Genomic DNA, 111,618 nt, shown 5'->3' on the forward strand with positions numbered 1-111,618 from the left:
GGGACGCCGTCCGCGGCAGACATCGCGGCCATCCGCCAGACCTATGTGCGCGGCATGGAGCGGTTCGCCAACGACGGCCTGATGCTGGCCGAACAGGTGTGGGACGGGGTCGGCGCCCCCACGGCCCACGACTACACCCTGGGTCAGAATACGGATTCCGCCACTCCCCTGGCCTGGACCCACGCCGAATATCTGAAGCTGCTGCGGTCGCTGGCCGACGGCAAGGTCTGGGACCGGTACGATCCGGTCGAAAGCCGCTACGCCCGCTGAACGAAAAAGGCCCCGGAGATCACTCTCCGGGGCCCTACTCGATGTGCTAGGATTCAGAAGACCAGCTTGACCGAGCCGACCACGCGGTCCTCGGCGTTAGGCACGCCGTCCACGTCGGTGTCGTAGTAGCGCACGTCGAGAGCCAGATTGTCGGTCAGGGCATAGGCGACGCCGGCGTTCCAAGTCACATAGTCGTCGCTGACGTCCAGCCATTGCTGGCCGACAGCGCCCGAGATCGTCCATTTGTCAGCCGGGCTGAAGGCGCCGTTGATTTCTGCATAGGTCGCCGCTTCGTCGACCCCGAAGAAGTCGGGCGAGTAATAGACGGCGGCGCCGACCGTGGCGGGTCCGACGGCGCGCGAGGCGGCCGCCTTGAACTCTGCGTAGTTGTAGTCGGCTCCGTCGGGCGTGCCAGCATACAGATAGCCGATCACGCCGAAGTCGAGGGCGAAGCCGGCCGCTTCGGTGCGATAGCCCCCGTAGATGTCGAACTCAGCATCGGTGTCGTCGCCGAAGTCCACGTTCGAGGCCCAGGCGCCGGCGTAGAAACTGCCGGCCGTCAGATCGACGCCGCCCTGGATGGCCGGATCTTCGCCCGTCTGGCTGAAGCCGCGGAACACATAGTCAGTGACGATACCGGCGTTGAACGCGACGTCGATGTCGCTTTGCGCCGAGGCGGGCGCGGCCAGACCGATCAGGCCGGTGGCGAGAGCGGCCGCAGCGGCGGAACGGAAAAATCCAAACTTCATAGTCATATCCCCTTGATTATATTTGTTTCTATAGAGCCGGGACAGGCCCGGCGGACGGGACGCGGCCGGCGGAGCCGCGTCCCGATTTCGTCAGTGATCCAGGGTCTCGCCGTGCAGCGAAGTGTCCAGACCGGCGGCTTCTTCCGCCTCGCTCACGCGCAGGCCCGTGGTGAACTTGCAGATGATGAGGATGACGAAGGTGCCGACCGCGCTGTAGGCGATGGTCCAGGCCAGGCCCAAGGCCTGGGCGCCGACAGTAGCGCCTTCCGACAGGCTGTTGATCGCGGTGGTCGCGAACACGCCGGTCAGCAGGGCGCCGATCAGACCGCCGGCGCCGTGGATGCCGAAGGCGTCCAGGGAGTCGTCGTAGCGCAGCAGCTTCTTGATCCAGACCGACGAGATGTAGCAGACCGGTCCGGCGATCAGGCCGATGATGACCGCGCCCTTGGGATCGACGAAGCCGGCGGCCGGAGTGATGGCCACCAGACCGGCGACCACGCCCGACAGCATGCCGATCAGCGAGACCTTCTTCTTCTCGATCAGTTCGATGATCTTCCAGGTCAGGGCGGCGGCGGCGGCGGCCAGGACGGTGTTCAGCAGGGCGACGCCCATCAGTTCGTTCGCCGCGCCCGCCGAGCCGGCGTTGAAGCCGATCCAGCCGACCAGCAGCAGCGAGGCGCCGATCATGGTCAGGACCGGGTTGTGGGCGATGATCGGCTCGGCGCCATAGCCCTTGCGGCGACCCAGGAAGATCGCGCAGACCAGCCCCGCGACGCCCGAGTTGACGTGAACGACCGCGCCGCCCGCGAAGTCCAGCACGCCGGCGGCGCCCAGGAAGCCGCCGCCCCAGACCCAGTGGCAGATGGGCGAATAGACCAGCAGCGACCACAGGGCCGTGAACAACAGCAGACCCGAATATTTCATCCGTTCAGCGAAGGCGCCGGTGACCAGGGCCGGGGTGATGATGGCGAAGGTCATCTGGAAGGCGATGAACAGATATTCGGGAATGCCGGTCAGCAGGGTGTTCGCCGTGCCCAGGGTCACGCCGTTCAGGAACAGCATGTCCAGGCCGCCCACATAGGGCTGAAGCGCGGCGTCAGGGTTGGCGCCGAAGGCGATGCTGTAGCCGGCGATGAACCAGACCAGCGAGACGACGGCGAAGACGCCGACCGACTGGGTGATGGTGGCGATGACGTTCTTGCGGCGCACCATGCCGCCGTAGAACAGGGCCAGACCCGGCAGGGTCATCAACAGGACCAGAGCGGTCGAGGTGCCCAGCCAGGCCGTGCCGGCGCCGTCCAGTTCCAGCACCGACTGGTGCGCCAGCAGGGCCGGCGCCGCCTCGGGCGCCTGGGCGAAGGCCCCGCCCGCATAGAAGAGACCAATGGTCAGACACAGGAGCGCGACGGCTCCCGGAAGTCGATTCCAGACACGCGACATGAGCAAAAATCCCCCTTAGCAATCTCGCAGATGCGAAGGTTTTACTGCAATCGCGTCTTACGCAAGGGGCTTGACCGTAAACGGTGCAACTTTCTTGCAACGGTCATTGAACAAAAGTTAAGTCCCGCATGATCATTGCATCATGCGGGACTAAAAGATCAAAATCGTGTTCTCGGCAACGATGTTCGCGGTACGATTTTCGCAGCCCGATCAGGTCAGGCCCAGTGCATCTGCACCCGATGCGCCGCCGCCCAGTGGATGGCGCGGATGGCGTCGATCACGGCCTCGGTCGCCGCGCGTGTGCCCAGGGCGCCGCCCAGGTCGGCGGTGACGGCGCCGGCCGCCAAAACTGCGGCGACGGCGGCCTCGATGGAATCGGCCTCGTCCTCCAGCTTCAGGCTGTGGCGCAGCAGAAGGGCCGCCGACAGGATGGTTCCGACCGGGTTGGCCAGATCCTGTCCGGCGATGTCCGGCGCCGAGCCGTGGATCGGCTCGAACAGGCCCGGCCCTTCGGTCCCCAGCGAGGCCGACGGCAGCAGACCGATCGAACCGCCCAGCACCGAGATCTCGTCCGACAGGATGTCGCCGAACATGTTCTCGGTCAGGATGACGTCGTATTCGCGCGGCTTGCGGATCAGGTGCATGGCCATGGAATCGACCAGGGCGTGCTCAAGCGCGATCTCGGGGAATTCCTCGGCGTGGATGCGGGTCACCACCTCGCGCCACAGGCGGCTGGTCTCCATGACATTGGCCTTGTCGACCGAGGTCACCTTGCCGCGCCGCTGGCGAGCGGTCTGGAAGGCGGCGCGGGTGACGCGCTCGATCTCCGGCACCGTATATTCGCACAGGTCGGTGGCGCGGTCGGCGGTGCGGGTCTTCTCGCCGAAATAGACGCCGCCGGTCAGTTCGCGGAAGACGATCAGATCGACGCCCTCGACGATCTCCTTCTTCAGCGGCGAACGGTGCGCCATCACTGGCGAGACCTGCAGCGGCCGCAGATTGGCGAACAGGCCCATGGCCTTGCGGATCGCCAACAGGCCTTCCTCGGGCCGGCGCTTGCCGCCGTCCCATTTGGGACCGCCGACGGCGCCCAGCAGAACCGCGTCGGCGGCGACGCAGGCGGCGCGGGTCGCCTCTGGCAGGGGCTCGCCCGTCTCGTCGATGGCGGCGCCGCCGATCAGATGTTCGGAGAAGTTGAAGCTGTGGCCATAGAAGTCGCCGATCACCGCCAGGACGTCGCGCGCGGCGCGCGTCACCTCCGGTCCGACGCCGTCGCCGGGCAACAGGACGATATTATAGGTCTTGGGGGCGGTGTTGGGCATCAGACGGTCTCTCTCGAACGCTCATAGGCTTCGATCTCAGGCAGGTTTGATTGCAGCCAGCCCAGGGTGTCCACCCCGTTCAGCAGGCATTCGCGCGCGAAGGATTCGACCGTAAACGACACGGGCTGAGCATTGCCGCGCCGGATCTGGCTGGCCTGGAGGTCGATCGTGACCGGCTGGTCCGGTTGCGACGCCAGATCGTCCCAGACGTCCTGGCTGACGACGATGGGCACCAGGCCGTTTTTCAACGCGTTAGATGTAAAAATGTCAGCGATCTCGGTCGAGATCACCGCCCGGAACCCATAGTCGTACAGGGCCCAGGGGGCGTGTTCGCGCGACGAGCCGCAGGCGAAATTCTTGCCCGCCAGCAGGATGCGATGCTCGGCCGGATCGATGCGGTTCAGGATGGCCTCGGGCTTCTCCGATCCGTCCGTCTCATAGCGCCAGTCATAAAAGGCCGCCTTGCCCAGCCCCTCGCGCGACGTCGTCGTCAGGAAGCGCGCGGGGATGATCTGGTCGGTGTCGATATTGGCCTGGCTGAGCGTCACCGTGCGGGAGGTCAGGACCTGAAAGGGCTCAGACATTTTGCGCTCCTACCGTCTCGCGCGCGGCGCTCGACTGCTTGAGGGCAGTCGCCTCCCGCAGATAGACGCGCGGATCGGTCAGCACCCCGGCCACCGCCGTCGCCGCCGCCGTCGCCGGACTGGCCAGGATGGTGCGGGCATCCTTGCCCTGGCGGCCTTCGAAATTGCGGTTCGAGGTCGAGACCGCCAACTGGCCGGGCGCGACGAAATCCCCGTTCATGGCGATACACATCGAACAGCCGGGGATACGCCATTCGGCGCCGGCGGCGATGAAGACCTCGTGCAGGCCTTCGGCCTCGGCGTCGCGACGCACGGCCTCCGAACCGGGAACCACCAGCATGCGCAGGCCCGGCTTGACCTTGCGGCCGCGCAGCACCTCTGCGGCGGCGCGCAGATCGGGCAGACGGCCGTTGGTGCACGAGCCGATGAAGACCACGTCCACCGGCTGGCTGGTCGTCGCCTCGCCGGCCGTGAAGCCCATATAGGCGATGGCCTTGCGGTCGCTGTCCGACTGGGGCTGGGGCACGGGCGTGCCGATCGGCGCGCCGGCGTCCGGCGTCGTGCCCCAGGTCGCCATGGGACGGATGGCGGCGCCGTCGATGACGACTTCCTTGTCGAAGCTCGCGCCCGGATCCGTGGCCAGCTTCAGCCATTCGGCCGTCGCCGCCGGATAGTCGGCGGGGACGTGCTTACGGCCGCGCAGCCAGTCGATGGTGGTCTGGTCCGGGGCGATCATGCCCGCGCGGGCGCCGGCCTCGATGGACATGTTGCACAGGGTCATACGCCCTTCCATGTCCAGCGACCGCACCGCCTCGCCGGCGTATTCAATGACATAGCCGGTGCCGCCGCCGAAGCCGATGGCGGCGATGACGGCCAGGGCGACGTCCTTGCCCGAGACGCCGGGCTGCAGTTGGCCGGTCACCGTCACCCGCATGGCCTTGGCCTTGCGCTGCAACAGGCACTGGGTCGCCAGCACATGGCCGACTTCGGACGTGCCGATGCCGAAGGCCAAAGCCCCGAAGGCGCCGTGTGTGGCGGTATGGCTGTCGCCGCAGACCACGGTCATGCCCGGCTGGGTCAGGCCCAGCTCCGGCCCCATGACATGGACCACGCCCCGGTCTTCGGAGCCCCAGCCCGCCAGCGGCACCCCATGAGCGGCGCAGTTCTTCTCCAGCCGATGCACCTGGGCCTCGGCCTGGGCGGTGACATAGGGTTTCAGCCCGTTCAGCCCCGCCGGCAGGGTCGGGGTCGAATGGTCCAGGGTCGCATAGGTCCGGTCGGGGCGGCGCACCTTCAGGCCGCGCGCCTCGATCTCGCTGAAGGCCTGAGGGCTGGTGACCTCATGGACCAGGTGCAGGTCGATATACAGAACCCCGGGCGTGTCGACCGTCTCGTTCCGCACGACGTGGGCGTCCCAGACCTTGTCGAACAGGGTTTTTGGATCAGGCATACTGGGCCACCGTCTCCGACACGCCGTCCACGGCGTCGATGATGGCGATCAGCTCCGCGTCGTTGATCTCGCCGATCTGGTCGGCGCGCTGCTTGAAGCCGGCGACCACCGCGACCAGACGCTCGCCCTCGATGGGACGGCCGATGGTCTCGGCGCGTTTGGCGATGGCGTGACGGCCCGAATGCTTGCCCAGCACGAACCAGCTGCCCTCGAAGCCCACGTCCTGGGGCCGCATGATCTCATAGGTGCGGCTGTCGGCCAGCATGCCGTGCTGGTGGATGCCGGCCTCGTGGGCGAAAGCATTGATGCCGACCACCGACTTGTTGCGGGCGATGACCGTCTCGGTGATCTCGCACAGGATCTTGGAGGCGCGCACCAGATGGCGGCTGTCGGAGCCGGTCGTGACGCCGTAACGGTCCTCGCGGACCTTCAGGGCCATGATGACTTCTTCGATCGAGGCGTTGCCGGCCCGTTCGCCGATGCCGTTGATTGCGCCCTCGACCTGGCGCGCCCCGCCCTCGACGGCGGCCAGGGAGTTGGCGACCGCCATGCCCAGGTCGTCGTGGCAGTGGGCCGAAAAGATCACATGCGGATGGCGCTTGTGGATCCGCGCCGCCAGGGCGCGGAAGGTCTCGCGCACCTCTTCCGGGGTGGCGTAACCGACGGTGTCGGGCACGTTCAGCGTCCGGGCGCCGGCGTCGGCGGCGGCCTCCAGCACATCGGCCAGGAATTCGGGCTCGGTGCGGAAGGCGTCTTCGGCCGAGAACTCGACGTCATCGAACAGGCTGGCGGCGTATTCGACCGACCGCACCGCCGTCGACAGCACCTCGTTGGTGGACATCTTCAGCTTGGCGGTGCGGTGGATCGGGCTGGTGCCGATGAAGGTGTGGCAGCGGCGATGCGACTTGGGCGCCGGCTGCAGGGCGCGGAAGGTGGCGTCGATGTCCTTTTCGTTGGCGCGCGACAGGGAGCAGAAGACCGGCCCCTCGACCTCGCCAGCCACGCGGCGGATGCAGTCTTCGTCGCCCGGCGAGGCGGCGGCGAAGCCGGCCTCGATAACGTCGACGCCCAGGTCCTTCAGGACCTGGGCCATCTTCACCTTGGCTTGGGCGCTCATGGAGAAGCCGGGCGCCTGTTCCCCGTCCCGCATCGTCGTGTCGAAGACGATGACCCGGTTGGGGTCGGCGGCGATCTCCTCAGTTCGGGATACGCCGGATACTCGTACTTTTTCGGCGGTCATTACGCGGCCTCGGATTGAATAATGTCGTTGCCGATGCGGCGCACGCCGAACAGGCGGTCGATCTGGCGGCCCAGATTCTCCATGCACCGGCCGGCGTCGCGGCCGCGCACGGTCAGGGAGATGCGGCGGAACGCCCCTTCGTCGGCCATGTTCATGCCGTCGATGTGGAAGCCGCGGCGCTCCACAAGGCCGATGAGACGCTGAAGCGAACCGTCCGCACGGTCGATCTGGATGTGGATCGTGTCGCTCATCTCAGGAGCCCTCCATCATTTCGGCGTTGCTCTTGCCCGGCGGAACCAGCGGCCAGACATTGTCTCGGGGATCAATGACCACATGGGCCAGGCAGGGGCCGTCGGCGGCCAGCAGGCGCTGGATGCCGTCCGACACCTGATCGCGGCGATCGATACGGAAGGCCTCGATGCCAAAGGCCTCGGCCACCTTCACGAAGTCCGGATTGTCGGACAGGTCGATCTCGGAATAGTTCTCGGCGAAGAACAGTTCCTGCCACTGGCGCACCAGGCCCAGCGAGGAATTGTCGATCAGCACGATCTTCAGCGGGATGCCGTAACGCTTCAGCGTCGCCAGCTCCTGGATGTTCATCATGAAGCCGCCGTCGCCGGCGATGGTGACGACGGTCGCGGACGGATCGGCCAGCTTGGCGCCGATGCCCGCAGGCAGGCCGAAACCCATGGCGCCCAGGCCGCCCGAGGTGATGTGGGCCTCGGGCTTGGAGAAGCGGCAGTGCATGGCCGCCCACATCTGGTGCTGGCCCACGTCGCAAGCGGCGACGAAGGCGTCGCCCGCCGCTTCGGACACTTCTTTCAGCAGGGCCGGGGCGTAGACCCCCTCGCCCGGCGCGTCATAGCGATAGGCGCTGGTCCGGGCGGCGTCGACGCACTCGTCGACCCAGGGCTGGATGTCCAGGGCCGGGCCGCCGGCCATGCGCGCCGTCAGGGCTTCGATCCCGTCCTTCAGCTCGCCGACGACCGCGACATTGGCCGCCCGCAGCTTGCCGACTTCGGAGGCGTCGATGTCGAAATGGACGATCCGGGCGTTGGGCGCGAACTCGGCCAGCTTGCCCGTGGCGCGGTCGTCGAACCGGGCGCCGACGACGATCAGCAGATCGCTGTCCTGGACCGCATGATTGGCGGCGCGGGCGCCGTGCATCCCCAGCATGCCCAGCATGCCAGGCGCATCGGTCGGGATGGTGCCCAGGGCGTTCAGGGTCGAGACCTGGGGGATGCCGGTCGCGGCGACGAAGGCGCGCAGGGCCTCGGTCGCGCGGCCGATCTTCACGCCGCCGCCGATATAGACCAACGGCTTCTTCGCGGCCCGGATCGCAGCCTCGGCGGCGGCCACGGCGTCGTGGTCGATGCGCGGCGTGTCGTTCGGAATGTGGAAGCCATAGTCGTCGCTGGTCGTGGCGAACTGCACGTCCTTGGGCAGATCGACCAGGACCGGACCGGGACGGCCCGAGGCGGCGATATGGAAGGCTTCTTCGATGGCGGCCGGAACATCGGCGGCGGACCGGACCAGGATCGAATGTTTCACGATCGGCAGGGTGACGCCCAGGATGTCGATCTCCTGGAAGGCGTCGGTCCCCATCAAGCCCTGGGCGACATTGCCGGTGATGCAGACCATCGGCACGGAATCCATCAGCGCATTGGCGATGCCGGTGATCAGATTGGTGGCGCCGGGGCCGGAGGTGGCCATGCACACCCCGACCTTGCCGCTCTTCCTCGCATAGGCGTCGGCGGCGAAGGCCGCGCCCTGCTCGTGGCGGACCAGGATGTGTTTCAGCTTCGATCCGGCCAGGGCGTCATAGACCGGCATGATGGCGCCGCCCGGATAACCGAACACCACCTCCACGCCCAGCCGCTCCAGGGTGGAGACCAGCAGGCGCGCCCCCGATTGGGGGACGGCCTCGGCTGAGGATTTGAAGGCGGCGGCGGTCATCAGGGTCATCCGGTCTATCGCTTACGGCTCAGGCCGCTTCGGACTTGGGGGTGTTCAGCCAGGCCATGCGCTCGCGCAGACGGGCGCCGACCTGTTCGATCTGGCTTTCGCGGTCCGCCTTCAGCCAGGCTTCGTACTGCGGCTTGCCGGCCTCGTTCTCGGCGATCCAGTTGCGCGCAAAGGTGCCGTCCTGGATCTCGTCCAGGATGGTCTTCATGCGGGCCTTGGTCTCTTCATTGACGACGCGCGGGCCGCTGGCGACGGCGCCGTATTTGGCGGTTTCCGAGATGAAGTGGTGCATCTTGGAGATGCCGCCTTCGTAGAACAGGTCCACGATCAGCTTCAGCTCGTGCAGGCATTCGAAATAGGCGATCTCGGGCTGGTAGCCGGCCTCGACCAGGGTGTTGAAGCCCTGCATCACCAGCTCCTTGGCGCCGCCGCACAGGACGGCCTGTTCGCCGAACAGATCGGTTTCGGTCTCTTCGCGGAAGGTGGTTTCCAGCAGGCCGCCGGTCGCGCCGCCGTTGCCCTTGGCGTAGCCCATGGCCCGGTCGCGGGCCTTGCCGGTGACGTCCTTCTCAATGGCGAACAGCGAAGGCACGCCGCGACCGCGCTGGAACTCGCGACGGACCAGATCGCCCGGTCCCTTGGGCGCGACCAGGATCACGTCCATGTCGGGACGCGGGGTGATGCGCTCGTAGATGATCGAGAAGCCGTGGGCGAACAGCAGGGCCGAGCCTTCCTTGGCGTTCGGCTCGATGATGTCGCGATAGACGTCGCCCTGGACCATGTCCGGGGTCAGGATGGCGATGATGTCGGCGCCCTTGACGGCCTCGGCCGGTTCGGCGGTCGGCACGCCGTCGGCGGTGGCGTGTTTCCAGCCCGTGCCGCCGTGACGGACGCCGGCGACGACGTCATGGCCGCTGTCCTTCAGGTTCTGCGCATGGGCGCGGCCTTGCGAGCCATAGCCGATTATGGCGATGCGCTGACCGGCGATGGCGCCCGGCTTGATGTCTTCGTTGGTGTAGATGGTGATGGCCATGAGAATTCAGGCGTCCTGAGCAGCAGCGGATTTGTGAGACGCCGGAACTTGAGCCGGCGGCGGGTTGGGAATGGTGACTGCGCCCTGGGCCGCCGAGGCGACCGAGGCGCGGTATTTGGCGAAGACACCTCGCGCCGGGCGGACCACGTGGGGCGTAAAGCCCGCCCGGCGCGTCGCCAGATCGACGTTGACGTCGATGCGGCGGTTGGTGACGTCGATGGTGATGCGGTCACCATCGCGAATGAGAGCGATCGGGCCGCCCACGGCGGCTTCCGGTGAGATGTGGCCGGCGACGAAGCCGTAGCTGGCGCCCGAGAAGCGGCCGTCGGTCAGCAGGGCGACATTGTCGATCTTGCGGCCCTTCAGAGCGGCGGTGACCTGCAGCATCTCGCGCATGCCCGGACCGCCCTTGGGCCCTTCGTAGCGGATGATGATGACGTCGCCTTCGCCGACCGAGCCGTCCTGGACCGCGTGGAAGGCGTCTTCCTCGCTGTCGAAGACGCAGGCCGGACCTTCGAACCTGTCGACCTTGTGGCCCGTCAACTTGATGACCGCGCCTTCCGGGGCGACGTCGCCATAGATGACGGCGAAGCTGCCGCGCTCCATGACCGGCGCGTCGAAGGTCGTCACCACCACCTGGCCGGGGGTCTCCTCGGCCTCTGCGGCTTCGGCGAACAGGCTGCGGCCGCTGACGGTCGGGGTGTTCACGATCTTGCCGGCCTCGGCCATGCGCTGCGTGACCAGACGGGTGCCGCCGGCGGCGAACAGGTGCGAGGCCAGGAAGCGGCCGCCCGGCTTCAGGTCGCAGATGACCGGCGCCTCGACACAGGCCTGGTGGCAGTCCTCGACGCCGAAATCGACCCCGGCCTCCGCCGCGATGGCCGTCAGGTGCATGACGGCGTTGGTCGAACCGCCCGAGGCGGAAACGGCTACGGCGGCGTTCTTCAGACTGGCGCGGGTGATGTATTTGCGGGCGGTGTCGCCGGCGAACACCCGCTCGACGATCAGGCGACCGCAGCGCTCGCCCTGGGCCGCCTTGCCCGGATCGACCGCCGGCACGTCATTGGCGCCCATGGGCGAGATGCCCATGACCGACAGGGCCATGGCCATGGTGTTGGCCGTGAACTGGCCGCCGCAGGCGCCGGCGCCGGGGCAGACTGCGCTCTCGACCGCCTTCAGCCCCGCGTCGTCCAGCGTCCCGGCCGAATGGGCGCCGATGGCCTCGAACACCTCCTGGACCGAGACCTCCCTGGACCCGATCACGCCGGGCATGATGGTGCCGCCGTAATAGACCAGGCCGGGGATATCCATCCGGGCCAGGGCCATGGCCGCCGCGGGAATGGTCTTGTCGCAGCCGACGATGCAGACCACGCCGTCCAGTTGATGGCCCTCGATGGCCAGTTCGATGGAGTCGGCGACGACCTCGCGGCTGATCAGCGAGGCCTTCATGCCCGCCGTGCCCATCGAGATGCCGTCGGTGACGACGATGGTGTTGAAATCGACCGGATAGCCGCCCGCTGCGACGATGCCGGCGCGCACATCCTTGGCCAGGCGGTCCAGGTGCATGTTGCACGGCGTGACCGTCGACCAGGTGTTGACGATGCCGATCATCGGCTTGTCGAAGTCGGCGTCCTGCATGCCGGCGGCGCGCAGATACGAGCGGGCGGCGGCCCGGTTCGGACCATGCGTCACCGCCGCGCTGCGCGCATTGGGCTTGTTGGGTTCTGAGGTAGAATCTTGCGTCATCGGTCCGGTTCTTTTTGAACCGCCAAGCACGAAAAACCCCGCTTCCTTTCGGGAGCGGGGTGGTGCGAGGCGATCCTGAGTGTGTCTAGGTCAGGTCGCGTGCATCCACGCCGCTTGCGTAAGCAGGCCGAGAAGTACGAGGAGAATGAGGAATACAGGGCTTTCCAGACCGATCGGCGCGCGAACGGTCGCTGCCGCCTGAGCGGTGCATCCCTTCATCATGTCGCGCGTCATCGTGGCCACGGGGGCTCCCTGTTCTGACGCCAAGAAACCATACCGGCCGGAGTCGCACAACCCCTGTCGCAAAAATTTTGCTCAACGAGGACGAAACCGCCCCGACAGGGGTGTTTCTTGCCTGACACGGTCCCGCCAACCCAAACCGTAACGCTTGCTCACGCCATGTTAGGGCTAAGGCGCGGCGGCGGGGTTGAAACCGGGGCGCGACAGTTCCATTGAGACGCCAACAACATAATCGTTCAGAGGAGCCTCCCCATGACCGTTCGCGTCGCCATCAATGGTTTCGGCCGCATCGGCCGTCTCGTCCTTCGCTCGATCATTGAGCACGGCCGCACGGACATCGAAGTGGTGGCGATCAACGATCTGGGTCCGGTCGAGACCAACGCCCACCTGTTCCGCTATGACTCGGTGCACGGTCGCTTCCCCGGCACGGTGACTTCGGGCGAAGACTGGATCGACGTCGGCACGGGCAAGATCAAGGTCACGGCCGAGCGCGATCCGGCCAACCTGCCGCATGCCGAGCTGAAGGTGGACATCGCCTTCGAATGCACCGGCATCTTCACCTCCAAGGACAAGGCCAGCGCCCACCTGAAGGCCGGCGCCAAGCGCGTCCTGGTCTCGGCCCCCGCCGAGGGCGCCGACAAGACCATCGTCTTCAAGGTCAACCACGACACCCTGACCGCCGACGACATCGTCGTCTCGAACGGCTCCTGCACCACCAACGCCCTGGCCCCCGTCGCCAAGGTGCTGAACGACCTGTTCGGCATCGAGCGCGGCTACATGACCACCATCCACTCCTACACCGGCGACCAGCCGACGCTGGATACGATGCACAAGGACCTGTACCGCGCCCGCGCCGCCGCCCTGTCGATGATCCCGACCTCGACCGGCGCCGCCAAGGCCCTGGGGCTGGTTCTGCCGGAACTGAAGGGCAAGCTGGACGGCTCGTCGATCCGCGTCCCCACCCCGAACGTCTCGGTCGTCGATCTGAAGGTCGTCTCCGGTCGCGACACCTCGGCCGACGAGATCAACGCCGCGCTTCAGGCCGCCGCCGACGGCCCGATGAAGGGCGTCCTGTTCACGACCACCGATCCGCTGGTCTCCAGCGACCTGAACCACATCGCCGCTTCGTCCACCGCCGCCCTGCCCCAAACCCAGGTCGTCGACGGCAAGCTGGCCCGCGTGCTCAGCTGGTACGACAACGAATGGGGCTTCGCGACCCGCATGGCCGACACGGCGCTGGTGATGGCGAAGTTCCTGTAAGATCGCACCGAGAACCCCGGCATGCTTCTATTCTTAGGACTGCCGGGGTTTTTACTTTTCGCATGGCTTTCACTGCCTTGGTCGCTGCTCGCCATCGCCTTTTGGGGCGCTATGGTCTGGTTAGGACTGCGCAAGATTGAGCTTGGGCCGTTGACGGATGGAGCGTTCGTCATTCGAGGCTGCGCCGTCGCAGCATTGCTCTTCTTCGGAACAGCCATCCCTTTTTTGACTGGAAACTGGCCTGATCCAGTCGCCCCTTTTGCTTGGTTCGCCGTTCCTGTCCTTCTCACGGGACTCGCTATTTCGGCCTATCGCGATCATGCGAAAAGCGGCCGACATTTCATCGCAGTCGCCGCTCCGGTCGTCGCACTGCAAGTTCAACTGATGATCCACGGCGCTCTGCTCTGGATCGGACACATCTTTTCTGGGGGCAGCCCGATATGACCTTCCGCACTCTCGACGACGCCAAGGATCTCGCCGGCAAGACGGCCCTGGTCCGCGTGGACTTCAACGTCCCGATGGAGGACGGCAAGGTCACGGACGACACCCGTCTGCGGGTCGCCCTGCCGACGATCCAGCGGCTGCGTGACGCCGGCGCCAAGGTCGCCCTGCTGGCCCACTTCGACCGCCCCAAGGGCCAGCGCGTCCCGTCGATGAGCCTGAAGCCTGTCGTGGATGATTTGGAGAACCTGCTCGGCGCTCCCGTCCGCTTCGCCGACGACTGCATCGGTCCGGACGCCGTGGACGCCATCCGAGACCTGGACGCCGGCGGCGTGGTCCTGCTGGAGAACGTCCGCTTCCACGCGGCGGAAGAGGCCAATGACCCGGTCTTCGCCCAGAAGCTGGCCGATCTGGGCGACCTCTATGTCAACGACGCCTTCTCGGCCGCCCACCGCGCCCACGCCTCGACGGAAGGGATCGCGCACCACCTGCCCGCCTATGCCGGCGAATCCATGCGCCGCGAGTTGGACGCCCTGGACGCCGCCCTGGGCAATCCGCAGAAGCCGGTTCTGGGCATCGTCGGCGGCGCCAAGGTCTCGACCAAGCTGGACCTGCTGAAGAACCTGGTCGGCAAGCTGGACCGGCTGGCCATCGGCGGCGGCATGGCCAACACCTTCCTGTTCGCCCAGGGGATCGACATCGGCGGCTCGCTGGCTGAACGCGACATGGCCGACACGGCCCGCGAGATCATGGCCGAGGCCGAGGCGAAGGGCTGCAAACTGCTGCTGCCGGTCGATTTCGTGGTCGCGACCGAGGTCAAGCCCGGCGCCGCATCCCGCCCCGTCATCGCCGGCGCCGCCCTGTCGGCCGACGACAAGATCCTCGACGCCGGCCCCGCCACGGTCGCGCGGCTGCTGGACGCCCTGACGGCTTCGAAGACCCTGATCTGGAACGGCCCCCTGGGCGTGTTCGAGGTGCCGCCCTTCGACGCCGCCACCGTGACCGTCGCCCGCCATGCGGCCGCGCTGGCCAAGGCCGGTGTTCTGGTCGCCGTAGGCGGCGGCGGCGACACGGTCTCGGCCCTGAACCACGCCGGCGTATCGGACGACATGACCTTCGTCTCCACCGCCGGCGGCGCCTTCCTGGAATGGATGGAGGGCAAGCCCCTGCCCGGCGTCGAAGCCCTGCGCGTCTGATCGGCGGCGGTGCAGGCGGATCACGCCTGCACTGCGGCTTTCTGAATTCGCGCTGAAACGGCTGTAACGCGGCGTGACTTCGTCACGCCTCGCCGCTAGTCTCTTGCCCAATCAAAAAAGACTATTCGGCTCAGGAGACTATCCATGGCGCGCATCACGCTGCGACAGCTGCTCGACCACGCGGCAGAGAACGACTACGGCCTGCCGGCCTACAACATCAACAATATGGAACAGGGTCTGGCGATCATGGAGGCGGCCCACGAGGTCAACGCCCCCGTCATCATCCAGGCCTCGCGCGGCGCCCGGAACTACGCCAACGACGTGGTTCTGGCCAAGCTGATCGACGCCCTGGCCGAACTCTATCCCGACATCCCGGTCTGCATGCACCAGGACCACGGCAACGGCCCCGCCACCTGCGCCACCGCCATCCAGTACGGCTTCACCTCGGTGATGATGGACGGATCGCTGGAGGAGGACGCCAAGACCCCCGCCTCCTACGAATACAATGTCGAGGTCACGCGCCGCGTCACCGAAATGGCCCATGCCTGCGGCGTCTCGGTCGAGGGCGAACTGGGCGTGCTGGGCTCGCTGGAGACCGGCATGGGCGAGGCCGAGGACGGCCACGGCTTCGAGGGCAAGCTGGACCATTCGCAACTGCTGACCGATCCCGACCAGGCCGTCGATTTCGTCGCCGCCACCAAGGTCGACGCCCTGGCCATCGCCATGGGCACCAGCCACGGCGCCTACAAGTTCAGCAAGAAGCCGGACGGCGACATCCTGGCCATGAATGTGATCGAGGACATCCACCGCCGCCTGCCCAACACCCACCTGGTGATGCACGGCAGCTCGTCGGTGCCGCAGGACCTGCAGGACATTATCAACCAGTACGGCGGCGAAATGCCCCAGACTTGGGGCGTGCCGGTCGAGGAGATCCAGCGCGGCATCAAGCACGGCGTGCGCAAGGTCAATATCGACACGGACAACCGCATGGCCATCACCGGCGCCATCCGTAAGGCCCTGATGGAGAATCCCCGGGAGTTCGATCCCCGCGCCTATCTGAAACCCGCCAAGGCGGCCATGAAGAAGCTCTGCATGGAGCGCTACCAGCAGTTCGGCTGCGAGGGCCAGGCCTCTCGGATCCGCCCCCTGTCCACCGCCCAGATGGCCCGCCGCTACGCCTCGGGCGACCTTGACCCGTCCTTCCGCGGCGCCGCCGTCAAGGCCGCCTGATCAATCAGAACACCGGGTAGCGGCCGCTCAGTTCGCCGCGCACCTGGCGCAGGTCCCACTCTGCGCGGTCCAGCGCGTCGCGCGCCTCACGGGCGTTGCGACGCGCACTGCGGATTTCCCCGCGCACCTCGTCGATCCGGTCGCGAATTCGCTGTTTCTCGTCATCCGTCAGGCCGTCCGACCGGAGTTCGCGCTGCTTGGCGTCAAGCTTGTCCTCCCGGTCCTCGATGCGAGCCTCGGCGCTGCTCAGCGCGCTTTCGGCGCTTGCAACCGCCGCCTCGACCTCGTGCAGCCTGCGCCCGTCATTGTAGGCAGGCAGAAACTCCGCCTCCTCCTCGGGTCGGCAGACGCCGTAATAGGTGTTGCCCGCCCGCCCCTCGGTCCAGCCCCGCTGGAAGGTGCAATAGGTCCTGAGCCCGTCCTGGCGCGCCGATCCATAGGCCGCCGGATTGGGCCCCACCTGATATTTTTCGCAGGCCTTGGCATGATCGTCCAGCCGGCTCATCGGATAGCCTGCCGCCCCGTCGGCATAGCCCTTTTCACCCCAGGCGCCCGCCAGACATTCGTCCTTGCTCATGGTCGAGCAACTGCCCAGCAGCGCCGCTGCGGCGATCCCGCCGCCCGTGATCAGAAAACGCTTCATCGGATTCCCCTACGCCCCCAAGCTTCACTATCGACCGACGACGGGGCCTCGCGCAAGCCGCGCGCCGTGCTAGGGAGCCCCGGTGTCCGACCCTGATCTGATCGACGAAGAAGACCTGTCACCGCCCCTCGCCCCCGCCGAGGTGCTGGAGGCCCGCCTCGATGCGCCCGGGGTTCGCCTGGACAAGGCCCTGGCCGAGGCCTTCCCGACCCTGTCGCGCGCCCGGCTCCAGGCCCTGCTCGCGGAAGGCGCCGTCCGTCGCGACGGCCTGGTCCTGACCGCCGGCTCCGCCAAGGCCCAGCCCGGCCTCTATGTCGTCGCCCTGCCGCCCGTCGCCCCGGCCACGCCTCAGCCCGAAGCCATCCCCCTGACCGTCCTCTACGAGGACGCGGATCTGATCGTCATCGACAAGCCCGCCGGCATGGCCGCCCACCCGGCGCCGGGCTGCGAGACAGGCACCCTGGTCAACGCCCTCCTGGCCCACTGCGGCGACAGCCTGTCGGGCATCGGCGGCGTCGCCCGCCCCGGCATCGTCCATCGCCTGGACAAGGACACCTCCGGCGTCATGGTCGCCGCCAAGACCGACCGCGCCCATCAGGGCCTGTCCGCCCTGTTCGCGACCCACGACATCGAACGCACCTATATCGCCCTGACGCGCGGCGCCCCGTCTCCGTCCAGAGGCCGGATCGAAACCCGCATCGGACGCTCGACGGGCGACCGCAAGAAGATAGCCGTGCTGAAGGCTGGAGGACGCGAGGCGATCACCGACTATGTCGTCCAGGCGATCTTCGGCGAACCGGCCAAAGCGAGCGGCGCGCCCCTCGCCGCCCGCGTCGCCTGCACCCTGCACACCGGCCGCACGCACCAGATCCGCGTCCACCTGTCGTCCAAGGGTTCCCCCATACTTGGAGACGCGACCTATGGCTCGGGCAGCCCCGCCGCCGCCGTCCGGGCTGTGGTCGCCGAGGCCGGCCTGGCCCGCCAGGCCCTGCACGCGGCTGTCCTGGGCTTCGTTCATCCGGTCACCGGCGAAACCCTCCGCTTCGAGACCCCGCCTCCCGCCGACATGGTGCGGCTCGAAGCCCTTCTCTCCGACCTCTGAGGCCCCCATGCTCGACCCGGACATCCGCGACAACGCCGAGCTCAACCGTTACGAACTGCCCGTCGATGGCGAGGTGGCGGTCGTCACCTACAACCTGTCTCCGCCGAACCTGATGATCACGGAGACCCTGGTCCCCGAACGTCTTGAGGGCCAGGGCATCGCCAGCCGCCTGGCGAAACACGTCCTCGCCGACGCCAGGGCCCGCGACCTGCTCATCCTGCCGGTCTGCCCCTTCTTCTCCGCCTATCTTCAGAAACATCCCGAATACGCGGACGTCGTCCATCCAACCTATCGAGGCTTGCTGGGAATTTGAGGCCGTGTGGCCGAGCCAGACTGCACCCGACAAGTCCGTCTTGAATTGAAACTGACTTCGGTTTATACAGGCCTCTGGCCGGCACGAGTGGCGCCCGGGCCACGGTCACGCTTTCGTGTGACCGCCCGCCCCTAAAAACGGCGGCAACCCATCGCTACTTCATCGGTTGAGGGGTGAGACGTCGGCGCACATGGGTGGCCGATGTCGAAGCGCCCGCTCGTTTTGACGGTCGGAGGGACCATATGGCTGCCAATAGTACGCTCGCGGTGATGTCGCCTGAACAAGGCCTGTCGCGTTATCTGACGGAAATCCGCAAATTCCCGATGCTGACCAAGGACGAGGAGTTCATGCTCGCCAAGCGTTGGTCGGAACACCAGGATCCCGAAGCCGCCCACCGTCTCGTGACCTCGCACCTTCGTCTCGTGGCCAAGATCGCCATGGGGTATCGCGGCTACGGCCTGCCGATCGGCGAAGTGATTTCCGAGGGCAATGTCGGCCTGATGCAGGCCGTCAAGAAATTCGACCCGGACAAGGGCTTCCGCCTGGCCACCTACGCCATGTGGTGGATCCGCGCCTCGATCCAGGAATACATCCTGCGCAGCTGGTCGCTGGTGAAGATGGGCACCACCGCCGCCCAGAAGAAGCTGTTCTTCAACCTGCGCAAGGCCAAGAGCCAGATCTCGGCCTTCGAGGAAGGCGACCTGCACCCCGAACACCTCGCCGCCATCGCCACCAAACTGGGCGTCAGCGAGGAAGAGGTCACCAATATGAACCGCCGTCTCGGCGGCGACGCCTCGCTGAATGCGCCGCTGCGCGCCGACGGCGAAAGCGAATGGCAGGACTGGCTGGCGGACGACACGGCCGTCTCCCAGGAGACCCAGCTGGCCGACGACGAGGAAAAGGGCATCCGCATGAGCCTCCTGCAAGAGGCCATGGAAGAGCTGACGGACCGCGAGAAACACATTCTGACGGAACGCCGCCTCAAGGACGATCCCGTCACTCTGGAAGAACTGGCCGGCCAGTACGGCGTCTCGCGCGAGCGCGTCCGTCAGATCGAGGTCCGCGCTTTCGAGAAGCTGCAGAAAGCCATGCGCGCCGCCGCCGAGGAACGGAACCTGGTCGACGCCTGACACACGGCTGTCGCGCCTCCCGCTCAAGCGGCGGGGGGCGCGATAGGGTTTCTCAGGATGCTCGCGCCATCTGCGCCGGCGCCGGCTGAACCAGGGCCATGATCGCCCCGATGGGCTGGGCCAGACCGCCCTTTGTGACGGCGCCGGCGCCCATGAAGGCTTCCAGCCCGCCCGCTGCGATCGCCAGCTTGGCGTCGCCGGTCTTGACCGCCACGGTCTTCAGCGTCTGGGCCTGTTGGCGAATGGCGCGCATGGCCTGAGCCGGGTCCTGATCAAACTGGCTCATCGCCGCCACCAGGATGCGCAGCGCCTGATCCTTGACGTCGACAGGCCCGTCTGTCGATCCGTCGGCCCGGCGCTTGCGTGCGCCTGAATATTCGCCCGAGTTGAACCGGCGCCGATCCGGCCCGACATAGCCGACCGCCTCGACCCAGGGCCGTGACTTCAATGCGACGTTCTCGACCCGTTTGAACAGGTCGCCGGTCGTATAGGGTTTGCGCAGAAACTCATGCACCCCGGCGTCGCGCGCGCCCTTGATGGCGGCGGCGGTCGCCTCACCCGTCACCATGATGACCGGCGCCATACGGCAGCTCATCGACGACCGACGCACGCGCCGCGTCAGGGTTTCCCCATTCAAGGCCTCGCCCGAACGTTCGGTGAAGATGACGCCCGGCTCGACGTCGCGCAGCAGCTCCAACGCCCGTTCTTCATCGCTCTCGGTATAGACCTCGCGCGCGCCCAGCCCCTTCATGATGTCGGACAGCAACCGCGCCGACGCCGCGTTCGGTTCGACGATCACGATCCGCCGCACAGCGGGTTCGAGACGGCTCAGGGTTCTGGCGTCGGCGGTGAACAAGGCTTCTGCTCCGGTTTCACCCGCAGGCTTACCGGTTGCTGGTTAAGGCCCGTTGAATCGGGGGTCGTTTGCCCTCAGCCCTGGAAGGGATCTCGCATCAGGATTGTGTCGTCCCGTTCCGGGCTGGTCGACAGCAGGGCCACCGGCGCGCCGATCAGCTCCTCGATCCGACGCACATATTTGATGGCGTTGGCGTTGATGTCCTTGAAGCTGCGGACCCCGGCGGTGCTTTCGCTCCAGCCTTCCAGTTCCTCGAACACCGGCTCGGCGGCGGCCTGGGCCTTCAGGCTGGACGGCAGATAATCCAGAACTTCGCCGTCGACCTTGTAACCGACGCAAATCTTCAGCGTCTTCAACCCGTCCAGCACGTCCAGCTTGGTCAGGGCGATGCCGTCGATGCCGTTGATCGCCACCGACTGGCGCACCAGCACGGCGTCGAACCAGCCGCAGCGCCGCGCCCGTCCCGTATTCACCCCCACCTCGCGGCCCACGGTCGCCAGATGCTGTCCGACCTCGTCGTCCAGTTCGCAGGCGAACGGGCCTTCACCGACGCGGGTCGTATAGGCCTTCACGATGCCCAGCACATAGCCGACGCCGCGCGGCCCGACGCCCGACCCCGCCGCCGCCTGTCCGGCCACCGTGTTGGAACTGGTCACATAGGGGTAGGTGCCGTGATCGACGTCCAGGAAGGCGCCTTGGGCCCCCTCGAACAGCACCCGCTTGCCGTCCTTCTGCGCCTGGTCCAGCACCCGCCAGGCCGGCTTCACATAGGGCAGGATCTTGGGCGCGATCTCCAGCAGCGACGCCAGCAGCGCCTCCGGGTCGATCGGCTCCAGCCCCAGGCCCGCGCGCAGCGGATCATGGTGCGAGCGCAGACGCTCGATCTTGACCTTCAGGTCGTCTTCATTGGCCAGGTCGCACACCCGGATGGCGCGTCGACCGACCTTGTCCTCATAGGCCGGGCCGATGCCGCGCCCGGTCGTGCCGATCTTGGCCCCCGGCGCACTGGCCGCCGCCTCGCGCGCCACGTCCAGCGCCGGATGGATCGGCAGGATCAGGCAGGCGTTGTCGGCGATGGTCAGGATATCGGGGCTGATGGCCACGCCCTGGGCCTCGATCTTCTCGATTTCGCCGACCAGGTGCCAGGGATCCACGACCACGCCATTGCCGATGATCGACGGCTTGCCCTGCACCACGCCGCTGGGCAGCAGGGCCAGCTTGTAGACCTTGCCGTCCACGACCAGCGTATGGCCCGCATTGTGACCGCCCTGGAACCGCACGACCATGTCGGCGCGGTTGGACAGCCAGTCCACGATCTTGCCCTTGCCCTCGTCGCCCCACTGGGCGCCGACCACCGCTACGTTCGCCAAAGTCCGTACTCCGCCTTAGCGTTCTCCTCGGAGAACACGTCAAAACCAGCTGGCGCCGCGTCATCGCGACGATCTGAATGCGGGCGCAGCCTATAGCGAGGGAATCATCCGATGTCGTCCCGAACTGTCGTATTTTACGACAGTTCCCCCACCGCCGTCTCGAACGCCCATTCCAGCCACGGCGTCGCATCGACCACGTCGGCGACCTCGACCGTGCAGCCGCACCACAGCCTCAGTCCCGGCGGCGCATTGCGGTGGGGCTCCATGTCGAACACGGCCGCCTCGCCTTCCAGCAAGGCCTTGAACCGCACGACGAAGGCCTTCTGCGCCTTGGCGTCCAGGGCCGCGATACGCGGGTCGGTGAATTTCAGACAGACCGAGGTGGTCGAGCGGATCTCGGGTCGTTCAGGTAGGAAATCGATCCAGTCGGTCCGCGCCACCCATTCGGCCAGGGCGGCGTAGTTGGCGTCCGTCCGCCGGATCAGTTCGCTCAAGCCGCCGATCCCTTGCGCCCACTCCAGGGCGTCGATCCAGTCCTCGATGGTCAGGATCGAGAAGGTGTTGATCGCCACCCCCTGCCCCAGGGCCCGGTCGAACCCCTTGCCGTCCGTCAGCCGCAGCAGCTTGGGAATGGCCCGATCCGGCCGGTACGTGTCCAGCCGCGCCACCGCGCGCGGCGACAGGGCCATCACGCCGATGCCCGCCTCCCCGCCCAGCGCCTTCTGGAAGCTGAAGGTCACCACATCCAGCTTCTCCCACGGCAAGGCCATGGCGAAGGCGGCCGAGGTGGCGTCGCAGATGGCCAGCCCCTCGCGGTCGTCGGCGATCCAGTCGGCGTCCGGCACGCGCACGCCCGAGGTCGTGCCGTTCCACGGAAACACCACGTCCTTGGACCAGTCGGCCCGGCTCAGGTCGGGCAGCTCGCCCCAGGGCGCCGTCAGCGCCTCGGGCTCCAGCCCCAGATGATCCTTCACATCCGCCAGCCAGGTCAGGCCGAAATTCTCGAACGCCACCACCTGCACCGGCCGCGCGCCCAGCATCCCCCACAGGGCCGCCTCGACCGCCCCGGTGTCGGACCCGGGCGTATAGAGCAGCACATGGCTCTCTGGCACTTCCAGCACCGTCCGCGTCAGCCGCAGGCCATGCGCGAACCGCTCCACCACTTCCGGCGCGCGAATCCCGCGCCCCAGCAGATTCTGCGGCAGGCCCGCCAGACTATAGCCGGGCCGTTTGGCCGTCGGCCCGGCCGAAAACCACGGCCGCGCCGGCTTCACATCAGGCTTTGCGATCATGGCTTTTCCCTTGTGCTGCCGCGCTTGGCGCGGCTTGAGCGCGGCTCAACGCCCCGGCGTATACGGCCGCTTGGCGCGCCAGTCTTCGGCGAATTTGACCAGGGCCGCGTCCGGCTCGTCCGGCAGGGTCACGACCAGCCGCGCCAGCAGATCGCCGCGCCGTCCCTGGGCGAAGGCGCCGCGCCCCTTCAGCCGCAACAGCTTGCCCGAGTTCGAGCCGGCCGGAATCGTCATCTGCACCGCCCCCTCGGGCGTCGGCACCCGCACCTTGGCGCCCAGCACCGCATCGGGAACCGACACCGGCAGATCCATGGTCAGGTCCGCCCCGTCGCGCTTGTAGATCGGATGCGGCTCGATCTTCAGTTCGATCAGGGCGTCGCCGTTCTCGGCCCCGCGTCCGGGCGCGCCCTGTCCGCGCAGCCGGATGGTCTGACCGTCCGCCGCCCCCTTGGGAATGGTCACGTCCAGGGTCCGGCCGTCCGAGAACTGGATTCGCTTGGTCGCCCCGGCGATGGCGTCTTCCAGACTGATGTCCAGCGTCGCCTTGACGTCCTGGCCGCGCGCGGTGAAGTCCCGCGCGCCCCGCTGGCGTCCGCCGCCCCCGAACATGCCGAACAGTTCGTCCAGATCGACGCCTTCGAAATTGGCCCGGCCGCCCGGCCCGCCGCCGAACCCGCCGCCCGCGCCGCCGAACGGGCTCCCGCCCGGCCGCGCCCCGCCGCTGAAGCCGCGATATTGCTCGTTGCCGTCGTTATCCAGCTGGCCCGCATCGTACTTGGCCCGCTTCTCGGCGTCGCCCAGGATGTCGAAGGCCGCCGTCACCCGCTTGAACTTGTCCTCGGTGATCTTGTCGCCGGGGTTCTTGTCGGGGTGCAACTCCTTGGCCAGCTTGCGGAACGCCTTCTTGATCTCGTCCGCGCTCGCGCCCTTCGAAACGCCCAGTTCCTTGTAGGGATCGCCTGCCACGTGCGTTGCCGCTCCAACTGAAAACACCAAGAGGCCGTCAGTTAAGCCATGCTCCCGCCCCCGCAAAGGGCCGGACCCGGCATATTTGCTCAGATCAGGCCGATTTCCGCCTCCACGCCCCAGCCGAACCCCTCGCCCCACTGCGCCACGCCGATCCGCGCCGTCGGGGTCACGCCCCCAGGAAAGTCCGCCGCCCGCTCGGCGGCGGAATACAGAACCGTCATCCCCTCGACCTCCATCGTCCGTCGCACCGCCCCGGCGTCCCTCACCTGCACCCGGAACCGCATCGGATCCACCCCCGCAGGCTCCCCGTCCCATCCGTCCCCATACAGGCGCACGCGCGGCGTCCACCGCACCGTCCATACTTCCGCCCCGGCCTCCACAATCAGCCCCGCCGGCGACCACGGCCGGGCGTACAGGCCCTGCAAGGTGAAGCCGGCCTCGCGGAACCCCGCCCCGCCCGGCGCCGCCCCCGCCGGTCCGACGCGACAGATCAGCGGCAGTCCCCGTTCATTGCGCCCGATTTCGGCCCGCGCCAGCCGCTCGTCCAGAAACACCGCCACCGATCCCGCCGCCGCCCCGGCCTGCATCTCGACCTCGGTGCCCTGCTGTCCGCGCAGCAAGCCCGTCAGCCGCCAGGTCTCCGCCCCGACCAGGGTCGCCGACCGATATTGCACCACCTCCCATCCCGCCGCCGTCTCGACCGCCAGGGCGTTGGCCCCGCCCAGCACCGCCAGCGCCGAGGCGCTCTGCGGCGCCGCTCCCTCGACCCGAACCGTCAGGGCCTGAATCTCGTCCCAACGATGCCGAACCCCCGGTCCCAGCGGCTGGACCAGAACCCCGACCGTCGCCGCCGTCTCCAAGTCGCCCCGCGCCGTCAGAGTCTCCGCCCCGGCCCCGGCGTGCAGCCGCATCGGCCGCCACGGCTCAGCCGCCGCCGCCACGACCGGCCGCTCGTCGTCCTCGCCCCCCATCAGGGGCGGCAGGTCCATCACCCGCACGAAGGGCGCCCCGACCACGGGCGGCGCCTCGCCGCCGCGCCCGCCGCCCTGATCCTCAAAGGTCCGCCGGACCCCGACCGGCTCCAGCACCGCCGACGGCGTCTCGTCCGCCGTCGTCCGCGTCACCCGCCAGTCGCCCTCGCGGCCCTCCAGCCGCACCACATCTCCCGGCTCCAGCCGCAAGGCCTCCAGCGGCCCCAGCGCCAGGGTCGTCGTCTCCGCCCCAGCCCCGTCCAGGGCCCGCTCCGCCGCCGCCCGCGCCAGACCGCCGCCGCACGCCAGCGGCAGATCCAGATCCACCCCGCCGCCCGTCGCCGCCTCAGGGTCCTCGGCCCGCACGACCACCGCCCCGGTCTGATAATCGGCCGTCTCGTCGATGAACCGCACCCTCGCCTCGCCGGGTCGCGGCTCCAGCGCCCGCGTCGCCGTCTCCGCCGCCCCCTGATCCGGCAGAGCTAGGGCCTCACGCGCCAGATCGGCGCAAACCGCCGTCCGCCCCAGCACCGCCACCCGCCCGTCCCGTTCAGCCGCCACCGCATCGAACGCCGCCAGCAGCGGCTCCAGCGCATCGCGCGTCCGCATCGGCCGGTCGATCACATAGCCGGCCGCCGCCCCCTCGACGCCCTCAACCGCCCTCTCGTCCGCCGCCAGACCGCCCCGCGCCAGCACCGCCGCGATCAGGTCGCGCCCGTCCCCCGCCAGCCGTCCGTTCAGCCAGTGCCCGGCCCGCCACGCCCCTGCATCCGCCCAGACGTCCCCCCGCGCCGGAAAGGCCGGATAGGGACGCGCGTCCCAGCACCAGGCGTCCGCCCCCGCCAGCATCCGCCCGCCATAGACCGCCGACACCGGATTGTTCACGGCCGCCGCATAATGACTCAGCACCGCCTCCAGCGCCGCCCGCTGCACCGCGTCGTCGCGCGCGCCGGTCGATCCCGGCGGCAGGCGGCTCTCGCTGCTCTTGGGATCCTGGAACAGGTTCGGCGCATTGCCGCCCCGGTCCACCGCCGCACAGCCGAACTCCGACAGCCGCACCGGCTTCATCCCCGAAACCCAGGCCGCCGGCGTCGCCGAGCGCACCCCGCCCGGCCGGTCATGGTGAAGGTTCGACCACCACCCCTTCAGGTCCTTGGGTCGGAACAGCCAGTCCTCGCCGTGCGCCGTATCGACGATGGGCGTCCTGGCCTGCGCCGCCCGGTCGGTCTCGCCTGCATAGAACCAGTCGAACCCCTCGCCGCCCGCGACGCCCGCCGCCAGATAGGCCGGGTCCGCCGCCCCATCGAACACCGCAGAATCCACCCCGCCGTCGCCCTCGCGCCAGTCGGTCAACGGCGGATACCAGTCGATCGACACATGATCGATATTCGTATCGGCCCACAGCGGGTCCAGGTGAAACACCACCTCCCCGCCCGTCTGCCGTCCAAAATATTCGCTCCAGTCGGCCGCATAGGACAGTTTCACCCCCGGCCCGACCACCGCCCGGCACTCCGCCGCCAGCGCCCGGAACTGCGCCACCGCCGGAAAGCCCCCGGCCGCATCCCGCGTCCAGGTCACCCCCCGCATCTCCGACCCGATCAACAGGCCGTCCGCCCCTTCCTCGGCCGCGATCCGGGCATAGTGCAGCGCCATCCGCCGCAGCCCCCAATCGTCCGCCCCGCCGAACAGGGCCGCGATCTCCGTCGTCGCCCCCGTCCCGTCCACGCCCGCCACCCTTCCGCGCCACGGATAGCCGGGGCAGTCCATGAAGACGAACGGATACAGCGTCACCTCCAGCCCCCGCGCCTTCAGCTCGCGGATCGCCTGCCGCACGCTCTCGTCCGACGGCGTCCCGCCATAGGCCGGGGCAGATCCTCCCCCGCTGGGGGAGGTGTCGGCGAAGCCGACGGAGGGGGCCCGACTGACCTCGTACGCCTCATGCCTTTCCACTCCCGCCACCGACCAGTCCATCGGTTCGGTCGGCTTGTCGCGCCGCTCCACCCCCGGCCGCACCCGGCAATGCCCGGCCCGCAGATCATCCCCGAACCATCCCACCACCAGACTGACCCGTTTCAGGTTCGGCAGCTGCGCCTGCAGCTGGTCCAGCGACACGACCAGGTCCGCCCGGCCCTCGCCGTTGTGGACATTCTCCGCCGCCGTCCGCGTCAACCCCTCGCGCCGCATCACCGCCTCGGTCGCCAGGGCGAACTCCCCCGCGCCGGGGATCAGACACACGCCTTCCAGCAAGTCCTCCAGCCGCGCCCGTTCCCCGCGCGGTCGCCGGAACACCTCGAAACTCAACTGCGGAACCCGGTCCCCGAACGGCCCCAACGGCAGGTCCTCGAACACCACATAGGCCGTGCCCCGATAGGCAGGCGCCGCCCCTTCGACCGCCTCGATCAGCGGATCGGGCGTCGGGTCCTCGCCCCCGCGATACACCCGCATCGCCACGCCGTTCAGGTCCATCAGCCGTCCGTCGGCCCAGACCCGCCCTATCCCATCGATCTCCCCCTCGCACAGGGCCACGGCGAAACTCAGCGAATAGACATAGTCGACCGTCTTCGGCCCGCCCTTGCCCGCCCGTCCCTTGGCCTTGGCTTCCAGAAACCGCGCCGCCCAGATCACCTGACCCGTCACCCGCGCCCGCCCGAACACACAGGCCATCGGCGCCCCCTCCGCCGTCCCCTGCACCTTCAGGGCCTCCAGCCTAGGCCCGACCTGCCGCGCCGGCGACAGCGATCCGACCACCCGATTGTCGATCGCCCGCCCGATCGTCGCCCCGATCACCCGCCCGACCGGGCCCCCGACCGACTGCCCCACCGCGCTCAGTACGACTTGCGCCATCTACGCCTCCTCAAATCGTCTCCCTCCCCCGCGGGGGAGGGGGGCCGCGCAGCGGCCGGGTGGGGGCGGCCCGGCAAGGCCGCACGGACCGAGCGTGTATCGCCTTGCCCGCCCCACCCGGTCTCGCCTACGGCTCGCCCTGCCCTCCCCGGTCGGGGAGGGAGATATTCAATCCGGAAACCGGAACACCGCCGCCAAACGCCTACGCCACCACATCCCCATCCAGCTCTCCACCACCGCCCGTCCCCAATAGGCGTGGATCATCCTCGGCTCCGGCCCGCCGGTGTCGCTCAGGATGGCGCAGTGTTTCACCGCCGCCCCCGGCGACATGCGAAGTTTCACCGCCGCCCCCGGCGACATGCGAAACAGCAGCACGTCCCCAGTCCGCATCGCCTCGACCGGCACGGGCGTCAGCCACCGCCCTGCCGCCGCCAGCAGGGTCTCGCGCCCGCCGGTCTCGGCCCAGTCCGGCGAATAGGCGGGCAGACCCTCCGGCTCCGCCCCGACCACCTCGCGCCACACCCCGCGCACCAGCCCCAGACAATCCGCCCCCACGCCCTTCATGCTGGCCTGATGCCGATACGGCGTCCCCAGCCAGGCCCGCGCAACAGCCACCGCCGCCGCACGCGCCTCTCCCTCCCCCTGCGGGGGAGGGGGGTCGAGCCGGAGGCGAGACCGGGTGGGAAGGGCCAGGCGACCCGCGCCCGCTGCCCCTGCCGCCCCCACCCCGTCATCGCTGCGCGCTGCCCCTCCCCCGCAGGGGGAGGGAGAAATCACCGTCGTCGCTCCCCTCACCGCCGGCTCCCGCCGTCGTTCCGCGCGCCTCCCGCCGGATAGGCCGTCAGGAAGTCATCCCCCGGCACGTCCGCAAAGCCCCGGAAATTCACTCCATTCCCGAACGTCCGGACACAGGTCTCCCACCGCTTGTCACAGCGCCGTCCCGCCGCCGCGATCCCGCAGCGTTCATCCCCCAGCCGCGCGTCGCACATCCGGCCATAGGTCCGCCCGACCACCCGCTCCAGCTTCGACAGCGGCCCTTCCAGATCGGCCAGGAACCGCCCCTCCTCGCGCCGCATCCGCGCCAGGGTCCCGGCCCACAGCCGAACCTTCAAATCTGGCTCCGACCAGTCCACCCGCCACAGCTCGACCTTCGCCCCATCGAACCGCCCCGCCGCCACATCCGCCTCGGTGATCGCCGCGTCATCCAGCGCGCCCGCCGCCGAGACCGACCCCGCCGCCAGGCCCACGGCGCTCTCGGCCGCCCCGGCCGTCCAGCCGCTCCCGGCCCGACAGACCACCCCGTCCACCACCAAATCCCGGTCGTGATCGGTGAAGCCCGTCACCGCCCCGTCGGCCCGCTCCAGCCGCCAGACATGACAAAGCCTCGCCGCCCCGCTCTCGATGCGGGCGGCCATTTCGTCCGGTATGTCTCTCATCGTCACCTCTGTCGTGAGGGCGTGAAATCGTGAGGGCGTGACTCGTGAATCGTGAGCGGCGGCCTCCCGAGCCACGCCGCCCCTCTCCTCGCCATCCACCACTCACCATTCACCCGCTTCAGACCCGCACCTCGATCAGCGGAACGGCCGCCATCCGCCCGGCGTCGAAACTCTCCAGGGTCGTCTCGATCCGGTCCGTGTCGAACCGCACCGGGGTGTCGAACTGAAAGCCCGCCGTCACCGCAGCGCCCGCCGCCGGCGCGACCGCCAGGCTCACCGCCCCGGTCGCCGCGTCCACCGCAAAGCCCGAAGTCTCGACGCCCCCGACCGCGACCCTGACCGTCCCCTCGACCGGCTTGACGATCGACCGCTCCACGTCGCCATAGGCCTTGATCAGCGGGAACACCGTCCGCACCCCGTCGCCGACGCCCAGCGCCTGATCCCCCGCCGAGACCGTCCCGCTGGGCGCGCACGACTTGAAATCGGCGAAGTCCTTGAACCGGAACCCGTACAGCCGCCCCCGCCGCGCCTCGAAGAAGGCGATCAGCGCCGCCATGTCGTCCAGCGACCTCAGGTTCGCCCCGATCAGATACCGCCGACGCCCCATCGCCCAGGGGCTGGACCGCCGCTCGAATCCGGAGCCCAGGGTGGTGATCTCCGTCCTTCGCTCGACCCCGCCGGTCGAGCCGAAGGCCAGCCGCGCGGGCAGCCGCACCTCATGGAAGTCCATCCGAACCTGTCCCCTGTTTCACTTGTTCGCAGAGCGCCGCTCGTCCATGCTCGCCCCATCGCGGCCGCAATGGCCGTATCGAGACGGGAGCGAAGACTTGCGCGGCGAAATCCTCAGCTATGACACCACGGCCGGAACCGGCCTGATCAGCGGCGACGACGGCGTGCGCTACAGTTTCGTCTCATCCAGCCTTCAGTCCCCGGCCGTGCCCGCCGCCGGCGTCCGGGTCGACTTCGTGCCCGAGGGTGAAGAGGCGACACAGATCCTGATCCTGGCCGGCGCCCCCTCGACCGTCGGCGTCGCCGGCGGTCTGTCCGCCTCGACCGACACCACCCTCGCCGGCTTTGACTGGCAGAAGCTGTTCCTGTCGTTCGAGGGCCGCGTCCGTCGTAGCCATTTCTGGATCGGCTGGCTGGTCCTGCTGGGCGTCAATGTGGTCATCAGCTGGATCCCCGTCATCAACCTGCTCGGCTTCGTGCTGATCTGGCCGAACCTCGCCATTTCGGTGAAGCGCCTGCACGACATGGGCAAGACCGGCTGGCTGGTCGCCATCCCCTGGGTCGCATCGACCGTCTTCCTGATCATCGGCTTCTTCATGGTGATGGGCGCCGCCATCGCCGGCGGCGTGGGCGCCGACTATTACGAGAACAATCCCGCCGCTCTCTTCGCCATGATGGGACCGGCCGTGGGCGCCTTCGTCCTCGCCGCCCTGGTCCCCCTGGCCTTCCTGCTGTGGATCGGCCTGGTGGAAGGCGATCAGGGCGACAACCGCTTCGGCCCGAACCCCAAGAGCGAATAGCCTCATTGCCTGAGTGACTTCAGCGCCGCCCCGTCCTTGACGGGGCGGCGTTTCTACATCCGCCGCGCCCCCAGGCTGACCGCCCGCGCCAGCATCTGGGCGATCTGGGCCTCGGACCGCAACAGGGCCGGCGCCCCGCCGTCCACCGCCACATTGACCGTCACTCCGCCGCCAGAGACGGGGCCGACCTCGCCGCCGGTCGCCGGGCGAAACACCTCCGGCCCGCGCTCCCCGACCAGATAGGCTGCACCGCCCAGCACCGGCCCCCCGTCGGCCCGCGCCCCGCCGAAACTGCTCATCGCCGCCTGGATCGCCGCGCTCAGTCCGCCGCCCGATCCGCCCGACCCCGCCGCCGCATTCACCGCATCCAGCACCGCCTTCGCCAGTTCCGACAGCGACACCTCCCCGTCCGCCGCCGCGCGCGCCAGCGACCGGGTCAGACTGTCGCCCGCCCGTCCGAACGCCGCCTCGATCGCATTGGCCGCATCCTCGGCCGGGCCTTTCAGCGCCTCCAGCGCCGCCCCGGCCTCGGCGGTCTTCAGCGGCAGATCCTCGATCCCGCTGCGCCCGAATTCATCCGTCATCCGGCCAGTCCTCCATCAGCTTCGTCAGCCCCGCCCGACCCATCGGCGCCGTTCCGCGCGGCGCCGCGGTCAGCATCCGCCACTCCTTCAGCGACAGCCGCCAGAAGGCCTCCGGCGCGATTCCCATCCGCATCGCCGCCCGCAGCATCTCGCCCCACGGGGTCTCCCCCGAGTTCACCGCGCCGCCGCCTCGAACGCCGCCGCCACCGCCCGCGCCGCCTCGCGCGGCTCGACCCCGGCCACATCCGGCGCCGTCTCCCCGCCCCCGCGCAGCACCGCCGCCAGCACCACTATCAGATCCCGCGCCGACAGAGCCTTCATCCGCTCCGCCGCCGCCGCCAGCCCCTCGACCGCCAACCCGGTCTCGATCTCCGCCAGCGCCCCCAGGGTCAGACACACCCGACGCCGCACCCCGCCCAGCACCACCCCCACCTCGCCCCGCGCGCCAATCTCCCCCCCTTGGGGGGAGAGGGCCGCCCCGCGGCCCGAGGGGGACCAGTCCCCGCCGCTCATGTCGCCGAAAACCCGATCTCGCCCGCGCTCGCCAGGCTCAGCGCAAAGGTCGCCTCCCCCTCGTGCTCGCCGGCGTATTCCAGCGCCGCCACCAGGAACGGCCCCTCCAGCACGCCGAAGTCCGGCACCACCAGCCGCCACCGTCTCGCCGCCTGATCGAAGAAGGCTTCGCGCACCAGGGCGTCCGAAGCCGCATCGCGGAAGATCCCCTGGCCCGACACCGCCGCCGACTTGACTCCCGCCCCCGCCAGCAGTTCGCGCCACCGCCCGGCGCTGTCGCCGTCGGTCGCATCCACCGTGCGCGCATTCAGCGAAATCGTCCGCGCCCTCAACCCCGCCACCGTCGTGAACACGCCCGGCGCGCCCTCGATCTTCAGCAGCATGTCCTTGCCCGCCTGTGCGGTCATTTTCGTCCTCGCTTTGCTCTTGAGTGGCGAGTGGCGAGTGACGAGTGGCGAGGAAAATCGTCGCAGCGGGTCCCCCGATGCGTCCGCCTCCCGAACCCAGCTCGCCACTCGCCACTAACCACTCGCCACTTCCTCCGTCACCGCCCTCAGCCGCACCACCGCATAGGTCCGCCGCCCGTCCCCCGCCCGGAACACGTCGGCGAAATTCGCCCTCAGCGTCGCCGTCCGCACTCCGTCGGCCTCCAGCACCGCCTCGTGCAGACACGCCCGCACCGCCGCCGCCACCGCCTTGGCCTCTTCCGATCCGGCGAACCGCGACACCCCGGTCAGGGTCAGCCTCTGCTCCACCCCGCCCCCGTCCGCCGCCACCGGTCGGCTCTCGCACTGGCCGATCACCAGATGCGGATGCTCCGCCCCCTCCGGCGCCTGATCGAACACCCGTCCGCCCACCAGGGCCGCCACCGCCGGATCCGCCTTCAACGCCGCCAACACCCTCATGCCGGCGCTCACAGCCGCACCGCGCGATACGGCGCGACCCAGGCCTCGACCGGCTCCACCTGAATCTCGGCGTCCCCCCGCTCATAGGCCCGCAGCACCAGCATCAGGATCGCCAGCCGCAACCCCGCCGGCGAGGTGGACGTCAGGCTCAGCCCCACATCCCCCTCCACCCGCGCCTGGGCCGCCGCGATCAGGGTCTGGATCAGACCATCCTCCGCCTCGTGCTCGACCCGCAAAAACAGCTTCGCCTCCGCCACCGTCACCGGCTGCGCCATGCAGATCTCCCCTTTCGAATTCAGAACTCTCCCTCCCCCACGGGGGAGGGGCGTCGCGCAGCGACGGGGTGGGGCGGGCCAGGCGACCCGGGCTCGGTTTCCCTGCCGCCCCCACCCGGCCGCTCACGCGGCCTGCCCTCCCCCGCAGGGGGAGGGAGAAACGAGCGTCACGATCACCCCGCGCTGAACTTCATCACCTTGATCGCGTCGAAGTTCTGCACCCCGCCGCCGACGCGCTTGGTGGTGTAGAACAGCACATAGGGCTTGGCCGAATAGGGGTCCCTCAGCACCCGCACCCCCGCCCGATCCACGATCAGATACCCCCGCTGGAAGTCCCCGAAGGCGATGGACAGACTGTTGGCCGCCACATCCGGCATGGTCTCGATCTCCGTGACCGGATAGCCCAGCAGCGACGCCGTCTCGCCCAGCCGCGTCGCCGGCTGCCAGATGTAGTTGCCGTCAGCGTCCTTGAACTTGCGCACGGCCGAGACCGTCTTGCGGTTCATCACGAACCGCCCGTTCGGCCGGTACTGGGCCTTGGGCGCATAGACCAGGTCGATCAGCCGGTCCGCCGGACTGGTCGGCGCAAACCCGCCCGCCGCGCCCGACGCCACAGAACCGATCTGCCCCCAGGCCTGATCCGTGTCCGCCACGGTCGGATAGGTCAGGAAGCCCTTGGGCTTGTTCACCCCGTCGCCGCCCACGAAGGCCTGGGTCTCCTGGGCCGCAAAGGCGTCCTCGACCTCGGCCGCCAGCCATTCGTCCAGATCGACCATGGCGTCGTCCAGCAACGCCTGGGTCGCCGCCGGATTGGCGTACAGATCGGCCGAGGGGAACTCCAGCAGGGCCAGGGTCGCCGGATCCGTCTCGGGCCGCGCGGCCGTCTCCGCCACCCAGCCGCAGGCCACGCCCGCCGTCGACACCGGCTTTCTGAACACTCCGGCCGCCACCGTCCGCACCGTGGCGATCTCGCGCATCGGCGAGGCCGCCATCAGCCGCCGCTCGATGGCCCGCTCGGTCTCATACGGCACGACATAGCCGCCCGAGGTCGCCCCGCCCGACAACCCCGCCTTGACCTCCAGGGCGCCAGATTGGCCCGTCTTCAGATAGCCGTCCCAAGCCGCTTTGGCTTCTGGCGCCGACGCCGGCTCGGCGGGCTCGCCGCCGATAGCCGGACGCCTATTCTGGCTCATCACCCGATCCAGCCGCGCCTGCGCCGCCGCCACCGCCTGGTCGATCCTCGCCACCTTCTCCTCCAGCAGCACATCGGCCACCGCCTTCTTCTCGATCTCGCCCAGCCGGACGTCGTTCGCCCCTTTGAACGCCTCGAACGCCGCCATCATCTCGCGCACGACAGCCTGCGCCCCAGAACCCGCAAGAATGGGCGAGCCGGAAGCCTGTTTGGTCTCTTTCATGATGTCTCCGTTGAATGCGCCCGTCGTCGGCGCCTTGTGATCCGGGCTCGCCCGAAACCTGTGATTGACGGCTGCCGCCCGTCAAAAAGCGTGCTACGCCCCGCTCAGATCGGGGAGTTTCACGCATGTTCAGTCTTGTTCTGGCCTTTTCCGGCGCTCTGGCGTTTCAAACCCCGCCTGACGTGTCCACCCTGCCGCCTGAACAGGCCGCGCAGGTCAGCAAGGTCTTCGCCGGCATGACCCGCATGTTCGAAACCCTGGGGACCTGCGAACGTCAGTTCCCACCCGGCGTCGCGGATCAGATCCGCGCCTCGATGGCCAACGAGACCGATCCGGCCAAGAAGGCGGCCACGGCCTTCCTCCTGGACGCCTACGACAAGGGCAAGGCCTCCCCGCGCGCCGCCACCATCTCATCCGACGAATGCACTGCGGAAATGCAGGCCATCACCGCCGAGATGCAGGCGCTCCAGACCGAAATCGAAGCCGCCGCGCCCGAAAGCTGAAGCCGCCGCGTCGCCCCAGGCCGCCGCCCGCCGCGAACGACCGTGACCCTAGCCCCGGACACTCGGAATGTCTGAGAGGGGTGGGAAGGGGACATTCCCGTGTTATCGTCTCCCGATGGCAACGATCATTCAAACGCTCCATTTATTGGCTGCCACGTTGTGCAGCATCTCACTGTTGGCATGCCAAGCTGCAGTCGCTGATGAGCCGCACAGCTTGACCCATGACAACCGCGCTGAGCTGGTCGAACTTCGCGCGCAGAACAAATTCCAACCGGACCTGCTGTCTGGCTACACGGGCGCCGATCTGCCTGAGGACGTCGCCCCCCTCAATGCCGCCGTGAATAACCTCATCGACGCGCTTCTTGCTCAACCCGATGGTCCGGTAAGTGACGGCGAGGTTCGAGGACTCGTCGCGAAAGCTATCAACGAAGTTGATCTGTTCGCCACAGAAGACCGCGAGAGGGCTTATCGCTACATAAGGCAGGTATGGAACACATTGGGGTTTGAAGGTGATCCGTTGATCCAGCCGCGCTAGAGCGAAGTCCGCAACGGGTCGATTTCGGCCGTGGGCCTCGGAGCCGGAAGGAGCCCTTTAACGCGGAGCCGGAAAGCGATCGTCGCCATCGACCGCTAGGGGTGGTTTGCGGAAGTAGCCTGTGCGAAATTCGTTCGATGCGACGCGACCATCTGCTCTCCATCATTGTCGCCATACCGTTCCTCGTAGCGGTTCCAGGCGTGGCGGACGCTTGTCGCATCGGGCACGATACGGTCATCTTCGAAGAACGCCCTGTCCCCATAGGTCTTGATGACTTCGAAATTCTCGAAGTTCGCTTTCGAAATCATGGTCCGGAAGTGGAGCAATTTAGACTTGAACAGCGCTATCTTGTGAATGAAAATTCACAGCTGTTAGGTCAAAGCCTTATTGGCGCAGCATTTCTGCCCGGCGCATCGGAGGCGACACCTGTCTATGCGACTGAAACCAGCTGCACAGGTACTTTTGATCGTGAGCCGCTGGACACCGAAGCCTATCTCTTCGGTCGCTGGACCGTGCTTCCTAGTGGACGAAAGGCTTTTGTGGCAGGCGGAAACTGGAATGGCCGCTGGCATTTCTAAATGTCCGCAACGGGTCGAACCCCGTCATGGGCCCACCGCCCTAAACCGCGCGCCCGGCAGCATCGGGAAGGTCACCAGCGACACCTCCCACAGCTCCACCCCGCTCAGCACCCGCAGCCGGCCCTGACGCCGCGCCCGCGCGGTGCGGTATCCGATCGACAGCCCGTCCATCGCCCCCGCCCGGCTCAAGGCGGCGGCGAAGCGGGCTTCGGGCGACCAGTCCGCGATCCGTCCACGCACGAACAGGCCGCGCGCGTCCTCCATGATCCGGTCCCAGACGCCGACCGGCGCCCGGCCGTCGTGCTGGCTCAGCATCCGCACCCCCTCGACGCCCGTCTTCGCCAGACTGTCCGCAAACGCCCCCGCCTGCACCACGTCCCCGTTCAGATCGGCCACGCCCCACAGCGAGGCGTAGCCTTCGATCACCAGCGCCCCGCCGCCTCTCCCTCCCCCTGCGGGGGAGGGGGGTCGAGCCGCAGGCGAGACCGGGTGGGAAGGGCCAGGCGATGCATTCCCCGTCTGTGCGCCCTTGCCCTGCCGCCCCCACCCGGTCGCTTCGCGCCCCCCCTCCCCGGAACGGGGAGGGAGAAGATCGTGCGCCAATTTTCTCATCCGCCCTCCAGCCTCCGTTCGATCCGCTCCACCGCCGCCGCCGTCGCCTCCCCTTGCGTCTCCAGCCGCGCCAGCCGTTCTGCCACCAGCCTCTGCTCCCCGACCCTCTGTTCCAGGGTCGCGATCCGCGCCGCCGCGCCCCCGGCCCAGACCAGCCCCCCGACCGTCTGAACCGCCAGGGCCGCGATCAGGGCCGCGACGGCCTTCTTCACCGCATCGCTCATTCGCCCACCCCCGCCATCCGCCGCCGCTCCTCCTCGGTCAGGAAGCTCGCCGCCTCCAGCCGCGCCCACAGACTGTCGCGTTCGGCCTGAAGGGCCGGCACCGCCTCCAGGTCGGCCCGCACCTCGCAACCGGGGAACCGCCCGCCCAGCCAGCCCGTCATCGCCCCCGCCGCCTTGCGCACCAACGGCGTGACCGTCTGCCGCCAGAAGGCGGTGTTGGCCTCGCGATAGTTGGCGTAGGTCGCGTCCCCCGGTATCCCCAGCAGCTGCGGCGGAACCCCGAAGGCCAGGGCGATCTCGCGCGCCGCCGCATGTTTGCCGGCGACGAAATCCATCTCGGCCGGCGTCAGGCTCAGCGGTTTCCAGTCCATCCCGCCCTCCAGCAGGATCGGCCGCCCGGCGTTCTCGGTTCCGGAATAGGCGGACGACAGCTGATCCTTCAGCGCCTCGAACTGCCCGTCCGTCAGCCGCTCGCCCTTCTGCGCCCCATAGACCAGCGCGCCCGACGGCCGCGCCGCATTGTCCAGCAGGGCCTTGTTCCAGGCCCCCGCCGCATTGTGCGCGTCCACCCCCTGCGCCGCCGCCTCCAGCGGCGACAGCCCGTACCAGTCGTCCAGCGGATGCCACAGCTTCAGCTGCATCACCGGCGCCCAGCCGTCGGCGGCCCGCCCGATCCGCGCCGACCGCCCGTCGACGCAATACTCCCACGCCTCGGGCCAGCCCGACCGGCCGGGGACCACCTTCACCCGGTCCGACCTCAGCGCCCACAGTTCCTCCGGGACCTCGTCCCCGACCGCCTCGACCCAGGCGTTGCCCGACACCTGCAGCGCGCCATAGACCGCCTCCATCAGCTCCGCCCCCGACTGTTCGGGATTGGGCCGGCGGATCAGCCGCGCCAACGGATGGGCCTCGTCCCGCACCCCCTCCACAAACACCGCAAAGGGCGCCGAGGCCGCCGCCTCCGCGATCATCCGGATGCAGCGATAGGCCACCGCATTCTTCTGATACCCCTCGCGCGCCAGACTGGCGTAGTCGTTGGGCGTCCACCGCGCCCGCCCCACGCCCGAAAGCAGCACCGCCGTCCGACTGGCCTTCTCTTCAGGCGCCCCCCGATTTGGCGCACGCCCGCGCCCGCCCTGGCCGAACGGCCACCGGATCGAAACCATCACACTCTCCCTGAAAAGCGGCGTCATGCCGACACACGCTGACTCTCCCTCCCTCTCGGGGGAGGGCCACCGGCTCGGCCCGCGCGGCCTTGGACCGCGAGGCGTGCAGCAGTTCGACCGGCGCCGGACAGTCGGCTTGTCTCAGGACGTTGCGCACCATCTCCCCGCCCTGGTTGGCCTCGGCCGCCACCTCCTGGGCGTCGAAATCCCGCGCCGCCCGACACACCGCCGCCGCCCAGCCGCCGGGCGACAGTCCCCGCACCGTCCGGTCGGCCAGGATGAAGGCCCGCCGGTCCTTGCGCCCCGCCACCACGATGCCGCAGGCGTCGCCGTGCGCGCTCGCCGGCGGATCGACCGCCACGATCACCCGGTCCAGTTCGGCCGGCCGGCTTCCCCGCGCCCGTTTCAGATCCTCGACCCCGAACAGGGCGCCCTCGCCTTCGACCACCTGTCCCTCCAGCTCCTGCGCCGCCAGCCGGGTCCCGCCGTACACATCGCTCAGATGGGCCAGAAACCCCGGCGACAGATTCTTGGCGTTCAGGGCCGTGGCCGCCCGATCCACCCGTGTCCCCGCCTCGGCCATCAGCCGCCGCAGCGCGGGGATCGGCCGGGGCGTCGTCGTCACCGCCAGCCTGGGGGCCGCCCCCAGACGCAGGCCGAATCTCAGGTTCGACAGCACCGCCTCGGGCTTGCGCCAGACGCAGAATTCGTCGGCCCAGGCGGCGTGGAACTGCGGCCCGCGCAGACTGTCCGGATCCTCCGCCGAAAAGGCGTAGGCGGCCGATCCATTCTTCCACAGCAACCGCCGCCGCCCCGCCTCCCAGCGCGGCCGGTCGCCCGGTTCGGCCAGGGCCTTGATCCCCGACGCGCCCTCGACCATCACCTCGCGCACATCGTGCAGGGCGGGGCCGACCAGGGCCAGATTGACCTTGGACTTGCGCGCCAGGGTGTCGATCCAGACCGACCCGGCGAAGGTCTTCCCCGATCCCCGCCCGCCCAGCAAAAGCCAGGTGGACCAGCCGGGCTTAGGCGGTTCGATCTGGTGATCGTTCACCAGAGCCTTGCGGGCCTCCCGTCTCAGTATGGCCCCCTCCAGCTTGTCGATCTCGCTTGCTCTCGATGATCGCTTCGATCCGATCGCAGTTAGCGGCCAACTCGCGTCGCAGTCGCTCGTCCTCTTCGGGGTCGTAGATCCGTCCACCCATCCCGTCCTCTTCGCTGTCTTCGGCCTCGACGCGCGGGCGGATCGCGTCCACCAGCTTGGCGGCGCGCGCGATCACCCCGGCGCGACGCGCCAGCTTTTCCGCCTCGTCCAGGGTCTCGGGTTCCTCGCTGCAGATCATGTCGGTCGCACGCTCGACCGCCGTCTTCAGCCGTTCGAACAGGGACGCCAGCCAGCCGCCGCCCGTTCCCGTCTCTTCGCCTTTTCCCGCCATGCCCAAACCATAACGCACCAGCGTCCTCAGGCTGGAAACTCGCCCCGAGAAAAGCATAAGCGTTTGTATTTAAGCGATTTGGACCAGCGTCATTGTAACAGTTGACGCCGGAAGCCTGACATAACCGGCCTCAAGCAGCGCGAAGCGCGGTAGGCCAGCAAAAAGCCTCTACCCGCGTTCGACCGCCCACTCCGGCGCCTCGAAATCCAGCGCATCCTCCGGCTCGGCCAGCGACAGTTCCGAGATCGTCTGCCCCCGCACCGACACCCCGGCCGTATGCACCGTCTCCGGATCGCCCGAGACCAGCGGATGCCAGGCCGCCAGCGGCCGCCCCTCGTGCAGCCGGCGATAGGCGCAGGACTTGGGCATCCACGCCAGGGCCTGGATATTGTGCGGCGTCAGCTTGATGCAGTCCGGCACCTGGGCCTTGCGGTTCGCATAGTCGGCGCAGGTACAGGCGGCGGAATCGAACAGTTTGCAGTGGACCCGCGTCGGGATCACCGCGCCCGAATCCTCGTCCTCGAACCGGATCACGCAGCACAGGCCGCACCCGTCGCACAGTCCCTCCCACTCGGCCGTGGACATCTCGACCAGGGTCTTGGTTTCCCAATAAGGCTGAAGCGGGGACGGAACGGGGATCATGGGACGGCGCGCCTAATCGGTGGATGCGGCGATCAGATGGCGGCCGCGACTTGGACCGGCCCATAGCATCCCTGTTTCGACAGGTCTCTCCGTTCGCCCACGCCCCCGGCTCAGTGACCGACGGTCTTTGAGAACAGGTTGATCACCACCACCCCGCCGATGATCATCGCCAGGCCCGCGATCGCCGGCCAATCCAGCCTCTGGCGGAACGCGACCACCCCGATCACCGAGATCGCCACCACCCCCAGACCGCTCCAGATCGCATAGGCGATCCCCACCGGCATCTGTTTCAGCGCGACCGACAGCAGATAGAAGGCCAGGCCGTAGCAGACCGCCATCCCCGCCGTCGGCCAGACCCGGGTGAACTGCTGGCTCTGCTGCAACAGGGTCGTGCCCACGACCTCCAGCCCGATGGCCCCCAGCAGGGCGGCCCAGGTTATGGGGCTCACGCCTCGTTGGCCGTGATCAGATGGCCGGGCGTCAGCAGCGACAGCAGGGCCCGCCGCTGGTCCAGCGACACCGCATGCGTGCCGAAGATGTCCGACATCCACAGTCCGTCCGCGATAAGCCTCAGCATCAATGCGTCGTCCGCGCCGACCGGGTCGCTGGGATCGTCGATCTTCACCTTGGCGATCCAGCCGTTCCAGCGTTGCGCCAGTGTGGGTTCGATGGCGCAGGCGGCCATGACAACCCGTCCGATGCTGATGTCCTGAGGCGTGAAGGGCTCGATCACCGTGGCCCGCAGATAGGCCCGCGCATTCCGGCCATAGGGCTCCGGGTCCCGGGCCGCCTCGGCCAGGACGCTGTCGGTGTGCATTTCCCCCAGATGGTCGATCATCCCCTCCAGCAAGGCGATCTTGCTGGGGAAATGGTGCAGCAAGGCCCCCTTGCTGACCGTCGTCCGCGCCGCCACCGCATCCAGGGTGAAGCCCGACGCCCCCAGTTCGGCGGCGACTTCCAGCGCCTTTTCGATGATTTCGGCCCGGGTGTCGTCGGGGGCGCGGCGGCGTGTCGTGATGTCCATGACCGCTACATACCGTCTGGACGGTATCTGTCAAATCCCAAAGGCCGTGGCGGATCGAGCGTCCCTCCTCTATATGGCCGCCAATGGCAGCCAGACCCCCCCTCGTCGCACTCAAGGACGTCCGCCTTCAGGACGGCCAGCGCCCCCTCTTCGACGGCGTCGACCTCGCGGTCGAACCGCGCAGCCGCGCGGCCCTCGTCGGCCGCAACGGCGCCGGCAAGTCCACCCTGATGAAGGTGGTCATGGGCCTGATCGAGCCCGACAGCGGCGACCGTTCGGTCCAGTCCGCCGTCCGTTTCGCCTATGTGCCGCAGGAACCGGAAATCACCGGCGAAACCCTTCTGGACTACGCCTCGTCCGGCGAGGCCGAGACCTGGACGGCCGAGAGCTGGCTGGCCACCTTCGGCCTGGATCCCGAGAAATCGACCCAAGGCCTGTCCGGCGGCGAGACCCGACGCGCCGCCCTGGCCAAGGCCTTCGCCGAAGAGCCCGACCTGCTGCTGCTGGACGAGCCGACCAACCACCTCGACATCCTGGCCATCGAACTGCTGGAGAACGAGCTGATCCAGGCCCGGTTCGCCCTGCTGGTCGTCAGCCACGACCGCGCCTTCCTGAACCGCGTCACCAATACGGTCCACTGGCTGGAGAACCGCCGCGTCCGCACCCTGAACAAGGGCTTCGTCGAGTTCGACGAATGGTCGACCAAGGTGCAGGAGGAGGAAGCCGAGGCCCTGCGCCGCCTGACCAAGACCATCGAGCGCGAGACCGTCACCTTCTACTCCTCCATCACCGCCCGCCGCAGCCGCAACGAGGGCCGCGCCCGCTCGCTGGACGCCCTGCGCGCCGAACGCGCCGAAAAGATGAAGGACGCCCCGCGCGAACTGTATCTGGGCGTCGATTCCGGCGGCACGTCGGGCAAGCTGGTCGCCGAGATCAAGGGCGTATCCAAGGGCTTCGCCGGCCGCACCCTGTTCAAGGACCTGACCACCCGCATCATGCGCGGCGACCGCCTGGGCGTCGTCGGCCCCAACGGGGCGGGCAAGACCACCCTGGTCAAGACCCTGCTGGGCGAGCTGGCCCCGGACGAGGGCACGGTCCGCATGGGCTCCAATCTGGAATCCGTCTATCTGGATCAGTCGCGCGAGGGGCTGAAGTCGGACATGACCCTGTGGGACGCCCTGACGCCGGGCGGCGGCGACAGCATCCTGGTGCGCGGCGTGTCCAAACACGTCGCCGCCTACGCCAAGGACTTCCTGTTTTCAGAGGCCCAGCTGCGCCAACCGATCTCGACCCTGTCGGGCGGCGAACGCAACCGCCTGCTGCTGGCCCGCGCCCTGGCCAAGCCGGCCAATCTGCTGATCCTCGACGAACCGACCAACGACTTGGACATGGACACGCTCGACAAGCTGGAAGAGCTGCTCGAGAACTATGACGGCACCCTGATCCTGGTCAGCCACGACCGCGACTTCATCGACCGGCTGTCCACCTCGACCCTGGCCCTGAACGGGCGCGGCGACATCGTCGAGACCCCCGGCGGCTGGACCGACTTCATCCGCCAGAACCCCGGCTTCCTGCGCCCCGGCGCCAATCCCCGCCCTCAGGACAAGGCCGCCGCCCAGCGCGCCGCCGAGGCCCCGCCCCCCGCTGTCGCCGCCAAGAAGGTCGGCAAGCTGACCTTCAAGGACGCCCACCGCCTGAAGGAGCTGGAGGCCCTGATCGACGCCCTGCCCGGCCAGATCGCCAAACACGACGCGACGCTGGCCGACCCCGGCCTCTACGCCCGCGACCCCAAGGCCTTCGACGCCGCCATGAAGGCCGCCGACAAGGCCCGCGCCGACCTGGAATCCGCCGAACTGGAATGGCTGGAGCTGGAAGAGAAGAAGGCGGCCCTGGCGAGCTAGCCTTCCTTTTCGTCGTCGCCTTCCGCGGGGGTCTTTGATCCCCCGCGGCGGTTCTGAGCCACGCCCACGGCGATGAAGGCGACGAGGCCGAAGGCGAACCACAGGCCGAAATCCTTGGTCAACAGGCCGATCAGCCCGAAGATCAGAAGCACGCCGAACGGAGTGAGCTTTTTCATGGCGTCGACCTTATGGCGGATTTCAGCGTTTGGCGAGTTGGCCGGCGCCGCCGCCCCTTGAAACCAAACCCGCCGTCACCCACTCCACTGACATGACCCTGCGCACCCATGTCGTCGATTTCGCCCCCGCCCAGCAGGCGGCCGTGCGGCGGATCAACGCTGTCCTGGCCCGGGCGCCGCGCCTGCGCACCGACGCCTGGCGGATCGACGCCGGGCAGCGGCTGTCGCTGTGGCTGGACGCGGCGGCCGGGGCGATCACCGTGCCGCGCCTGCGCAAGCGCGGCGTCACGGTCGAGATCGTGCAGACGGAAGGCGACCAGCCCGTGCCCTTGCGCATCCTGCGGCCCGAAGGTCCGCCTCGCGCCGTCATCCTGGACATCCACGGCGGCGGCTGGGTGCTGGGCAGCGCCGGGCTGAACGACCGGCTGAACGCCCATCTGGCCCGCCACGGCTTCTGCGTCGTCTCGGTGGACTATCGCCTGCTGTCCGAGCGGCGCGGAATCTATATCGAGGCCGCCATATCCGACTGTCTGGCCGCCGCCCACTGGACCGTCACCAATGTGGACCGGCTGGGCGCGGCGACCGTCTTCCTGACCGGCGAATCCGCCGGCGCCCATCTGGCGGCCCTGACCGCCGTGGCCCTGCGCGACCAGGGGCTGATCGATCTGGTCAAGGGCTGCGTCTTCACCTACGGCGTCTTCGACCTGTCGGGCACGGAAAGCGTCCGCTCGGCCGACCCCGACACCCTGCTGTTCAACGGCCCCACGATGCAGGCCGACCTGGCCCGCCTGGCGCCCGAGCGCGACGAGGCGGGCCTGCGCCGTTCCGACGTCTCGCCCCTGTACGCCGACCTGACCGGCCTGCCGCCCGCTCTGTTCCTGGCCGGCGAATACGACCCGCTGTTCGAGGACAGCCTGTTGATGGCGACCCGCTGGGGCGAGGCGTCCGAGGCCGACCTGATCCGCGTGCCGGAAGTCCCCCACGGCTTCCTGCATTTCGGCGGCCCGGCCGCGCGGGGGGCGCGGGGGGCCGTCCGCGCCTGGCTCAACGGACGCCTGAAGTCATAAGGAAAATTCCCGATTGTAGGACTGAGGGATTTCACCTACCTCCAGAGACTTGAGCGCCGCGTGATGCGGGCATTGGGGGAGAAGTAAGCCTTTGAACCCGGACCTGTTTCGTCGCCCCCCCTTTGGCTATGGTCTGGCGATCTGCATCTGGCTGACGGCGCTCGGGATCCGCATGGCCCTGGCCGACTGGTTCCCGCCCGGCTTCCCCTATCTGACCTTCTTCCCGGCCGTGGTGGTCGTGGCCTATTTCGCCGGACTGTGGCCCGCGATCCTGACTGCCGTCCTGTCAGGTCTCAGCGCCTGGTGGTTCTGGATCGGCGCGCCCGGTTTCGACTGGAGCTTGGCGACGGGGATGGCCCTGGCCTTTTACGTCTTCGTCATCGCCGTCGACATCTTCTTCATCGTCGGCATGAACTCCGCGACCGACAATCTGCGGCGCGAGGTGGCGCGCAACGCCGCCCTGGCCGAGAGCCGCGACCTGCTGCTGAAAGAGGTCCAGCACCGCGTCTCCAACAATATCCAGGTGGTCAGCGCACTGCTGCGGCTCGAGGCCGGGATGTCGAAGGATCCCGCCGCCCGTCGCGCCCTCTCCGACGCCTCGGCGCGCACAGCCATGATCGCCAATGTGCAGCGCAGCCTGCTCGACGCCGACGGCGCGGCGGCGCCCTTCGACGACCTGGCGCGCCAGCTGGTCCTCGACGCCCTGAACGCCGCCGGCCGCACCGACGTGGCCGTCGTGGTCGAGGAAGCCCGGCACGCCCTGACGGCGGACGAGGCCACGCCGGTCGTCCTGATCCTGCTGGAATGCGTCAACAACGCCCTGGAACACGCCTTCCCCGACCGCCCCGGCCGCATCCACGTCCGCCTGTATGAGCAGGGGGCGGAACGCCGCCTGGAGGTGCGCGACGACGGCGCCGGACCGCCGCCGGGCTTCGATCCCGCCAAGGGACGCAGCCTGGGCCTGCGCATCGTCCTCGGCCTGACGGATCAGCTTCACGGCCGCTTCAGCATCGTCGACGCCGCCCCCGGCGCCCTGTGCGTTCTCAGCTACCCAAAGCCCGCCGCGCACTGACGTCGCGTTTCTGTGGACAACACAAACCGCTGATACGCCACGGCGAATTTGATCCGTCCACCGATGTTCACAGACTTGTCCACCGCCGCCGGGCCAATCGTGCACATCGGGGCGAGTTCGGGCGCTTGCCTCATACCGGGTTTCGCGAGAACGTCAACTGGCCGAGGGACACGGCGGCGCGGAAATCGGGGGAGACCCCGGCCTCAAGCGAACCGGCCCGGCTCTCCGACCCGGCGTGATCGGGCGATCTTCGGATCGTAACGTGCGCCAGGCGGGATCCACGGCCCCGGTCTTCGACGGTCTCAGGATCGACGAAAGGCGGGGAACCGGATCGGGATCGACGGACGACGCGGCCGCAAGGCCGTGGAACGCCAGAGACCCGGAGCGCGACAGGATACAGCCGACCGCCCTTTCGGGTTCGCTCGAAACGGCGCTGACGCCAGGGTCCGACCCAGCCGGCCAAGTCCAACCCGGACTTGGCGAGGGGACGAAGAGCACGGGTTCCCCCCGAACGCTTCGTCCCCTCGCTCAATTGGGGCCGAATTCACAGACTTACGCTAGACAGACGCCGCCCCATCTGCACCCATGCCGTGCAGTTGGAGATCGTCATGCGCGCATTACAGACCGCCCTGTGCATCCTGGCCGCCGGCGCCGTAACGACGGCCGGTTCGGCGAAGGCCGACCCACGGCTGCAGGACGCGGGGCCGCCCCCTCCGACGCCCTCGCCCATCAGCGTCAGGCCCGCCGTCCTGATCGGGCCGGCCCCGTCGGTCGAGACCACCATCCTGCAGCTGCCGCAGGCCGAAGCGACGTGCGAAGGCCTCGCGGTTCAGCCCCTCTACGCCGACGACCTGCCGGCGCAGCAGGCCGCGCGACGGGGGATGTCCGACGCAGAGACGATCCTGGCCTTCTCGGTCGCGTCGGATGGGCGCACGGTGGATATCCGTCCCGCCGACGCAGCCCCCGCAGCCTTCGACATCCTGCAGGCCGGTCTCGCCGCCTGGCGGTTTCCCGCCCAAGCGCGCAAGGATTGCCGCTTGACGATCCGCTGGCGCAGCGTTCGACTGGACGAGGCGGAAGTCCCGGACCTGCTGAACTATTTCGCCGTCACCCGGACCACCGGGGCCCTGCGCGACGCCGTGGCGAAACGCCTGGGCGGACAGGGCGCCGACTGCGGCGACCGGTTCGGCGGCCGCCGACCGGACACGGTTGTGTTTCCCGACTTTGAAAAAGGGCGCAAGCCCCCGCCCGGCGGTCGCAGTTGGTCCGTGACCCGCTGGAACATCGACGCCGATGGCCGCGCGACCGACGTCGAGACTCTCGGCTCGTCCGGCGACGTAGACCTGGACTCCGAGGCTCGCCGTGCGGCGGCCGAGACCCGGATGCAGCCCGGACCGGCCCGGACCGGCTGTGTCTACAATCTCTATCGCTCGGGCGGGACCCTCGCGGCTCCGCCGCTGACGCCGGAAGATCAGCGTGAAGACCCGCTGCAGCAATGCCCGCCGGCCGTCGCAGACCGGTTCGCCGTTCGGGCCAATCCCGTATTTCCGACCGTCTTCAACGAGCGCTCCATTGAGGGCTGGGCGTTGATCCGCTTCGACATCGCCCCCTGGGGCCAGATCGGCAACGTCTCGGTGATCGAGGCCCAGCCGGCCGCCGCCTTCGGCGTCGACGCCCTGCGGCTGGTGCAGTCCAGCCAGGCCACGCCGGGGTTCGAGGCCGGCGTCCGGTGCGTTGTTCCCGTCCGCTACAAGCTGCAGGACGAAACGGCCGCGCCCGACGTGGATCAGAACTGAACCCCCGCCTTCCCAAGGCCTGCATCCCCTCGTAAAGCAGGGCCATGATCCAGCTTGGGAATCGCCTGCTGACCCGTCGCCGCGCCCTGCTCGCGGGCGGCGCGGCCGTGGTCGGGGGGGCGGCGCTGGGCCTGCGCGCCTGCGACCGCTCAGAGGCGCCGGTGGATGAGCAGGGCCGGGTGCGGCTGCGTTTCGCCACCGACTGGCGGGCCCAGGCCGAACAGGGCGGCTTCTATCAGGCCCTGGCGACCGGCGCCTATGAGAAGCGCGGGCTGAACGTCCAGATCGTTCAGGGCGGGCCGGGCGTGAACGTGCCGCAACTGCTGGCCTCGGGCGCCGTCGAACTGGGCATGGGGTCCAACAGCTTCATCCCGATGAACCTGGTCGCGGCCGGCGCACCCGTTAAGGCCGTCGCCGCCTTCTTCCAGAAGGACCCCCAGGTCCTGATCGCCCACCCGGACCCCGCGCTGGAGACCATCGCCGATCTGAAGGGCCGGCCCTTCCTGCTGGCCGACGCCTCGATCAACGCCTTCTGGGTCTGGCTGAAGGCCAAATACGGCTTCACCGACGACCAGGTGCGCAAATACACCTTCAACCTGGCGCCCTTCCTGGCCGACGAGCGGGCGGTGCAGCAGGGTTATCTGACCAGCGAACCCTACACCATCGAACAGGAGGCCGGGTTCGAGCCCAAGATCTTCCTGCTGGCCGACGAAGGCTATCCCTCCTACGCCGCCATGGTCCTGGCGCCCAACGCCTTCGCGCGGGACAACGCCACGGCCCTGCGCAGCTTCATCGCCGCCTCGGCGGAAGGGTGGCGCGACTATCTGCGCGGCGATGCGGCGCCGGGCGACGCCCTGATCCGCAAGGACAATCCGGAAATGACCCAGGCCATCCTGGACCAGGCCCGGCAGAAGCTGCGCGACAACGCCATCGTCGACGGGGGCGACGCCGCCCTGTACGGCCTGGGCGCCATGACGGCCGACCGCTGGCAGGCCTTCTTCGAGGTGGTCAGCCAGGCGGGGGTGTTCGACCCCGGCCTGAACTGGCGCGAGGCCTTCACCGACAACTATCTGCCGGGCCGTGGCTGATCCCATCGCCGCGCTGCGGGGGGTCGTCGTCGACTGGCCCGGCCGCGCGCCGCTGGGCCCCATCGACCTGAGCGTGGCGCGGGGCGAGATCGTCGCCCTGGTCGGGGCCTCAGGCGCCGGCAAGTCCACGACATTGCGCCTGCTGGCGGGGCTTCAGACGCCCAGCCGGGGCGAGGTGGTCCGCGCCCTGAGGGTCGGCCGCACCGGCTTCGTCTTCCAGAGCCCGACCCTGATGCCCTGGGCCGACGCCGTCGCCAATGTGGCCCTGCCGCTGGAGCTGGCGGGCGTGGCCCGGCCCCAGGCCCGTTCGCGCGCGGCCCAGGCCCTGGGCGCGGTCGGCCTGGGCGACCGGCCGGACGCCCGGCCGTCGCAGCTGTCGGGCGGCATGGCGATGCGCGCCGCACTGGCCCGCGCCCTGATCACCGCCCCCGACCTGCTGTTGCTGGACGAACCCTTCGCCGCCCTGGACAGCGTCACCCGCCGCCGCCTGATCGAGGATCTGCACGCCCTTTGGGCCGCCGCCGAGCCCCGGCCCGCCATGGTCTTCGTCACCCATGATGTCGAGGAGGCCGTCTATCTGGCCCAGCGGGTCGTGGTGCTGGACGCCGCCACCGGGCGGCCCGTCGCGGACCTGCCGACGCCCGGCCCCCTGCCCCGCCCCGCCCGCTGGCGCGCCGATCCCGCCTATCGCCAGATGGTCGAGGCGATCGCAGACGCGCTGGAGGCGGCCATGCGCCCCGAGACGACGACATGAGGCGCCTGGCGGAACTGGGGCCGCCCCTGCTTCTGGCCATCCTGCTGCTGGCGGTGTGGGAGGCGGCGTGTCGCCTGCTGGACCTGCCCGTCTATTTCCTGCCGCCGCCCAGCGCGGTGGCCGTGGCCCTGGTCGAGGCGGGGCCGCGTCTGGCCGCCTCGGCCTGGATCACCTTCGGCATGGCGGTTCAGGCCCTGGTCCTGGCCGGACTGGTCGGCGGGGGGCTGGCCCTGGCGGTGTCGCTGCACCCGGCGGCCGAGCGGGCCGTGCGGCCCCTGGCCGTGGCGCTTCAGGTCACGCCGGTCGTGGCCGTCGCCCCCCTGGTGCTGATCTGGGCCGGGCTGGACCACGCCGACCGGGCCGTGGTGGCCCTGGCGGCCGTCGTCGCCTTCTTCCCGCTGTTCTCGGGAATTCTGACCGGGCTGAAGTCGGCCGATCCCGACCTGGAGCGGCTGTTCGACCTGTATGGCGCCACGCCCCTGCAAAGACTGTGGCGGCTGCGCCTGCCCTCGGCCCTTCCGTTCGCGCTGGAGGGTCTGCGGGTCGCGGCGGGTCTGGCGGTCATCGGCGCCGTGGTGGCCGAATTCGTCTCGGGCTCGGGCGCGACCCAGGGTCTGGCCTGGCGGCTGCTGGAGGCGGGCAACCGCCTGCGCACGGCGGAAATGCTGGCCGGGGTCCTGTGCCTGACCCTGCTGGGCCTGGTGCTGAACGCCGCTGTCGGGGTGATCGGACGATTCCTGTTGCGCCGTTAGCGACGGGTTAAGCGATATCCGCCTAGGCTGGGGGTTGTCTTTTTGTTCGTGCGAGACCCGCCCCTTGCGACACGCCCTGATCCTGTCGACCGCCCTGATCGCCGCCTGCGCGGCGTCGGGCGCCGCCATGGCTCAATCTTCGGCGAGCGGCGCAGGCGGCCTGCGCTACCTGTCCTGGCCGGGCAAGCCGCCGGTGGCGCAGGGCGCTGCGCCGACGCTGCGCCGCATCCCGCAGCCGACCCCGGTCGCCGCCGCCGTCGATACGCCCGTCAGCTTCATCCCGCCGGCCCGCCTGTCGGCCCCGGCGCCGGCGTCGAAGCCCACGCCGCATCGTGGCCTGACGCCGGCCAGCGACTGGATCGCGCCCGTGCCGACGATGGCGACGACGCCCCAGCCCTATGTCGCCGCGCCCGCCCCCGTCGAGGCCACGCCGTCCCCTGTTCACGCCGAAACCGTCGTCGCAGCCCAGGACCCGGCGCCCGCACAGTCGCCGGTCCAGGCCCAGCCACACACCCAGACTCAGGCCCAGGCCGAAGCCGCGCCTGAGCCCGCCTTCGATCCGATGGCCCCGCGACGCGACGCGCCGATCTTCCGCCTCCAGCGCCAGACGACCGCCCAGACCGCGCCCGAAACTGCGGCCCAGGCCCAGGGCGGGACCAAGGGTGAGACCGCCTCCGCCGCGCCGCCCGCCATGCTCCAGGCGGCCCTCGCCCCGGTCCAGGGCGCGCGCTTCTATTCGGTCCATCGTCAGGCCGGCCATCAGCCGGACCGGATCAACCCGGTCCAGCCCATCTATCTCGACGCCCTGCCGGTGGAGATGACCCAGACCCCGTCGTCCGCCGACCTGGCGCAACCCGACGGTCCGCCCGCCCTGCAGCGCAACAGCGACGGCTCGGTCCGGGCCATGCCCCAGACCACGGGGGACGACCTGCCATGACCGAACCCTCCGCCGAAGAACGGGCCATCATCATGGGCTCGCGCCTGCCCGATCTGATCGCCCTGGCCAACGAGGCCTCCAGCGAGAAGCGCCGGCTGCTGCTGCGCGAACTGACCGACCACTTCCTGGGCGGCGTCGAGCACAGCGTGGCCGAGACCGAGCTTTACGGCTCCGTCCTCGAAACCCTGTCGGAGGAGATGGAGACGGCCGTCCGCGCGGAACTGGCCGCCCGTTTCGCCGAGGCGCCCAACGCCCCGGCCAGCCTGATCCGGCGCCTGGCCGAGGATCAGATCGACGTCGCCGGGCCGGTCCTGCGCGCCTCGACCGTCCTGACCGACGCGGACCTGATCGACGTGGTCAGCCGCCAGGGCCAGGACCACATGCGCGCCGTCTCCGGCCGTACCGAGGTGTCCGAGGCCGTGTCCGAGATCATCGTCGAACGCGGCGACGACCACACCCTGGGCGTCCTGCTGCGCAACGACGGCGCCCAGCTGTCGCGCGCCGCGTCGGAAACTGCGGTCGAACGCGCCAAGAACAACCCCGAGCTTCACGCCCCGGCGGTCGAGCGCAAGAGCCTGCCCGCCGACCTGCTGAACGACATGTATTTCGTCGTCGAGGCCCGGCTGCGTCACCAGATCCTGGAACAGAACGCCCAGATGGATCCGGACCTGCTGGAAGCCGCCCTGGCCGCCGGTCGCGCCCGTGTCGCCACCGACGACGGCGCCCTGCCGGCCGACTACGCCGAAAGCCTGGCCTATGTCGACGAGCTGCACGCCGCCAACCAGCTGACCCCGCAGGTGCTGATCCGCTTCCTGCGCTCCAAGGGCCGCACGGCCTTCCTGGTCGCCCTGTCGCGTCTTTCGGATGTGGATTTCCACACCGCCCGCAACATCGTGGACCGGCGCGACCTGGACGCCCTGTCGATCATCTGCAAGGCCGCCGACATCGACCGGGCGATCTTCCTGACCTACGCCGTGTCGCTTCTGGGCGGGGATTCCAATCCGATGGGCCGGGCCGCCGCCTATGGCCGGATGTACAGCGAACTGACCCGCGACGCCGCCCAGCGCACCCTGCGCTTCTGGCGCATGCGCCGCGTCGCCCAGGCGGCCTAAAACGCACGATTTCTCCCTCCCCCTGCGGGGGAGGGGCGTCGCGCCAGCGACGGGGCGGGGGCGGCCAGGCAATGCGCGCGCGCCTTATGCGGGCCCCACCCGTCCCATTCTGAATCGATCTGTCTCGCGTCGCCCGGCCCGGCCCACCCGGCTTCGCTGCGCTACGCCCCCCTCCCCCGCAGGGGGAGGGAGATCAAACAAAAGCGCCCGCCTCCTTGCGGAAGCGGGCGCTTTCTACCAGTAAGGACCGGGCTTATTTCTTGGCGCGGGCGACGCGGGCCGGCTTGCGGCCGCCCTGGCCCAGGCCCATCTGCTTGGCCAGTTCCGAACGGGCCTTGGCGTAGTTCGGGGCGACCATGGGATAGTCTTTCGGCAGACCCCATTTGGCGCGGTAATCTTCGGGGCTCATGTCGTACTTGGTGCGCAGGTGGCGCTTCAGCGACTTGAACTTGCGACCGTCTTCCAGACAGATCAGGAAGTCGGCGTTGATCGACTTGCGGATCGGCACGGCCGGTTCCTTGGGTTCCGGCGGAACCTCCACGGGACCGTTGGAGACACCCGACAGAGCGGCGTGAATATTGGCGATCAGCGCCGGCAGGGCTTCCGCCGTCACCGTGTTGTTGCCGACATAGGCCGACACGATGTCAGCGGTCATTTCCAGCAGTTCGGGCTTCTCGTCCATTCGCGGCGTCTCTTTCATAATCTATTTGCTTCGACTGAAACGCCAGCCGAACCTACCCTTCCGGCTCTTAGGGTTGTTTGAATGCAAAAGCAATCCGGCCGTTATGCGAACGACAAGGCTCTATATAACCACACTTGTGGTCATGCTGACCTAGCGTTTCAAGTCTTCGGTCAGGACCATCATGGCTGCACGTTCCGGCGCCGAATATTCATCGATCACCTCATCCTCGCCCTCACGAATCGCACGCAGGAGACTGGGGGTCAGGGCCGATGACAGAGACCAGTTCCAGTAACGCAATACGGTCTGCGCCCGATCCACGGCCAACATTTCATAGGTGATCTGCACACGTTCAAGGTCAGGATGCAGGCCGCCGTCGGCCGTCGTCTCCGGCCGACGCATCGAGCGCCACAGATTGAGCAGGTCCGCACGCGACAGACCCGTCGCCTTGCACAGGATCGCCAGGGGTTCGCCGCCCGGATCCCCCAGGATCTTGGCGCCGGTCAAGGGTTTGACGCCCGCCAGGAAGGCGATCTCCGACGCCGTCTCGCGCGACAGGCCGTCTTGCGCCGCCACCGACAGGGCGTGTTCCAGCCCGTCAAAGGGGCTCTTGTCGATGGCCGCGCGGTTGCGCTGGCGTCGCTCGATGAACTGCAGGGCCTTGCGCGCGACGGGGTCCGACCAGCCCTCGGCCGCGGCCATGGCGAAGACGTCCTCGGACACCTCCTGCATCACCTCGCGCGACACGGCGAACCGCTGCAGGATGGTGCGCCGGTCGTCCGGGCCGCACCACCAGAACATCACATAGGCCCCGGCCGGTCTCAGCTCGGGCCGTTTCAGCAGCAGGCCGGACAGTTTCGGATGCGTCCGGCTCAGGCCGACCACGGCCTCGACCCCGACCTGGGACAGGCGGGCGGTGGGGTTGCGCAGCACCGCCTCCATCACCTCCATCTCGCCGAAGCCGAACAGGGTTTCGGTGACGATCTCGGACAGACCGCGACGCTCGGCCATGATCAGTCGGTGCTCGGGCCCAGCGTCGCGCGCACACCCGACCAGATCCGCGTCGCTCAGGGACGCGCATTGTTCGATCAGCAGACGGGCGACCTCGGGCTCGTCGCGCAGCAGCAGGCGCGCGACGCTGCTGGGCAGTTCGGCCAGGGGCGCCAGCCGCGTCGCCACGCGCCGACGCTCCTCCGTCGATCCCAGCCGCAGCATCTCGACCAGCAGGTCGCCGGTCACGGCCCGTTCGAAGGCGTTGATCCGGCTGGCCGGCAGGGAGACGACGTCGGCCAGCCGCTTCAGCAACGCATGGCGCGCCTTCAGCGACGGGGGAGCCGCCTCTTCGTCATTCAGGGCCGACGCCTGGGTCATGGCGCCAAGACTAGGGTCTCAGAGTTAACCCGACGTATCAGCGACGCTCGGCTTTACAGGCCCTCGAAAAGCGCCGTCGACAGGTAGCGTTCGGCGAAGGACGGGATGATGACCACGATGGTCTTGCCCGCATTCTCGTCGCGGGCGGCCAGGCGGAAAGCCGCCGTCAGGGCCGCGCCCGAACTGATGCCGACCGGGATTCCCTCGACGCGGGCCGCCTTGCGGGCCATGTCGAAACTCTCGTCGTTCGACACCTGTTCGATCCCGTCCACGACCGAGGCGTCATAGATGGCGGGAGTGAAGCCCGCGCCTATGCCCTGGATCTTGTGCGGGCCGGGCGCGCCGCCCGACAGGACCGGCGAAGCCTCGGGCTCGACCGCGATCATCCGGATCGAGGCCTTGCGGGCCTTCAGCGCCTGGCCGACGCCCGAGATGGTGCCGCCGGTGCCGACCCCGGCCACCACCATGTCCACGGCGCCGTCGGTGTCGTTCCATATTTCCTCGGCCGTGGTCGCGCGGTGGATGGCGGGATTGGCCAGGTTCTCGAACTGCGACGGGATCACCGCATTGGGCGTGGTCTCCAGCAGTTCCTGGGCGCGGGCGATGGCGCCCTTCATCCCCTTCTCGGCCGGGGTCAGCTCCAGCTGGGCGCCCAGCAGGGCCAGCATCTTGCGCCGTTCGATCGACATGCTCTCGGGCATGCACAGGATCAGTTTCAGACCCTTGGCGGCGGCGACGAAGGCCAGGGCGATGCCGGTGTTGCCGCTGGTCGGTTCGATCAGCACCGTGTCGGCCTTGATCCTGCCCGCGTCTTCCAGCGCCTCGACCATGGCGACCCCGATCCGGTCCTTGACCGAGGCGATGGGGTTGAAGAACTCCAGCTTGGCCAGCACGGTGGCCTTGGCCCCGTATTCGGCCGACAGGCGCGGCAGCCGCACCAGGGGGGTGTCGCCGATGGTGTCGATGATCGAGTCATAGACCTTGCCCCGCCCCTTCTTCAGATGGCGGGACGCGTCGTAGCTGAAGTCGGACATGGGGGCTCCGGTAAGGTCGGGTCGTTCAGGGTGCGTAACAGACAGGCGGGGAGATCGATCCGCAAGGGGGCGACGACGATGATTTCTGTCCGCCAGGATCAGATCCGGCGCCGCCGACATCCTGGATCTTCGCAAACATCCGCTGCACTGGGCGCCTCCAGCAACCGACGCAACTCACTCCTGGACCTTCACCGATCCGCAGTCGTCTCACTCGGAGCGGCGCGCCTTTCACGCAAACGTTAAGAGCATTGGAGATTATTGTGGGTTGCATCGCATTCGGGTCAGCTGTCCTCTCCAGGTGGGAGATAGGCTCCCCTGGAGGTTTACGATGAAGCTGAAATCGACCGTCCGTCTCGTCGCCTTGGGAGCCGTTCTCGGGGCTTCCGCATTCGCCGCCGCCGCGACGGCGAAAGCGCCGGGAATCATGTATTTCCGGACCTTCTACAGTGATGCCACCCTGACCACTCAGGTGGGCTTCTACAGGGACCGGTGTTCGAACGGGAATGTCGTCGCCTCGCCTGTGAATGGCACGACTTCGCCCTTTTACACCTTGGAAGCCATCGGGTCCTGCCCCGGCGGATACTGGTAACCATCATAGAGCTCGAACGCCGCCGACCCCCGATTCGGCGGCGTTCGTTCGTTGGGTTTTGCCATGACAGCGGGGCTCCAGGGCGGATCAGTCGGCCCTCCAGAAGCGCCTCAATCCCGGGATCGGTTCTTCCGCCGGCCTCTGTAAGGCCGGCGAAGGAGACGCCTAGAAGGACTCCCACCCGTCCGCGTCGGGCTCCGACGCCGGCGCCAGGGCCGCGCCGCCGCGGCCGACGGTCTTCAGGGCGGCCACGGTGCGGGCGGGAGAGGCGGCGGGCCGGGCCGGAGCCGGAGCGGGGGCTGAGGCGGCGGGGCGCGCGCCGACACGGAAACGGGACACGGCGGCAGCCAGACCGTCGGCCTCCTGGGACAGGGAGTGGCTGGCGGCGGTGGACTGTTCGACCATGGCCGCATTCTGCTGCGTCATCTGGTCCATCTGATTGACCGCCGTATTGACCTGCTGCAGCCCTGTCGCCTGTTCGGCGGCGGACGAGGAGATCTCCGTCACCAGGCCTTCGATCTGGGCGACATGGGCCACGATCCGGTCCAGCGCCTGACCGGTCTCAGTCACCAGTTTCACGCCCGACCCGACCTGCACGGTCGATTGGGTGATCAAACCCTTGATCTCCTTGGCCGCCTCGGCCGAACGTTCGGCCAGGGCCCGCACTTCCGACGCCACCACGGCGAAGCCCCGGCCGCTTTCGCCCGCCCGCGCCGCCTCGACCCCGGCGTTCAGGGCCAGCAGATTGGTCTGGAAGGCGATCTCGTCGATGACGCCGATGATCTGGTTGATCTGGGCCGACGAGCGTTCGATCTCTCCCATGGCGGCGACGGCGTCGCGCACCACCGCGCCGCTCTTGTCGGCGTCGTCGCGCGCCGCCTGGACCGCGCCGGCGGCCTGGATCGCCCCTGCAGCGGTGGCTTTGACGGTCGCTGTGACCTCGTCCAGGGCGGCGGCGGTCTCTTCCAGACTGGCCGCCTGTTGTTCGGTGCGGCGCGACAGGTCGTCGGCGGCCTTGGCGATCTCGGCGGCGCCGGCGTTGATCGCGCCCGTATTGGCGGCGATGGTGCCGATGGCCTCCTGCAACCCCTCGACGGCGGCGTTGAAATTAGTCCGCAGCTGTTCGTAGGCGGGCGGGAAGGCGTCGGTGATGCGCACCGTCAGATCGGCCTGGGCCAGGGAGTCCAGCCCGCGGGTCAGTCCGGTGACGACGATCGCCTGCTCACGGGCGGCGGCCTCGCGCGACTGGTCGCCGACCGCGCGGTCCTCTTCCTCCTTCGCCCGGCGCCGGCCGGCCTCGGCCGCCTCGGCCTCGGCGCGGGCGACGATCAGGGCCTGGATGTCGACGACGGCGCGGGCGATGTCCCCGATCTCGTCCTTGCGGCGGGCCTCGCCCAGCTTCACCTCGGTCTGGCCCTGGGCCATGGCGCGCAGGCCCCCGGTCAGGCGGCGGATCGGCGCCACCAGGCCGCGCGACCCCGCCAGGATCAGGCTGATGCTGATCAGCAGGCTGGCGAGCACGGCGGCCATCATCACCATCTGTCCCGTCCTGGCCTCAGCCTCGGCGGCGGCGCGGTTCTTCTCGGCCGCGGCTTCGATCCTGTCGGCCGCCGCGCTCATGGCGGTCTCCAGGGCCGTGAACTGGGTCAGGAAGTCGGTCATGCCGCCCTGGGCCGCGACCGGATCGTTGGCGGCGAGTTCGACCATCCGGGCCGCCGCCGCGATATAGGCCTGAAGCGGCGCCTCGACCGCCTTCAGGGCCGCCTGGATCTCCGGGTCCGTCGCCAGGGCGTTGTTTTCCGCAATGGCCTGTTCGAAGATTTCGCGGTGCTCGGCCAGATCGGCCGTCACTGCATCGATATCGACGCCGTTGGCGGGATCCTTGGCCAGCATGGCCCCGAACACGTCGGAGCGCAGGGCGTCATGCATCATGTCGGCCTGCATGTGGTTGCGCAGCACGCTCGACGACACCGAAGCCCGCTCCAGCGCCCCGGCCAGCTTGGCGTTCATCACCAGACCGACGCCCGCCGTACCCACGGACAGCAGCAGGACGATGATCCCCGTGGCCGTGACCTTCTTGCCTATCGTCCAGATCATGACCGCTCCCGCCAACCTGACATTCCTTCGAACGGCGGTATACGAATTCTGGTTAATGCAAGATTTTCGGCCGCCTACGTCGTTTCCTCATGGCTGCTTAAGGACGATTTTCATTCCGCCGGGATTACGCCGCTCTCTGAACAGAACGGACGTATGGCCATGCAGAACGCTAAGCCCTCGGTTTTCAAACCCCTCGTCGCGGCGGTCGCCGCTGCCTGCGCAGCAATGGGCGCCGCAATGGGCGCCGCCCCGGCCCACGCCCAAGACCAGGCCCAGGACCAGGCCCGCGCGGCGGACCCGGACTGGACCCTGTCGGCGGAATATACGGCCGATGTTTCGGGCGTGGTGTCAGGCGGCGCGCAACGGGCGGGCCGGTATCTGGACAATCTGAGCGTCGAACTGGACGGCGACCTGGAACAGGCCTGGGGCTGGCGCGGGGCGCGGCTGCACATGTCGGGCCTGTATAACGGCGGGGGCGAGCCCAACGCCCTGGCCGGAACCCTGCAGGGCGTCGACAATATCGAGGTGGCGGCCCAGGGCGCCCGCCTGTTCGAGGCCTGGATCGAACAGGATCTGGGCGGATCGGCCACGCTTCTGGCCGGCCTGTACGACCTCAACAGCGAATTCTACGCCACCGAGGCCTCAGGCCTGCTGATCTCGCCGCCGTTCGGCATCGGCTCCGAACTGGCCTCGACCGGCCCCAACGGCCCGGCCATCTTCCCCTCCTCGTCCCTGGCGGCGCGGCTACGGGTCGGCGACCCGGACAGGACCTATGTCCAGGCCGCCGTCGTCAACGCCGACGCCCGCACCTTCGGCGATCACGGCGGGGTGGACACGGACCTGGACCACGGCGTCCTGGCCATCGCCGAGGTCGGCAGCCACGCCCCCTTCCGCTACGCCTTCGGCGTCTGGCGCTACAACCAGCGTCAGGACGACATCCGCGACCTGACCCCCGACGGCGACCCCGCCCACAGCATCGCCCAGGGCGCCTACGCCCTGGCCGAGGGTCAGATCTGGGGCGCCGCCGCCCCCGACGGCCCCCAGGTCGACGCCTTCGCCCGCCTGGGCCTGTCCGACGGCGACACCACCGACTTCCAGGGCGGCTGGCAGGCCGGCGTTCTGGTGCGCCAGGTCTTCGCCGCCCGCCCGGACAGCCAACTGTCCTTCGGCCTCCACCAGGGCTGGCTGTCCTCCAAGGCCCGCGCCAACCTGACCGACACGCCCGCCGACCCCGCCCGCTACGAAGAGGGTCTGGAGCTGACCTACGCCGACCGCATCGGCCGTTTCACGATCCAGCCCGACATCCAGCTGATCCGCGATCCCGGCGGCCTGAAGGACGTCGATGACGTGGTGGTGGTGTCGCTGCGCGTGATCACGCCGCTGTTCTGAGCCTCTAGCGTTCCAGCGCCACGCGGGCGGGATCGAAGCCGACGACTTCGCGGATCACGATCATGCTCTTGAAGCCGCGCACACCCTTTTCGGGGATCAGTTCGCGGATGCCGAAGGCTTCGTAATCCTGCATCGAGCGCACGGCGACGGTCAGCAGATAGTCGGTTTCGCCCGTCACGTCCCAGGCGCCCTGGACCTCGGGACTGGCCCTCATGGCGTGCTGGAAGGCCTCCATCACCTTGCGGTCCTGGGTGTTCATCTCGACCTGGACATGGAGGACGATGCGCGGCTCGACGCGAGCGGGATCAATCACGGCGACGTCGGCGACGATGACGCCCTCGGCCCGCAGCCGACGCAACCGGCGCAGCACGGCGGATTCCGACAGGCCCACCGCCTCGGCCGTCACCCGCGCCGGCTCAAGATTGTTGCGCCGGACGCGCGCCAGCAGCCTATGGTCGAAATCGTCAAGGGTGACGAAATTCGTCATTTCATGGCCTTTCATGACGAAATCCGGCGCATGAAAGCCGAAAATCGCCGGGAAGCGCAAGCTGAATTGCAATAGCTTCAGGCCATGACCTCCGTGGCCCTGAAACAGCACCTGACCTCGCCGCTGGCGATGCGCCTGATCCCCTATCTGGCGCTGTTCGCGGGCATGGTGACGCTGGCGGGCGGCACCTCCTTCGCCAAGACCCTGTTCCCGCTCATCGGGGCGCAGGGGACATCGGCCTATCGCGTCGGGATTTCAGCGGTTCTGCTGGTGGCGGTGTTCCGCCCCTGGCGATTCCGGCTGAGCCGCGCGGACCTGGGGGCCATCGCGCTGTACGGCGTCGTGCTGGGGGCGATGAACCTCAGCTTCTACATGTCGCTGCGGACCATTCCGCTGGGCCTGGCCATCGCCATCGAGTTCATGGGGCCGCTGAGCCTGGCCCTGATCCATTCGAGAAAGCCGATCCATTTCGTCTGCGTCGGCTTTGCGGTCCTGGGCCTGGGCCTGCTGCTGCCGCTGAAGGCCGGAACGGGTGCGCTGGATCCGGTCGGTATGGCCCTGGCCGCCTTCGCCGGCCTGTGCTGGGCCCTCTACATCGTGTTCGGCAAGCGGCTGTCGCATATCCATGCGGGCCAGTCCGTGGCCCTGGGCATGAGCGTTGCGGCCATGGTCGTCGTGCCTTTCGGCGTGGCCCATGCCGGCGCGGCCCTGCTGAACCCGGCCATCATCCTGGCCGGCGTGGCGGTGGCGATCTTCTCCAGCGCCCTGCCCTATTCGCTGGAGATGGTGGCCCTGCGCGGCATCCCCAAACGCACCTTCGGCGTGGTGCTCAGCGCCGAGCCGGCGGTCGGCGCCCTGGCGGGTCTTATCGTGCTGCACGAACACCTGACCGGCCAGCAGTGGCTCGCCATCGCGGCCATCGTCGTCGCCTCGGTCGGGGCCATCGCGACGACGCGGGAGACGCCGGTCGCCGCAGAACCGGTTTAACCGCCTTCACCCCCCGTTAACCACGATGGCCCATCTGGTTAACGCCTGTTCCTGGGGTCCGTCTTGCACACTCTCGTCGCCGCCGTCGAAGCGATCGATCCGCTGGTCGTCACCGGCAAGGTCGCGGGCGTCTCGGGCCTGTTGATCGAGTCGCGCGGGGGCCTGTCGCGTCTGGCGGTCGGTGCCCGGGCCGAGATCAGCCGGCGCGGGCAGACGGCCCTGCCGGCCGAGGTGGTGGGGTTCCGCGACGCCAAGGCTCTGCTGATGCCGTTCGGTCCGGTCGAGGGTGTGGCGCCCGGCGCCGAGATCCGCATCATCGACCAGGCCGCCAGCGTGCGCCCGACCACGGCCTGGCTGGGCCGGATCATCGACGCCTTCGGCAATCCCATCGACGGCAAGGGCCCCCTGCCCCAGGGGCCGGTCCCCTATCCGCTGCGCGCCCCCCCGCCCCCGGCCCATTCGCGCGGCCGGGTGGGCGAGCGGCTGGACCTGGGGGTGCGTGCCATGGACGTCTTCACCACCACCTGCCGGGGCCAGCGTCTGGGCATCTTCGCCGGCTCGGGCGTGGGCAAGTCGGTGCTGCTGTCCATGCTGGCCAAACAGGCCACCTGCGACGCCGTCGTGGTCGGCCTGATCGGCGAACGGGGCCGCGAGGTGCGCGAGTTCGTGGAGGAGACCCTGGGCGAAGAGGGGCTGAGACGCGCCGTCGTCGTGGTCGCCACCTCGGACGAGCCGGCGCTGAAACGCCGCCAGTCGGCCTATATGACCATGGCCATCGCCGAATATCTGCGCGACCAGGACCTGGAGGTCTTGTGCCTGATGGACAGCGTCACCCGCTTCGCCATGGCCCAGCGGGAGATCGGCCTGGCGGCGGGCGAACCCCCGACGACCAAGGGCTACACTCCCACTGTCTTCACTGAACTGCCCAAGCTGCTGGAGCGGGCGGGGCCGGGTCCTGTGCGGCCCGACGGCACCACGGCGGCCCCCATCACCGCCCTGTTCACCGTCCTGGTGGACGGCGGCGACCATGACGAGCCCATCGCCGACGCCGTGCGCGGTATCCTCGACGGCCATATCGTGATGGACCGCAAGATCGCCGAGCGCGGCCGCTTCCCCGCCATCGACGTGCTGAAATCCGTCAGCCGCACCATGCCCGCCTGCCAGACCCCGCCCGAGCGCGAACTGAACAAGCGCGCCCGCCAGTGCCTGTCGGCCTATGCCAATATGGAAGAGCTGATCAAGATCGGCGCCTATCGCACCGGGGCCGACCCCATCGTGGACCGCGCCATCGCGCTGAACCCCGCGCTGGAAGATTTTTTGAGCCAGGACAAGGACGACGCCACGCGTCTTACCGATTCCTTTACCCGGCTCGAGCACATCCTGAACCAAGGCATGATCAGAGAGTGACGAAATGACCGCTTGGGCCCAATCCCTGATCCGCATCTCCAACTACGAAGTCGAGACCCTTCAAAAACGCCTTGCCGAGATCACGTCCCGCCGCGCCACCGCCGAGATGCGCCTGGCCGTTCTGGACGCCGAGGTCGAGATCGAACGCGAGCGCGCCCGCGCGGACGCCGACGCCGGCATGATGCTGGCCGCCTATCTGAACGGCTGGAAGGCCCGCAAGGCCGCCGCCGAGGGCGACCTGACCGTGGTCGAAGCCGAGGAGGCCGGGGCCCGCGACGCCCTGACCGGCGCTTTCGAAGAGCTGAAGAAGTTCGAACACGTCGCCGAAACCACCCGCCTGAACAAGCTGCTCGCCGTCGCCAAGCGCGAAACCGCCGCCTTCGACGAGCTGGGCCTGCGGAAACGTGCGGTCTGACAACCAACATGCTTCTCCCTCCCCCTGCGGGGGAGGGGCGTCGCGTAGCGACGGGGTGGGGGCGGCAAGGCGCCGTCGCACGGATTTGAGGCAAACCAAGTCTGTGGGGCCTTGCCCGGCCCGGCCCACCCGGCTTCGGCTACGCCTTCGCCCCCCTCCCCCGCAGGGGGAGGGAGAATAGAATGTCGATCTCGCGCCGCACCGTTCTCGCCTCGGGCCTCGCGCTTCCTCTGGCTGCGCCCCTGGCCGCCTGCGACCGCATCTCGGCCGAACCGACCCCGCCGAACGTCCCCCCGCTGAAATCCGTCGCCCCCTGCCCCTTCGGCGCGGCGATAAAGGCCATGCAGATCGACGACCCCGACTGGGTCGCCCTGGCCCGCGCCAATGTCTCCCAGCTCACGCCCGAGTGGGAGATGAAGATGGAATATGTCCTGGCCGACGGCCTGGATCGGCCGAACTTCGACCGCTCGGACGCGATCGCCGCCTTCGCCCAGGCGAACGGCATGGCCCTGCACGGCCACACCCTGATCTGGTACTCGCAGGGCAAGGAAGCGTTCGCGGGCCTGTCCGGCGCCGCCTTCGACCGCGCCTTCGACGGCTATATCGCCGCCCTGGCCGGCCGGTATCGCGGCAAGGTCCGCAGCTGGGACGTGGTCAATGAGCCGATCCTGGACGACGGTTCGGCCCTGCGCGACTGCCACTGGAGCGCCCGCTACGGCCACGACGGCTATATGCTGCGCGCCTTCGAGAAAGCCCGGATCGCCGACCCCGACGGCGTCCTGTTCCTGAACGAATACAACCAGGAATCCGTCCCGGCCAAGGGCGCCCAGTTCCTGAAACTGGTCGAACGCCTGCTGAAGGCCGGGTGTCCGCTCCAGGGACTGGGGCTTCAGTCCCACCTGTGGATCGACATCCCCGACGGCGTCATCGCCGCCTATATGCGCGAGATCGCCCAGTTCGGCCTGCCCATCCATGTGTCCGAGCTGGACTGCACCCTGCGCACGGAAAACCCGCTGGATCTGCGGTCCCAGGCCGACCGGCTGGCCCGCCAGACCGCCCGCGTCACGGAACTGGCCGAGGCCTTCACCGCCCTGCCCCCGGCGCAGCGGTTCGCCTTCACCGTCTGGGGCCTGCGCGACACCGACAGCTGGTATCGCCAGGGCGACAAGGACGACGGCCGCGACAAACCGCTCCCCTTCGACAGTTTCGGCCGGCCCAATCCGATGGCGGCGGCCCTGGCGGAAGCCTTCAGGGCCTAGACGCAGCGACGCCCGCCGGCCTGGGGCCGACGGGCGCTGTACGACGGATGTGGGGGCGTGCGTCCGTCTTACTTCCTGCCGGGCTTGGCCGGCTTCACCTTGGCCGGGGTTTCGGCGCGGTGGTGACGGGCGCTGCGGGTCTGGTGCTGCGGACGGGCGCTCGAGGTCGCGGCCGGGCGGGCGGTCGCGGCGGATGCGGTCGAGGCGGGCACGGTTCCGGCGAAGGCGGCGCCGCTGGTCAGCAGGACGGTGGCGACGGCGCCCAGGATGGCGGGGGTGCGGAAGGATTTCATTTCAGGTCTCTCTGGTTGAGAACGTCCGGCCTCGTGTCGGACAGTCACTGTTTCGCGCCGCCCTCGGGCGGGTTCGCGTCCGTTCGGTGTCGCCGCATGTCGTCGGCGAACAGATTTGTGTCCGACTGTATCCGCCGCGCTTTGGCCACGAGCCGGGACGACAGATCGCCGTCCTTTCCTGCGCCGAACGCCCATGTCCCAGACCGCCGTCTTTCCCGTCCTGCTGGTCGTCGACGACGACCGCGACATCCGCAATCTGTTGTCGGAACATCTGGAACAGCACGGGTTTCGCACGGTGAAGGCGGCCGACGGACGGGCGATGCGGGCCGCGCTGGAGGCCGGGCCGGTGGATCTGGTGGTGCTGGACCTGAACCTGCCCGACGAAGACGGACTGAGCCTGTGCCGCGCCATCCGCGCCACGTCGCGCACCCCGGTCATCATGCTGACCGCGCGCGGCGATCCCATCGACCGGATCGTCGGGCTGGAGATGGGCGCCGACGACTATATGGCCAAGCCGTTCGAGCCGCGCGAACTGGTGGCGCGCATCCGCACGGTCCTGCGCCGCGCCGGCCATGACCGGGACAGGATCGAGGGCCGCCACGCGGACTTCTCAGGGTGGTCGCTGGACATCGCCGCGCGCGCCCTGACGGCGCCCGACGGGCGGCTGGCGCCCCTGTCCAGCGCCGATTTCGACCTGTTGCACGCCCTGGTGCGCAACGGCGGCCGGCCCCTGTCGCGCGAGCGGATCCGCGCCCTGTCCACCGTGGCCGACGCCGACGACCGCGCCATCGACCTGAGAGTCAGCCGCCTGCGCCAGAAACTGGGCGACGACGCCCGCAACCCGGCCCTGATCCGCACGGTGCGCAGCCTGGGCTATATGCTGTCGGGACCCGTGACATGGCGCGCCTGAGACGCGACGTGGGCCGCGCCGCCGATGGATCGACCGTGCGGCTGTTCCTGCTGCTGCTGGTGGGGGCGATGGCGGCGGCGGCGGTCACCTTCCTGGCGCTTCAGGTCGGCCACCATCGTGGGCTGAAGCGGGCGCACGAGTTCACCACGGCCGAGCGGATCGGCGACCTGGCCCAGTCGGACGACGATCCGGCCGCGGGCGTGGCCGCCGGCCTGCCCCCGGCGCGGGGCCAGAGGCTGGGACCGCCCGACGCGGCCCTGACCCAGGCGGTGGCGGCGGCGTTGGACCGGCGCGGCGTCAGCGGCGTGACCGTGCGGGCCTATGAGGCGGCGGACGCCGTCTGCGGGGCCGATCCGGGCGAGCGGCTGCGCTGCCGCATCCTGACCCTGACGCCCGACGGCGGCCCGGCCATGGCCCCCGTCGCCGTCAGCCTGCCCGCCGCGCCGCGCCCCTGGAGCCTGGGAGGCGAAAGCGCCGCCCTGCTGGCGGCCGGTCTGGCGGCGGTGATCGCCACGGCCTGGCTGGCGTCGCACCGCGCCGCCGCTCCTCTGGCGCGGCTGTCGGCCGGCGCCCTGGCCCTGGGCCGCGACCTGGACCGGCCGCCCCTGGTGGAGGAAGGCGCGCGCGAGGTGCGCCAGGCGGCGGCGGCCCTGAACGTCATGCAGACCCGGCTGCGGGCCATGATCGCCGAGCGCACCCGGGTCCTGGCCGCCGTGGCCCATGACCTCCAGACCCCGCTGACCCGGATGCGGCTGAGGGTCGAGAAGATCGGCGACGACGGCCTGCGCGCCCAGTTGATCGCCGACCTCGCGGCCATGCAGCATCTGGTGCGCGAGGGGCTGGACCTGGCGCGGATCGAGACGGCGCCCGAACCGGTGGTTCCCGTCGATCTGGACGCCCTGTTGTCGGCCCTGTGCGAGGACGCGGCCGACGCCGGCCAGCCGGTCGTCTTCGCCCAGGGGTGCGGCGCCGTCCTGCCCACCCGCCCCCAGGCCCTGCGCCGCTGCCTGACCAATCTGATCGACAATGCGGTGCGCCACGGCGGGGGCGCGACGGTCTCGGCGATGGTCGAGGGGACGACGACCCGGCTGGCGGTGCGCGACCACGGGCCGGGCGTGCCCGAGGATCGGCTGGAGGCCCTGTTCGAACCCTTCTACCGGCTGGACCCGTCCCGGTCGCGCGACAGCGGCGGCACGGGCCTGGGCCTGACCATCGCCCGGCGCATGGCGGAAGTCGCGGGCGGGCGGCTGACCCTGGCCAACGCCGGGGACGGCGGCCTGGAGGCGGTCGTGGCGTTCGACGCCCCCTGACGCAAAACGCCCGCCGTTTCCGGCGGGCGTTTCAGGATCAGGTGTCGGCGGCTTTTCAGGCGGCGACGCTGTTGGCGCCTTCGGCCGGGTCGCGCAGCACATAGCCGCGGCCCCAGACGGTCTCGATATAGTGTTTGCCGTCGGCGGCGGTGGCCAGCTTCTTGCGCAGCTTGCAGATGAAGACGTCGATGATCTTCAGCTCGGGCTCGTCCATGCCGCCGTACAGGTGGTTCAGGAACATTTCCTTGGTCAGGGTGGTGCCCTTGCGGAGCGAGAGCAGCTCCAGCATCTGGTATTCCTTGCCCGTCAGGTGGACGCGGTGACCGTTCACCTCGACCGTCTTGGCGTCCAGGTTCACGGCGATCTCGCCGGTGTGGATGATCGCCTGGGCGTGACCCTTGGAGCGACGGACCACGGCGTGGGTGCGCGCGATCAGCTCGTCCTTGTGGAAGGGCTTGGTCAGATAGTCGTCGGCGCCGCCGCCGAAGGTCTTGACCTTGGTCTCGATCTCATGGCTGCCCGACAGGATCATGACCGGCGTATTGATCTTGCCGACGCGAAGCTGGCGCAGGACCTCCAGACCGCTCATGTCGGGCAAGTTCAGGTCAAGCAGAATGAGGTCGTAGTCATAGATCTTACCCAGATCGATGCCTTCTTCACCCAGATCGGTCGTATAGACATTGAAGCCTTCCGACTTGAGCATCAATTCGATGCTTTGGGCAGTTGCGTGATCGTCTTCAATCAACAGGACGCGCATTCGTGCCCCTCCAGGCAAAAGCTTTGCGGTAACCACCCAGCCACACGGTTGGGTAACCTTGTTCGCAGGTTAAGACCCGAAAACCTTAAGAAGGGTTAACGCCGAGCCATTGAGTCGTTCCTAAGCTGATTTGCGAATCGCCGTCGAGAGTCTGGAGTCAACGATTCGAAATTAATTAACCATGTTTCCCTCCCGCCCCCCGCGCCGGCCCCGGGTTCGCATTCGCGGCTCCGAGGCCTAGGTCGCCGACCGGGCCGATCACAACCCCAAGGCGGTTCTGGCTTCACGTCCGCTTCTGACGTTGAATAGGATCATATTCCTATCACAGGCGCCGCGTCGATCTAGGATGGCGCATCAGGTTTGTGATGGGAGAGAGTGATGCTGGAGGATTACAGGGCGCCGGTCGGCGAGGAGGACCGGACCAAGGCCGGGCTGGCGGTGCATCTGGTGGCGGCGCGCACCGGCGCCCTGCCCGACCGGATGACGGCGCGCGGACGGCTCGACCCGCTCAGTTCACGCGCGCGCTGGCTGGCCATGTATCTGTCCCATATCGCTTTCGGCTGGACGCTGGAACGGGTCGGCCATGTGTTCGGCATGAACCGCACGACGGTCAGTGCGGCCTGCCGCTGGGTGGAGGACGAACGCGACAGCCGCGCCATCGACGACCTGCTGGAACAGCTGGAGGCCTGTATCGCGGGCCTGTACGACGCGCCGCGCTGGGAGATGCCGCAATGAGCCGCGCCGTCGAACGCGCCCGCGACCTGCTGGTCCGGTCCGGCGCCTGGCTGTCGGCCGAACACGGGGTCTATGCGCTGCGGCTGGGCGCCGACCGGCGCGGCCGCGTCAGCCTGACCCTGGCCGAGCCCGAGTTCCGCGCCCTGATCGACCGGCCCGGCCTGCGCCGTCGCCCCCAGGGCGGCTGGGTCGCGCGCCCGTCCGGCTGCGAAGGCCCCTCCGCCCCGCCGGGCCGCCCCGGCGTCATCGACGGCCAGCGCACCCTGATCGACGCAGAGGGCCGCATGATCCGTCACGCCGCCAACCTGGGCGAAAGCCCCATCGCCTGGCTGGCGCGCCGCCGGGACGCCGCCGGCCGACCCTGGCTGACCCCGGCCGAGGCCGCCGCCGGCGAACGCCTGCGCACCGAGGTGGAACAGGCCCGCGCCTGCCCGTCCCTGACCATGCGCTGGGACGCCCTGCCCCGCGCCGGGGCCGGTTCTGCGGCGCGGATCGAGCCCGGCGACCGCGCCCTGTCGGCCGGCCGTCGCGTCGAAGAGGCCCTGACCGCCGTCGGTCCGCGCCTGCGCCCCATGCTGACGCGGATCTGCGTTCACGGCGACAGTCTGAAACTGGCCGAAACCGGCCTGGGCCTGCGCCGCCGCCAGGGCAAGACCCTGCTGAAACAGGCGCTACAGGCCCTGGCGGACCACTATGGGATCGGTTGAGGTCACAGGTATTTCATCCAGGCGTGCGGGCTGCGCCGTTTGACGCCGGCAAACCAGCGGCAGGCGTACCAGCAGGGCACGGCGACCCCGGCGGCCAACAGCCACAGCCAGGCGACGTTCGGCACGCCGAAGCCGTCGCCCTGATTGGCGCCGAACAGGGCCAGGGCCGACAGATAGACCAGGTGCAGCCCGTAGATGTGGATCAGATAGAAGAACAGCGGCGCCCCGCCGAACACGGCCAGAACGCCCGTCAATCGGGACGGCGCCTGTTCCAGGCCTGCGAGAAACAGGGCGCCGAGGCCCAGCGTCAACAGGATGAAATCGGCCGACGGCGGATATTTGGTCAGGTTCAGCACGCTCATGACGGTGTGCAGCGGCGTGGCCTGGACGGCCCAGGGCGTCGGGTCGCCGTAGACATTGAGGCCCCGGAGCACGATCAGCAGCGTCAGGGCGGTCAAGCCGGTCAGGACCAGTCGCCGCAAACGCAGCGACGCATCCCCGACGAACCACGGTCCGATCCCGTACCCCAGGGCCGCCACCCCGATCCAGGGCAGCAGGGGATAGGAGGTCCGCACCTGACCGCCCCAGGGCAGGTCGATCAGGGTGCGGTCGTGCAGCACCGCCCACAGGACATGACCCGGCTGGCCCGCCGCGATCGTGATGGGATCCAGCAGATTGTGGCCCAGGACGATGACCAGCCCCACGGCGATCAGGACCGGACGCGGCAGATGCACCAGGGCGGCCAGGGCGATCATCGACAGGCCGATGGCCCAGATGACCTGGAGATAGATGATCTGGGGCGTGAAGGAGAAGCTCCAGCCGAAGCCGACCAGCGTCAGTTCCAGCACCACCAGAAACAGGCCGCGTTTCAGCAGGAAGTCGGACGCCGCCCGTGCGCCGACCGCCCCTCCCCCTCGGCCGTTGCCGTAAAGCCAGGCGCCCAGTCCCGTCAGGGCGATGAACACCGGTGCGCACAGATGGGCCGACAGCCGGGTGAAGAACAGGGCCGGAGACGTCGTCTCCAGGTTCATCGGGTCCGAGACCTGGGCGTGGATGAAGAAGAACTCCCGCGCGTGGTCCACCAGCATCAGCAGGATGACCAGGCCGCGCAGGGCGTCGATGGAACGGATACGGCCGCCCGAACGGACCTGTTCGGGCGGGGCGACGGAAGCGGGCGCAAGCGTTGCGGCGGTTGACATCATCAGGCGGAAGCGGATAGCCGATACTTTATAACGTTTCAACGGAGTATCACGTGTCCCTGCTTTCGAGCTGCGCCAGCCTGTGCCTTCTGGCCGCCGCCAACGCCGAAGCCGCCCCTGTTCTGGAAGCGGCGCCGGAACCCGCAGAAGCCACAACGGTGGGCGAGATCGTGGTTCTGGGCCGTCGGGCGTCGCCGCATGACCGTACCCTGGGCGTCGGCGCAGTGACCGAGCGGATGTCGCCGTCCAGCCGGTCGATCGAAAGCGACCTGCTGCACGCCGTCGGCGCCACACGCCTGTCCGACGCCCTGGAGCTGGTCAGCGGCGTCAGCCAGCAGAACAACCGCGGCGGGGTGATGGACAATTTCGCTATCCGCGGCTTCCTGGGCACGCCCGACGGCGGGGCCGAATATTATGTCGACGGCTTCCTGGCCAACCGGGGCATGGCCCCGCCGCGCGACCCGGCCACGGCCGAGCGGATCGAGGTGCTGAAGGGGCCGGCCGGCGCCCTGTTCGGCGACATCGACCCGGCGGGCCGGATCAATATCGTCTCAAAGACCCCGCGTTTCACCCCCGACGCCGTCTTCACCGGCACGGTCGGCTCCTTCGGCGTGCGGCGAGGCGAACTGGACGTGACCGGCCCCCTGTCGGACAGCCTGGCCGGGCGGCTGGTGCTGGCGGGCGAGACCAGCAGCGGCTGGCGCGACCATGTCGGGATGGATCGCACCTCGGTCGCCCCGTCCCTGACCTGGCGGCCCAACGACGCCCTCCGCCTGACCTATGTGGGCGAGTTCACGGTCTTCTCGACCCTGTTCGACCGCGGCATGCCCGCCGTGAACGGCGACGCCCTGGCCCTGCCGGAGTCGAACTACTACGGCGAGCCCAGCGACGGCCCGACGCGGTTCCGCAACGAACGGCACCAGATCACCGGCGAGTACCAGATCAGCGACAACTGGAGCCTGAACGGCGGGGTGGCCTGGCGGGGCGGCTCGCTGAAGGGCCTGTCCAGCGACCATTCGCGCCTGGTCGGCGAGACGCTAACGAACGGCACCAGATCACCGGCGAGTACCAGATCAGCGACAACTGGAGCCTGAACGGCGGGGTGGCCTGGCGGGGCGGCTCGCTGAAGGGCCTGTCCAGCGACCATTCGCGCCTGGTCGGCGAGACGCTGTGGCGCCAGCGCCGGGGTCGCGACTTCACCGTCGAGGACCTGTCGGCCCGGCTGGAGCTGAACGGCGTGGTGGCGACCGGCCTGGGCGTGCACACTCTGGGCTTCGGGGTGAAGGCCTATCAGCTGACCTATGGCGAGAAGTGGCTGAGGATCAATCCGACGGCGGCCAACCCCTATCCGATCGACCTGTTCAACCCCGTCTATGGCGCGGTCCCCAGCCCCACGCCCCTGCCCTTCACCGACAATCTGGAAACGCGCGAGGTCGTCACCCTGTACGCCCAGGACCTGTGGGAGGTGAACGACCGCCTCAGCCTGGTCGCGGGCCTGCGCTGGGACGACTACAGCCAGACCATCCGCAACAACCGCACCGGCGCCGTGGGCGAGAACAAGGACAGCCCGGTCGATTATCGCTTCGCCGCCCGCTATCGCCTGACCGACGCCCTGACCGCCCACGCCAGCTATGGCCAGTCCTTCGTGCTGAACTCCGGCACGGGCCGGACCGGCGCCGGCTTCACGCCCGAAGAAGGCAAGGGCTATGAGATCGGCCTGTCCGGCGCCTGGGAGAGAATCGACCTCGCCGCCACCGTCTTCGACATCGAGAAGACCAACATCCTGACCAGCGACCCGGTGGACGCTAACTATCTGGCGCCGGTCGGCAAGCTGACCTCGCGCGGGATCGAGCTGGACGGGTCGGTGCGGGTGGGCGAGGCCTGGCAGGTGGTCGCCAACTACGCCTGGACCGACGCCAAGGCCGACGACAAGGCCTTCGCCACCGACAAGGTCCTGAACGTGCCGGAACACTCCGGCTCGCTGTTCGTGGTCGGTCGTTTCGCCACGACCCACGGCACGGACTGGTCGATGACGGCCGGCGCCGCCTATGTCGGCGACCGGGCCGCGACCCTGACCACCGACGGGGTGCGGCTGCCCGCCTACTGGAAGGCCAAGGCGGCGGTCGAATATGGCCTGACGCCCCAGGTCACGGCGCGGGTCGAGATCGACAACCTGTTCGACGAACGCTACGCCGCCAGTTCCTACAGCGCCCTGTGGATCTTCCCCGGCGCCCCCCGCAGCCTGCGCGCCTCGCTGCGGATCGCGCTCTGACGGGCGGGGGGCGCGGGTCGGAACGATTGGCAGACGCGCGCCGTCCCGATAACACGGCGGTCTTGGATCGAGGGGAGACGCGCGTGGGATTGGGACGCTACATCAAGGGCGTGATGTCCAGACTGGCCCCCGGGGCCGCCCCCAATGGGGCGCGCTCCGCCAAGGCGCGGCGGATTCGCGGCCTGCCGGATCGGCGTGTGATGGCGGAAAGCTATGTGCCCGCCCTGGCCGCCGACGGCGGACGCATCCTGTGGGTCGGGTGTCGCGAATATACGCTGGACGACTATGCGGCGCTGGAGGCGAACGGCGGCGAGGTCTGGACCACCGACATCGACCCGTCCGCAGAACGCTGGGGCCGCAAGGGCCGCCACCGCACCGGCGACGTCTGCGAGGCCGACGCTCTGTTCGGCGACCTGACGTTCGACGCCGTCGTCTGCAACGGGGTGCTGGGCTATGGGGTGGACAGCCCCGAGCAGCAGCGGCGGGCCCTGGCGGCCCTGGCGGCGGTCTTGCGTCCCGGCGGGCGGCTGTTGCTGGGCTGGAACACCGACAAGATCGACGACCCGGTGGCGGCGGGCCTGACCGCCCCCGCCTTCGCCCCCGCCCCCCTGGGCGATCGGCCGACGCGGGTGGGGTTCGACGCCGTGACCCACGTCTACGACAGTCTGATCCGCCGCGCCTGATCCGGCGTCAGGGGAAGGAACGGCCCCTGCGCGACACGCCCAACCCGGGCAGCGCCGACGGCCAGAACCGCCGCCTCCGGGGCTGGCCGGCGCCGGACCGGTCCGCCAGGGTTTCGCGCAGCGCGTCCAGTTCCGCCGCACGGGCGGCCGGAGAATGGACCTGTTCGACGAAGGCTTGGCCGCCGCGCGCCAGGGCCAGACGCGCCTGCGGGTCCTCGATCAGCCGGTTCATGGCGTCGGCCAGGGACCGGGCGTCCTCAACCCCGACATAGACCGCGTGGTCGCCGCTGGCCTCACGCAGGCCGCCGCGTCCCGACGAAATCAGGGCCGCCCCGGCCGCGTGCGCCTCGAGCGCGGTCAGCCCCATGGCCTCGCGGACGCGCGACGGCGTGGCGGCGATGGCGGCGCGGCGCGTCACGGCCTGCACCTGGACCAGCGACGCCGACTTGTGGATCTCGACCCGATCGCCGAACCGGTCCAGCAGCCGCACATGGGGCTCGGCCCAGTCGCTGTTCCGGTCCCATTCGCCCAGCACCAGGGCGCCGCGCCAGTCGGGATGACGGTCCAGCGTCTCGGCCAGAGCCTGGCAGAACAGGTCCAGCCCCTTTTCCGGCAGGGCGCGGCCGCAGAACAGGATCAGTTTCTCGCGCGTCTCTGGATCAGCCCGCCAGGCCTCGACGTCGATGGGATTGGACACGACCGCCACCCGGTCCGCCAGGCGCGGATAGTCGGCCGCGAACTCCTGACCCGCGGCCTCGCTGACGAAGACCAGACGGTCGAAACGGGCCAGCCGACGGCCGTAGCGCCAGGCGTCTATCGGATTGTGCGCGGGTCGGATCCGCGTGTGGCGGTACAGGACATGGGTCGCCTGGGGCAGGCTGCGGGTCATTTCGGACGCCGCCTTGAGCTGCTGGTGGTATTCGACGACGGCCGGGTTCAGGGTCGTCAGAATCCGCCCCACCGCGGCATTGCGCGCCTTGCGCCCCAGGCCCGCCGGAACGGTCAGGGTGTGCGTACCGGCCGGCGTCGGGCCGCCCGCGTCGCAGATCAGGGTCACGGCCGCCTGAAGCCGGCTGTAGCCCGACAGGGTGCGGACCACGGTTTCCATCGAATTGCCCTTCTCAGGGCAGAAGTCGCAGCCTCGCGGCAGGATGACGGCGATACGCATGGCCTCAATCTTCCTTCCGACCAGGGGACGCCGTGAACATCTCGGGGTAGGCGACGGCCCCCGTGGCGCGCCGCCCGCGCGGGCCGTTCACGCCCAACAGACGCCGCAGCTTGAAACTGGCCTTCAGCCAGGGCTCGACGGCGGACCGGCGCTCGGCCTTGACGTCGATACAGGTGACGCCGCCCAGGCCGGACAGGGTGTGCAGCCCGTCGGAAAAGCCCGGCGACAGATCGCCCGGCTCGAACCGCCGCACCGTCGAGGCCGCGAACGTCCGGGGCGACAGGGCGTCGATCCGCAGCAGATTGATCGCCACGCCATAGGCGGCGGCGCAATCCTGAACCGGCAGATGGACGGCGCCGTCCTGCACGAAGGCCGTGCCGCCCGGACGCGAGACGTCCAGGCCGCGCATCACCGGATTGCCGGGATGGGGCGTCCAGGGACCGGTCAGGGTCTCGGCCCAGGCCGCATGGAGTTCACGCATCGCCCGGTCGTCCGGCCCGGCCAGGGCGTAGAACAGCCACCACCGGCCGTCGTGGCGGACCACGGTCGGGTCGATGGCCGCCGCCTCACCCAGGCGCGCGACGGCCTGCCACTGATCGGGAAACCGGACGCAGCGATACAGGATCAGGCCGCCGCTCTTGTAGCCCTCAGGCAGCATATAGAGGGCGTCTCCGTCCTGGATCAGGGTCGGATAGGACAGGTGCCAGGGCTCCGACAGGGCCAGGCCCTGGTCCACCAGACGGTCATCGGCGTCGTACCGATAGAAGCGGATCCGGCCGCGACGGAGGTGATAGTCGAACGCCTCGACGAAGACGGTCAGCCCGCCGTCCCGCTGGATCGCGAACGGATCGGCCAGATAGGCGTAGGGGCCGACATCCGGCAGCCAGACGATCTCGTCCGGGCGGGGCGGGCGATCCACGACATCGGCCAGGGGACGTCGGATGAAACCGGAACGCCACAGGTCGAACATGACGCGGTCCTCAGCCGGCCTGAGGCGGCGGGGCGACCGACCGGCAGTGTTCTGAAATCACGCGCATCCTGGTTCCGACCCGACGTTCTTCGACGCTCTCGATCAAGCTTTACCTTAGGAAGGGCGTCGAGAACGAGGCGTGGGGCGAAATAAATCCGTGCGGCCTCACCCCGCCGCCCCGTTCGCGATCTGGGCCGCCTCTCGAATCCGGCCGACCATGCTGTTCAGGCCGTTGGCGCGCTGGCGCGTCAGGGCCGAGGGCAGGCCCAGACGGTCCAGTGCGGCCTTGGCGTCGAAGGCCAGGATCTCGGCCGGGGTGCGGCCGGAATAGAGTTTGAGCAGCAGAGCGATATTGCCCTTGGACAGGGCGCTGTCGCTGTCGGCGGCGAACCACAGGCGGTCGCCCTCGACCTGGGTCGCCAGCCAGACCCGGGCGGCGCATCCGGGCACCTGGTTGGCCTCGATACAGTCGGCCGGGTCCAGCGGGGCCAGGCCCTTGCCCAGTTCGATCACATATTCGATCCGCTGCTCCCAGTCGCCCAGCAGGTCGAAATCCTCGGCCAGTTCGGCCAGGGTCTGGTCAAGACTGTCGGTCGGGGGCGTGCGCTGGGTCATGGCCGCCAGATAGGCCGCGCGGCCGTTAACGACAACTGGCTGTTTTGTCCCCCGATATTCATGGTGAACGCGGGTTCGGATATCGCCTGGAACGGGAGCGGCCTCGCACCGACTCGGCGGCCGGTTTAGGCTCCAGACGAGCAACAACGGCCAGAACGCTTGTACGTCCACCCGCCACAGTCACGGCAGACCCCCTCCACGACGAACGCCGCGCGTTCGGCGACGGCGGTCCCGTCATCGCTGTTGGCCCTGTGGCACGCCTGCTGGGCGGTGGCGGCCAGCGTGACCGCCTTTGCGGCCCAGAGCCTCGGCGGACTGCCGGACAATGTGCTGGCCGCCCTGCTGCTGACGGCCCTGCCCGGCATCGGCGGGGTGATGCTGATGGTGCGCGATTCCATCGGCCTGAGATTCGTCCTGATGGGAGGCTGGCTGCTGGCGTCGGTGGCGGCGGCCGGCCTGACCGGCGGGGCGACCGGGGCGGTGCCCGGCCTGCTGGTCATGCCCCTGGCCGCGGGCATCGTGCTGGACCACCCGCGGATCGGCGACGACCGTCTGACCCGGCTGGGGATCGCCGCCCTGGTCCTGCCGCTGGTTTCGGGCCTGATTTCGTCGCTGCTGAACGGCGCCGAGGCCCAGCCGCCGGTCCTGGCCGCCGTCTCCGGCCTGCTGGCCGTGGCGGCCACCGCCTCGGCCATCGGCCTGACCTGGAACGAGCGCCGCAAACGCCTGACCCTCGCCGAGGCGAACAGCCGCCGGGTCGAGGCGGTGCTGAACGCCCAGCCCGGCCTGACCCTGCTGCTCGATCCGGCCGGCCGCGCCGTCGCCGCCTGGGGCGCGCCGCCGCCGTCGGTCTCCATCGACGCCCTGGTGAACCAGGGCCTGATCGCCGCCGTCCACGCCCCCGACCGCCCCGCCGTCGCCGCCGCGCTTCAGCGGGCCGCCGCCGGCCAGACGGCCGAGATCCTGTTCAGCCCCCGCCAGGCCCTGGACCGGCGCGTCGTCATGATCCTGCGGCGGTTCGACCACGGCCAGGATTCCGGCGGCGATTCCGGAGGCGACCCGCCGCGCCTGATCGCCCAGGCCTTCGACGGCACCGCCCAGTTCGCCCGTGAACTGGGCCTGGAGAGCGCCCGCGCCGAGGCCGAGGCCCAGAGCGCCGGCAAGACCCGCTTCCTGGCCAATATGAGCCACGAGCTGCGCACCCCGCTGAACGCCGTGATCGGCTTCGCCGACATCATGCGTCAGCGCCTGTTCGGCCCCCTGCCCGACCGCTACGCCGGCTACGCCGACTCGATCCATCAGGCGGGCGGCCATCTGCTGGACCTGATCAACGACGTGCTGGACCTGTCGAAGATCGAGGCCGAACGCTACGAACTGGCCCTGGAGTCCCTGGACGCGCGCGACCCCGTGTCGGCCGCCGTCGCTCTGGTCCGCGTCCAGGCCGACGACAAGGGGGTCGATCTGGCCCCGGTCCTGCCGTCCATTCCCCTGACGGTCCAGGCGGACGCCCGCGCCCTGAAGCAGATGGCGCTGAACCTGTTGTCGAATGCGGTCAAATTCACCCCGACCGGCGGGTCCGTCACCCTGACCCTGGACGGGGTCGGCCCCTATCTGGAGCTGGTGGTGTCGGACACCGGCGTCGGCATCGCGCCGGAGGATCTGCGACGGGTCGGCCGTCCGTTCGAACAGGCCGGGGGCGCCGACCAGAAGGCCCAGGGCACCGGCCTGGGCCTGTCGCTGGTCCGGTCCCTGACCGAACTGCACGGCGGCCGGATGAGCATCGACAGCACCCTGGGCGAAGGCACGGCCGTGATGGTGCGTCTGCCGGTCATCCCCATCGAACCGGTTGAGACGCGGGGCGAGGCGCCGGTCGAAGACCTCGTCGCGCCCTGACCGCCTAGGTCTGGCCCATCGACAGGAAGGCGCGGCCGGCGGCGAAGTCGCCGGTCTCGAAGGTCGAGCGGGCCACGCTGCCGTCGCGGAACAGGAATTCGACGGTGAAGATCTCGCGCGGATCCAGGGCCGACAGGGCATCGGCCTCCGAGGTCGGGAAGACCCACATCTGGCCCGCCTCTCGCCCCTCGACCAGCAGACCGGCGTCCGCCGCCGAGACGCCCGAGGCCCAGACGGCGCGGCGCTGGGTCTGGGGCGGCAGTTCGCGCGCCAGCCAGGGCCGCGGCGCCACGGTCGCGTCGCGCATGACGATCCGCACCCCGGTCGGCCGTGACCGGCCCTGCCAGGACACCACGGCCGCCAGCTGATCCGGCCGGCCCATCCCGCCGACCATGCCGAACCGCACCGGCGAGGCGCCGGTCCGCGTCGCCTGCATCAGCCGCCAGGTGGGCCGGGCGTAGGCGGCGCGATCAGCGCTCCAGCCCGCCCGTTCGCCGGGAAAATTCATCCGCGCCATCCGCGACCAGCCGGAGAAGGCGTCGCGCACCCGGCCGCTGACCGTCTTCAGATCGGGGGAGTCGCACCGGGTCGCCGCCGCCCGCGCCCGCGCCCGCGCCGCCGTCTCGGCCAGGTCTCGGTCATTGCCGCCTGCGCGCAGGGCCGCGCCCCGCGCCTGCCAGGCGGCGGCGGTCAGGGCGGCGGTCAGCTGGGGCTGGAACAGGCCGCAGCGGGCGTTGGCGGCCAGGACGAAGCTGCGCTCATAGTATCGATCCGCCGGCGCCGCGCCCGCCATGCCCGGACCCGCCGCGACCGGGGCGGCGATCAGGGCGGCGGCGATCAGGGCTTGGGTTCGCCGGGTGGAAGAGCCTATTCTCATCCCCTGACCCTGGCACGTCCCGCCTTTGGGTCTGGTTTCCGTACAGGGTTAGCGAATTGCTTCTATCCAGCGACCTGTGGGTCAGCGCCCTGATCCGCCGCGCCGAGCTCGAGGGCGCCTACGCCACCGTGGTCAGGAAGGGCGACGACCGCGCCGGCTCGGTCATCGTCAAGGCCTACGACACCGCGACCCGCACCGCCAAACTCTACACCGAGGCCTTCGGAAACGACGGTGAACCCCTGTGGATCCAGCCGGTGACCAGCGACAGCGAAGCCGAACTGGACGCCTATATCGCCCGCCAGCGCGGCTACGACCCCGACCTCTGGGTGGTCGAGATCGAAGACAGACAGGGCCGGCATTTCATCACCGAGAAGGTGCAGGGGTAAGGCGCGAAATCACCCGGCCGCTTTCTCCTCAGCGGTCGCGAGGGTCTGGTTCTATGGCGGGCGCCTGTTTCATAAACCGACCCCTTGGCAGACTCAATTTGCATGCGATTGCGGTGTAAGGCCTCCGAATGACCAGCGAAACGATCACCCTCGCCGAAGCCGATCCCGCCGAGTTCGCGATCTTCAAGAAAGAGCTGCAGGACGCGTTCGCAGTGGCGGTCGTCGATGAGTTCGGCGATCTTCCAGACGGGCCGATACCCTCGGACGAGGTGTTGGACGGCGCCGTCGAATCCCCTGGCGCGGTGGCGCTGCGCATATTGTGCGATGGCCGGAAGGTCGGCGGCGCCGTCGTCACAATCGACCCCGTGACCCACCGCAACTCTCTCGACCTCTTTTTTCTGAAGGTCGGCGAGGAGGGTCGGGGGCTCGGCCTCAAGGCCTGGCGCGCCATCGAGGACCGTTTTCCCGAGACGATCGCCTGGCAGACGCACACGCCGTATTTCGAGAAGCGAAACATCCACTTCTACGTCAACAAGTGCGGCTTCAGGATCATCGAGTTCTTCAACAAATATCACTCCGACCCTAACAATCCTGAGGCGCAAGACGATCTTCCCGGAGACGGGGATGCTTTTCAGTTCGAAAAGATCATGAGAGCGTCAAGTTCAGAGCTTTGAGCGGGTGGGGGTGGACAGCTCCCTCTCGGACCTTGCGTCGCCCGCTCTGCATCGGCCCCTACCCCTTTCGCGCGTCGAACGCCGCCCGCGCCGTCTCGATCCGGTCGATATTCTTCTCCGCCCACGTCCACACCCCGCAAAACGCCTCGGCCAGGGTGAAGCCCAGGTCGGTCAGCCGGTATTCGACCTTGGGCGGGATCACCGGATGGACCGTGCGCACCACCAGGCCGTCGCGCTCCATCTGACGCAGGGTCTGGGTCAGCATCTTCTGGCTGATGCCGCCGACCAGCTCGCCCACGCGCGTGAACCGGGTCTCGCCGTGTTCGGCCAGGACCTCCAGGATCAGCATGGTCCACTTGTCGGCGACCCGGCCGATCGCCTCGTTGACCAGGGCCTCGACGCGCGGATCGGCGACCTCGCCGGTCTCGGGGTGTGAAATTCTTGCGGGCGGAACAGCCGTCATGTCCATTTCTTCCTTCGCGGTAAGTATGGCGGTTTCCGGTGCCTACTTTCCAGTGGAGAGTGAGCGTCATAACTGAGTTTCCGCACTGACGCACCCCTGAGGAGAGCCCCATGAATATCCGCGGAAACACCATCCTGATCACCGGCGGCGGCGCCGGCATCGGCCGCGCCCTGGCCGAGGCCCTGCACGCCCGCGGCAATCAGATCATCATCACCGGCCGTCGCGAAGACGTGCTGAAGGACGTCGCCGCCGCCAACCCCGGCATGGCCTGGGCGACCCTGGACGTCGCCGACCCCGCCGCCGTCGCCGCCTTCGGCGAACAGGTGGTCAGGGATCACCCGACCCTGAACGCGGTCATCCTGAACGCCGGGATCATGAAGGTCGAGGACCTGAAGGCCCGCCCCTTCGACTTCGCCACGGTCGAGGCGACCCTCGCCACCAATCTGCTGGGCCCGATCCGCCTGACCGCCGCCCTGCTGTCCCACCTCCAGGCCCAGCCCGCCGCGACGATCATGACCGTCACCTCCGGCCTGGCCTTCATCCCCCTGGCGGCGACCCCGACCTACAACGCCACAAAGGCGGCCATCCACTCCTGGACCGAGTCCCTGCGTCATCAGCTGCGGGACACCGCCGTCGAGGTGCTGGAGCTGGCCCCGCCCGCCGTCGCCACCGACCTGATGCCGGGCCATGCCGAAAACCCCGCCTCCATGCCCCTGGCCGACTATACGGCCGAGGTCATCGGCCTGATCGAAAGCGGAGACACCCCGCGCGGCGAAATCCTGGTCGAGCGGGTCAAGCCCCTGCGCTTCGCCGAGGCGAACGGCTACGAAGCCGTGTTCGAGATGCTCAACGGCTGACGCATTCTCCCTCTCCCTCCCCCTGCGGGGGAGGGGGGCGGAGGCGGAGCCGAAGCCGGGTGGGAAGGGCCGGGCGACGCATCACAGCTTGCAAAAACAGGTGCGCCCGCGCCCTGCCGCCCCCACCCCGTCGCTGGCGCGACGCCCCTCCCCCGCAGGGGGAGGGAAAGTTCAGCTCACCGCCCCACCGTAATCTCCATCGGCCGTGACATGAACAGCCGCACCCCGCCCAGGTCCAGCGCCAGCCGCCGGTCCTCGAACGCCCCCATGCCGATCAGGGCCTTGGGAAAGCCCGGCACGGGCACGTCGTCATAGATGGCCACCTCCGCATTGCGGTACAGCTCGTCGGCGAACGTCAGTGTGCGGACCGTCACCGCCTCGGCCCGCACCACCCCGCCCAGCACCAGGCTCTGCCCCGGCCGCCGCTCACGCCCGTCCAGCAGGCCCGCCGCCTGGGCCGTCTCGCGCGTCACGGCCAGAACGGCCGAGGCGCCGGTGTCGATCACCGCCTCCACCGTCGCCCCCTCGACCGTGATCCCCGCCTGCAAGGCCTTGCCCGCCCGGGTCACGGCGACGGCGGCCATGTCCGGGGTCGGCGTCCAGACCTCGTGCTTCAGGAACCGCATCCGCCGTCGCCCGGTGTCCAGCTCCAGCACCAGTTCGCGCAGCACGTCCTGCCCCAGGATCAGCGGCGCGCCCAGCCCCTGATCGCCCGCCAGCGGCCCCAGCTCCAGAATCGCCGCCCGCAACCCGTCCAGCCTCAGCCGCCCGACCTCGACGTTCAGGGCCGCGCCCCGTCCCATCTGCGGCTCGCCCCCGACGCCGTAGGCCACCATCGGAATATTGAAGACATCGGTCAGCCCCAGGGTCTGGACCAGCGACCGGTCGATCACCGAATACTGAGCCCCGGAATCGACCAGGGCCCGCGCCGGGGTTCCGTTGACGGTCACGGCGACCGTCGGGGTGACGGCGCGGCGTGCGGCGTAATCCAGCCAGCCCGACGCGCCGTCCGCCGGAAACCCGACGCCCGGCGCCTTCCACAGCACATGGTCGCGCAGCCACCAGGCCCCGCCCACGGCGCCGGCGACCAGGCCCAGCCGGATCAGAAGATCGCGTCGTCTCATCCCCCAGACATGGACCGTCCGGCGCTCAGGCGCCAGCGGGGACGATGGTCGCAGGGGCGCGCCCGAGCGCCCAGGCGGCATGAATTTGTCGCACGGGCGCATCTTCGCCGCCCACCCGACAATTTCCTCCCCCGAACGACCAGAAACCGGGTGACGACGCCGCCCTGGCTGGGTACGACCACACCACCATGAGCACCTCCAGCGCCCGTTACGTCTCCACCCGCGGTCAGGCCCCCGAGACCGACTTCGCCGACGCCCTGCTGCGCGGCATCGCCCCCGACGGGGGCCTCTATATGCCGGCCGCCTGGCCGACGTTGTCACCCTCGGCCTGGGATGCGACCGCCGACTACAAGTCCATCGCCCTGGCCGCCGTCGCACCCTTCATCGGCGACGCCCTGCCCGCCGGCGCGCTCGACCGCGCCCTGGACCGCCTGGCCGCCGGCTTCGCCCACCCGGCCGTCACCCCCCTGGTCGAGCTGGAGCCCGGCCTGTTCGTGCTGGAACTGTTCCACGGCCCCACCGCCGCCTTCAAGGACCTGGCGATGCAGCTGGTCGCCGCCCTGACGGACGAGGCCCTGGCCGCCTCGGGCGAGCGTCTGACCATCCTCACCGCCACCTCGGGCGACACCGGCGCCGCCGCCGTCCGCGCCTTCGCCGGCGCCCAGTCGGTCGATCTGGTCGTGCTCCATCCGCTGGATCGCGTCTCGCCGGTGCAGCGCAAGCAGATGACGACGGTTCAGGCCGACAATGTGCTGAACCTGGCCGTGCGTGGCGACTTCGACGACTGCCAGCGCCTGGTGAAGGGCCTGCTGGCCGAGGAGTCCCTGCGCGAACGCGGCCGTCTGTCCTCGGTCAATTCGATCAACTGGGCCCGGCTGGCCGGCCAGATCCCCTATTATGTCTCGGCCACGGCCCAGCTGGGCGGCCCGGCCACCTTCGTCGTCCCCACCGGCAATTTCGGCGACGCCTTCGCCGGCATCGCCGCCACGAAAATGGGTCTGCCGTGCAACGGCTTCGTCGCCGCGGTGAACCAGAACGACGCCCTGGCCCGCGCCATCAATGACGGCATTTACTCACGCCGTCCGGCGGTCGAAAGCGGCAGCGTCTCCATGGACGTCCAGGCCCCGTCAAACTTCGAACGCCTGGTCTATGAGGCCACCGGCCGCGACGGCGACCGCACCCGCGTGGTGTTCGAAACCTTCGCCCGCGACGGCGCCGTCGCCTTCGATCCCGACCTGCTGGCCGCCCTGCGCGCCGCCGTCTCGGCCGTCTCGGTCGATGAGATGGAAACCCGCGCCGAGATCGCTCACGCCTATGAGACCTGGGGCCGCGTCGTCTGCCCGCATACGGCTGTTGCGCTGGCCGCCGCCCGCCGCGTCGATCGCTCGACCGGCCCGGTCGTCGCCCTGTCCACCGCCCACCCGTCCAAGTTCGGCGCCTTCGTCTCCGCCGTCCTCGGCTTCGAACCCGAACCCGCGCCCGTCATCGCCGCCCTGGGCGACCAGGCCGAACGGATGACGATCATCGACGGCACGATGGACGCGGCCCTGGCCGCGGTCCGCGCGCGCTGACCCATAAATCTCCCTCCCCCGCGGGGGAGGGGCGTCGCGCAGCGACGGGGTGGGGGCGGCAGGGCGACAACGCACCGCCCCAATCTAACAGATATCTGTGGGCCCTTGCCTTGCCCGCCCCACCCGGCTCCGCGTCGCTTCGCCCCCCTCCCCCGCAGGGGGGAGGGAGAGCGTTTTATTACCTACCGCCGCCGCGTCAGCATCCCGAGCAGCATCAGGCCGACGCCCGCCACCGACAGGGTCGTCACCAGCGGCCGCTTGCGCGCTTCGCCGGCCACGGCCCGCGCCTTGTCGCGATAATCGACCGGGGTCTTCTCGACCAGCCGATCCACCGCGTCCATCGCCTTGCCGAAGGTGTCCAGCGACCGGCCCTTGGCGTCCTCGAACGCCCCCTCGACCTGCAGCTTCTGGTCGCCGACCAGCTTGCCGAAACCCTTTTTAGTCTTACCGGTCGCCTCATACGCGGTGCCCTCGATCCGTTCGTCGGTCATATTGAAATCTCGTCCTCGGGGAGCGCGACCCTCATGGCCGCGTAACCAAGAAAATCCCGGAACCCGCTTCCGTTCCAGCGACAAGGCGGCGCAGGCGCGGCTGTTCGGCTTTTCGATCCGACAGCCGGTTCCCGCCAGCCTTCGCCAGGCGCTCGGGGCAAAATCCAGCTGACCCGACGACTGCGGGGGGCAGCCTTCATTTGCAAAGAGAATTCTCCATGTATCAGCTCAAAGACAAAGTCGCCGTCGTGACGGGCGCCAGTTCGGGCATAGGTCACGCCGCCGCCCGACTGTTCGCCGCGCTCGGCGCCAAGCTCGTGGTCTCCGGCCGTCGTGACGCCGAACTCGCCGACCTGGTCACGATGATCGAGGCCGTAGGCGGCGAAGCGGTCTCGGTCGTCGGCGACGTCCGTGACGAAGCGACGGCCGTCGCCATGGTCCAGACGGCAAAGAACCGGTTCGGCGGCCTGGACATCGCCTTCAATAACGCGGGGATCCTCTCCGAGATGGCGCCGACGCCGGACCTGTCCGTCTCCGGCTGGCGCGACGCTCTCGACGTCAACCTGACCGGCGCCTTTCTGTGCGCCAAGCATCAGATTCCCGCCATGCAGGCGCGCGGCGGCGGTTCGATCATCTTCACCTCGACCTTCGTCGGCCACACCGTCGGATTTCCGGGCATGGCGGCCTATGCCGCCTCCAAGGCCGGACTGATCGGTCTGACCCAGGTCGTCGCAACCGAATTCGGTGCGCAGAAGATCCGCGCCAACGCCCTTGTTTGTGGCGGCGCAGACACCCCGATGGGCCGCAGCGTTGCCGACACACCCGCAGCCCTCGACTTCATATCTGGGCTCTACGCCCTCAAACGGATCGCCCAACCCGAAGAAATCGCTCGCGCGGCCGCCTTCCTCGCCTCCGACGCCTCCAGTTTCATGACCGGAACGGCGACCCTGGTGGACGGCGGCGTGTCGATTTGCCGGACCTGATCGGGCCCGTGTTGATCGCCTCTCCCCGTCAAGGGGAGGGGTTGCGCCCGCAGCGAAGCGGGTGGGGCCCGACGCGAGGCCGGGCCGCCAAAGTTCATCGAACTTGTCAAATCCGGAAGATCGGACAACATGCAAAGCCGCCTGTTCGCGGCGATCAGGAACCTTGGCCATGTTGTTCCCCGCCGCCGTAGCGGCCTTCATATCTGTTCAGGCCGCGCCTTCTGCGGCTGAGATTCTTCAAGGTCTCGACCTGACGTCCTTCCGGAACTCGACGGGCCCATCCCGAGCGGAAGGCCTGCGACGTCCCGCCGACTGGTCCTTCTCGAATCTGACGGTGGAAGACGATGTCGCCAGCTTGCAGCGGACGGGCAACAGATGGCGGCTCGGCCTGAAAATACTGCGATCCACGCCCGACGGCGTCGTTGCCTGCTTCTATGATCAGGCGCTGAATAGCGGGAGCTACAGGACTCAGAAAGCCCTGTTGATCGTCCGGGACGATCTGGGCGGCTATCGCGTCCAGGACCAGGACATTGTCGACCCCGCCTGCCTGCCCAATCCCGGACAAGGGTGACCCTCTTCCAAGGTCTCCTTCCGACCTCGTGGGGAGGTGGCGCGAGCCTCGTCGGCGCCGTGACGGAGGGGTTCTGAACTCGGATTCGGTGGCGCGGAAAGAGCCCCTTCACCCCCTCGGGGCCCCTCCCCACAAGCGGGGAGGAGACAGATTGAAGTCGAAGCGTGAGCAGGACCGGAGCTGTCAGCTATCCCAATTCCGCGACCACACTGTGCGCATTTTCAGCGCCCTGGCGCCTGAAACAGGCTTCAACCTAACGCCCTTCAAAACCGTGCCATACTCCTCGCACGGTCTTTGAGAACTGAACCCCAGCCGCCCCGGCGAAACTGCACTTTGCACATTGCACCGTCTTTTCCGCCCGGTGCAATTTCACCGCCGCGCGAAACACTGGACGAAAATAGACTCCATTTTTTGAGTCTAATCAGGCCGTCTCCAGCGCCCGCCAGTGGTCCATGCGACGCAGGAAGACCGCCGGGTCCTTGGGCGTGACCAGTTTGGAGGGGTCGTGGAAGATGCGATCGTGCAGGCGGGTGACGGTGAACCTCAGGGCCGCCGCCTCGCCCAGTCGCGGCAGGGCCGCGCGCTCGGCCTCGCTCAGCGGCCGCACCGCCTCATAGCCGCGCTGGAAGGCGGCCAGGGCGTCGGGCATCGGTCGGCCCTCAGCGTCGAAGCCCCAGGCCGACAGGGCGATGGCCAGGTCGTAAACCAGGGGGCCGGTGCAGCCGAAATAGAAGTCGATCACCGCCGACACCGCCCCCTCTTCGAACAGGATGTTGTCGGGGAAATAGTCGGCATGGATCGGCCCGACGGGCAGATCATCCGTAAACGGATCATCCAGCCGCGCCAGCGCCGCCTCGACCTGGTCCAGCAGCGCCCGGTCCTCGCCCGAGGCCCCCGCCGCGCACCGGTCCGCCAGCCGTCGCCACATGGCCGGACCAACCGGGTTCTCCCGCCGCCCGGCGAACCCGGCCGCCGTCTGGTGCAGCCGCGCCAGCACCGCCCCCGCCGCCGCCTGATCGGCTTCCGACGGGTGGAGCAGCCAGGCGCCGGTCTTCCATTCTATCACCGCCGCCGCCCGGCCGTTCAGCCGCCCCAGCCAGCCGCCCGACCGGTCCTCGATCGGGGTCGGACAAGGAAAGCCCCGCCCCGCCAGATGGGCCGTCAGCCCAAGGCAAAACGGCAGCGACGCCTCGTCCGTCCGCGCCTCGAACAGGGTCAGGACGAACCGCCGGCGGGCTGCCCCCTGCCGGGTCTCCAGCCGGTAATTGGTGTTCTCCACCCCCTCGGCGATGGCGGTCAGTTCGACCACCTCGCCCAGGTCGTAGCCGGCCAGGAACCGCCGGGCCTCGTCCAGCGAAACGGGGGTGAAGACGGCCATGGCCTAGTTCAGGCCCGCGTCGGCGCGGCGGGCGCGCACGATCTCGGCCAGATCGGCCATGATGCTCTCGGTCGTGGACCAGCGGCCGGCGCCCCGGCCCCGGCAACGCCACACCCGACCGTCGGCGCCGTAAACCTTCAGCGCATTGCCCTCGCCGCGCAGGCTGGAGAACAGCGGGTCGCCGTGTTCGCCCGTCAGCCTGACCGACGGCGCGATGACCCCGTCCTTCAGATGGGCGGCGCCGATCTGGCGCACCCCGCCGTCGGCCGATGTAGCCTCGGACAGATGGTCGCGCGGCACCTCGCCCTCGGGCGAACGGCCGAAGGCCTCGTGGCACAGCAGCCGCACCTTGGCGGCGGCGTCCAGACCCTCCAGGTCCGCCGACGGATCCTCCTCGGCGAAGCCCGCCGCCCGGGCGTCGGCCAGGGCCTCGGCGAAGGCCGCGCCGTCGCCCAACCGCTCCAGCATGAAGTTGACCGTGCCGTTCAGCACCGCCTCGAACCCGACCACCTCGCCGGCCGCGCGGGCCGCCCGCACCGTCTCGATCATCGGCGCGCCGCCCCCGACCGAGGCCGACCAGAAGATCCGCCGGCCATGGGCCTTGGCCAGGTCCTGCAGGCCGCCGGGATCGCGGCTGACCGCCTGTTTGTTGGCGCTGGCAACGTCGCAACCGGCCTCCAGCGCGGCGCGGATGACCGCATGGCCTGCCTCGCCTTCCGACAGGGCCTCCAGCACGATGTCGGGCTTCTTGGTCCAGAGGACGGCCGGATCGGCGGTGAACAGGGACTGGGGACAGGCGACGTCGCGGACCTTCTTCGGATCGCGCACCAGCACCCCGACCACGTCATAGCGTGGGTCGCTGAGCAGCCGGGCCAGGACCCCGCCGCCCACCACGCCGCAGCCGGCGACCGCCACCTTCAGCGGCGGCAGGGCCGGGGCCGGTCCGGGCGGGGCCGACTTCTTGCCGATGACCGTGCCGTCGGCCCGATCCAGAGCCGCGACCTCGATCTCCACGCCCCGGCTCTCGCCCAGGTCGATGGCGTCGTGCTGAACCAGGGCGCCGCCCAGCTTGCGCGCCACGTCCCAGGACGCCCGGCGATAGCGCAGGGCCGGGGCCGTCCGGTCGTTCGGATCATGGTCGTAAAGGCCGTCGACATCCTTCACCAGACGCACCTTCTTCAGGCCCAGTTCGGCCGCGAGGAAGACCGCCGTCAGGTCCGACCCGCCCCGCCCAAGCAGGGCGATCCGCCCGTCCGGCCGCACGGCGCCGAAGCCGGGCACCACCACCACCTCGTGCCGGTCCAGCGCCTGTTTCAGATGGTCGGGCCGCAGGCCGCAGGGGCGCGAATGCTCCGGCTCGCCCTCGGCGACGATGCCCAGTTCCCGCACTGACAGGGCGCAGGCGTCCAGGCCGATCCGGTCGCAGGCGATGGCCACCAGGGCCGCCGACTTCTCCTCCCCCAGGGCCACATAGCCGGGCAGCAGGTCGTTGGAATGGGCCAGGCCCAGCGCTCGCGCCTCGCCCAGCATCTGGTCCGTCGCCCCGCCGAAGGCCGAGACCACCGCCACCACCTTCCGCCCCGCCCGCACATGGCCATAGACGGCCGAGGCCACCAGCGGCGCCTCCGCCGGGCTGCGCAGGATCGACGACCCGAACTTCAGCACCACCACTTCGGCGGCGGCTGCGGCGGGCCGACTGCTGGGATCGGGGTTCTCGGATTTCTCTACGACGGCGAGGGAGGCGGACATTGGGGTTTCTCGGGAATGTTCGGAAGGGGTGGGGTGAATAGAAAAACCCCGCCAGGCGGACCGGGCGGGGTTCGGGTTCTGCGGTTGCCGGGGTTCGGCGCGCTAAACTCGTCCCGCCCGTGAGGGCATGGTGATGGTGGTGGTTCCGCCGGTGGTAATCATGCCGAAGCCCGTCGCGGCGAGGCCGGCGACGGTCGAAAGTTCGGCGATGAGGAAGCACTGTTGCACAGGGCGGGTCCGGTTGAAATCTGCGCCTAGGGTGGTCGGAGCGCCCCCACACTGTCAAGTCGCATTGGATGATTTTTTCACGACAGACGGTTTTTGGTCCGATTCAAGCCCGGTATCCGCAACGGTCGTCGCGGCCAGGGTCGAATTTTTCGCTTGACCGGCGCCATGGGTTTCATCAACGTAAAGTCACTCATCAAGACCGGCTGAGGGATTAGGCCCTTTGACGCCGGGGCAACCATCGGGTTTCACCACCCGAAACGGTGCCAACTCCTGCGGGGTCCTTCGGGGTCGCGAGAGATGAGTGGAGCATCGGTCGAGTCGACGCTCCACGATCTGTCACCGCATCGAGCCTTGCTGAGGCGAGACCGATGCGGAAGACGATTGATGACCCTGGCTGAAACATCCCTGCTTGAAGAGCCCGCCTGTCGGCCCGCGCCCTCGGCTGCGCCCGTTCGTGAACGCGGCGGCGCCCGCGACGTCATCGTCTCCATTCCCGCCGACTTCCGCCTGGCCTCGGGCGAAAAACTGAGCCAGCCCAATATCGTGGGCCGCATCCACGGCCGCGCCGGCGCCCCCGTCGTCGTCGTCGCCGGCGGCATCTCGGCCGGCCGTTTCGTGCACCGCACCGAGACCAACGGCCTGGGCTGGTGGTCGGGCGCCGTGTCGGTGCGCGGCCCCATCGACCTGTCCCGCCTCCAGGTGCTGGCCGTCGATTTCGCGCCCGGCGCCGAGTTCTCCGACACCCCCGTCACCATCACCACCCACGACCAGGCCCGCCTGCTGGCCCTGGTGCTGAACCACCTGAAGGTCGAGCGGGTCGCCGCCTTCGTCGGCTGTTCCTACGGCGGCATGGTCGGCCTGGCCTTCGCCGAACTGTATCCCGACTGGGCCGAGCAACTGATCGTGGTCTCGGCCGCCCACCGCGCCCATCCGCAGGCCACCGCCTGGCGCGGCATCCAGCGCCGCATCCTTCAGTTCGCCGTCGCCGCCGGCCGGCCGGAAGAGGGCGTGGCCCTGGCCCGCGAACTGGCTATGACCACCTATCGCACGGCGGAAGAGTTCAACGACCGGTTCGAGACCACCGCCCCAGACGCCGTCGGCGGCGCCTATCCCGTCTGCGACTATCTGACGGCGCGGGGCCAGGCCTACCGCACCCACACCACCCCGGCCCGCTGGCTGTCGATGTCCGATTCCCTGGACCGCCACAGCGTGACGCCGGAAGCCATCTCCACCCCCGTCACCCTGATCGGCTTCACCTCCGACCGGCTGGTGCCGATCGACGACATCCGCGAACTGGCCGCGCGGTTGCCGACCCTGTGGCGCTTCGTCGAGGCGCCCTCCCTGTATGGCCACGACGCCTTTCTGAAGGAGGACGCCTTCGTCGGCGACATCCTCCGCGCCGCTTTCAAGGACATCAAAGCATGACCGCCCGCCGCCCTGCCGACCCGCACACCATCGCCGCCCGCACGGGCGTGGATACGGACACGGCCCACGGCGCGGTCATGCCGCCGCTCTATCTGTCGTCCAACTATTCCTTCGCCGGTTTCGAGCAGAAGCGGAAATACGACTACAGCCGCTCGGGCAATCCGACCCGCGACGTCCTGGCCGAGACCCTGGCCGAGCTGGAAAGCGGCGCCGGTTGCGTCATCACCGCCACCGGCATGGCGGCGGTCGATCTGCCCCTGGCCCTGCTGGAGCCGGGCGACCTGCTGATCGCGCCGCACGACTGTTACGGCGGCACCTGCCGCCTGCTGAACGCCCGCGCCAGGAAGGGCCATTTCGACCTGCTGCTGGTCGATCAGGGCGATCCCGTCGCCTTCGAGGCCGCCCTGGCGCTGAAGCCCAAACTGGTCCTGGTCGAGACCCCGTCCAACCCCCTGCTGCGGCTGGTGGACGTGGCCGAGATCTGCGCCCGCGCCCATGCGGCCGGGGCCAAGGTGGTGTGCGACAACACCTTCCTGTCGCCGGCGCTGCAGAACCCGATCAAGCTGGGCGCCGACTTCGTCGTTCACTCGACGACCAAGTTCATCAACGGCCATTCCGACGTGGTCGGCGGCGCCGTGATCTCGGCCGACGCCGAGGATCATCAGACCCTGGCCTGGTGGGCCAACTGCACCGGCGTGACCGGCTCGCCCTTCGACGCCTATCTGACCCTGCGCGGGGTGCGGACCCTGTTCGCCCGGATCGAGCGGCAGCAGGCCACGGCGGGCAAGATCGCCGAACGGCTGGCCGCCCACCCGGCGGTCAAGGTCGTCCACTATCCCGGCCTGGCGTCCCACCCCAACCACGCCCTGGTCGCCGCACAACAGGCCGGACCGGGCGCCATGCTCAGCTTCGAGCTGGAAGGCGGGACCGAGGCCGTGCGCGACCTGGTCGAGGCGCTGGAGATCTTCACCCTGGCGGAATCCCTCGGCGGGGTCGAAAGCCTGATCGCCCACCCCGCCACCATGACCCACGCCGCCATGACGCCCGAACAGCGCGCCACCGCCGGCATAAGCGACGGCCTGGTGCGGCTGTCGGTCGGGCTGGAGCATGTCGAGGACCTGATCGCCGACCTGTTTCCGGCCCTGGACGCCGTCATCCCGGCGAAGGCGCAGGCCGCCTGATTTTTTGCTTGCAGAGGGGGCCGAACCGGGGCAAATGCGCCGCCCCGGCCGCGGTCCCTTCGTCTATCGGTTAGGACGTCAGGTTTTCAACCTGAAAAGAGGGGTTCGACTCCCCTAGGGACTGCCACCGGGTTTCAAGGCGTTTGCAGGCGAGTGCGCCGCCGCCCTCTTGCCTACCAACATATCAAAACGGCGAAGCTAGACCGCGCTGCTCAGTCAAGATTTGCCATTATCAGCAAAATAGCTAATATCGGGACATCTCAGCCGCCCCCAGGAGGAATTCGTGCGAGAAGTCAGTGCGACGGAATTCCAGACGCGGGCGGGGCTCTATATTGAGCAATCCGGCAAGGAGCCGGTGCTCATCACCAAGCATCGCCGCCCCGCGCGGGTGCTGCTCGATATCGAAGAATATGAGCGGCTGAAGGCGCGCGACACGCGCCAGGCCTATGCGACGCAAGACCTTCCTGACGAATGGGCCGCAGCCCTTGAGGCGGCGGACTACGGCGAGGCCGATCCGAAGCTTGAGACCCTGATCAAATAGACCGCGCGTGAAAAAGCCGGATCCGACCGTCGGCCTGGTGATCCGCTACGACTTCCTGTGGTCGCACGAGCGCGAGAAGGGCTATGCGGACGGCGCCAAGACCCGGCCCTGCGTGATCGTCACCGCCGTCCTTCGCAAGGCGAAGGGCGGTACGGACATTCTGGTCGCGCCGATCACCCATTCCCCGCCGATGGCCGGCACGGTCGCCATCGAGATCCCGCACAGGGTTGGGCAGCACCTCGGCCTGGAGGACGCGCGCAGCTATATCATCGCCAGCGAAGCCAACAGCGTCTCATGGGACGATCCCGGCATTGTTCCCGTAAAGCCGGGCGTACAGTGGGCTTACGGCCTCATACCCAAGGGCCTGTACGACAGGCTTCGCGCGACGATGCTGGACCTTGTCCGGCAGCGGAAACTCAAGGCGGCGGATCGCAAGGCGTGACAGCCCGACCCGGCATTCCTCCGACCACGGTTAATCAATCCACAACCCCTTTGACCGGATTGAGGCAGCAAGCCTTTCGATTCACGGACCTTTTTTCGGACACGCTCGGGAACTATCCACAGCGACTGCGGTTCATCCACGGTCGCCTGGTGCAGAAGCGCCCCCTCTCCCCATCCCCCAAGAGTGGTTCATGTTCATCGCCATCGCCCGTCCGGCGGTAGAGCCCCAAGGCCCCGATCTCGTCGCTGTCCCCGGCTCTTCCGCCATCCCCGAACCGACGCCCCGCGCCCTGCACGCACGCCTTCTGGAAAACGCCGCCCTGAGACGGATGCGCGGCCAGGAACGCCGCCGCGAGCAAAGGCTAGACGACGCCGACTACTGGCTGCACGCCGCCCCCATGGCGGTGCAGAAAGCCAGCGCCCTGCGCGAGGACAAGAGTTTCGCGCCCCTTCCCTAGATAGAAAACCCTAGCGTAGTTCCGGCGTCCGCCGCCGCAGCGAGGCCGTCAGCTTGGCCAGCTTCTGGCCGGCAGACTTGGGCCGGACCCGTTTGCGGTGTTCCAGTCCGCCGCCCCAGCGGTCGTGAACGGCCGTGTCCAGGTGGGGATGGCGGTCGTGCTGGTGGACGATGGGGCTGGTCGTCCCGTCCGGATTGACCACCTGTCCGTCGCGGAAGCTCAGAGCATCGCCGGGCGTCAGGCCCAGGGTGGCCACGCGGCCGTAGTTGGCCCGGAGGGTCGCGGCCGTAAGACCCTGATGGATCGCCATGTTGAAGGCCGCCTGATCGACGCCGAAGGCCCCGCCGATCTCGGAGCGGGGCGTGGCGGCCAATGACAGGATCAGCCGCGACAGACGCGCGACCTCGGCCCGCGGCCCGAGCACCGTCCCGACGCACAGACAGGGTTTGTCGCCCAGTTGCGCGGCCTGGGCCTCGCCGAACAGGGCGCGCAGATATTTCATGTTGAAGCCGTGGTCGGCCAGGGGCGTCTCGGCCTCGATGAAGGCCTCCAGTCCGTGCGGCGCGGGCGAAAAGGGCGCGGCCTGGAAGATGACGTCGCGCACGTCGCAGGCCAGGCCCGCGCCGGGCCGGTCGCCCAGCAGGCCGGCGAAGGCGACGAACCTCTGCATCACCGGATGGGGCGCCCAGCCCCGCCAGACCGGCGCATCGACGGCGGTCACGTCATTCTGGATCAGGAAGGCGCGCAGGTCGGGGTCGGCGTCGACCACCAGGGCGACCGGGCCGTCGAACACCGCCCGCAGCGACAGGACGAAGGGGGCGATGTCGGCGGCGTCATAGCCGGTCGCGTAACCGACCACCGCGTCCCCGTCAGGCAGGGGTTCGGTCCCGCGTCCGACCTCCAGCGCCTGGGCCAGCCAGTCCAGATAGTTCGACCGGACAGCCCCCCGTCTCATGACATCAGCTTCATGGCGTCAACGCGGGCCCATCAGGTCGGCGAACCGATCAAACAGATACAGGCTGTCGGCCGGCCCGGGCGAAGCCTCGGGGTGGTGCTGAACGCTGAAGATCGGCTTGTCCTTGACCGCGATGCCGCAGTTGGTGCCGTCGAACAGGCTGACGTGGGTTTCGGTCACGGCGTCCGGCAGGCTGTCGCGATCGACGGTGAAGCCGTGGTTCATCGACACGATCTCGACCTTGCCGGTGGTCAGATCCTTGACCGGATGGTTGGCGCCGTGGTGGCCCTGTTCCATCTTCACCGTCCTGGCGCCCAGGGCCAGGGCCAGCATCTGGTGGCCCAGGCAGATGCCCATCAGGGGCTTGCCGCTGGCGACCAGTTTCTGGATTTCAGGCACCGCGTATTCGCCGGTCGCGGCCGGATCGCCCGGGCCGTTCGACAGGACGACGCCGTCGGGATTGCGGGCCAGAACCTCTTCGGCCGTGGTCGTCGCCGGGACCACGGTGATCTTCGCGCCGGTCGAGGCCAGGGCGCGCAGGATGTTGCGCTTCACCCCATAGTCGATGACGACCACCTGCTTGCGGCCTTGCGTCTTCGGGTGGCCCTCCGGCCATTCCCACAGCCCCTCGTCCCATTCGAACGCCTGCAGCGTCGAGGCGGGCTTGGCCAGGTCCAGACCGACCAGGCCGGTCCAGGCGCGGGCCTGCGCCACCAGGGCGTCGAGGTCGAACTGGCCGTCCGGATTATGGGCGATGACCGCGTGGGGGGCGCCCTTGTCGCGGATGATCTTGGTCAGGGCGCGGGTGTCCACGCCGGCCAGGCCGACGACGCCGCGCCGTTTCATCCAGTCGTCGAAACTCGCGTCCGATCTATAGTTGGCCGGATCGGTCGGCACGTCGCGGAAGATCGCGCCCCGCGCCGAGGTGTCCGAACCGCCGCCCATCTGCTCGATGTCTTCGACGTTCGTCCCCGTATTGCCGACATGGGGGAAGGTGAAGGCCAGGATCTGGCTCATGTAGGACGGGTCGGTCAGGATTTCCTGATAGCCGGTCATGGCGGTGTTGAAGACCACCTCGCCCAGGGCCGATCCGACCGCTCCGACGCCGATTCCCTGCAGGACCGTGCCGTCGGCGAGCGCGAGGACGCCTGTCGCGCCCGGAAGAATCTTGATCGTCATGGGCGCGCTCCTACACACGAATCCGGCCTAAACGGAGGCCCCAGACCGCTGGACTAAACAAACGGCGGGGTCGTTAAGCCCTGCCGTGCGCCGGGTCAACGACCATCCGCATTCTACGCCGGGCCGACCAGACGGAACTGGGCCGCCGAACCGCCCTGGGCATGGGGCGCCAGCCAGAGATCGAACAGGCCCGGCTCAATCCGATACGTATTGTCCTCGCCGATGAAGCCCAGCTGGCGGGCGTTCAGGGTGAAGCGCACCGTCTCGCTCTGGCCCGGCCGCAGCGTCACCCGCTTGAAGTCCTTCAGCAGCCGCCCCGGCTGGGTCAGGCTGGCGACCCGGTCGTGGATATAGAGCTGGACCAGCTCCTCGGCGACATGGGCGCCCTGGTTGGTGACGGTCACGGCCACGTCCAGCGTCCCGGCCCAGGCCAGTTGATCGCTCGCCATTTCGACGGGACCATAGGCGACCTCGCCATAGGTCAGGCCGTAGCCGAACGGATACAGGGCCGTATTGGTCGTCTCGCGATAGCGGGCCTTGTATTCCTCGATCGGCAGGTCCGGATTGGCCGGGCGGCCGGTGTTCTTGTGGTCGTAGGAGTAAGGCTGCTGGCCCGACTTGTGCGGGAAGCTGACCGGCAGGCGGGCCGAGGGGCCGTGTTCGCCGAAGACGACGTCGGCGACGGCGTTGCCCATCTGCTCACCCAGGAACCAGGTGACGACGATGGCCTGGGCGTTCTTGACATTGCCCTCCAGCGCCAGGGCCCGGCCGTTGCGCAGCAGGATGACCATGGGCTTGCCCGTGGCGGCCATGGCGTCGACCAGGGCCTGTTGCGGGGCCGGGACGACGATCTCGGTGCGCGACTGGGCCTCGCCCGACATCTTCTGGCTCTCGCCGATGGCCAGGACGATGACGTCGGCGTTGGCGGCCGCACGGACGGCCTCTTCGATCCCGCCGTCCAGCGGGGTCTCGACGCCCGAGCCGCGCGCGACGGTCAGGGCTTGCGGATCGGTCATGGCGGCGCGGAAGCCGGCTTCCAGCGAGACGCGGCGTTCGGGCGCGCCCCAGATGGTCCACGGCCCCCAGACATTGTCCACGTCGTCGGCGAACGGGCCGACCAGGGCGATCTTCTGGCTCTTGTTCAGCGGCAACAGCTGATTGTCGTTCTTCAGCAGGACCACCGACTTGCGGCCCGCCTCGCGCGACAGGGCGATGTGTTCGCGCGACCCCACCACGGCCTTTTCACGCACCGGATCCGTGCCGCGATAAGGATCGTCGAACAGGCCCAGGGCCGCCTTGGTGGTCAGGAGACGGCGCACCGCCTCGTCCAGCCGGGCCATCGACACCTCGCCGCTGGCCACCAGGCTGGGCAGGTGTTCCAGATACAGGCCCGAGACCATGGACACGTCCACCCCGGCGTTGAAGGCGAGGCGGGCGGCGTCGCGGCCGTCCTCGGCGAAGCCGTGGGCGACCAGTTCCTGTTCGGAGGTGTAGTCGGAGACCACGAAGCCCTCAAAACCCCATTCGCCGCGCAGGATGTCGGTCAGCAGCTTGCGGCTGCCCGAGGCGGGCACGCCATTGACGTCGTTGAAGGCGCTCATGATCGACAGGGCGCCGGCGTCCACCGCCGCCTTGAACGGCGGCAGATAGACCCCGCGCAGCGTCTGTTCGCTCATGTCGGTGGTGTTGTATTCGACCCCGCCGATGGCGCCCGAATAGGCGGCCATGTGTTTGGCGGTGGCCAGGACGGCGTCACGGTCGTCCAGTCCCTTGTCGCCCTGGAAGCCGCGCACCCGGGCGGCGGCCAGCAGGTTGTTCAGCAGCACGTCCTCGCCGGCGCCTTCGACATTGCGGCCCCAGCGCTGGTCGCGGGCCACATCCACCATGGGGGCGTAGGTCTGGTGCACGGCCGAGGCGGCCGTCTCGACCGCAGCGGCGCGGGCGGTGCGATAGGCCAGATGGGTGTCGAAGGCCGCGGCCTCGGCCAGGGGCACGGGGAAGATGGTGGACAGGCCGTGGATCACGTCCGCCGCGAACAGCAGCGGGATCTTCAGCCGGCTTTCCTCCATCGCCACCTGCTGGATGCGGCGGCCGGTCTCGGCGCCGATGCCGTTGAACAGGCTGCCGACCTTGCCTTCGCGGATCAGGGCGGTGACGCGCGCGGGGTCCCCCGTGCCGTCCAGCGGATTGACCGCCGTGGGCATCCAGCGGAACGGGTCGGCGAGCAGGTTCAACTGGCCCGCCTTCTCCTCCACGGTCATGGCCGCAATCAGATCTTCGATCCGCTGGCGATGACGCTGAACGGCGCGGGCGGTTTCGGCGGTAGCAGGCATGGGGAAGACTCCGGCGCCCATCAGGGCGAGAAGCCCGAGGCCAGACAAGAAGTTTCGACGGGAAGCCGAAGGTTTTACAGGTCGCGTCTTCATGGGGCGCTCCTTCGGAAGGTCGGGCGGAAGATCGGCGGCGAGATCGTGCGGATCAGGCCGGGGAGGCATGTGGCCTAACCTCTGGCGCATGCCCCCGTCCAGACCCGCGCCGGATGTAAATGATGTAACTGACACGTCGGCGACCACCGCGCGCCCGTCAACCCAGGGCGATATCCAGGAACATCATGCCCACCAGGCCGATCATCAGACCGATCATCGAGCCGTCCCCCTTGGACTGTTCGCGGGTCTGGGGAATGATCTCGGCGGTGACGACATAGATCATGGCGCCGGCCGCCAGGCCCAGGCCCCACGGCAGGGCGCCGGGCGACGCCCCCACCACGCCGGCCCCGATCAGACCGCCGACCGGTTCGACCAGACCCGACGCCAGCGCGGCCAGGAAGGCGGCGCCGCGACCATAGCCCAGCGAGGCCATGGCGGCCGAGACGGCCAGGCCTTCGGGCATGTTCTGGATGCCGATGCCCAGGGCAGTGGCCAGGCCCTGGTGCATGTCGCCGCCGCCGAAACTGACGCCGACGGCCGCGCCTTCGGGGAAGTTGTGCAGGGTGATGGCGATGATGAACAGCCAGATGCGACGGGCGAGATGCTTGGACTGGGCCGGACCGATGGCCAGCATGTCCACGGGCGCGAACCGGTTCATCAGGCCGATCACCGTGGCCCCGATCAGCACCGCCGCCGCCATGGTCCCCGCCGCCCAGCCCTGGGACGCGCCCCCGGCCTGGAGCACGTCGACGCCCGGAATGATCAGCGAGAAGAAGGAGGCCGCCAGCATCACCCCGGCGGCGAAGCCCAGCAGGACGCTCTGGGTCTGTTGTCCCGGCCGTTTGACGAACAGCATGGGCGCCGCGCCGACCGCCGTCATCATGCCCGCCGCCAGACTGCCCAGGGCGCCGGCCGCGATCGGGGAAAGGGATTCCATCATCCGCCTGCTGTGGCGGTGGATACGGCAAGAGACAAGCCCGAACAGTCGCGTTAGAGAAACCTTCATGTCCCAGGCCGCCGCCCTCCCCCCGCGCCCAGACTCCGCCACCAGCGCCGCGTCGGCCCTGAAAGCGGCGCGGCGCATCGTGGTCAAGATCGGATCCTCGCTGCTGATCGACACCGAAACGCGGCGGCCGACGCGCGACTGGCTGGCGGCCGTGGCGTCGGATCTGGCCGCGCTGAAGGCCGAGGGGCGCGAGGTCATCGTGGTCTCGTCCGGCTCCATCGCCCTGGGGCGGGGGCGTCTGCCGAAACTGGGCGCGCGGCTGGAGGACAAGCAGGCGGCGGCCTCGGTCGGGCAGTCGCTGCTGATGGCCGCCTGGTCCGAGGCCCTGGCGCCCCACGACCTGGTGGTCGGCCAGGTGCTGCTGACGCGCGACGACACCGAACGGCGCCGCCGCTGGCTGAACGCCCGCGCCACGGTCGAGGCCCTGCTGGGCCACGGGGTCATCCCCGTCGTCAACGAGAACGACACCGTCGCCACCGAAGAGATCCGCTATGGCGACAACGACCGGCTGGCGGCGCGGACGGCCCAGCTGGCGCGGGCGGATCTGCTGATCCTGCTGTCGGACGTGGACGGCCTCTACACCGCCGATCCGCGCCGAGATCCGAGCGCCGCCCACCTGCCCCTGATCGAGACCCTGAGCCCGGACATCCTGGCCATGGGCGGCGGCGCCAACACCCAGGCGGGGGTCGGCACCGGCGGCATGGCGACCAAGCTGGCGGCGGCCCAGATCGCCCGTTCGGCCGGTTGCGCCACCATCATCGCCTCGGGCCAGACCCTGTCGCCGCTCAGCGCCGTCCGGGCGGGCGCCCGCGCCACCCTGATCGCCGCGCCCGACGGCCCCATGGCCGCCTACAAACAGTGGATCGCCGGCAGTCTGTCGCCGGCGGGATCCCTGACGCTGGACGGGGGCGCCGTGACCGCGCTGAAAGCGGGCAAGAGCCTGCTGCCCGCCGGGGTCACGGCCGTGAGCGGCGATTTCGAAAAGGGCGACTGCGTGCGCCTGACCGACGCCGAGGGCCGGGCCGTGGGCGTGGGCCTGGCCGCCTACGCCGCCGACGAGGCCGCCCGCATCCGGGGCCGCCGCTCGGACGAGATCGAGGCCATCCTCGGCTATCGCGGCGCCTCGGTTCTGATCCACCGCGACGACATGGTTCTGGACGACCGATGACCGATCTTGAGACCCGAATGATGGACCTGGGCCAGCGCGCCCGCGCCGCCGCCGTCGCCCTGCGTGAAGCGCCGGCCGCCGCCCGCACCCGCGCGCTGGAGGTGCTGGCGCAAAAGCTGACGGCGGCCGAGGCCCAGATTCTGGCCGCCAACGCCCAGGACGTGGACGCCGCCCGCGCCAATGGCATGAGCGAGGCCCTGATCGACCGGCTGGCCCTGACGCCGGCCCGCGTCGCCGGCATGGCCCAGGCCGTGGCCACCATCGCCGCCGTGGCCGATCCCCTGGGCGTCGAGACCGAACGCTGGACCCCGGCCAACGGCCTGGACATCGCCCGCGTCCGCACCCCTATCGGCGTGCTGGGCGTCATCTATGAGAGCCGACCCAATGTCACCGCCGACGCGGCCGCCCTGTGCATCCGTTCGGGCAATGCGGCCATCCTGCGCTGCGGCTCGGACTGTCTGCAGTCGTCGCTGGCCATCGCGGGCCTGATCGCTGAAGCCCTGCACGAAGCCGGCCTGCCCGCCGATGCGGTGCAGCTGGTGGACACGCCCGACCGCGCGGCGGTGGGGCTGATGCTGACCGGGCTGGACGGCGCCATCGACGTGATCATCCCGCGCGGGGGCAAGAGCCTGGTCGCGCGGGTCCAAGCCGAGGCCCGGGTGGCGGTGCTCAGCCATCTGGAAGGGCTGAACCACACCTATCTGCACGAAGCCGCCGATCTGGAGGTCGCGCGCGCCGTGGTGGTGAACGCCAAGATGCGGCGGGTGTCGGTCTGCGGCGCGACCGAGACCCTGCTGGTGGATCGGGCGGCGGCGGAACGTCTGCTGCCGCCAGTCGCCGCCGACCTGATCGCCGCCGGATGCGAACTGCGCGGCGACGCCGAGGCTTGCGCCCTGGCCCCCGCCATGACCCCGGCGACGGAGGCCGACTGGACCACCGAATATCTGGCGCCCATCCTGGCGGTGCGGATCGTCGATGATCTGGACGCCGCCACCGACCATATCGCCCGCTACGGCTCGGGCCACACCGAGGCGATCCTCACGACGGACGCCGACGCCGCCGAACGGTTCGCGGCGCGGGTGGACAGCGCCATCGTCCTGATCAACGCCTCGACCCAGTTCGCCGACGGGGGCGAGTTCGGCTTCGGCGGCGAGATCGGCATCTCCACCGCCCGCCTGCACGCCCGCGGCCCAGTAGGGGCCGAACAGCTGACCACCTACAAATACGTCGTGCGCGGCCAGGGCCAGATCAGACCCTGATCTTCTCCCTCCCCGTCCGGGGAGGGTGGCTGAGCCGCAGGCGAAGCCGGGTGGGGGCGGCCCAGCAAAGCATCCCTGAACGAAAAGAGGCGGCTCGTTTCCGAGCCGCCCCCACCCGGTCGCTGGCGCGACCACCCTCCCCCGCCGGGGGAGGGAGAAAACGCCTCAGCCGCGTTGCGGCAGGGCATAGGCGATGACGTAGTCGCCCCGCGGCGTCTCCATGAAGTGGTGGCCGCCCGCCATGATGACCAGATACTGACGGCCGTTCTGCTCATAGATCATCGGGTTGGCCTGACCGCCGGCCGGCAGCACGTCCGACCAGACCGTCTCGCCCGTCTCGATGTCGATGGCGCGGATCAGGTCGTCGGTGGCGGCGGCGATAAAGATCAGGCCGCCGGCCGTGACGACCGACCCGCCGTTGTTCGGCGTGCCGATCTCCAGCGGCAGGTGCGAGGGGATGCCCCACGGCCCGTTCTTGCGCGCCGTGCCGAACGGCCGGTCCCACAGGGTCTGACCCGAGCGTAGGTCGATGGCCGTGATGCCGCCGTAGGGAGGCTCCTTGCACAGCAGGCCCGTCCATTTGACGCGCCAGCCGGCGTTGACGTCGATCGCGTAGGGCACGCCGATCTGCGGATCGCCGGCGCCTTCGCCCTTGGACAGGCTGCCGCCGCGCAGGGCCAGCTCCTTCTGCTGCTCGATGTAGCGCGGGTCGTCGCGCGGGAACCAGCCCTTCTCGTTGGCCTCTTCGCGCGGCACCAGGCGGTTGTAGTTGGGCATGTCGTTATAGTTGGCGATGATCACGCCACGCACCGGATCGACCGCCACGCCGCCCCAGTCCGAACCGCCGTTGTAGCCCGGATAGTTGATGTAGTGGTTGGTCGAGGGCGGAGTGTAGTAGCCTTGGTAGTTCGCCTTCTTGAAGTTGATGCGGCACATCATCTGATCGATGGGGGACATGCCCCACATGTCGCGCTCTTCGAGGTTCGGCTTGCGCAGGGTGGCGAACAGCGAGAACGGCTGGGTCGGCGCGCGCTGGCCCTGTTCGGTTCCGCCCGTGGTCGGGACCGGGCGTTCCTCCATCCCGTGCAGCATCTGGCCGGTGGCGCGGTTGAACACATACATGTCGCCCTGTTTGGTGGGCAGCAGCAGGGCCGGCACGACGCCGCCCCCCGTGGGATAGTCGATCAGGGTCGCCTGCGAGCCCAGGTCGAAGTCCCAGACATCCTTGTGAACCGTCTGGAAATGCCAACGCGGCTTGCCCGTCGTCACATCGAGCGCGACCAGGGCGGTGGAGTACTCATTCTCCTGCGGGCGACGCGAGCTGGACCAATAGTCGGCCGCCGAATTGCCCATGGGCAGATAGACCAGACCCAGGGCCTCATCCCCCGTGGCCGTGGTCCACATATTGGGCGTGCCGGGCGTATAGGTCTCGCCCTCGGGCGGCAGGCCGGTGCGGTCGGGGCGCATCATGTCCCAGGCGAAGCGGAGTTCGCCGGTCTCGACGTCAAAGCCCTGGATCACGCCTGAGGCGTTCCATCGTTTCTGGCCGTCCAGCACCTGATGCCCGGTCACGATCACGCCCCGCACGATGACGGGGGGCGAGGTGATCGACACCATGCCGGGATAGGGGTCGCCCATGCCGCGCTTGATATCCACGGCGCCGTTCTGACCGAAGGCCGGGCAAGGCCGGCCGGTCTGGGCGTCGACGGCGATGATGCGGCCGTCCAGGGTGCCTTCGATGATCTTGGTGGCGCAGGGCTGGGCCGGCTGGGCGTCGGCGCGGGCATGATAGGTCACGCCGCGGCAGGCGGCCGTATAGGGGATGTTCTCGTCCGCGACCTGGGGATCATAGGCCCATTTCTGCTGGCCGGTCGCGGCGTCCAGCGCGAACAGCTTGTTGCGCGCGGAGCAGAGATAGACGGTGTTCCCGATCTTCAGCGGCGTGGTCTCGGCGCCCCAACGCTCCTCCGGCAGATCGCCGGTGCGGAAGGTCCAGGCGCGTTCCAGCCGGCCGACATTGTCCTTGTTGATCTGCGTCAGCGGGGAATAGCGCTGGGCGCTGTCGGTGCCGCCCCAGGCGGGCCAGTCGGCGCCGGTTTTCAGCAGGGCCGGATCATTATAGGCGCCGCGCGGTCCGGGCAGCCGGTTCTCGACGCCGGCCTGGTTGGCCTGGGCGACTGCAAACCCGAACACCACGGTCAGAACCGCCAGCCCCAGGGCGCCGCCCCCGGCCAGACGCCCGCCGCCGTGCGGCTTCAGCACCGGCAGGGTCGCCAGAACCAGGACCATCAAGACCAGAGGCCCCACCAGCCGGGGCACCAGGGCCCAGCCGTCCAGACCCGTCTCCCACAAGGCCCACACGAGGGTGAAGAGGAAGGCCGCGCCATAGACCCACACGCCCCTGACGTCCCGCAACACCAGCAGGGCGCCGGCGACGATCAGCATCAGGCCCACGACCAGATAGTACCAGGAACCGCCCAGACTCAGGAGCTGAACGCCGCCGACGGCGAGGATCCCGCCGATCAGAAAAATCAAAACACCCAGGAGGAGGGTCAACCACCCACCCCATCCGCTCGGCGTGGTCCATCGCGGCATGGCGGTTCCCTTGAGAAATTAGAATGGAAAGCCAACGACCGCGAGCCGGGGAGGTTCCGGCAAAGATTGGAGACGCCTGAAACCTGTTTCCCCAACCCTACCGATAGCGCAATTTGCTGTCTCGAATTTCGACATATCAGGATGCCTATTGCAACTTGAGCAGCCGCGAACGGGTCTCAGCAATAATATTTGCCTAGGCCGGACCATTCGCGGCATAAGCGCGTCATGCACAAGACCCTGAAGCAAGGCGGGACTTTCGTCGTCGAACCACGCCGCCTCTCGAAGGCCACAGCCGAACTGCGCGCACGCGGGTTCGGCGAGATCACGATTCCGCCCTCGACCGAGACGGCCGAGAAACAGGCGTCGCGCTGCACCGACTGCGGCGTGCCGTTCTGCCAGAACGCCTGTCCGCTTCAGAACAATATTCCCGACTGGCTGCGCCTGTCGGCCGAGAACGAGCCGCGCGAGGCCTGGCGCGTCGCGTCCCTGACCTCGACCATGCCCGAGATCTGCGGCCGCATCTGTCCGCAGGACCGGCTGTGCGAGGGCGCCTGCACCCTGAACCAGTCCGGCTGGGACGCGGTGACCATCGGCTCGGTCGAGGCCTGGCTGGGCGATCAGGCCTTCGCCAACGGCTGGGTCGAACCGATCCGCCCGGCGGCCGAACGCGGCGAGAGCGTTGGCATCGTCGGCGCGGGTCCGGCCGGCATGGCCGCCGCCGACCGTCTGCGCAGCGAGGGCTATCAGGTCACGGTCTATGACCGGCACGACCGGGCCGGCGGCCTGCTGATCTACGGCATCCCCGGCTTCAAGCTGGAGAAGCACGTCGTCCAGCGCCGCGTGGACCGCCTGATCGACGGCGGAGTCCAGTTCGTCCTGGGCTGCGAGATCGGCAAGGACGTGACCCTGGCCGAACTGCGCGAGCGCCACGACGTGGTCCTGCTGGCCATGGGCGTCTATCAGCCGCGCATCCTGTCGGCGCCGGGCCGGGGTCCGGATTCGACCGTCGCGGCCCTGTCCTATCTGACGCACCAGAACCGGCGCGACCTGGGCGACGCCGAGGAAGACGGCTGGCACGAGGCGCGCGGCAAGCGGGTGGTGGTCATCGGCGGCGGCGACACCGCCATGGACTGCGTCCGCACCGCCGTTCGCCAGGGCGCGGCCAGCGTCACCTGCCTGTATCGGCGCGACCGCGAGAACATGCCCGGCTCGGCCCGCGAAGTGGTCAACGCCGAGGAGGAAGGCGTCGTCTTCGAATGGCTGGGCGCGCCCAAGGCCCTGCTGTCCCAGGGCGACCGCGTCACCGGCGTGCGCGCCGCGCGGATGCAGCTGACCGAGGCGGCCCCCGGACAGCGTCGCGATATCGTGCCCGTCCCCGGCGCCGACTTCGACATTCCGGCCGACATCGTCATCGAGGCCCTGGGCTTCTCGCCCGAGCCGTTCGCGGCGCATGAGCCCGATCTGCGTCTGCGTGACGACGGCACCATCAAGGTCGGATCCGTCAGCTTCGCCACCAGCCTGCCCGGCGTCTTCGCCGCCGGCGACGCGGTGCGCGGCGCCTCACTGGTCGTCTGGGCCGTGCGCGAGGGCCAGGACGCCGCCGCCGAAATCGACCGTTACCTGAAGACCCGCACCGAGGAGGTCGCGGCATGACCCAATGGCTTGATAAGTACGAAGAAACCCGCGACCGCCTGGAAGCCGGCCACGCCTATGACCGCGCCTCCGAGCGCGACGCCTGCGGCGTGGGCCTGGTCTGCTCCATCGACGGCAGCCCGCGTCGCGACGTGGTGGAATATGCGATCCGCAGCCTGAAGGCCGTGGCTCACCGCGGCGCGGTCGATCCCGACGGCCTGTCGGGCGACGGGGCCGGCATAATGGCCGAACTGCCCCAGGGCTTCTTCGCCGAACAGGTGGCCTCCATCGGCCAGTCCCTGCGTCCGGGCCCGATCTGCGTCGGCCAGGTCTTCCTGCCGCGCACCGATCTGGGCGCCCAGGACCGCGCCCGCGCCATCGTCGAGACCGAGGCCCTGCGCGCCGGCTTCTGGATCTATGGCTGGCGCCAGACGCCCATCGACCTGTCGGTGGTGGGGACCAAGGCCGGGGCGACCCGGCCCGAGATCGAACAGATCATGCTGGCCCCGCCCCTGGACGACGCCGGCCAGCCGCTGGACGGCGAGGCGCTGGAGCGCGAGCTGTATCTGTGCCGCCGCCGCATCGAGAAGACGGTCAAGACCGAGAACCTGGCCGCCGTCTATATCTGCACCCTGTCCGCGCGCTCCATCGCCTACAAGGGGATGGTGCGGGCCGAACTGCTGGGGAACCTGTATCCCGACCTGGAGGATCCGCGTTTCGTCTCGGCCTACGCCGTCTTCCACCAGCGCTATTCGACCAACACCTTCCCCGAATGGAAGCTGGCCCAGCCCTTCCGGATGATGGCCCACAACGGCGAGATCAATACGCTGAAGGGCAATCTGAACTGGATGAAGTCGCACGAGATCCGCATGGCCGCCCAGGCCTTCGGCGACCGTGACCGCGAGGTGAAGCCGGTGGTCCAGCCGGGCGGATCGGACTCGGCCGCGCTGGACAATGTCATGGAGGTGCTGGTCCACGCCGGGCGCCCCGCCCCCATGGCCAAGGCCCTGCTGATCCCCGAGGCCTGGGCCAAGGACGACGTGGTCATGCCGCCCGAACACCGGGCCTTCTACGCCTATTGCAACGCGGTCATGGAGCCGTGGGACGGCCCGGCCGCCATCTGCGCCGCCGACGGTCGCTGGATCGTGGCGGGCAAGGACCGCAACGGCCTGCGCCCCCTGCGCGCCGTCGAGACCGTCGACGGCCTGCTGATGGCCGGCTCCGAAGCCGGTCTGGTGCCGATCCCCGAGAGCCGGGTGAAGCGCCGCCTGCACATCGGCCCCGGCAAGCTGATCGCCGTCGATATGAAGCACGGCCGTCTGTACGACGAGCACGAGGCCATCGACGCCCTGGCCGCCGCCCACCCCTATACCGAGTGGCTGGACAATATGGTCGATCTGGAGCCGATCATCGGCCCCGGACCCGAACCACGCTCGACCTCGGGCGATGATCTGACGCGCCGTCAGATCGCCGCCGGCTTCAGCCGCGAGGATCTGGACCTGTTGCTGGACGCCCTGGTGCGCGACGGCAAGGAGGCGGTCGGCTCGATGGGCGACGACGCCCCGCCGGCGGTGCTGTCGGCCCTGCCCCGCCCGCTGAGCCACTATTTCCGCCAGAACTTCAGCCAGGTGACCAATCCGCCCATCGACCCGCTGCGTGAAGCCGGGGCCATGAGCCTGAAGACCCGGTTCAAGAACCTGGGCAATATCCTGGCCCAGGAAGCGGCCCAGACCGACGTCTTTGTGCTGGACAGCCCGGTGCTGACCAACGGCATGTATGAGCGGATGATCGAGACGGTCGGGGCGGGTTCGACTGTGGTCATCGACTGCAGCTATGACACCCCGTCCGAGGACGCGCGGCCCGGCGCCGGCCTGCGCGCGGCGCTGGACCGGATCATGGACGAGGCCGAGGCCGCCGCCCGCGACGGGGCGGCCCTGGTCGTGCTGACGGATCAGCAGGGGTCGGCGGGGCGTCTGGCCGCGCCGATGATCCTGGCCACGGCCGGGGTTCACGGCCGCCTGACCCAGGCGGGTCTGCGCTCCTATTGCTCCATCGTGGTCCGCACGGCCGAGACCCTGGACCCGCACGGGTTCGCGGTCCTGGTCGGGGTCGGCGCGACCACCGTCAACGCCTGGCTGGCCCAGGACCTGTTCCAGGAGCGTCTGGACCGGGGCCTGTATCCCGGCCTGACGCTGCGCGACGCCTGCCTGAACTACAAGAAGGGCATCGAGGCGGGCCTGCTGAAGACCCTGGCGCGCAAGGGGATCAGCGTCATCTCCGCCTATCGCGGCGGCTGCGAGTTCGAGGTGCTGGGCCTGTCGCGCGCCCTGACGGCCGAATTCTTCCCCGGCGCCCCGTCGCGCATCTCCGGCATCGGCCTGGCCGGTCTGGAACAGGCGGCGATGAAGCGGCACACGGTCGCCTGGGGCGAGGCCCGGCCCTCGCCCGCCATCGGCGGCTTCTTCAAGATCCGCTCGGGCGGCGAGGCCCACGCCCACGAGGCCAAGACCATCCACCTGCTGCAGGACGCCTGCAACCGCGGCGACTATCGCCGGTTCAAGCAGTTCTCGGAGGCCGTCAGAAACCAGCCGGACCTGTCCTTGCGCGATCTGCTGGACTTCCGCGAGGGCGTCGCCATTCCGGTGGACCAGGTCGAGAGCGTGTCGGACATCCGCCGCCGCTTCCTGACCCAGGCCATGTCCCTGGGCGCACTGGGCCCCGAGGCGCACGAGACGCTGAACATCGCCATGAACCGCATCGGCGCCCGCTCGGTCTCGGGCGAGGGCGGCGAGGATCCGGAACGCTATCACCCGCGCGCCAACGGCGACGACGCCAACTCGGCGGTGAAGCAGGTGGCCTCGGGCCGGTTCGGCGTCACGGCCGAATATCTGAACCAGTGCCGCGAGATCGAGATCAAGGTGGCCCAGGGCGCCAAGCCCGGCGAGGGCGGGCAACTGCCCGGCTTCAAGGTCACCGAGTTCATCGCCCGGATGCGCCACGCCGTGCCCGGCACCACCCTGATCAGCCCGCCGCCGCATCACGACATCTATTCGATCGAGGACCTGGCCCAGCTCATCTACGACCTGAAGGCCATCAACCCCGACGCCAAGGTGACGGTGAAACTGGTGTCCGCCTCGGGCATCGGGGCCATTGCGTCCGGGGTGGCCAAGGCCAACGCCGACGCCATCCTGATCGCCGGCCACAACGGCGGCACCGGCGCCTCGCCCCAGACCTCGATCAAACACGCCGGCCTGCCGTGGGAAATCGGCCTGGCCGAGGCCCATCAGGTGCTGACGCTGAACAATCTGCGCGGCACGGTGACGCTGCGGACCGACGGCGGGGTCCGCACCGGCCGCGACGTGGTCATCGCCGCCATGCTGGGGGCAGAGGAATACGGGGTCGGCACCGCCGCCCTGATCGCCATGGGCTGTCTGATGGTGCGCCAGTGCCATTCGAACACCTGCCCCGTCGGCGTCTGTTCCCAGGACGAGCGGCTGCGCGAGAAGTTCACCGGCACCCCGGACAAGGTGGTCAACCTGTTCACCTTCATCGCCGAGGAGACGCGCGAAATCCTGGCCTCGATCGGCGCCCGGACGATGGACGAGATCATCGGCCGCACCGACCTGCTGCGTCAGGTCCGGCGCGGCGGCTCGCACCTGGACGACCTGGACCTGAACCCCCTGCTGGTTCGGGTGGACGAGGGCGCGGCCGGCAAATGGGCGGACAAGGGGCGCAAGCCCATCGCCGACAGCCTGGACGCCCGGGTGTTGAAGGACGCGGTGCGGTTCCTGGATCGCGGCCAGACGCTGGAACTGTCCTATCCGCTGAACAACACCCAGCGCACGGTCGGGGCCGCCGTCTCGTCCGCCATCGTGCGGCGGTTCGGGGCGCAGGGGCCGGCCGGTCGGCTGAAGCTGCGTCTGGAAGGCATCGCTGGCCAGAGCTTCGGCGCCTTCGCCGCCAAGGGGCTGGAACTGCATCTGACCGGCGAGGCCAACGACTATGTCGGCAAGGGCCTGTCGGGGGCCGAAATCTCGATCCGCACGCCGGAATGGCGCGAGGACCAGCTGATCTGCGGCAACACCACCCTGTATGGCGCGACCTCGGGCCGGCTGTTCGTGGCCGGTGCGGCGGGCGAGCGGTTCGCGGTCCGCAACTCGGGCGCCGAGGCCGTGGTCGAGGGCCTGGGCGCGCATGGCTGCGAATATATGACCGGCGGCCGGGTGGTCGTGCTGGGCGGGGTCGGATGGAACCTGGCGGCGGGCATGAGCGGCGGCGAGCTGTTCGTGCTGGATCAGCCGGGCTTCGCCGAACGGGCCCTGAACGGCGACCTGGCGGGCGTGGCCGACATCGACGAAGCGGCGGCCGAACGGCTGCGCGGACTGGTCGAGGCCCATCTGGCGGCGACCGGTTCGCCGCTGGCCCGCCGACTGCTGGGCGACTGGGACAACACGCTTGACCGTTTCGTGCGTATCCTGCCGCTTACGGACATTGTCAGAACGGAGGAACGGCTTAAGACTTCGGCCTGAGACCCTGGCCTGAGCCGTTCCTTCCTCTCCTCCCCGAGACGCATGAAATGACCCGACACGCCGCCCTGTCCGCCATCGCTGTTGCCGGGGCGGCGTCGCTCGCCTCGCCGGCCCTGGCGGCGGCCCCCGCCCTGCTGGCCCATCAGGCGCCCCTGGTCATCGACAATGCGGCGACGGCCTGGATCCTGACGTCCACCGCCCTGGTGCTGCTGATGACCCTGCCGGGTCTGGCCCTGTTCTACGGCGGCATGGTGCGCAAGAAGAACATCATCAGCGTCATCGCCCAGTCGGCGGCGGCCTTCGCCATCGTCTCGGTGCTGTGGTTCCTGGTCGGCTACAGCCTGTCGTTCGGCAAGGGGCCGGATGCGGTGAACGGTCTGATCGGCGGGGTCCAGGCGGCCTTCCTGAACGGGGTGACGATGGAGACGGCGCACAGCCTGCTGCCCGGCCTGCCGGAACTGCTGTTCGTCAGCTTCCAGATGACCTTCGCCATCATCACCCCGGCCCTGATCGCCGGCGCCTTCGCCGAGCGGATGAAATTCTCGGCCAGCCTGCTGTTCTTCGCCCTGTGGCACCTGATCGTCTATGCGCCGATCTGTCACCAGGTCTGGGGCGGCGGCTATCTGGGGAGCCTGGGCGTGCTCGACTTCGCCGGCGGGGCGGTGGTCCACGTCAATGCGGGCGTCGCCGGCCTGGTCTGCGCCCTGGTGCTGGGCCCGCGTCACGGCTTCGGCCGCGACAACATGGCCCCCGCCAATCTGGTCTACAGCGCCATCGGCACCGGCCTGCTGCTGGTCGGCTGGATCGGGTTCAACGCCGGGTCGGCCGGCGCCGCCGACGCCCTGGCCGCCACCGCCGCCTTCAACACCATTCTGGCCGCCGCCGCCGCGGCCCTGGGCTGGATGACCGTCGAATGGTTCGACCGCAAGCGCCCGACCCTGCTGGGCCTGTTGTCGGGCGTCGTCGGCGGCCTGGTCGCCATCACCCCCGCCGCCGGCTTCGTCGATCCCAAGGGCGCCTTCTTCATCGGCCTGATCGCCGGCCCGGCCTGCTACGCCGGGGCGGTCTGGCTGAAGCACGCGCTGAAGTACGACGACAGCCTGGATGCGTTCGGGGTGCACGGGATCGGCGGCATCGTCGGCGCCCTGCTGACCGGGGTCTTCGCCACCACCAGCATCAACGCCCTGTCCGAGGGCGCGACGGTGTGGAAACAGGCGCTCGGCCTGGGCGGGGCCATCGTCTGGAGCGCGGTCGGCACCTTCGTGGTCCTGATGATCTGCAAGTTCACTACGGGCCTGCGCGTGACCAAGGACGAAGAGGTCGAGGGCCTGGACTATACCCAGCATGGCGAAGCCATCCACTGAGGTCGCAGACAGGGACGGTTGATCCCGCCCCTGTCCGCCCCCATCTTCATCTGTGACCGGGAGCCTTGCCGATTGCGGGAGGCCCACGGTCGGTCGCTTTTCCGAGGACCCAGATGACGACGACCCGCACCATCCTGTTCGACAGCCCGTTCCTGCTGGGCTTCGACCACACCCGCGCCCTGATCGACCGCGCCGCCAAGGCTGCGGCCGAGAGCTATCCGCCCTATAACGTCGAACAGATCGGCGAGGCGGGGGTCCGCATCAGCCTGGCTGTGGCCGGGTTCGCTCCTGACGAACTGGCCATCACCCTGGAAGGGCGGCAGCTGACCATCGCCGGCAAGCGCGACGATGCGGGCAAGAGCGAACAGGCCTTCCTGCATCGCGGCATCGCGGCGCGAGGCTTTGTACGCAGCTTCGTCCTGGCCGACGGGCTGGAGATCGAGGGCGCGCGGCTGGAACACGGCCTGCTGCATGTCGATCTGATCCGGCCCGAGGCCGAGCGCCAGGTGCGGCGCATTCCCATCACGGCCGGCTGAAAAGCGCAGCCGTTCGAACCGCCCGGCGATCCGGGCGTTGTCAAAGCGAAGGAGGCGGTCCTATGACGCCGATGATGATGACCAAGGAAGATTTCGCCGGACTGGGCGCCCCCGATCTCGTCTATGTGCGCGAGGTGAAGGCGTCCGACCTGCTGGAAGAGGCGGTCGAGATGAAGGACATCGCCTTCGACCCGAATCAGTCCCTCTACGCCGTTCACAGCGCGGACGGGGAACGGCTGGCCGTCATGCTGGACCGCGACACCGCCTTCGCCGCCGCTGTGGCGCACGAGCTGGAGCCGGTCTCGGTTCACTGAACAAGGGAAAGGGCGGCCGGGCGCCGCCCTTGACGGCCCGGCCTCTCAGGCGGCCGTGGCGGGCGCCTGGTCCTTGACGAACAGGGCCTTGATTGCATCGACCGTCCGGGCCTGACGCAGCTGCTCACGCAGTTCCGGCGACCGCAGGGCGCGCGAGACCGCCGCCAGGGCGCGCAGATGTTCGGCGCCGTCCTTGGGCGGGGCGAACAGGGCCAGCAGCAGATCGACCGGACGATCATCGACCGCTTCATAGGCCACAGGCGTGTCCAGGCGCACGAAGACGGCCGTGACCCGGTCGATCTCCTTCAGACGGGCGTGCGGCACGGCCACGCCGGAGCCCAGG

At 69.1% G+C, this 111,618-nt stretch carries 112 protein-coding genes, 1 tRNA gene and 1 riboswitch (2 of these 114 running past the window's edge); of the genes, 54 read left to right on the forward strand and 59 right to left on the reverse strand.

Annotated elements, in window-relative coordinates; translation table 11 throughout:
* A protein-coding gene (locus GYM46_RS03885; protein WP_008264391.1) for a glucan 1,4-alpha-glucosidase crosses the window boundary here: on the forward strand, nt 1-270 show its 3' portion. It extends 2,100 nt beyond the left edge of the window; only the last 270 of its 2,370 coding nucleotides appear in the window; the start codon falls outside the window, past its left edge; the stop codon is at nt 268-270.
* 53 nt (nt 271-323) lie between these two features.
* Here the strand turns inward: GYM46_RS03885 and GYM46_RS03890 are convergent, their stop codons facing one another.
* The 11 genes from GYM46_RS03890 to GYM46_RS03940 form a co-directional block, all read right to left on the reverse strand.
* The gene (locus GYM46_RS03890) at nt 324-1,019 is read right to left on the reverse strand and encodes a TorF family putative porin (RefSeq protein ID WP_008259480.1); all 696 of its coding nucleotides are present in this window, start codon (nt 1,017-1,019) and stop codon (nt 324-326) included.
* A 90-nt stretch (nt 1,020-1,109) separates the two neighbouring features.
* Nucleotides 1,110-2,459, reverse strand: a complete 1,350-nt coding sequence (locus GYM46_RS03895; RefSeq protein ID WP_008262578.1) for an ammonium transporter — start codon at nt 2,457-2,459, stop codon at nt 1,110-1,112.
* 215 nt (nt 2,460-2,674) lie between these two features.
* Nucleotides 2,675-3,781 (reverse strand): 3-isopropylmalate dehydrogenase, encoded by a 1,107-nt coding sequence (gene leuB / locus GYM46_RS03900; protein WP_008264195.1) that lies wholly within the window; start codon nt 3,779-3,781, stop codon nt 2,675-2,677.
* On the reverse strand, nt 3,781-4,365 hold the full coding sequence (gene leuD / locus GYM46_RS03905; RefSeq protein WP_008260476.1) for a 3-isopropylmalate dehydratase small subunit: 585 nt from the start codon (nt 4,363-4,365) through the stop codon (nt 3,781-3,783). Before leuD ends, leuB begins: the two co-directional genes overlap by 1 nt.
* The gene (gene leuC / locus GYM46_RS03910) at nt 4,358-5,815 is read right to left on the reverse strand and encodes a 3-isopropylmalate dehydratase large subunit (RefSeq protein WP_008258729.1); all 1,458 of its coding nucleotides are present in this window, start codon (nt 5,813-5,815) and stop codon (nt 4,358-4,360) included. Before leuC ends, leuD begins: the two co-directional genes overlap by 8 nt.
* The gene (locus GYM46_RS03915; protein ID WP_008258930.1) at nt 5,808-7,055 is read right to left on the reverse strand and encodes a 2-isopropylmalate synthase; all 1,248 of its coding nucleotides are present in this window, start codon (nt 7,053-7,055) and stop codon (nt 5,808-5,810) included. Before GYM46_RS03915 ends, leuC begins: the two co-directional genes overlap by 8 nt.
* Nucleotides 7,055-7,306, reverse strand: coding sequence for an ACT domain-containing protein (locus tag GYM46_RS03920; protein ID WP_008261070.1), 252 nt, complete (start codon nt 7,304-7,306; stop codon nt 7,055-7,057). Before GYM46_RS03920 ends, GYM46_RS03915 begins: the two co-directional genes overlap by 1 nt.
* Nucleotide 7,307: 1 nt before the next feature.
* Nucleotides 7,308-9,020, reverse strand: coding sequence for an acetolactate synthase 2 catalytic subunit (gene ilvG / locus GYM46_RS03925; protein ID WP_008263606.1), 1,713 nt, complete (start codon nt 9,018-9,020; stop codon nt 7,308-7,310).
* Nucleotides 9,021-9,039: 19 nt separating this feature from the next.
* On the reverse strand, nt 9,040-10,053 hold the full coding sequence (gene ilvC / locus GYM46_RS03930) for a ketol-acid reductoisomerase (protein ID WP_008260071.1): 1,014 nt from the start codon (nt 10,051-10,053) through the stop codon (nt 9,040-9,042).
* 6 nt (nt 10,054-10,059) lie between these two features.
* Nucleotides 10,060-11,799 carry a dihydroxy-acid dehydratase gene (locus GYM46_RS03935; RefSeq protein ID WP_008263855.1) on the reverse strand — a complete coding sequence of 580 codons (1,740 nt, stop codon included), beginning with the start codon at nt 11,797-11,799 and terminating at the stop codon, nt 10,060-10,062.
* Nucleotides 11,800-11,889: 90 nt separating this feature from the next.
* A complete protein-coding gene (locus GYM46_RS03940; protein ID WP_154725852.1) occupies nt 11,890-12,042 on the reverse strand; it encodes a hypothetical protein in 153 nt (50 codons plus the stop codon).
* Nucleotides 12,043-12,291: 249 nt separating this feature from the next.
* Between GYM46_RS03940 and gap the strand changes: the two genes are divergently transcribed.
* The 4 genes from gap (at nt 12,292) to fba (ending at nt 16,166) form a co-directional block, all read left to right on the forward strand.
* On the forward strand, nt 12,292-13,299 hold the full coding sequence (gene gap / locus GYM46_RS03945) for a type I glyceraldehyde-3-phosphate dehydrogenase (protein WP_008261031.1): 1,008 nt from the start codon (nt 12,292-12,294) through the stop codon (nt 13,297-13,299).
* A 21-nt stretch (nt 13,300-13,320) separates the two neighbouring features.
* Nucleotides 13,321-13,743 carry a hypothetical protein gene (locus tag GYM46_RS03950; protein ID WP_154725853.1) on the forward strand — a complete coding sequence of 141 codons (423 nt, stop codon included), beginning with the start codon at nt 13,321-13,323 and terminating at the stop codon, nt 13,741-13,743.
* Nucleotides 13,740-14,936 (forward strand): phosphoglycerate kinase, encoded by a 1,197-nt coding sequence (locus GYM46_RS03955; RefSeq protein ID WP_008260654.1) that lies wholly within the window; start codon nt 13,740-13,742, stop codon nt 14,934-14,936. The genes GYM46_RS03950 and GYM46_RS03955 overlap by 4 nt, the downstream gene beginning before the upstream one ends.
* A gap of 144 nt (nt 14,937-15,080) precedes the next feature.
* Nucleotides 15,081-16,166 carry a class II fructose-bisphosphate aldolase gene (gene fba / locus GYM46_RS03960; RefSeq protein ID WP_008259251.1) on the forward strand — a complete coding sequence of 362 codons (1,086 nt, stop codon included), beginning with the start codon at nt 15,081-15,083 and terminating at the stop codon, nt 16,164-16,166.
* A 4-nt stretch (nt 16,167-16,170) separates the two neighbouring features.
* Here fba and GYM46_RS03965 read toward each other — a convergent pair whose 3' ends face one another.
* Nucleotides 16,171-16,809: a DUF2799 domain-containing protein gene (locus GYM46_RS03965; protein WP_008262604.1), complete on the reverse strand. Its 639-nt coding sequence runs from the start codon at nt 16,807-16,809 to the stop codon at nt 16,171-16,173.
* 82 nt (nt 16,810-16,891) lie between these two features.
* On the opposite strand from GYM46_RS03965, the gene GYM46_RS03970 reads away from it, so the two are divergent.
* From GYM46_RS03970 to rpoH, 3 genes are all read left to right on the forward strand, one after another.
* On the forward strand, nt 16,892-17,911 hold the full coding sequence (locus GYM46_RS03970) for an RluA family pseudouridine synthase (protein WP_008260881.1): 1,020 nt from the start codon (nt 16,892-16,894) through the stop codon (nt 17,909-17,911).
* 7 nt (nt 17,912-17,918) lie between these two features.
* Nucleotides 17,919-18,224 (forward strand): GNAT family N-acetyltransferase, encoded by a 306-nt coding sequence (locus GYM46_RS03975; RefSeq protein ID WP_008260449.1) that lies wholly within the window; start codon nt 17,919-17,921, stop codon nt 18,222-18,224.
* Between the two features lie 242 nt (nt 18,225-18,466).
* The gene (rpoH, locus tag GYM46_RS03980) at nt 18,467-19,354 is read left to right on the forward strand and encodes an RNA polymerase sigma factor RpoH (RefSeq protein ID WP_081836252.1); all 888 of its coding nucleotides are present in this window, start codon (nt 18,467-18,469) and stop codon (nt 19,352-19,354) included.
* 52 nt (nt 19,355-19,406) lie between these two features.
* Here the strand turns inward: rpoH and GYM46_RS03985 are convergent, their stop codons facing one another.
* From GYM46_RS03985 to GYM46_RS04020, 8 genes are all read right to left on the reverse strand, one after another.
* Nucleotides 19,407-20,210 (reverse strand): response regulator, encoded by an 804-nt coding sequence (locus GYM46_RS03985; RefSeq protein WP_008264315.1) that lies wholly within the window; start codon nt 20,208-20,210, stop codon nt 19,407-19,409.
* Nucleotides 20,211-20,284: 74 nt separating this feature from the next.
* Nucleotides 20,285-21,580 (reverse strand): adenylosuccinate synthase, encoded by a 1,296-nt coding sequence (locus tag GYM46_RS03990; RefSeq protein ID WP_035310453.1) that lies wholly within the window; start codon nt 21,578-21,580, stop codon nt 20,285-20,287.
* 134 nt (nt 21,581-21,714) lie between these two features.
* Nucleotides 21,715-22,872: a phosphoserine transaminase gene (locus GYM46_RS03995; RefSeq protein WP_008262095.1), complete on the reverse strand. Its 1,158-nt coding sequence runs from the start codon at nt 22,870-22,872 to the stop codon at nt 21,715-21,717.
* A 45-nt stretch (nt 22,873-22,917) separates the two neighbouring features.
* On the reverse strand, nt 22,918-23,838 hold the full coding sequence (locus GYM46_RS04000; protein WP_008264337.1) for a DnaJ C-terminal domain-containing protein: 921 nt from the start codon (nt 23,836-23,838) through the stop codon (nt 22,918-22,920).
* An 89-nt stretch (nt 23,839-23,927) separates the two neighbouring features.
* Nucleotides 23,928-27,656, reverse strand: coding sequence for a baseplate multidomain protein megatron (locus GYM46_RS16940; RefSeq protein ID WP_008264339.1), 3,729 nt, complete (start codon nt 27,654-27,656; stop codon nt 23,928-23,930).
* A 168-nt stretch (nt 27,657-27,824) separates the two neighbouring features.
* The gene (locus tag GYM46_RS04010) at nt 27,825-28,271 is read right to left on the reverse strand and encodes an NlpC/P60 family protein (protein WP_040349263.1); all 447 of its coding nucleotides are present in this window, start codon (nt 28,269-28,271) and stop codon (nt 27,825-27,827) included.
* Nucleotides 28,272-28,447: 176 nt separating this feature from the next.
* Nucleotides 28,448-29,092, reverse strand: coding sequence for a baseplate hub protein (locus tag GYM46_RS04015; RefSeq protein ID WP_040349261.1), 645 nt, complete (start codon nt 29,090-29,092; stop codon nt 28,448-28,450).
* A 118-nt stretch (nt 29,093-29,210) separates the two neighbouring features.
* Complete coding sequence (locus GYM46_RS04020) at nt 29,211-29,822, reverse strand: DUF2460 domain-containing protein (RefSeq protein WP_008262481.1); 612 nt, start codon at nt 29,820-29,822, stop codon at nt 29,211-29,213.
* Nucleotides 29,823-29,919: 97 nt separating this feature from the next.
* Here GYM46_RS04020 and GYM46_RS04025 point away from each other — a divergent pair, with 97 nt between their 5' ends.
* Nucleotides 29,920-30,621: a DUF805 domain-containing protein gene (locus GYM46_RS04025; protein ID WP_008260725.1), complete on the forward strand. Its 702-nt coding sequence runs from the start codon at nt 29,920-29,922 to the stop codon at nt 30,619-30,621.
* Between the two features lie 53 nt (nt 30,622-30,674).
* Here the strand turns inward: GYM46_RS04025 and GYM46_RS04030 are convergent, their stop codons facing one another.
* The 7 genes from GYM46_RS04030 to GYM46_RS04060 form a co-directional block, all read right to left on the reverse strand.
* Nucleotides 30,675-31,205: a phage tail length tape measure protein gene (locus GYM46_RS04030; RefSeq protein WP_008260145.1), complete on the reverse strand. Its 531-nt coding sequence runs from the start codon at nt 31,203-31,205 to the stop codon at nt 30,675-30,677.
* Entirely contained in the window at nt 31,195-31,383 is a 189-nt protein-coding gene (locus GYM46_RS04035; protein ID WP_040349260.1) for a phage tail assembly chaperone, read from the reverse strand. The genes GYM46_RS04030 and GYM46_RS04035 overlap by 11 nt, the downstream gene beginning before the upstream one ends.
* Nucleotides 31,380-31,718: a GTA-gp10 family protein gene (locus GYM46_RS04040; protein WP_083793329.1), complete on the reverse strand. Its 339-nt coding sequence runs from the start codon at nt 31,716-31,718 to the stop codon at nt 31,380-31,382. The genes GYM46_RS04035 and GYM46_RS04040 overlap by 4 nt, the downstream gene beginning before the upstream one ends.
* Nucleotides 31,715-32,125: a phage major tail protein, TP901-1 family gene (locus GYM46_RS04045; protein WP_164952607.1), complete on the reverse strand. Its 411-nt coding sequence runs from the start codon at nt 32,123-32,125 to the stop codon at nt 31,715-31,717. Before GYM46_RS04045 ends, GYM46_RS04040 begins: the two co-directional genes overlap by 4 nt.
* Nucleotides 32,126-32,239: 114 nt before the next feature.
* A complete protein-coding gene (locus GYM46_RS04050) occupies nt 32,240-32,623 on the reverse strand; it encodes a DUF3168 domain-containing protein (protein WP_040349258.1) in 384 nt (127 codons plus the stop codon).
* A gap of 8 nt (nt 32,624-32,631) precedes the next feature.
* On the reverse strand, nt 32,632-32,898 hold the full coding sequence (locus GYM46_RS04055) for a head-tail connector protein (protein WP_008259165.1): 267 nt from the start codon (nt 32,896-32,898) through the stop codon (nt 32,632-32,634).
* A 173-nt stretch (nt 32,899-33,071) separates the two neighbouring features.
* On the reverse strand, nt 33,072-34,313 hold the full coding sequence (locus tag GYM46_RS04060; protein ID WP_008263383.1) for a phage major capsid protein: 1,242 nt from the start codon (nt 34,311-34,313) through the stop codon (nt 33,072-33,074).
* A gap of 125 nt (nt 34,314-34,438) precedes the next feature.
* On the opposite strand from GYM46_RS04060, the gene GYM46_RS04065 reads away from it, so the two are divergent.
* From GYM46_RS04065 to GYM46_RS04075, 3 genes are all read left to right on the forward strand, one after another.
* Entirely contained in the window at nt 34,439-34,816 is a 378-nt protein-coding gene (locus GYM46_RS04065) for a hypothetical protein (protein ID WP_008263380.1), read from the forward strand.
* Between the two features lie 214 nt (nt 34,817-35,030).
* On the forward strand, nt 35,031-35,351 hold the full coding sequence (locus GYM46_RS04070) for a DUF4844 domain-containing protein (protein WP_156796401.1): 321 nt from the start codon (nt 35,031-35,033) through the stop codon (nt 35,349-35,351).
* 137 nt (nt 35,352-35,488) lie between these two features.
* A complete protein-coding gene (locus GYM46_RS04075) occupies nt 35,489-35,929 on the forward strand; it encodes a hypothetical protein (RefSeq protein WP_156796400.1) in 441 nt (146 codons plus the stop codon).
* A gap of 24 nt (nt 35,930-35,953) precedes the next feature.
* Here GYM46_RS04075 and GYM46_RS04080 read toward each other — a convergent pair whose 3' ends face one another.
* The 8 genes from GYM46_RS04080 to GYM46_RS04115 all read right to left on the reverse strand — a co-directional run bounded on the left by GYM46_RS04080 (nt 35,954) and on the right by GYM46_RS04115 (nt 41,033).
* Nucleotides 35,954-36,355 (reverse strand): HK97 family phage prohead protease, encoded by a 402-nt coding sequence (locus GYM46_RS04080; RefSeq protein WP_008262227.1) that lies wholly within the window; start codon nt 36,353-36,355, stop codon nt 35,954-35,956.
* Between the two features lie 182 nt (nt 36,356-36,537).
* Nucleotides 36,538-36,765, reverse strand: a complete 228-nt coding sequence (locus tag GYM46_RS04085; RefSeq protein WP_008260383.1) for a hypothetical protein — start codon at nt 36,763-36,765, stop codon at nt 36,538-36,540.
* Nucleotides 36,762-37,931, reverse strand: a complete 1,170-nt coding sequence (locus GYM46_RS04090; protein ID WP_050771596.1) for a phage portal protein — start codon at nt 37,929-37,931, stop codon at nt 36,762-36,764. Before GYM46_RS04090 ends, GYM46_RS04085 begins: the two co-directional genes overlap by 4 nt.
* Nucleotides 37,864-38,985: a terminase large subunit domain-containing protein gene (locus GYM46_RS04095; RefSeq protein ID WP_232216207.1), complete on the reverse strand. Its 1,122-nt coding sequence runs from the start codon at nt 38,983-38,985 to the stop codon at nt 37,864-37,866. Before GYM46_RS04095 ends, GYM46_RS04090 begins: the two co-directional genes overlap by 68 nt.
* A complete protein-coding gene (locus tag GYM46_RS16800; protein WP_156796399.1) occupies nt 38,957-39,385 on the reverse strand; it encodes a hypothetical protein in 429 nt (142 codons plus the stop codon). Before GYM46_RS16800 ends, GYM46_RS04095 begins: the two co-directional genes overlap by 29 nt.
* A gap of 150 nt (nt 39,386-39,535) precedes the next feature.
* Nucleotides 39,536-40,009: a YcgN family cysteine cluster protein gene (locus GYM46_RS04105; RefSeq protein WP_008259885.1), complete on the reverse strand. Its 474-nt coding sequence runs from the start codon at nt 40,007-40,009 to the stop codon at nt 39,536-39,538.
* 110 nt (nt 40,010-40,119) lie between these two features.
* Nucleotides 40,120-40,458, reverse strand: a complete 339-nt coding sequence (locus GYM46_RS04110) for a DMT family transporter (RefSeq protein ID WP_008264225.1) — start codon at nt 40,456-40,458, stop codon at nt 40,120-40,122.
* A complete protein-coding gene (locus tag GYM46_RS04115; protein WP_008262040.1) occupies nt 40,455-41,033 on the reverse strand; it encodes a TetR/AcrR family transcriptional regulator in 579 nt (192 codons plus the stop codon). Before GYM46_RS04115 ends, GYM46_RS04110 begins: the two co-directional genes overlap by 4 nt.
* Nucleotides 41,034-41,116: 83 nt before the next feature.
* Here GYM46_RS04115 and GYM46_RS04120 point away from each other — a divergent pair, with 83 nt between their 5' ends.
* Entirely contained in the window at nt 41,117-42,934 is a 1,818-nt protein-coding gene (locus GYM46_RS04120) for an ABC-F family ATP-binding cassette domain-containing protein (protein WP_008263494.1), read from the forward strand.
* On the opposite strand, the gene GYM46_RS04125 is transcribed toward GYM46_RS04120, so the two are convergent.
* Entirely contained in the window at nt 42,931-43,110 is a 180-nt protein-coding gene (locus tag GYM46_RS04125; protein ID WP_008264376.1) for a hypothetical protein, read from the reverse strand. The genes GYM46_RS04120 and GYM46_RS04125 overlap by 4 nt on opposite strands.
* Nucleotides 43,111-43,202: 92 nt before the next feature.
* Here GYM46_RS04125 and GYM46_RS04130 point away from each other — a divergent pair, with 92 nt between their 5' ends.
* The 8 genes from GYM46_RS04130 (at nt 43,203) to GYM46_RS04165 (ending at nt 51,688) form a co-directional block, all read left to right on the forward strand.
* Nucleotides 43,203-44,177, forward strand: a complete 975-nt coding sequence (locus tag GYM46_RS04130) for an alpha/beta hydrolase (protein WP_008260191.1) — start codon at nt 43,203-43,205, stop codon at nt 44,175-44,177.
* 91 nt (nt 44,178-44,268) lie between these two features.
* A complete protein-coding gene (locus GYM46_RS04135) occupies nt 44,269-45,249 on the forward strand; it encodes a sensor histidine kinase (protein WP_008264140.1) in 981 nt (326 codons plus the stop codon).
* Nucleotides 45,250-45,857: 608 nt separating this feature from the next.
* The gene (locus GYM46_RS04140) at nt 45,858-47,045 is read left to right on the forward strand and encodes a TonB family protein (RefSeq protein WP_040349252.1); all 1,188 of its coding nucleotides are present in this window, start codon (nt 45,858-45,860) and stop codon (nt 47,043-47,045) included.
* 44 nt (nt 47,046-47,089) lie between these two features.
* Nucleotides 47,090-48,133 (forward strand): ABC transporter substrate-binding protein, encoded by a 1,044-nt coding sequence (locus tag GYM46_RS04145; RefSeq protein WP_008260208.1) that lies wholly within the window; start codon nt 47,090-47,092, stop codon nt 48,131-48,133.
* Nucleotides 48,126-48,887: an ABC transporter ATP-binding protein gene (locus GYM46_RS04150; RefSeq protein WP_008260456.1), complete on the forward strand. Its 762-nt coding sequence runs from the start codon at nt 48,126-48,128 to the stop codon at nt 48,885-48,887. The genes GYM46_RS04145 and GYM46_RS04150 overlap by 8 nt, the downstream gene beginning before the upstream one ends.
* A complete protein-coding gene (locus GYM46_RS04155; protein WP_164952608.1) occupies nt 48,884-49,639 on the forward strand; it encodes an ABC transporter permease in 756 nt (251 codons plus the stop codon). Before GYM46_RS04150 ends, GYM46_RS04155 begins: the two co-directional genes overlap by 4 nt.
* 64 nt (nt 49,640-49,703) lie before the next feature.
* A complete protein-coding gene (locus GYM46_RS04160) occupies nt 49,704-50,576 on the forward strand; it encodes a hypothetical protein (RefSeq protein ID WP_008261923.1) in 873 nt (290 codons plus the stop codon).
* The gene (locus GYM46_RS04165; protein WP_008263737.1) at nt 50,573-51,688 is read left to right on the forward strand and encodes a DUF2336 domain-containing protein; all 1,116 of its coding nucleotides are present in this window, start codon (nt 50,573-50,575) and stop codon (nt 51,686-51,688) included. Before GYM46_RS04160 ends, GYM46_RS04165 begins: the two co-directional genes overlap by 4 nt.
* 253 nt (nt 51,689-51,941) lie before the next feature.
* Here the strand turns inward: GYM46_RS04165 and GYM46_RS04170 are convergent, their stop codons facing one another.
* From GYM46_RS04170 to cysK, 3 genes are all read right to left on the reverse strand, one after another.
* Entirely contained in the window at nt 51,942-52,370 is a 429-nt protein-coding gene (locus GYM46_RS04170) for a MucR family transcriptional regulator (protein WP_008260928.1), read from the reverse strand.
* Between the two features lie 150 nt (nt 52,371-52,520).
* Entirely contained in the window at nt 52,521-53,738 is a 1,218-nt protein-coding gene (locus tag GYM46_RS04175; RefSeq protein ID WP_008262297.1) for a DUF2336 domain-containing protein, read from the reverse strand.
* 53 nt (nt 53,739-53,791) lie between these two features.
* Nucleotides 53,792-54,772 (reverse strand): cysteine synthase A, encoded by a 981-nt coding sequence (gene cysK, locus GYM46_RS04180; protein ID WP_008264403.1) that lies wholly within the window; start codon nt 54,770-54,772, stop codon nt 53,792-53,794.
* 328 nt (nt 54,773-55,100) lie between these two features.
* Between cysK and GYM46_RS04185 the strand changes: the two genes are divergently transcribed.
* Nucleotides 55,101-55,361, forward strand: a complete 261-nt coding sequence (locus GYM46_RS04185) for a hypothetical protein (protein ID WP_008261155.1) — start codon at nt 55,101-55,103, stop codon at nt 55,359-55,361.
* 165 nt (nt 55,362-55,526) lie between these two features.
* On the opposite strand, the gene GYM46_RS04190 is transcribed toward GYM46_RS04185, so the two are convergent.
* A complete protein-coding gene (locus GYM46_RS04190; protein WP_008262143.1) occupies nt 55,527-57,458 on the reverse strand; it encodes a HAMP domain-containing methyl-accepting chemotaxis protein in 1,932 nt (643 codons plus the stop codon).
* Between the two features lie 159 nt (nt 57,459-57,617).
* Between GYM46_RS04190 and GYM46_RS04195 the strand changes: the two genes are divergently transcribed.
* Entirely contained in the window at nt 57,618-58,847 is a 1,230-nt protein-coding gene (locus tag GYM46_RS04195) for a carbohydrate porin (RefSeq protein ID WP_040349939.1), read from the forward strand.
* 4 nt (nt 58,848-58,851) lie between these two features.
* Here GYM46_RS04195 and GYM46_RS04200 read toward each other — a convergent pair whose 3' ends face one another.
* On the reverse strand, nt 58,852-59,349 hold the full coding sequence (locus tag GYM46_RS04200) for an Lrp/AsnC family transcriptional regulator (protein ID WP_050771691.1): 498 nt from the start codon (nt 59,347-59,349) through the stop codon (nt 58,852-58,854).
* Nucleotides 59,350-59,418: 69 nt separating this feature from the next.
* On the opposite strand from GYM46_RS04200, the gene GYM46_RS04205 reads away from it, so the two are divergent.
* From GYM46_RS04205 to GYM46_RS04220, 4 genes are all read left to right on the forward strand, one after another.
* Nucleotides 59,419-60,321: an EamA family transporter gene (locus GYM46_RS04205; RefSeq protein WP_008259140.1), complete on the forward strand. Its 903-nt coding sequence runs from the start codon at nt 59,419-59,421 to the stop codon at nt 60,319-60,321.
* Between the two features lie 63 nt (nt 60,322-60,384).
* Nucleotides 60,385-61,728, forward strand: a complete 1,344-nt coding sequence (fliI, locus tag GYM46_RS04210; protein ID WP_008260293.1) for a flagellar protein export ATPase FliI — start codon at nt 60,385-60,387, stop codon at nt 61,726-61,728.
* A 4-nt stretch (nt 61,729-61,732) separates the two neighbouring features.
* Entirely contained in the window at nt 61,733-62,143 is a 411-nt protein-coding gene (locus GYM46_RS04215; protein WP_008262669.1) for a flagellar export protein FliJ, read from the forward strand.
* 182 nt (nt 62,144-62,325) lie between these two features.
* Nucleotides 62,326-63,402 carry an endo-1,4-beta-xylanase gene (locus tag GYM46_RS04220; RefSeq protein ID WP_008263348.1) on the forward strand — a complete coding sequence of 359 codons (1,077 nt, stop codon included), beginning with the start codon at nt 62,326-62,328 and terminating at the stop codon, nt 63,400-63,402.
* A gap of 68 nt (nt 63,403-63,470) precedes the next feature.
* Here the strand turns inward: GYM46_RS04220 and GYM46_RS04225 are convergent, their stop codons facing one another.
* Nucleotides 63,471-63,695, reverse strand: coding sequence for a hypothetical protein (locus tag GYM46_RS04225; protein ID WP_008262985.1), 225 nt, complete (start codon nt 63,693-63,695; stop codon nt 63,471-63,473).
* Nucleotides 63,696-63,888: 193 nt separating this feature from the next.
* On the opposite strand from GYM46_RS04225, the gene GYM46_RS04230 reads away from it, so the two are divergent.
* Nucleotides 63,889-64,605, forward strand: coding sequence for a response regulator (locus tag GYM46_RS04230; protein ID WP_008262223.1), 717 nt, complete (start codon nt 63,889-63,891; stop codon nt 64,603-64,605).
* Nucleotides 64,593-65,915: a sensor histidine kinase gene (locus GYM46_RS04235; RefSeq protein WP_008262981.1), complete on the forward strand. Its 1,323-nt coding sequence runs from the start codon at nt 64,593-64,595 to the stop codon at nt 65,913-65,915. Before GYM46_RS04230 ends, GYM46_RS04235 begins: the two co-directional genes overlap by 13 nt.
* Before the next feature lie 55 nt (nt 65,916-65,970).
* Here the strand turns inward: GYM46_RS04235 and ctrA are convergent, their stop codons facing one another.
* Complete coding sequence (gene ctrA, locus GYM46_RS04240) at nt 65,971-66,672, reverse strand: response regulator transcription factor CtrA (protein WP_008260932.1); 702 nt, start codon at nt 66,670-66,672, stop codon at nt 65,971-65,973.
* A gap of 378 nt (nt 66,673-67,050) precedes the next feature.
* Between ctrA and GYM46_RS04245 the strand changes: the two genes are divergently transcribed.
* Together GYM46_RS04245 and GYM46_RS04250 are read left to right on the forward strand one after the other, a co-directional pair.
* On the forward strand, nt 67,051-67,407 hold the full coding sequence (locus GYM46_RS04245; protein ID WP_050771595.1) for a helix-turn-helix domain-containing protein: 357 nt from the start codon (nt 67,051-67,053) through the stop codon (nt 67,405-67,407).
* Nucleotides 67,404-68,114, forward strand: coding sequence for a DUF6456 domain-containing protein (locus GYM46_RS04250; protein WP_008260995.1), 711 nt, complete (start codon nt 67,404-67,406; stop codon nt 68,112-68,114). Before GYM46_RS04245 ends, GYM46_RS04250 begins: the two co-directional genes overlap by 4 nt.
* 2 nt (nt 68,115-68,116) lie before the next feature.
* Here GYM46_RS04250 and GYM46_RS04255 read toward each other — a convergent pair whose 3' ends face one another.
* Complete coding sequence (locus tag GYM46_RS04255) at nt 68,117-69,316, reverse strand: DUF1624 domain-containing protein (protein ID WP_008264380.1); 1,200 nt, start codon at nt 69,314-69,316, stop codon at nt 68,117-68,119.
* A gap of 50 nt (nt 69,317-69,366) precedes the next feature.
* On the opposite strand from GYM46_RS04255, the gene GYM46_RS04260 reads away from it, so the two are divergent.
* The 3 genes from GYM46_RS04260 (at nt 69,367) to GYM46_RS04270 (ending at nt 72,268) form a co-directional block, all read left to right on the forward strand.
* Nucleotides 69,367-70,407: a TonB-dependent siderophore receptor gene (locus GYM46_RS04260; RefSeq protein ID WP_008263850.1), complete on the forward strand. Its 1,041-nt coding sequence runs from the start codon at nt 69,367-69,369 to the stop codon at nt 70,405-70,407.
* Nucleotides 70,386-71,585 (forward strand): TonB-dependent siderophore receptor, encoded by a 1,200-nt coding sequence (locus GYM46_RS04265; RefSeq protein WP_232216273.1) that lies wholly within the window; start codon nt 70,386-70,388, stop codon nt 71,583-71,585. Before GYM46_RS04260 ends, GYM46_RS04265 begins: the two co-directional genes overlap by 22 nt.
* Before the next feature lie 113 nt (nt 71,586-71,698).
* Nucleotides 71,699-72,268, forward strand: a complete 570-nt coding sequence (locus tag GYM46_RS04270; RefSeq protein ID WP_050771690.1) for a class I SAM-dependent methyltransferase — start codon at nt 71,699-71,701, stop codon at nt 72,266-72,268.
* A 7-nt stretch (nt 72,269-72,275) separates the two neighbouring features.
* On the opposite strand, the gene GYM46_RS04275 is transcribed toward GYM46_RS04270, so the two are convergent.
* The 3 genes from GYM46_RS04275 to GYM46_RS04285 all read right to left on the reverse strand — a co-directional run bounded on the left by GYM46_RS04275 (nt 72,276) and on the right by GYM46_RS04285 (nt 75,021).
* Nucleotides 72,276-73,436 carry a glycosyltransferase family 4 protein gene (locus tag GYM46_RS04275; RefSeq protein WP_008261799.1) on the reverse strand — a complete coding sequence of 387 codons (1,161 nt, stop codon included), beginning with the start codon at nt 73,434-73,436 and terminating at the stop codon, nt 72,276-72,278.
* Nucleotides 73,437-73,440: 4 nt separating this feature from the next.
* A complete protein-coding gene (locus GYM46_RS04280; RefSeq protein WP_008261125.1) occupies nt 73,441-74,406 on the reverse strand; it encodes a glucosamine inositolphosphorylceramide transferase family protein in 966 nt (321 codons plus the stop codon).
* Nucleotides 74,407-74,571: 165 nt separating this feature from the next.
* Nucleotides 74,572-75,021: a SufE family protein gene (locus tag GYM46_RS04285; protein ID WP_008259705.1), complete on the reverse strand. Its 450-nt coding sequence runs from the start codon at nt 75,019-75,021 to the stop codon at nt 74,572-74,574.
* Between the two features lie 243 nt (nt 75,022-75,264).
* Between GYM46_RS04285 and GYM46_RS04290 the strand changes: the two genes are divergently transcribed.
* Nucleotides 75,265-76,914, forward strand: a complete 1,650-nt coding sequence (locus GYM46_RS04290; protein WP_008262990.1) for a sensor histidine kinase — start codon at nt 75,265-75,267, stop codon at nt 76,912-76,914.
* Between the two features lie 4 nt (nt 76,915-76,918).
* Here the strand turns inward: GYM46_RS04290 and GYM46_RS04295 are convergent, their stop codons facing one another.
* Entirely contained in the window at nt 76,919-77,791 is an 873-nt protein-coding gene (locus GYM46_RS04295; RefSeq protein ID WP_008262221.1) for a hypothetical protein, read from the reverse strand.
* Nucleotides 77,792-77,847: 56 nt separating this feature from the next.
* On the opposite strand from GYM46_RS04295, the gene GYM46_RS04300 reads away from it, so the two are divergent.
* Complete coding sequence (locus GYM46_RS04300; RefSeq protein ID WP_008264050.1) at nt 77,848-78,177, forward strand: DUF1491 family protein; 330 nt, start codon at nt 77,848-77,850, stop codon at nt 78,175-78,177.
* Nucleotides 78,178-78,305: 128 nt separating this feature from the next.
* Complete coding sequence (locus GYM46_RS04305; RefSeq protein WP_008261100.1) at nt 78,306-78,851, forward strand: GNAT family N-acetyltransferase; 546 nt, start codon at nt 78,306-78,308, stop codon at nt 78,849-78,851.
* A 58-nt stretch (nt 78,852-78,909) separates the two neighbouring features.
* Here GYM46_RS04305 and GYM46_RS04310 read toward each other — a convergent pair whose 3' ends face one another.
* The gene (locus GYM46_RS04310; RefSeq protein ID WP_156796398.1) at nt 78,910-79,314 is read right to left on the reverse strand and encodes a winged helix-turn-helix transcriptional regulator; all 405 of its coding nucleotides are present in this window, start codon (nt 79,312-79,314) and stop codon (nt 78,910-78,912) included.
* A gap of 110 nt (nt 79,315-79,424) precedes the next feature.
* Here GYM46_RS04310 and GYM46_RS04315 point away from each other — a divergent pair, with 110 nt between their 5' ends.
* Nucleotides 79,425-80,171 carry an SDR family oxidoreductase gene (locus GYM46_RS04315; RefSeq protein ID WP_008261197.1) on the forward strand — a complete coding sequence of 249 codons (747 nt, stop codon included), beginning with the start codon at nt 79,425-79,427 and terminating at the stop codon, nt 80,169-80,171.
* Nucleotides 80,172-80,347: 176 nt separating this feature from the next.
* Here GYM46_RS04315 and GYM46_RS04320 read toward each other — a convergent pair whose 3' ends face one another.
* A complete protein-coding gene (locus GYM46_RS04320) occupies nt 80,348-81,295 on the reverse strand; it encodes an aspartyl protease family protein (RefSeq protein WP_008260791.1) in 948 nt (315 codons plus the stop codon).
* Between the two features lie 188 nt (nt 81,296-81,483).
* On the opposite strand from GYM46_RS04320, the gene thrC reads away from it, so the two are divergent.
* Nucleotides 81,484-82,866 (forward strand): threonine synthase, encoded by a 1,383-nt coding sequence (thrC, locus tag GYM46_RS04325; RefSeq protein ID WP_008261805.1) that lies wholly within the window; start codon nt 81,484-81,486, stop codon nt 82,864-82,866.
* A 182-nt stretch (nt 82,867-83,048) separates the two neighbouring features.
* Here thrC and GYM46_RS04330 read toward each other — a convergent pair whose 3' ends face one another.
* Nucleotides 83,049-83,357, reverse strand: a complete 309-nt coding sequence (locus GYM46_RS04330; RefSeq protein ID WP_008259780.1) for a CsbD family protein — start codon at nt 83,355-83,357, stop codon at nt 83,049-83,051.
* A 218-nt stretch (nt 83,358-83,575) separates the two neighbouring features.
* On the opposite strand from GYM46_RS04330, the gene GYM46_RS04335 reads away from it, so the two are divergent.
* Both GYM46_RS04335 and GYM46_RS04340 read left to right on the forward strand, forming a co-directional pair.
* Nucleotides 83,576-84,340: an SDR family oxidoreductase gene (locus GYM46_RS04335; RefSeq protein ID WP_008263626.1), complete on the forward strand. Its 765-nt coding sequence runs from the start codon at nt 83,576-83,578 to the stop codon at nt 84,338-84,340.
* A 169-nt stretch (nt 84,341-84,509) separates the two neighbouring features.
* The gene (locus GYM46_RS04340) at nt 84,510-84,911 is read left to right on the forward strand and encodes a hypothetical protein (protein ID WP_008264108.1); all 402 of its coding nucleotides are present in this window, start codon (nt 84,510-84,512) and stop codon (nt 84,909-84,911) included.
* Between the two features lie 421 nt (nt 84,912-85,332).
* Here the strand turns inward: GYM46_RS04340 and thrB are convergent, their stop codons facing one another.
* Together thrB and GYM46_RS04350 are read right to left on the reverse strand one after the other, a co-directional pair.
* Nucleotides 85,333-86,289, reverse strand: a complete 957-nt coding sequence (gene thrB, locus GYM46_RS04345; protein ID WP_008263476.1) for a homoserine kinase — start codon at nt 86,287-86,289, stop codon at nt 85,333-85,335.
* 3 nt (nt 86,290-86,292) lie between these two features.
* Nucleotides 86,293-88,038, reverse strand: coding sequence for a homoserine dehydrogenase (locus GYM46_RS04350; RefSeq protein ID WP_008261657.1), 1,746 nt, complete (start codon nt 88,036-88,038; stop codon nt 86,293-86,295).
* A 415-nt stretch (nt 88,039-88,453) separates the two neighbouring features.
* A riboswitch (SAM riboswitch) is annotated at nt 88,454-88,570 on the forward strand.
* 80 nt (nt 88,571-88,650) lie between these two features.
* Here GYM46_RS04350 and metX point away from each other — a divergent pair.
* The 6 genes from metX (at nt 88,651) to GYM46_RS04380 (ending at nt 92,312) form a co-directional block, all read left to right on the forward strand.
* Complete coding sequence (gene metX / locus GYM46_RS04355) at nt 88,651-89,691, forward strand: homoserine O-succinyltransferase MetX (RefSeq protein ID WP_008262267.1); 1,041 nt, start codon at nt 88,651-88,653, stop codon at nt 89,689-89,691.
* The gene (gene metB / locus GYM46_RS04360) at nt 89,688-90,872 is read left to right on the forward strand and encodes a cystathionine gamma-synthase (RefSeq protein ID WP_008259221.1); all 1,185 of its coding nucleotides are present in this window, start codon (nt 89,688-89,690) and stop codon (nt 90,870-90,872) included. The genes metX and metB overlap by 4 nt, the downstream gene beginning before the upstream one ends.
* Nucleotides 90,873-90,924: 52 nt before the next feature.
* Nucleotides 90,925-90,999, forward strand: a tRNA-Glu gene (locus tag GYM46_RS04365).
* A gap of 156 nt (nt 91,000-91,155) precedes the next feature.
* Nucleotides 91,156-91,413, forward strand: a complete 258-nt coding sequence (locus GYM46_RS04370) for a type II toxin-antitoxin system Phd/YefM family antitoxin (protein ID WP_008262511.1) — start codon at nt 91,156-91,158, stop codon at nt 91,411-91,413.
* A gap of 7 nt (nt 91,414-91,420) precedes the next feature.
* A complete protein-coding gene (locus GYM46_RS04375; protein ID WP_008258733.1) occupies nt 91,421-91,855 on the forward strand; it encodes a hypothetical protein in 435 nt (144 codons plus the stop codon).
* Between the two features lie 190 nt (nt 91,856-92,045).
* Nucleotides 92,046-92,312, forward strand: coding sequence for a hypothetical protein (locus GYM46_RS04380; protein ID WP_008262121.1), 267 nt, complete (start codon nt 92,046-92,048; stop codon nt 92,310-92,312).
* A gap of 10 nt (nt 92,313-92,322) precedes the next feature.
* Here the strand turns inward: GYM46_RS04380 and GYM46_RS04385 are convergent, their stop codons facing one another.
* The 4 genes from GYM46_RS04385 to GYM46_RS04400 all read right to left on the reverse strand — a co-directional run bounded on the left by GYM46_RS04385 (nt 92,323) and on the right by GYM46_RS04400 (nt 97,809).
* Nucleotides 92,323-93,267, reverse strand: coding sequence for a hypothetical protein (locus tag GYM46_RS04385; protein ID WP_008263236.1), 945 nt, complete (start codon nt 93,265-93,267; stop codon nt 92,323-92,325).
* Between the two features lie 18 nt (nt 93,268-93,285).
* Nucleotides 93,286-94,446 carry a glutamine-hydrolyzing carbamoyl-phosphate synthase small subunit gene (gene carA, locus GYM46_RS04390; RefSeq protein ID WP_008261405.1) on the reverse strand — a complete coding sequence of 387 codons (1,161 nt, stop codon included), beginning with the start codon at nt 94,444-94,446 and terminating at the stop codon, nt 93,286-93,288.
* A gap of 113 nt (nt 94,447-94,559) precedes the next feature.
* Nucleotides 94,560-96,779 carry a glycoside hydrolase family 3 N-terminal domain-containing protein gene (locus GYM46_RS04395; protein WP_008260477.1) on the reverse strand — a complete coding sequence of 740 codons (2,220 nt, stop codon included), beginning with the start codon at nt 96,777-96,779 and terminating at the stop codon, nt 94,560-94,562.
* A 250-nt stretch (nt 96,780-97,029) separates the two neighbouring features.
* Nucleotides 97,030-97,809 carry a ZIP family metal transporter gene (locus GYM46_RS04400; RefSeq protein ID WP_035310226.1) on the reverse strand — a complete coding sequence of 260 codons (780 nt, stop codon included), beginning with the start codon at nt 97,807-97,809 and terminating at the stop codon, nt 97,030-97,032.
* Between the two features lie 67 nt (nt 97,810-97,876).
* On the opposite strand from GYM46_RS04400, the gene proB reads away from it, so the two are divergent.
* Nucleotides 97,877-99,046, forward strand: coding sequence for a glutamate 5-kinase (gene proB / locus GYM46_RS04405; protein WP_008262179.1), 1,170 nt, complete (start codon nt 97,877-97,879; stop codon nt 99,044-99,046).
* Nucleotides 99,043-100,305, forward strand: a complete 1,263-nt coding sequence (locus GYM46_RS04410; RefSeq protein ID WP_008263941.1) for a glutamate-5-semialdehyde dehydrogenase — start codon at nt 99,043-99,045, stop codon at nt 100,303-100,305. The genes proB and GYM46_RS04410 overlap by 4 nt, the downstream gene beginning before the upstream one ends.
* Nucleotides 100,306-100,470: 165 nt before the next feature.
* Here GYM46_RS04410 and GYM46_RS04415 read toward each other — a convergent pair whose 3' ends face one another.
* Complete coding sequence (locus GYM46_RS04415) at nt 100,471-102,861, reverse strand: membrane-bound PQQ-dependent dehydrogenase, glucose/quinate/shikimate family (protein WP_232216205.1); 2,391 nt, start codon at nt 102,859-102,861, stop codon at nt 100,471-100,473.
* 264 nt (nt 102,862-103,125) lie between these two features.
* Between GYM46_RS04415 and GYM46_RS04420 the strand changes: the two genes are divergently transcribed.
* The 5 genes from GYM46_RS04420 to GYM46_RS04440 all read left to right on the forward strand — a co-directional run bounded on the left by GYM46_RS04420 (nt 103,126) and on the right by GYM46_RS04440 (nt 111,275).
* A complete protein-coding gene (locus tag GYM46_RS04420) occupies nt 103,126-104,553 on the forward strand; it encodes an NAD(P)-dependent oxidoreductase (protein WP_008258682.1) in 1,428 nt (475 codons plus the stop codon).
* Nucleotides 104,550-109,061, forward strand: coding sequence for a glutamate synthase large subunit (gene gltB / locus GYM46_RS04425; RefSeq protein ID WP_008259886.1), 4,512 nt, complete (start codon nt 104,550-104,552; stop codon nt 109,059-109,061). The genes GYM46_RS04420 and gltB overlap by 4 nt, the downstream gene beginning before the upstream one ends.
* Before the next feature lie 47 nt (nt 109,062-109,108).
* The gene (locus GYM46_RS04430; RefSeq protein WP_008262589.1) at nt 109,109-110,425 is read left to right on the forward strand and encodes an ammonium transporter; all 1,317 of its coding nucleotides are present in this window, start codon (nt 109,109-109,111) and stop codon (nt 110,423-110,425) included.
* Between the two features lie 113 nt (nt 110,426-110,538).
* On the forward strand, nt 110,539-110,961 hold the full coding sequence (locus GYM46_RS04435) for an Hsp20 family protein (protein ID WP_008260227.1): 423 nt from the start codon (nt 110,539-110,541) through the stop codon (nt 110,959-110,961).
* A gap of 62 nt (nt 110,962-111,023) precedes the next feature.
* Nucleotides 111,024-111,275, forward strand: a complete 252-nt coding sequence (locus GYM46_RS04440; RefSeq protein WP_008260703.1) for a DUF1150 family protein — start codon at nt 111,024-111,026, stop codon at nt 111,273-111,275.
* 45 nt (nt 111,276-111,320) lie between these two features.
* Here the strand turns inward: GYM46_RS04440 and ptsN are convergent, their stop codons facing one another.
* A protein-coding gene (gene ptsN / locus GYM46_RS04445) for a PTS IIA-like nitrogen regulatory protein PtsN (protein WP_008262263.1) crosses the window boundary here: on the reverse strand, nt 111,321-111,618 show its 3' portion. Its footprint extends 170 nt past the window's final position; the window shows 298 of its 468 coding nt (coding positions 171-468); the start codon falls outside the window, past its right edge; the stop codon is at nt 111,321-111,323.

This window comes from Brevundimonas mediterranea, from assembly GCF_011064825.1.
Lineage (GTDB): Bacteria > Pseudomonadota > Alphaproteobacteria > Caulobacterales > Caulobacteraceae > Brevundimonas > Brevundimonas mediterranea_A.

Bases quoted from the DNA above. Each gene is read 5' to 3' on its own strand.
- GYM46_RS04195 (WP_040349939.1), top strand. From the start codon at position 57,618: ATGCAGAACGCTAAGCCCTCGGTTTTCAAACCCCTCGTCGCGGCGGTC.
- GYM46_RS04310 (WP_156796398.1), bottom strand. From the start codon at position 79,314: ATGACGGCTGTTCCGCCCGCAAGAATTTCACACCCCGAGACCGGCGAG.
- GYM46_RS03935 (WP_008263855.1), bottom strand. From the start codon at position 11,799: ATGACGCAAGATTCTACCTCAGAACCCAACAAGCCCAATGCGCGCAGC.
- GYM46_RS04235 (WP_008262981.1), top strand. From the start codon at position 64,593: ATGGCGCGCCTGAGACGCGACGTGGGCCGCGCCGCCGATGGATCGACC.
- GYM46_RS04385 (WP_008263236.1), bottom strand. From the start codon at position 93,267: ATGAGACGGGGGGCTGTCCGGTCGAACTATCTGGACTGGCTGGCCCAG.
- leuC (WP_008258729.1), bottom strand. From the start codon at position 5,815: ATGCCTGATCCAAAAACCCTGTTCGACAAGGTCTGGGACGCCCACGTC.
- GYM46_RS04175 (WP_008262297.1), bottom strand. From the start codon at position 53,738: ATGACCCAGGCGTCGGCCCTGAATGACGAAGAGGCGGCTCCCCCGTCG.
- GYM46_RS04155 (WP_164952608.1), top strand. From the start codon at position 48,884: ATGAGGCGCCTGGCGGAACTGGGGCCGCCCCTGCTTCTGGCCATCCTG.
- GYM46_RS04125 (WP_008264376.1), bottom strand. From the start codon at position 43,110: ATGAAAAAGCTCACTCCGTTCGGCGTGCTTCTGATCTTCGGGCTGATC.
- gltB (WP_008259886.1), top strand. From the start codon at position 104,550: ATGACCCAATGGCTTGATAAGTACGAAGAAACCCGCGACCGCCTGGAA.
- GYM46_RS04225 (WP_008262985.1), bottom strand. From the start codon at position 63,695: ATGAAATCCTTCCGCACCCCCGCCATCCTGGGCGCCGTCGCCACCGTC.
- GYM46_RS04205 (WP_008259140.1), top strand. From the start codon at position 59,419: ATGACCTCCGTGGCCCTGAAACAGCACCTGACCTCGCCGCTGGCGATG.
- GYM46_RS04400 (WP_035310226.1), bottom strand. From the start codon at position 97,809: ATGGAATCCCTTTCCCCGATCGCGGCCGGCGCCCTGGGCAGTCTGGCG.
- GYM46_RS03965 (WP_008262604.1), bottom strand. From the start codon at position 16,809: ATGAAGCGTTTTCTGATCACGGGCGGCGGGATCGCCGCAGCGGCGCTG.
- GYM46_RS04020 (WP_008262481.1), bottom strand. From the start codon at position 29,822: ATGGACTTCCATGAGGTGCGGCTGCCCGCGCGGCTGGCCTTCGGCTCG.
- metB (WP_008259221.1), top strand. From the start codon at position 89,688: ATGACCGCCCGCCGCCCTGCCGACCCGCACACCATCGCCGCCCGCACG.
- GYM46_RS04320 (WP_008260791.1), bottom strand. From the start codon at position 81,295: ATGAGACGACGCGATCTTCTGATCCGGCTGGGCCTGGTCGCCGGCGCC.
- gap (WP_008261031.1), top strand. From the start codon at position 12,292: ATGACCGTTCGCGTCGCCATCAATGGTTTCGGCCGCATCGGCCGTCTC.
- carA (WP_008261405.1), bottom strand. From the start codon at position 94,446: ATGACGATCAAGATTCTTCCGGGCGCGACAGGCGTCCTCGCGCTCGCC.
- GYM46_RS03995 (WP_008262095.1), bottom strand. From the start codon at position 22,872: ATGATCGCAAAGCCTGATGTGAAGCCGGCGCGGCCGTGGTTTTCGGCC.
- GYM46_RS04200 (WP_050771691.1), bottom strand. From the start codon at position 59,349: ATGAAAGGCCATGAAATGACGAATTTCGTCACCCTTGACGATTTCGAC.
- GYM46_RS04165 (WP_008263737.1), top strand. From the start codon at position 50,573: ATGACCGAACCCTCCGCCGAAGAACGGGCCATCATCATGGGCTCGCGC.
- proB (WP_008262179.1), top strand. From the start codon at position 97,877: ATGTCCCAGGCCGCCGCCCTCCCCCCGCGCCCAGACTCCGCCACCAGC.
- GYM46_RS04065 (WP_008263380.1), top strand. From the start codon at position 34,439: ATGTTCAGTCTTGTTCTGGCCTTTTCCGGCGCTCTGGCGTTTCAAACC.
- metX (WP_008262267.1), top strand. From the start codon at position 88,651: ATGACCCTGGCTGAAACATCCCTGCTTGAAGAGCCCGCCTGTCGGCCC.
- GYM46_RS04085 (WP_008260383.1), bottom strand. From the start codon at position 36,765: ATGAGCGATGCGGTGAAGAAGGCCGTCGCGGCCCTGATCGCGGCCCTG.
- GYM46_RS04075 (WP_156796400.1), top strand. From the start codon at position 35,489: ATGCGACGCGACCATCTGCTCTCCATCATTGTCGCCATACCGTTCCTC.
- fba (WP_008259251.1), top strand. From the start codon at position 15,081: ATGGCGCGCATCACGCTGCGACAGCTGCTCGACCACGCGGCAGAGAAC.
- GYM46_RS04420 (WP_008258682.1), top strand. From the start codon at position 103,126: ATGCACAAGACCCTGAAGCAAGGCGGGACTTTCGTCGTCGAACCACGC.
- GYM46_RS03915 (WP_008258930.1), bottom strand. From the start codon at position 7,055: ATGACCGCCGAAAAAGTACGAGTATCCGGCGTATCCCGAACTGAGGAG.
- GYM46_RS04270 (WP_050771690.1), top strand. From the start codon at position 71,699: ATGTCCAGACTGGCCCCCGGGGCCGCCCCCAATGGGGCGCGCTCCGCC.
- GYM46_RS04055 (WP_008259165.1), bottom strand. From the start codon at position 32,898: ATGGCGCAGCCGGTGACGGTGGCGGAGGCGAAGCTGTTTTTGCGGGTC.
- GYM46_RS04090 (WP_050771596.1), bottom strand. From the start codon at position 37,931: ATGGTTTCGATCCGGTGGCCGTTCGGCCAGGGCGGGCGCGGGCGTGCG.
- ctrA (WP_008260932.1), bottom strand. From the start codon at position 66,672: ATGCGCGTCCTGTTGATTGAAGACGATCACGCAACTGCCCAAAGCATC.
- GYM46_RS04315 (WP_008261197.1), top strand. From the start codon at position 79,425: ATGAATATCCGCGGAAACACCATCCTGATCACCGGCGGCGGCGCCGGC.
- GYM46_RS04185 (WP_008261155.1), top strand. From the start codon at position 55,101: ATGAAGCTGAAATCGACCGTCCGTCTCGTCGCCTTGGGAGCCGTTCTC.
- GYM46_RS04335 (WP_008263626.1), top strand. From the start codon at position 83,576: ATGTATCAGCTCAAAGACAAAGTCGCCGTCGTGACGGGCGCCAGTTCG.
- GYM46_RS04030 (WP_008260145.1), bottom strand. From the start codon at position 31,205: ATGACGGATGAATTCGGGCGCAGCGGGATCGAGGATCTGCCGCTGAAG.
- leuD (WP_008260476.1), bottom strand. From the start codon at position 4,365: ATGTCTGAGCCCTTTCAGGTCCTGACCTCCCGCACGGTGACGCTCAGC.
- GYM46_RS04275 (WP_008261799.1), bottom strand. From the start codon at position 73,436: ATGCGTATCGCCGTCATCCTGCCGCGAGGCTGCGACTTCTGCCCTGAG.
- GYM46_RS04280 (WP_008261125.1), bottom strand. From the start codon at position 74,406: ATGTTCGACCTGTGGCGTTCCGGTTTCATCCGACGTCCCCTGGCCGAT.
- GYM46_RS04120 (WP_008263494.1), top strand. From the start codon at position 41,117: ATGGCAGCCAGACCCCCCCTCGTCGCACTCAAGGACGTCCGCCTTCAG.
- GYM46_RS03955 (WP_008260654.1), top strand. From the start codon at position 13,740: ATGACCTTCCGCACTCTCGACGACGCCAAGGATCTCGCCGGCAAGACG.
- GYM46_RS03890 (WP_008259480.1), bottom strand. From the start codon at position 1,019: ATGAAGTTTGGATTTTTCCGTTCCGCCGCTGCGGCCGCTCTCGCCACC.
- GYM46_RS04105 (WP_008259885.1), bottom strand. From the start codon at position 40,009: ATGATCCCCGTTCCGTCCCCGCTTCAGCCTTATTGGGAAACCAAGACC.
- GYM46_RS04440 (WP_008260703.1), top strand. From the start codon at position 111,024: ATGACGCCGATGATGATGACCAAGGAAGATTTCGCCGGACTGGGCGCC.
- GYM46_RS04130 (WP_008260191.1), top strand. From the start codon at position 43,203: ATGACCCTGCGCACCCATGTCGTCGATTTCGCCCCCGCCCAGCAGGCG.
- GYM46_RS04305 (WP_008261100.1), top strand. From the start codon at position 78,306: ATGACCAGCGAAACGATCACCCTCGCCGAAGCCGATCCCGCCGAGTTC.
- GYM46_RS04330 (WP_008259780.1), bottom strand. From the start codon at position 83,357: ATGACCGACGAACGGATCGAGGGCACCGCGTATGAGGCGACCGGTAAG.
- cysK (WP_008264403.1), bottom strand. From the start codon at position 54,772: ATGTCCGACTTCAGCTACGACGCGTCCCGCCATCTGAAGAAGGGGCGG.
- GYM46_RS16940 (WP_008264339.1), bottom strand. From the start codon at position 27,656: ATGGCGCAAGTCGTACTGAGCGCGGTGGGGCAGTCGGTCGGGGGCCCG.
- GYM46_RS04230 (WP_008262223.1), top strand. From the start codon at position 63,889: ATGTCCCAGACCGCCGTCTTTCCCGTCCTGCTGGTCGTCGACGACGAC.
- GYM46_RS04285 (WP_008259705.1), bottom strand. From the start codon at position 75,021: ATGACCCAGCGCACGCCCCCGACCGACAGTCTTGACCAGACCCTGGCC.
- GYM46_RS04050 (WP_040349258.1), bottom strand. From the start codon at position 32,623: ATGAGGGTGTTGGCGGCGTTGAAGGCGGATCCGGCGGTGGCGGCCCTG.
- GYM46_RS03950 (WP_154725853.1), top strand. From the start codon at position 13,321: ATGCTTCTATTCTTAGGACTGCCGGGGTTTTTACTTTTCGCATGGCTT.
- GYM46_RS04115 (WP_008262040.1), bottom strand. From the start codon at position 41,033: ATGGACATCACGACACGCCGCCGCGCCCCCGACGACACCCGGGCCGAA.
- GYM46_RS04255 (WP_008264380.1), bottom strand. From the start codon at position 69,316: ATGATGTCAACCGCCGCAACGCTTGCGCCCGCTTCCGTCGCCCCGCCC.
- GYM46_RS04215 (WP_008262669.1), top strand. From the start codon at position 61,733: ATGACCGCTTGGGCCCAATCCCTGATCCGCATCTCCAACTACGAAGTC.
- ilvC (WP_008260071.1), bottom strand. From the start codon at position 10,053: ATGGCCATCACCATCTACACCAACGAAGACATCAAGCCGGGCGCCATC.
- thrB (WP_008263476.1), bottom strand. From the start codon at position 86,289: ATGGCCGTCTTCACCCCCGTTTCGCTGGACGAGGCCCGGCGGTTCCTG.
- GYM46_RS04350 (WP_008261657.1), bottom strand. From the start codon at position 88,038: ATGTCCGCCTCCCTCGCCGTCGTAGAGAAATCCGAGAACCCCGATCCC.
- GYM46_RS03920 (WP_008261070.1), bottom strand. From the start codon at position 7,306: ATGAGCGACACGATCCACATCCAGATCGACCGTGCGGACGGTTCGCTT.
- GYM46_RS04045 (WP_164952607.1), bottom strand. From the start codon at position 32,125: ATGACCGCACAGGCGGGCAAGGACATGCTGCTGAAGATCGAGGGCGCG.
- rpoH (WP_081836252.1), top strand. From the start codon at position 18,467: ATGGCTGCCAATAGTACGCTCGCGGTGATGTCGCCTGAACAAGGCCTG.
- GYM46_RS04060 (WP_008263383.1), bottom strand. From the start codon at position 34,313: ATGAAAGAGACCAAACAGGCTTCCGGCTCGCCCATTCTTGCGGGTTCT.
- GYM46_RS04190 (WP_008262143.1), bottom strand. From the start codon at position 57,458: ATGATCTGGACGATAGGCAAGAAGGTCACGGCCACGGGGATCATCGTC.
- GYM46_RS04380 (WP_008262121.1), top strand. From the start codon at position 92,046: ATGTTCATCGCCATCGCCCGTCCGGCGGTAGAGCCCCAAGGCCCCGAT.
- GYM46_RS04170 (WP_008260928.1), bottom strand. From the start codon at position 52,370: ATGGACGAGAAGCCCGAACTGCTGGAAATGACCGCTGACATCGTGTCG.
- GYM46_RS03895 (WP_008262578.1), bottom strand. From the start codon at position 2,459: ATGTCGCGTGTCTGGAATCGACTTCCGGGAGCCGTCGCGCTCCTGTGT.
- GYM46_RS04435 (WP_008260227.1), top strand. From the start codon at position 110,539: ATGACGACGACCCGCACCATCCTGTTCGACAGCCCGTTCCTGCTGGGC.
- GYM46_RS04220 (WP_008263348.1), top strand. From the start codon at position 62,326: ATGTCGATCTCGCGCCGCACCGTTCTCGCCTCGGGCCTCGCGCTTCCT.
- ilvG (WP_008263606.1), bottom strand. From the start codon at position 9,020: ATGACCCTGATGACCGCCGCCGCCTTCAAATCCTCAGCCGAGGCCGTC.
- GYM46_RS04245 (WP_050771595.1), top strand. From the start codon at position 67,051: ATGCTGGAGGATTACAGGGCGCCGGTCGGCGAGGAGGACCGGACCAAG.
- GYM46_RS04145 (WP_008260208.1), top strand. From the start codon at position 47,090: ATGATCCAGCTTGGGAATCGCCTGCTGACCCGTCGCCGCGCCCTGCTC.
- thrC (WP_008261805.1), top strand. From the start codon at position 81,484: ATGAGCACCTCCAGCGCCCGTTACGTCTCCACCCGCGGTCAGGCCCCC.
- GYM46_RS04295 (WP_008262221.1), bottom strand. From the start codon at position 77,791: ATGAGAATAGGCTCTTCCACCCGGCGAACCCAAGCCCTGATCGCCGCC.
- GYM46_RS04250 (WP_008260995.1), top strand. From the start codon at position 67,404: ATGAGCCGCGCCGTCGAACGCGCCCGCGACCTGCTGGTCCGGTCCGGC.
- GYM46_RS04140 (WP_040349252.1), top strand. From the start codon at position 45,858: ATGCGCGCATTACAGACCGCCCTGTGCATCCTGGCCGCCGGCGCCGTA.
- GYM46_RS04430 (WP_008262589.1), top strand. From the start codon at position 109,109: ATGACCCGACACGCCGCCCTGTCCGCCATCGCTGTTGCCGGGGCGGCG.
- GYM46_RS04395 (WP_008260477.1), bottom strand. From the start codon at position 96,779: ATGCCTGCTACCGCCGAAACCGCCCGCGCCGTTCAGCGTCATCGCCAG.
- leuB (WP_008264195.1), bottom strand. From the start codon at position 3,781: ATGCCCAACACCGCCCCCAAGACCTATAATATCGTCCTGTTGCCCGGC.
- GYM46_RS03975 (WP_008260449.1), top strand. From the start codon at position 17,919: ATGCTCGACCCGGACATCCGCGACAACGCCGAGCTCAACCGTTACGAA.
- GYM46_RS04410 (WP_008263941.1), top strand. From the start codon at position 99,043: ATGACCGATCTTGAGACCCGAATGATGGACCTGGGCCAGCGCGCCCGC.
- GYM46_RS04340 (WP_008264108.1), top strand. From the start codon at position 84,510: ATGTTGTTCCCCGCCGCCGTAGCGGCCTTCATATCTGTTCAGGCCGCG.
- GYM46_RS04015 (WP_040349261.1), bottom strand. From the start codon at position 29,092: ATGAGAGACATACCGGACGAAATGGCCGCCCGCATCGAGAGCGGGGCG.
- GYM46_RS04040 (WP_083793329.1), bottom strand. From the start codon at position 31,718: ATGAGCGGCGGGGACTGGTCCCCCTCGGGCCGCGGGGCGGCCCTCTCC.